The following is a 115,343-nucleotide window of genomic DNA, read 5'->3' as shown; positions in this document are numbered from 1 at the left end:
ACGCATCACCACCGCGAGGACGACGAAGCCTGCGGTGCGCATGGCGGCGTCGCCGGGCGTGAGGCCGTAGGCGTTGATGAGGTAGGTCGGCAGGTAGACGCTGAAGGCGACGAAGCCTCCGAACCCCACCGCGTACAGGATTGAGAGCTGACCGGTGGCGGGGAGCTTCGCCGTGGACCAGGTGCGGGCTAGGAACGAACCCGGGGATGCGACACGCCCAGGAGCGTCGCGCAGCAGGGCGGCGGCGACCGCGGCGAAGATCACCAGCACGCCCGCGACGATCAGGAACGGCGCCTCGGGGCCGACGTTGTCGGAGAGGCGGACCGTGGTGAACGCGGAGATGGCGGTGCCACCCATGCCGATGCCGAAGATCCCCAGCGCAGTCCCGCGCCGCGCCGGCGGGTACCACGCGTTGACCAGCGGGACGCCGATCGCGAACGCGGTGCCGCCCAGGCCGAGGAAGAAGCCACCGACCAGCATCGCGGTGAAGCTGTCCGCGACCAACCCGACGAACAGCACCGGCAGCACGGTCACCAGGCTGACCAGCGGGAACATCACGCGGGCTCCGACGCGGTCGGTCAGCGCCCCGACCGGGATCCGGCCGACCGAGCCTACGAGGACGGGCACCGCCACGAGCACGGACTGCTGAAACCCGGTGAGGTCGAGCTGCTCGCGGTAGGCCGCGCCGAGCGGGCTGATCAACGCCCAGGCCCAGAAGTTCACGCCGAAACCGACTGTCGCCAGCAGCAGCATCCGTGCGGCTCCTGGTGGCGCCTCACCGTCGACTCCGACGGCTCGTGTCTGACCCTGCTCCGACGCCACCGTGATACCCCGTCTCATTGCTTCAGCCCTGCACATCGACTCAGCGGGTGCGGCGAACCTAGCAGCGGGTCAAGGAGTCGTCAGGCGAATGTCACACCCCGTGTCACGCGGCCGGCCGATCTCGCCTGTCAACGCGCACCGGCAGCGAATTTTGGCGGACGCCGGCGCCCCGGCCCGGGACCTTGGCCTCTTGCGAGGCACAGACCACGGCCGGAGCGGCGCCACCTCGTCGCGCCCGTCCCGTTCCGACGCCGGGCGCAACGTGACGACGGTCAGTAGTCGACGATCACCGCTGTGGGCGGTCGAGCTCCGCCGCGAAGAACGCCGAAGCCGACCGCAGGATCGCGTTCGACCGCCGCAGCTCGCGGGTCTCCCGCTCGAGCTCAACCAACCGCTGGGCGTCCGACGTCGTGGTCCCGGGCCGGTCCCCGGCGTCGACCTCGTCCTCTTCTACCCAGGTCCACAACGTCTCGGGGTAGATGCCAGCTGCTCACCGATCCGCCGCAGCGCGCCGACCTTAGTCTCAGGGTCACGCCGCGCCTCTAGCGCCATCCGGATCGCTCGCTCCCAAAGCTCGTCGGGGCACCTCGTGGGTGCTGCCATGGAAGCCGGGGCGGTTCAGCCCCGCCGCCGCAGTCCGCGCGGCGGCGGCTCAGGATCTGCCCGCAGCGCGGTGCTCGAGCGGCAACGCGCGGACGCGCGGGTCGCGCTGCTGGGACCGGTTCTCCGCGCCGCCGGGGCGACCTGGTCTGAGGCCGGCGCGGAGCTCGACGTGACCCGTCGGCCGGCGTCTGCGCCGCCCGGAGCCGCGACCCCATAGCCCTCGGGTATGAGAGCTGCCCGACCGCCGACGCACGAGGTCATAGTTGGCCGACCTCCTCGTCACCGTCGTCGATTTGCTCCAGCAGGGTCTCCTCGTGGTCGCCGGCCGGCGACCGCAGCAGTCGCCCGTCGGGATGGGCTGACCGCAGTGTCAGATCAAGAACGTGTGCCGGCGCATGGTCGACGGTGGGGTCGACGGCCACGTAGTGCCCCTGAGTCACAGCAGTGCTGGTGTGCCCGAGAACCGCCGCTGCGGCGTCCAGGCCCAGCCCGCGCGCGATGACGGTTGCGCCGGTGCGGCGGTACCAGCGCGGTGTGATCCCCAGGCCGTCCAGGCCCGCGTCCTTGACGAACTCCCGGAAGGTCCGTCGCAGGTTGTGCAGTGTCAGGACGTGCCCGTGGCTATTATGGAAGATCGTGAGCTCCTGCTCACCGGCTCCCATGGTGGCGAGCCGCCGGCGAAGGACCTCGGCGGCGAACTCTGGCACGGCCACGCGGCGGTTGGAGGCGTCCGTCTTGGGGTGGTCCTGGCGGAAGTCGGCCACCCCGGTCCGGCGCACGACGGTGCCCTGCACGTGGATGACCATGCCGGCGGTGGTCTCGGTGACGTCGCAGGGCCGCAGCGCGAGCACCTCGCCCGGCCGCAGGGCAGTGCCTAGCAGCACCTCGCAGATGTCGCGGACCTTCCCGTCTGGTTTGGGGCCCTTCACGTTGGGTCCGGTGCGCCAGGACGCGGCGGCGGCACGCAGGGCCTGGACCTGTTCGAGGGTCAGGGCGTGGACGAGGTGCCTAGGCCGGGCCAAGGGCGAGGTGCCTTCGACGGGATTGCGAGGAAGCGCGTCGTGCCGCAGCGCGAAGGCGAACATCTGGTTCAGCAGCGTCCGCAGGTGTTTCGCGCGGGAGTAGGAGGTGGCTGCCTGGCGCTTGAGGAACCACTCGACGCGGCCGGTGGTGACCTCGCCGAGGGTGTAGGCGTCGAACGCGGGCCGCACGTGCAGGCGCAGGTCGTCGCGGTAGTTGGTCTTGGTGCCCTCGGAGATGTCCCGCAGCTGCAGGTCGACCAGCCACAGCTCGCAGAGCTCGCCGAAGCCGCTGGCCACGCCCAGCACTCCCCCGCTGCCGTACCCCGGCCGGTCGGTCAGCCGCGCCTTGAGCCGCGCCTGCGCCGCTCGCGGCGTTCCCGCGACCGCGGTCACCTTGCGCAGCCGGCCGTCCAGGTCGCGGTAGCGGGTCAGTGCCCGGTAGCGACCTCCCAGGTCAGTCACGGCGATCTCACCGAAGGTGCCGATCGCGGTGCGTGGGCGCCCGCGGCTCACGTGCTTGCGCGCCGGCGGTGGCGGGCGCCGTCGGCGGCCTCGAGCCCGGCGATCCACGCCTCGACCTCGGCCGGTCGGAAGCGCAGCTGGCGCCCGACCCGAAAGCCCCGGGGGCCACGGCCCTTGGAGCGCAGGTCGTACAGCGCCTGCGGGGTGACCGACAGGTGGTCGGCGAGCTCGGCCAGGGTCATCGTCGCCGGTGTGGGCGACTGCACATCAGCGTCCATACGGGCAGGTAGGCGCCGAGCGGCCCAACCTCGTCCAGGCGGCCCGAGACACCGGCCCGCCGGGTCGAGGTGCGGGCGATAAGTGTCCATAAAATGTCCAGTGGCCACGTCCGGCTCCTGTGTCCAGGATCCCGACGTGGCCACTGACCAGCGCTTACGGGTGGAGCTGAGGGGATTCGAACCCCTGACCCCCTGCATGCCATGCAGGTGCGCTACCAGCTGCGCCACAGCCCCGTCACGCCTTGCGGCGCCCGTGAAGTCTAGGTCAGGTCCAGGGCGGAAAGCCAATCGGCGCCGACGTGGCGCCGGTCACGCGTCCGCGGGAGCGCCGACGTCGGCGGTCAGGCCCGCGACCGCGTCCAGCGCGGTGCCCGCGTTCCACTCGGCGATCGACGTCGACGGCCCGAGGTCGTGACCGAACAGGCGCCACCCCGGCTCCACCCCGGACGGGTTGCGACGCAGCTCGGACCAGTGCGCGTTGGTCAGGCCGGCGATGCCCCGCCACAGCGGGTCGAGCCCCAGCAGCGCCGTCACGGCGAGCGTGATCGCCGCACCGTGCGCGACGACGACCAGGGTCTGCGCCGACTCCAGCCGGCCGGCGTGCTCGGTCACCGCCGCGACCATGCGCTCGGCGACGACGGCGCGCGTCTCGGCACCGACCCCCTCGGGCTCTCCCCCGGTCCGCCACGCCGTGAACTGCTCGGGCCAGCGGGCGGAGATCTCCTCCCCGGTCAGCCCCTCCCAGTCGCCGAAGCTGCGCTCCCGCAGCCGCGCGTCCACGACCGGCCGGTGGCCGACGCGGTCCGCGAGGTGCGCCGCGGTCGCGCGGGCGCGGCCCAGGTCGGAGGTGACGATCGCGTCCACGGTGACCGTCTCGGCCAGCGCGGCCGCGGCCGCGGCCGCCTGGCGGTGGCCGACGTCGTCGAGCGGGATGTCGACCTGTCCCTGGAGCCGCAGCGCGAGGTTGTGCGCCGTGCGGCCGTGCCGCCACAGCAGCACGGTCCCGGCGGTCACTCCGCGGTGCCCGTCCCGCCGTCCCCGCCACGAGCGTCTGCGGGGAGCTCGACCACGGGGCAGTCCTTCCAGAGCCGCTCGAGCGCGTAGTAGACGCGGTCCTCGGCGTGCTGGACGTGCACCACGATGTCGCCGAAGTCGAGCAGGACCCAGCGGCCCTCGCTCTTGCCCTCGCGGCGGATCGCCTTGACCCCGGCTCGGTGCAGCGCCTCCTCGACGGCGTCGACGATGGCCGAGACCTGCCGCTCGTTGGTGCCGGAGGCGATGAGGAAGACGTCCGTCAGGACGAGCTGCTCACTGACGTCCAGGGCGATGATCTCGTCGGCCTTGAGGTCGGAGGCCGCGCGGGCTGCGGTGATCGCGAGCTCCACGGCACGGTCGGTGGCGGTCACAGTTCTCCTAGGTGTGCGGCCGGGTGCTCCGGCAGCGAGATGGTGGCGGGCCACGCGGCGCTGGTCGCACCGGAGTCGGTCGCGCCGGTGACGAGGGACCAGATGAGGAAGGCGAGCACGAACGCGACGACCGCGAGCGCGAGGAGGTGCTTGACCGTGTAGCGGTGCGGCTCCTCGGGCGTGTCGTCGAGGTCCTCGGCGCGGGGGCCGGGGCTGGTGACGTCGGCCGCGTCGTCGGTCGCCCCGACCGGGCCCGCCGGCCGGGGGACCCGGTCCGGGACGACCGGTCCGGTCGCCGGAGCTCCCACGGCGGCCGAGCCGGGGATCGGCGCCGTGGCCGGGGTCGTGGCCGGGGTCGTGGCCGGGGTCGTGGCCGGCGGCGCGGTCGCCGCCGGCCGCGCGTCGGGTGCGGTGATCGCCGGCCAGATGGTGGCGGCACGCGCCGGGCCGGCGGGTGCGTCGGCCCGCGGGTCGGCCGGCGGATCGGTCGGAGCGTCGACCGGTGCGGGAGGTGACGGTCGGGGGGAGGGCGCGGTGGTGGATGCCGACGGCTGGGCTCGGGGGCCGCCGCGCTGGGCCGGCACACCCGGTGGCGCGGTCGGCGCGCCTGGCTGCGCAGTCGGCGCGGTCGGCGCGGTCGGCGCGGTCGGCGCGGTCGGCGTCGTCGGCGCGGTCGCGCCGGTGTCGCTGTCCGGACGTGGCGTGGGCGGCCCAGCCGGCCCCCGGCGCACGAGTCGTCGCAGCGGGTTCCATGCGGTGGCCCCCCGAGCCGTGGTGCCCGGGCGGATCGGCGTGTCGCGGTCACCCGGGGTGCCGGCGTCCCCGTCGCCCGGCGTCGCCGAGGGGCCCGGGCGGGTCTGCGCGTCGGGGTCGCTCGCCCGCGCCGTCGCCGTGGTGCTGCCGGGACGCGCGTCGGGCGAGGCGTCGGAACCGGCCGGCACGACCGGGGTGCCGGCATCGGCGCGCGGGCCACCGGGGGGCAGCGGTCCGGTCGCCGGGTCGCTCCCGGGCGCCGGTGCGACGGCGTGCCGGCTCGGCTCCGCACGCCCCGCCCGCGCGGCCGGGGCGGCGTCGACCACGGGCTGCTGACCGGTCTGCGCCGCGAGCCGGCGCTCGCGCTCGCGCAGCTCCCGGCGGGACGTCGGCCGGGGCGCGTCCTCGGCGTCCCCCGCGGGGCGGTCGGACGTGGCCGGGTGCGCGGGGGCCGCACCCACCGGGTCGGACGTGCCCGGTCCGGCGGACGCGGGCGCGGGCGCGGGCGCCTGACCGTCGCCGGCGGACGACGGCGCCCCGGCGGTCTCCTCGCGTGTGCCGGTGCCGTCACCCGGGGCGGCCGCCCCACCGGCCGTCGCCTGCTCTCGCGCGCGCTCGAGCTCGCGGCGCCGCCGTCGCTCGCCGACCTCGTTACTCATCGTCGTGCCCCCGATACAGGCCGTGCTTCGCGATGTACTGCACCACGCCGTCCGGCACGAGATACCAGACCGGCTGCCCCGCGGCCGCCCGCACCCGGATGTCCGTCGACGAGATGGCCAGCGCGGGGATCTCGAGCTCGCTGACCCGGTCGGCCGGCAGCCCGTCCAGCGACAGGTGGTGGCCCGGGCGGGTCACGCCCACGAACCGGGCCATCCGGAACACCTCGTCGGCGTCCTTCCAGCGCAGGATCTGCTCGAGCGCGTCGGCCCCGGTGATGAAGAACAGGTCGGCGTCGGGCCGGGACGCCGCGAGCTCGCGCAGGGTGTCCACGGTGTAGGTCACGCCGCCGCGGTCGATGTCGACGCGGCTGACGGTGAACCGGGGGTTGGACGCGGTCGCGATCACCGTCATGAGGTAGCGGTCCTCGGGCGGGGAGACGCGCTGCTCCTGCTTGAACACCGGCATCGCCGTCGGCACGAACACGACCTCGTCGAGCGCGTACCGCGCGGCGACCTCGCTGGCCGCCACGAGGTGCCCGTGGTGGACCGGGTCGAACGTGCCACCCATCACCCCGATGCGGGGGCGCCGCTGCTCCACGGGCGAACCGGCGGCCTGGACGCTCAGTGGCGCGACCCCACGCTGCGGAACGCGTAGGTCACGAGCAGCAGTGCGACGAGAGCACCGAAGCCACCCACCCCGTACACGACGGGGTCGACCGGCAGCTCGTTCGCGTGCTCGGTGACCTCCGCCGAGAGCCTCAGGGCAGCGTTCACGTCATCCTCCTGGTGGTGTGGTTCGCGTCGACGGGGCACCTGCCCACGGACCGATGACCAGTCTGGCATGCGGTGCGGTCAGGCGCGGACGTGACCCTCGCCCTGGACGATCCACTTGGTGGTCGTCAGCTCCGCCAGCCCCATCGGGCCCCGGGCGTGGAGCTTCTGGGTCGAGATGCCGATCTCGGCGCCCAGCCCGAGCTGGCCGCCGTCGGTGAACCGTGTGGAGGCGTTCACCATGATCGCCGCCGAGTCCAGCTCGGCGACGAAGCGCTCGGACGAGCCGAGGTCGCGGGTGACGATCGCCTCGGTGTGGCCGGACGTCCACCGGCGGATGTGCTCGATGGCGGCGCCGAGGTCGTCCACCACGCCGACCGCGATCTCCAGGGCGAGGTACTCCCGGGCCCAGTCGTCGTCCGTGGCGGGGAGCACCGCCACGCCGTCGGGGGCCAGCGCGGCGGTCCGCTCGTCGCCGTGCAGGACGACGCCCGCGTCGGCCAGTGCGGCCAGCGCGGCGGGCAGGAACGTCGGGGCGGCGTCGGCGTGCACGAGCAGCGTCTCCGCGGCGTTGCACACCCCGGTGCGCTGCGTCTTGGAGTTGAGCAGGATGCCGAGCGCCATGGCCGGGTCGGCGGACGCGTCGACGTACACGTGGCAGTTGCCGGTCCCCGTCTCGACGACGGGGACGGTGGACTCACGCACCACGGTCTGGATGAGGTCGGCTCCGCCGCGTGGCACCAGCAGGTCGACCAGGCCGCGGGCGTGCATCAGCGCGACCGCGCCGGCGCGACCGTGAGCGTCGATGGACTGCACGGCGTCCGCGGGCAGACCCTGGCCGACGAGGGCGCGCGAGAGCACCGAGACGATGACCTCGTTGGACCGGGCCGCGGCCGAGCCACCGCGCAGGATGACGGCGTTGCCGCTCTTGAGTGCGAGCCCGGCCGCGTCGACCGTGACGTTCGGGCGAGCCTCGTAGATCATCCCGACCACCCCCATGGGCACCCGGACCTGCCGCAGCCGCAGACCGTTGGGCAGCGTCGAGCCGCGCACGACCTCCCCGACCGGGTCCGGCAGGGCCGCCAGCTGGCGCAGCGCGTCCGCGATCGCGACGATCCGCTCCGGGGTGAGCGCCAGCCGGTCCAGCAGGCCCTCGGAGGTCCCGTTCTCGCGTCCGCGGCGCAGGTCGTCGGCGTTGGCGGCGACGATCTCGTCGGTCGCGGCGACCAGGGCATCGGCCAGCGCGAGCACCGCGGCGTCCTTGGTCGCGCGGGTCGCGGTGGCCAGGGCGCGGGCGGCGACGCGGGCGCGGCGGGCGGCGTCCAGGACGGCGTCGCGCACGGCGTCCGACGGGTGGACGCCGCTGGTCGCGGCCGACCCGGCGGCCGCCGTGTCGGCTGCTGTGACGTCGGTCCCGGGCGCGGGCGCGTTCGAGGGATCGGTCAGCGTCGTCATGGCTCCAGGGTAGTCCCGACCCACCCGACCCCTCCCCGCCGAGTGCGACGGAGTGGACCGCCGGGGCGCCGTGATCGGTCCACGACGTCTCACCCGGCAGGGTCGCGTCGTCGAGTGCGACGAAATGGACCGCTGGGGCGCCGTCATCGGTCCATTTCGTCGCACTCGGCGGGTCGCGGCAGCGCGTGCGGTGCGACGGGGGGTGGGGGGGTGGGGGGCGCCGGGGTGCGGAGGGCGGGATGGTCAGCGGGAGGGGCGGCGGACCAGCACGAGGTCGTCGCGGTGCACGACCTCCCGGTCGTAGCCGGGGCCGAGCTCGGCCCGCAGCGCCGACGTCGAGCGGCCGAGCAACCCGGGCAGCTCCCCGGCGCCGTAGGACACCAGGCCGCGCGCCACCGTGCGCCCGTCCAGGCCGATCAGGTCCACCGGGTCGCCGGCCTCGAAGTCGCCCTCGACCCGCACGACCCCGGCGGGCAGCAGGGAGGCCAGCCCACCGCTGACGGCCCGCACCGCTCCGTCGTCGAGCACGAGACGGCCGTGGCTGCGCGCGGCGTACGCGAGCCACAGCAGGCGGGTGGAGCGGCGACGGCCGGTCGCGGCGAACCAGGTCCCGACCTCGCGGCCGGCCAGGGCGTCGGCCGCCTGGACGGCGGAGGTCAGCAGGACGGGGATGCCGGACGCCGTCGCGATCGCGACCGAGTCCAGCTTGGTGAGCATGCCGCCGGTGCCGACCGCGCTGCCGCGCCCGGTCACCTCCACCCCCTCGAGATCGCCGGGGCCGGTCACCTCGGTGATCCGGCGGGCACCGGGCCGCGACGGCGGTCCGTCGTAGAGGGCGTCGACGTCGGTCAGCAGCACCATCGCGTCCGCCCGGACGAGGTGGGACACCAGGGCGGCCAGCCGGTCGTTGTCACCGAAACGGATCTCGTCGGTGGCGACGGTGTCGTTCTCGTTCACGACCGGCACCACGCCCAGGTCGAGCAGACGGGTCAGCGCCCGCTGCGCGTTGCGGTAGTGCCCGCGCCGGATGGTGTCCTCGGCGGTCAGCAGCACCTGGCCGACGCGCAGCCCGTGCCGGCCGAACGCCTCGGTGTAGTGGGCGACGAGCAGCCCCTGCCCCACCGACGCGGCGGCCTGCGCGGTCGCGAGGTCGCGCGGGCGCGAGGTCAGCCCGAGCGGGCCGAGCGCCGCGGCGATGGCCCCGGAGGAGACCAGAACCACCTGTCCCCCGGCGGCGCGCCGCGCGGCGAGGACGTCCACCAGGCGGCGCAGCGCACCGGGGTCGAGGCGGCCGTCGGCGCCGGTCAGCGACGACGACCCGACCTTGACGACGACCCGGCCGGCGCCGGGCAGGTCGGCCCGCCCGCTGATCTGCAGTGCTGCGCTCACGGGGGGCATCCTCTCGCGGCCGACGCGGCCAGCCGCGCCGGTCCGCCGACTGGACGCGCGGCCGACCCGGTGCGTGGCGCGAGCGACGCGGACCTACCGGCCGTCGTCCGCGGCCGGGTCCGGGTCCGTCCCGGTGGCCGAGCCGGCGGACGACCGCGCGTCGTCGTCGGTCCACAGACCGGCCTCGCGCTCCGTCCACAGCTCCTGCCGGGCCTCGGTCTTGGCGTCCATGCGCTCCTTGTACTCCCGGCGCTTGTCGGACCGGGTGGGGCGCGAGGAGTCCTCGAGCCGCAGGTCGGTCCCGCGTGGCCCGCCGAGCAGCTCCGAGCCGGTCATCAGGGTCGGCTCCCAGTCGAAGACGACGGCGCTGTCCCCGTCGCCGATGACGACCTCGGCGCCGGCCACGGCACCGGCCTTGAACAGCGCGTCCTCGACCCCGATCCGGGCCAGCCGGTCGGCGAGGTAGCCCACGGCCTCGTCGTTGGAGAACTGGGTCTGGCGGACCCAGCGCTCGGGCTTCGTGCCCCGGACCTGGAAGTACACGTGGTCGCCCTCCTCGCGGCGGGTGACCGTGAAGCCGGCCTCGTCGACCGCCCGGGGGCGCAGGACCGTCCGGGTCGGCTCGGGCGCCGGCGCCTCGCGGCGCGACTGCTCGACGAGCTCGGCCAGGGCGAAGGTCAGCGGCCGCAGCCCCTCGTGGCTGACCGCCGAGACCTCGAACACGCGCAGGCCCCGCGCCTCCAGGTCGGGACGGACCAGGTCCGCGAGCTCGCGGGCCTCCGGCACGTCGACCTTGTTCAGCACCACCATGCGCAGCCGCTCCACGAGCGGCACGCGACCACCCTCGATGCCGACGTCACCGCCGTACGCCGCGAGCTCGTGCTCGATCACGTCGAGGTCGCTCAGCGGGTCACGGCCCGGCTCGAGGGTCGCGCAGTCCAGCACGTGCACCAGCACGGCGCAGCGCTCGATGTGCCGCAGGAACTCCAGGCCCAGACCCTTTCCCTCGCTCGCGCCCGGGATCAGCCCAGGCACATCCGCGACCGTGAACCGGGCGTCCCCCGCCTGCACCACGCCGAGGTTCGGCACGAGGGTGGTGAACGGGTAGTCGGCGATCTTGGGGCGGGCCGCGGACATCGCCGCGACGAGGCTCGACTTGCCGGCGCTGGGATACCCGATGAGGGCGACGTCGGCAATGGTCTTGAGCTCCAGGACGACGTCCCGGCTCTCCCCCGGCTCGCCCAGCAGCGCGAACCCGGGCGCCTTGCGGCGTGGCGAGGCGAGCGAGAAGTTGCCCAGCCCGCCGTGGCCGCCGGGCGCCACCACGTAGCGCGACCCGGCGCCCACCAGGTCGGCGAGGACCTCGCCCGACGGCGACTTCACGACCGTGCCGTCCGGCACCGCGAGCACGAGGTCCTCGCCGGTCGCGCCCTGGCGGTAGTCCCCCATCCCCTGCGTGCCCGACGGCGCGTGCCGGTGCGGGGAGTGGTGGAACTGCAGCAGCGTGGTGACCTGCGGGTCCACCTCGAGGACCACGCTGCCCCCGTTGCCGCCGTTGCCGCCGTCGGGCCCGGCCAGCGGCTTGAACTTCTCCCGCCGGATGGACGCCACGCCGTGGCCACCGTCACCCCCGGTGGCATGCAGCACGACCCGGTCGACGAATGTCGCCACGGTTCACTCCCCTTCGTCTCTGGTGTCCCGGAGTCCCCCGGGCGGCGGCCCGGACGCGTCCGGCCTCTGCGTCGAGCGAGGTCCCGGGGGTCCCGCCGGGCGTCCCGCCGGACGACGAAGGGGCGCACCGCAACCGGTGCGCCCCTCCGTGTGTGCTGCTGCGTGCTGCGTGCGACTACGCCTCGACGATGTCGATGACCTTGCGGCCCCGACGGGTGCCGAACTGGACCGCACCCGGGGTCAGCGCGAACAGGGTGTCGTCCCCACCGCGGCCGACGTTGTTGCCGGGGTGGAAGTGGGTGCCGCGCTGGCGGACGATGATCTCACCGGCGCTGACGACCTGGCCACCGAAGCGCTTGACGCCCAGTCGCTGCGCGTTGGAGTCGCGGCCGTTGCGAGAGGAGCTTGCGCCCTTCTTGTGTGCCATGTCGAACCTGCTTTCGTGCTACGAGGGGAGGACGGAGGACCCGCGGGACACCCGCGGGAACGGCTCAGGAGATGCCGGTGACCCGCAGCCGGGTCAGCTGCTGACGGTGGCCCTTGCGGACCTTGTAGCCCGTCTTGTTCTTGTACTTGAGGATCTCGATCTTCGGGCCCTTCTCGTCCCGGACGACCTCCGCGGTGACCGTGACCTTGGCCAGCGCCGCGGCGTCGTGCGTCACCGTCTCCCCGTCCACGAGCAGCAGCGCGGGCAGCGTGACGGTGGCGCCGGCCTGCTCGGCCCGACGGTCGACGACGACGACGTCGCCGACGGCGACCTTCTCCTGGCGGCCGCCAGCCTTCACAATCGCGTACACCACGTTGCTGCTCATCTCTGCTCGGGTCACTACCTCGTCTGCGGCGTGCCGGGCGACTCGCCATCACGGGCGGCGCGGGCACACAGGATCAGCGCGCGCGATGCGCACCGACGTTCAAGAGTACGGACTGGTTCGGGGCCGGTCAAATGACGACCGGGTCACCCGGCGGCGGCCCGGGGACGGGCACGCCGCGCCGCGGGGACCGCCCCCGGAGCCGCCGGAGCGGTCCGCGGGCGGTCCCACCGGGGGTCACGGCCCGGCGGTCCCCGCAGCGACGTCCTGGCCGTCCTGGCCGTCCTCGCCGTCGTGGCCGTCCTGGCCGTCCTGGCCGTCCTGCTCCGGCAGCTCGAACACCTCGGGGGCGACCGGCACGAGGTCGAGCGTCTCGTCCTGGTCGGCCACCGCCTCGGTGAGGTCGGCCGGCTCCGCGGGGTCGTCCACGGCGGGGTCGTCCACGGCGGGGTCGGGCCGGTCGCCGGGGTCGACGCTCGGCGCGGCGTCGGATCCGCCGTCGCGCTGGGCGTCCGACGCGGCCTCCACCGGGCTGTCCGGCGCGGCCTGCGTCGAGCTGTCCGGCGTGGCGACCTCACCGGCGGGCGTGCTCGCGAGCTGGCCGGAGGCGTCGTCGGGCACCTGCGGGCCCCCGTCGGCGGACGGGTGCAGGCCCTGCAGGGCCGCCAGGGCCTCGTTGACCGCCGCCGTGGCGGCCGCGCGCTGCTCGGCCGTCGGGACCGGGGCGTCGGACGCGCCGTCGGTCGCGCCGCCGTGCGCGCTCTCGTGCTCGTGGGCATGCGCCGCCGCCGCCGCGATCGTGGCGAGCGTGGCCTTGACGGCCTCCCGCGCCTCGGGCAGCACGGGGACCATCGGCAGACCGCTCGGGACGGCCGGCCCCTGCTCCTTGGTGCCCCCACGCTTGCGCCGGGCCCGCTTGGGGTCCTCGCCGCCGACGGGTGGCTGCGGGGTCTGGGTCTGGGCCGGCTGCGCCTGACCGGGAGCCCGCTCGATCGGGTCGGAGTGCACGATGAACCCGCGTCCGTTGCAGTGCTCGCAGGTCTCGCTGAACGCCTCGACCAGGCCTTGACCCACGCGCTTGCGGGTCATCTGCACCAGCCCGAGCGAGGTGACCTCGGCGACCTGGTGCTTGGTGCGGTCCCGGCCCAGGCACTCGACCAGGCGCCGAAGCACCAGGTCACGGTTGAGCTCGAGCACCATGTCGATGAAGTCGATGACGATGATGCCGCCGATGTCCCGCAGCCTGAGCTGCCGGACGATCTCCTCGGCCGCCTCGAGGTTGTTGCGGGTGACCGTCTCCTCCAGCGTGCCGCCCGAGCCGGTGAACTTGCCGGTGTTGACGTCGACCACGGTCATCGCCTCGGTCCGGTCGATGACCAGCGACCCGCCCGACGGCAGCCAGACCTTGCGGTCCATGCCCTTGGCGAGCTGCTCGTCGACCCGGTGCGCGGTGAAGACGTCGCCCTCCGCGGTCCACCGCGTGACCTTGTCGGCGAGGTCCGGCGCGAGCGCGCCGATGTAGCCGGAGATGGTCTGCCACGCCTCGTCACCCTGGACCACCAGCGAGCCGAAGTCGTCGTTGAAGATGTCGCGCACGACGCGGATGGCCAGGTCCGGCTCACCCTGCAGCAGGGCCGGGGCCGACGCCGTCTTGGCCTTCTTCTCGATGGCCGCCCACTGCTCCTGCAGCCGGGAGATGTCGGCGCGCAGCTCCTCCTCGCTCGCCCCCTCCGCCGCGGTGCGCACGATGACGCCGGCGGTGTCCGGGACGATCTCGCGGAGCAGCTTCTTCAGGCGCGCCCGCTCGTTGTCGGGCAGCTTGCGCGAGATGCCGGTCATGCCGCCGCCCGGGACGTAGACCAGGTACCGGCCGGCCAGGGTGATCTGCGAGGTCAGCCGCGCCCCCTTGTGCCCGATCGGGTCCTTGGTCACCTGGACGAGCACCGAGTCGCCGGACTTCAGCGCCTGCTCGATGCGGCGCGGCTGTCCCTCGAGCCCGACGGCGTCCCAGTTGACCTCGCCGGCGTACAGCACGGCGTTGCGGCCCTTGCCGACGTCGACGAACGCGGCCTCCATGGAGGGCAGCACGTTCTGGACCCGGCCGAGGTACACGTTGCCGGCCATCGACACCTGCGCCTGCCGCGAGACGTAGTGCTCGACCAGGACGCCGTCCTCGAGCACGGCGATCTGCGTGCGCCCGTCGTGCTCGCGCACGACCATCGTGCGGTCGACCGACTCCCGGCGCGCCAGGAACTCGGACTCGGTGATGATCTGGCGACGCCGGCCGTTGTCGCGGCCCTCACGGCGGCGCTGGCGCTTGGCCTCCAGCCGGGTGGACCCGCGCAGCGCGGTGACCTCGTCGGACGGCGCACGCGGGGTGCGCGCCCGCGCCGGGGTGGGCTCCGACTCCGCCTCGGCGCCGTCGCCACCACGGCCACCGCGGCGCCGCCGGCGGCGACGACGGCTCGACCCGCTGCCTTCGTCGTCGCTGTCGCCGGCGGTGCCGTCCTGGTCGCCCGAGGCCGCATCGGCGCCGTCGGAGCTGTCGGCACGGTCCGTGTCAGTGGCGCTGTCGGTGGCGTCCTCGTCCTCGTCGTCCCCGTCGTCGTCGGACCGGGAGTCGTCCGAGGTGCCGCGGCGCTCCTCGGAGTCGCCGCCGGAGCGGCTGCGACGTCCGCGGCCACCACGGCGCCGCCGACGGCGGGGGCCGCCCTCGGAGGTGGCGTCGTCGTCCCGCTCGTCGTCGCTGTCGTCGTCGGTCTCGTGGTCGGAGCCGGCGTGGGCGTCGTCCCCGGCGCGGTCGCTGCCCCGGGACGAGGCGGGACGGTCCCGGTCCTGGGCCGGGGCGTCGTCGGCACCCTGGGGCTGCTCGTCGTCCGCCGTCCCGTCGGTGGTGGGCTCCGCCGCCGCGGCGGCGGCACGCGAGCCGCGGCGGCGCGACCCGCGGCGCGGGGCCGGGGACTCGGTGGGCTCGTCGGCCACGGTCGCCGCGTCGGCGGCTGCGGGCTCCGCGGAGCCGTCCGACGCCGAGCTGGTCGGCGTGGTGCTGGTCGGCGTGGTGCTGGTCGGCGTGGTGTCGTCGGCGACCGGCGCGGCCGTGCTGCGGGTGGCCCGGCGCCCGCCGCGGCGGCGACCGGTCGTCGGCTCGTCGGACGGTGCCGGCGCCTCGGCGGCCGGCTCGCTCGTGGGCTGGGCGGCGGCGGGGTGGGCGGCCGGCTCGGTCGCCGGGCCGGCGCTCGGCGCCGCGTCGTCCGCGCCGGAGACGGTCTGCGGGACGATGAACTCCGGCGGACCGGCCTGCGCGACGGCGCGGCGACGCCGCGGCTTGGTGGTCGGCGCGGGGGCCGGCGGCTGGAAGAGCAGCGCCGTGGTCGCCAGCACCGGCGGCGCGTCGGACGCGCTGTCGGTCGGGGTGTCGGTCGACCCGGTGGCCTCGGCGTGCTGCTCCTCGGCGTCCGCGTCGTCCTCGGCGACTTCGGTGGTGCCGGCGGCATCGGCGACCGGCTGGACCTGCGCGACCGGCGTCGACGGCGCCGCGGCGCGGTCGGCCGCGAAGGCGGCCAGGACGTCCAGAACCGGCGCGGCGGCCGGGGACTGCGGCGCGGCGTCGTCGGCCGTTCCGGCGGGGGACGCCTGCTCGTCGGCGGGCTCGGTAGCCGGCTCGGCGGGCGGCTCGACGACGGCGGCCTTCTTGGCCCGGGCGCGGCTCGGCCGCTTGGCGGCCGGCGCGGGCGCGGGCTCGGCGGCCGGCTCGGAGGAGTCGGCGGCTGCGTTCTCCGGCGCCGCCGGGGCGGCGGTCGCGCTCGTCGCGCGGCGGCTGCGGGTGCGCTTCGGGGGGGCCGGCGTCTCGTCCGCCGGGGCGGGCTCAGCGGCCGCCCGCGCGGGGTCGGACGTCGGCTCGGGCGCGGCGGCGTCCGGGGTGACCGGCGCGGCGGCCTTGCGGGTCGCGCGCCGGCGCACCGGCTTGGTGGCTGCGGGCTGGCCCGCGGACGGGTCGGCCTGATCGGTGCTGCCGGAGGTGGGGGTGCTGCTGCTGTCGGACGTCACGGGTGGAGCTCCTGTGTGCCCGTCAGCGCCGTCCCACACCACGTCGCCTCGGGGCGGTCGGTCGTCGCTCATGCATGACGCACGGCGACGGAAGTCGTCGGTCGCCGCAGGCCGCATGGGCGGCGGCGCCTGCGCCTGCCAGACCACCCTGTGGGGCGGCGGCGGCGCGCGGCGGCCGCGGATGCGGCGAGCAGTCGACAAGCCTGGTCGCGGTCGTGGGGACGGTGTGGCGCCCTCGGACCGCGCTCAGTATCGCACAGCACCCCCCGCCGTGATCCACGACACGCGCGGGTGGACCCGGCCGGGGCGGCCCTCACCACCGGCCGCGACGCGGTCGCGGCTGGCACATCGGGCAGGTGAACGCGGAGCGGTTCATGAACTCGTCGCGCCGCACGAGGGTGCCGCAGCGGGAGCAGGCACGCCCGGCCTGCCCGTACACGGCCAGGGACCGGTCGAAGTAGCCGGAGGCGCCGTTGACGTTGACGTACAGCGCGTCGAAGCTCGTGCCGCCGGCCGCGAGCGCCTGCGTCATGACCTGCGTGGCGGCGTCCAGGACCCGCTCCACCTCGCCGCGGCGCAGGGTGTCGGTGGGCCGGGCGTAGTGCAGCCGGGCACGCCACAGCGCCTCGTCGGCGTAGATGTTGCCGATGCCGGAGACCAGCGTCTGGTCGAGCAGGGCGCGCTTGATCCCGGTCCGCTTGCGACGCACCGCGGCCACCAGGGCCGGACGGTCGAGCGCGGGATCGAGCAGGTCGCGGGCGATGTGCCGGGCCGGCTCGGGCAGCGCGGCGACGGGCGAGCCGAGCCCACCGGGCGCGCCGTCGTCGGTGGGGACGAGGTCGGTCACCGCGAGGTGGCCGAAGGTGCGCTGGTCGACGAAGTCCAGGTGGCCGCCGTCGTCCAGGGTCAGGCGCACCCGCAGGTGCGGGGCGACCACGGGCTCCGACCCCGGGGCGCGCACCAGCAGCTGGCCGCTCATACCCAGGTGGGCCATCAGCGCCGAGTCGCGGACGTCGCCGCCGCGACCGTCGGGCTCGCCCGCGTCCAGCAGCAGCCACAGGTACTTGCCGCGCCGGACGGCGGCCTCCAGGCGCCGGCCGGTCACCCACCCGACGAACGCACCGGGCCCGCCCACCTGGCGTCGGACGCTGTAGTCGCGCAGCACCTCCACGTGCTCCACGACCCGGCCCAGCACGTGGCGGGCGAGGCCGTCACGGACCGTCTCGACCTCGGGCAGCTCGGGCACGGGTCAGCCGGTGGCGCCGGTGACCCCACCGGCGGCGTCGTGGTCGGAGGCGTGGTCGGCGGCGAGGTCGCGCAGCGCGCGGTACGCCGCGGTCGCGGCGACCTGCTCCGCGACCTTCTTGGAGGTCCCGGTGCCCTCGCCGCGGACCTCGCCGGACAGCAGCACACGTGCGGTGAACGTCCGGGCGTGGTCCGGGCCCGTGCCCTCGACCTCGTACTCGGGCGCGCCGAGGCCCAGCGCGGCCGACAGCTCCTGCAGGGACGTCTTCCAGTCGAGCCCCGCACCGAGGTCGGCCGCGGCCTCCAGGGTGGGGCCGACGAGCCGCTCGACGAGCTCGCGCGCCACCTCCAGGCCGTGCGAGAGGTAGACCGCGCCGAAGATCGCCTCCAGGGTGTCGGACAGGATCGAGTCCTTGTCCGACCCGCCGGTGGCGACCTCCCCCTTGCCGAGCAGGACGTAGCCGCCCAGCCCCAGCGCGCGCGCGGTGCCGGCGAGCGCCCGCTGCGACACCGTGGCCGCTCGCATCTTGGCGAGCTCGCCCTCGGGGACGCCGGGGTGGCGGCGATAGAGCGCCTCGGTCACCACCAGGCCGAGCACGGAGTCCCCGAGGAACTCCAACCGCTCGTTGGTCGGGATGCCCCCGGCCTCGTGGGCGAACGAGCGGTGGGTCAGCGCGAGCACGAGAAGCTCGGGGTCCGGACGGACCCCGAGCTTCTCGGACAACGCGTCGGCCGACGGGGCGGCCATCACCACGGGATCGCGGACGTCAGTTCGCGAACTCGGTGCGCACGGCCTCCGCGAACGTGCGGCCCTTGTAGGCCCCGCAGGTCGGGCACGCGGTGTGCGGCATCGTCTGGCTCTTGCACTGCGGGCAGGTCGTGAGCGTCGTGGCAGTGGTCTTCCACTGCGACCGACGCGCACGGGTGTTGCTGCGCGACATCTTGCGCTTCGGAACAGCCACGGCTAGCTCTCTTTCGTCTCGTCGAACATGCCCTGGAGCCGGTTCAGCTCGGCCCAGCGCGGGTCAAGGATCTCATGGTGGTGGTCCGGGTCGTCCGCCAGGCGGAACCCGCACTCGGAGCACAGCCCCGGGCAGTCGGGGTCGTCCAGCGGCTGGAACGGTAGCGCAGGGACGAGCGTGTCCCGGACCGCAGGCTCCACGTCGAGCAGGTCGCCGTCCAGCTCGCGGACCTCGTCCTCCTCGTCGTCACCGGCGTCCTGCGCGGCCTGTGCCCGCTCGGGGTAGACGTACAGCTCCTGGATCGGCACGTCGATGTCCTCGACGACCTCCTCCAGGCACCGCACGCACTCCCCCACGGCCCGCCCGCGGACGTTGCCGCTGACGAGCACCCCCTCCATGACGGCCTCGAGCCGGAGATCCAGCTCCAGGTCGCTGCCGGTGGGGATGCCGATGACCTCGGTGCCCAGGTGGTCCGGAGCCGCCACCGTGACCTGCACACGGCGCATCGAGCCCGGACGCCGGCCCAGCTCGTGCGTGTCCAGCACGAGGGGCGAGCGCGGGTCGAGACGGCGGGTGCTGTCCACGGTGAGGGATCCAGTCTGGTGGGCGTGCGATCCGCCAGACCGGCGGGACCAACCGACGATGCTACGCCATGACCGTCGGCGCCCCAACCCGCGACGGCATGGTGGTGCAGGTCACAGGCCCGATCGGTCCTCGGGTCCGCCCCCCAGCCGGGCCGCCAGCTTCGCCCGTCCGGCACCCACCTGGGTGAGCAGTCGCTCCAGGTCCACCTCGAAGTCGGCGAGCCGCCGGTCGCAGTAGTCGTCGGCGTCCCGGCGCAGGCCCTCGGCGACCCCCTCGGCCTCGGCGACGATCTCGGCGGCCCGCCCGCGTGCGGCCTCGGTGACGGCGTCCACCTCGACCAGCTCGGCGGCCCGCTGGTGGGCAGCGGCGATGATGGCGTCGGCCTCGCCCTGGGCCGCGACCCGCGCCGCGTCGGCAGCAGCGAGCAGCTCGTCGGCGCGGCTCAGCTGGGTCGGCAGCACGTCGCGTGCCTGGTCGACCAGGTCGAGCAGCTCGGCCCGGTTGACCAGCACCGAGGACGACATCGGCATCGCCCGGGCCTGGGTGATCGCCGCGGCGAGCGCGTCGAGGATCCCGGTCAGGCCCTCGGGCTGGGTGCGGTCGGACTCGGTCTGCGGGTCGCTGGCGGTCATGGCGTCCTCCCTCCGTGCGCGGGGCCGGCGCCCAGCGCGTCGCGTACGGCGTGCTCCACCCCGGCCGGCACGAGGTCGCCGACGGCGCCACCGTGCCGGGCCACGTCCTTGACCAGCGACGACGCGATGTGCGCCAGCGCCGGGTCGCCGAGGACGAAGACGGTCTCGACACCGCTCAGGTGCCGGTTCATCAGGGCCATCGGCACCTCGTGGTCGACGTCGGCGCCGCCCCGCAGGCCCTTGACCACGGCCGACGCACCCACCTCGCGGCAGAACTCGCTGAGCAGGCCGGGGACCGGCGCGACCCGCACGCCGGGCATCGCGCCGACCGCGGCCCGGGCGAGCTCGACCCGCTGCTCGAGGCCGAGCAGCGCCGTCTTGGAGGAGTTGCGGGCGACGCCGACGACGACCTCGTCGAACATCGCGCGGGCCCGGCGGACCACGTCGAGGTGCCCGAGGGTGATGGGGTCGAAGGACCCGGGGCAGACGGCGACGGTCACGCGCGCCAGGGTATGCCAGCGCTCACGTCGGCGACGCGAACCACACCACGGTCTCGCCGTAGGCGCGGCGGTCCGACGGCGCCAGACCGTCCGGCCAGGTCGGCTCCGGGGTGCGCACGGACCGCTCCACCACGACGACGGCGTCGTCGGCGAGGGCGCCGGGCGTGGCCAGGCCCGCCAGCACCGCGGCCAGCTCGGGCTCGCCGAGGTCGTACGGGGGGTCGACGAGCACGAGGTCCCACGGCTGCGCGGCGGCGTCCTGGACGTAGCGCTCCGCGCGCTGGTGGACGACGTCGATGCCGGGCAGCCCCACCGCCGCGACGTTGCGCCGGCAGACGTCGACGGCCGACCGGGCGGCGTCGACCAGCGTGACGGTGACCGCGCCGCGGCTGGCGGCCTCGATGCCCAGCGCGCCCGAGCCCGCGTACAGGTCGAGCACCCGGGCGCCGTCGACGACGCCGAGGTGCTCGAGGCGCGAGAACAGCGCCTCACGCACCCGGTCGCTGGTGGGGCGGGTGCCGCGGGGCGGGACCCGCAGCGTGCGTCCGCCGGCCGCGCCGGCCACCACCCTGGTCACGCGGTCACCGTACGCGGCTCGTCGGGCAGGTGACCGCAGACGGCGACCACGACCGTCGAGCAGACGACCTGGGCGACCAGCATCCCCGGGACCACCGTGCCCAGCGCGACCGCGACGAGCACCGGCACCAGGCCGAGGACGACGACGTCCGGCCCGCGCGAGAGCACGACGGTCGCCCCGAGCGGCAGCGCGCCGGCCGGGGTGGCGACCAGCGGACCGGACCAGTCCGGCGCCGGCCGGTACGCCGAGCGCACCGCGGCGCCGGCCCACACCGGCGCGGCCGCCGCGCCCAGCGCCCACCACCCCGCCAGGTCCCCGCCCAGCACCGCGAACGGCGCCAGCGCGGCCAGCGACCACGCCAGCATCGCCACCGCCGGCACGGCCATCCGCAGCCGGCGCACCCGCCGCGCCCCGATCGGCAGCAGCCGGTCGACGACGGGAGCCATCTCGGCGCGCCGCGGCCCCTCCGCGGTCGCGAGCATCGCGACGTACCCCGCGACCAGCAGCGCCGGGAGGACGATCACCGGGGTCTGCAGCCGCGGCACCGCCAGCACGATCGTCGGCACGGCCGCGGTGGCGGCGAGCTGGACGAGGTGGCGCGGCGAGCGGACCAGCAGCAGCGCGTCCGCGGTGACCAGGGCCAGCGCCGGGGACCGCACCACCCGGAGCCGGCTGCTGCGGCGACGGCGCCGGACGCGGCCGCCGTCGGTCAGGGTGCGGCCGAGCTCGCGGGAGTCGAGCGAGATCAGCGCGCCGACCGCCTGGGTCGCGACCGAGCCGCTCTCCCGCAGCTCGCGCGCCGGGATGCGCTCGAGCCGGTGGTCCAGGACGACGCCGGCCGCCACGACGACCCCGAGCAGCGCGAGGACGGCCCCGGGCGGCGGGGCCGGCACGCGGTCGACGTGCACCCCCGCGACGCCGGACACCAGCGCCAGCACCGGGACGAGCGCGACCAGCACGTCGCCGACCGTCGCGATGCGACGGCGCACGGCGCCCAGGGACTGCCCGGCACCGGCACCGAGCACGAGCGCCGCAGCACCCAGCCCGCCCACGGCGGCGACCGTCGCGACCCGGACGGGCGAGGGGCGCCCATCGTCCCGCAGGGCGAGGTCGAGCAGCGGCAGCGCCACCGCGCCCACCGCACCGGCGAGCACCGGCAGCCGGGTGGCCGCGGGGCGCAGCAGTCCGCGCCGCGCGACCGGCAGTCCCAGCCACCACGTCGCCTCCGCTCCCCCGACGCCGACCGGGCCGAGCCGGCCGGCGAGCGACAGCACCGCCCCGGCGAGGGCGAGGACGAGCAGCCCGGCGAGGGTGGGCAGGCTGACCTCGGGGCCGACCAGGTCGGCGCCCGCGTCCGCCGGCATGGAGTCGCGGACCGCGTCGACCACGCCGACGGCGACGCCGACGCCCACCGCGGTCGTCACGAGCACCGAGTACACGTCGACCAGCAGCGACCCGACCGACGCCCCGCCGCGCTGCCGCGCGACGGCGGCGGTGTACCGCCGCACCGCCCGACCCGTCGGCACGGGCAGCGCCGGTGCGTCGGGCGCCGGGCCGACCGGGTCGTCCGGGACGCTCACTGCGTGGGCTCCGCACGGATCGCCCGCACCGCGTCGCCGACGTCGAGCAGCGCCGACGACCCCTCCCCGACCAGCACCGCGGCGCCGGCCACCGCGGCGAGCAGCTCGGGGTCGTGGGTGGCCAGCAGCACGGCGCCACCGGCGGACTGCTCCTCCAGCAGCCGCTGGGCCAGGGCCGCCCGCATGCGCTGGTCCAGACGCTGCTCCGGCTCGTCGAGCACGAGCAGGCTGCGCGGGCGGGCGAACCCCGCCGCGAGCAGCAGCCGCCGACGCTGCCCGGAGGACAGCGTCGCGGGCAGCACGTCGCGGTGCGTCGCGAGGCCGAAGTCCTCCAGCAGGGCGTCGACGACCCCGACCGGCTCCGGGACGCCGTGGCCGCTGGCGGTGAGCAGCAGGTGCTCGGCGACCGTGAGCGCCGGGAACCAGGCGTCGTCGTCCAGCACGCTGGAGACCCGCGCACGGAAGGCCTGCGCCCGTTCGTCGACCTCCCGGCCGAGCACGCGCACCGTCCCACCGGCGGGCGCGAGCAGGCCCAGCACGGCGCGCAGGACGGTCGACTTGCCCGACCCGTTCGGCCCGACCAGCGCGAGCGCACGGCCGGCCTCGAGGGTGAACGTGACGGGCGCGCACACCGGTTCACCGCCGTACCCGACGAGCAGGGACTGGGCCTCGACGACCACGGGGGACGGCACGGCCGACACCCTAGCCAGGCGTCCGGGCCGGGTGCCCGGAGGCGGGTCAGGACCGTTCGAGGAACTCCTCGCGCTCCCCAGCCAGCTGGCGGTCGATGGCCGCGACCAGCGCCGGCCAGGCGCCGAGCGTGGGGTCCTGGTCGACCAGCCGGCGCGCGTCGGTGCGCGCCTGCTCGATGAGGTCGGCGTCGCGGGTGACCCGCAGCAGGCGCAGCGAGCTGGCCCCGCCGGACTGCGCCGCACCGAGCACGTCCCCCTCGCGCCGCAGCTCGAGGTCGACCGACGCCAGCACGAACCCGTCGGTGGTCTCGGCGAGCGTGGCCAGCCGCGTCCCGGCCGGGGTGGCCGGTGGGGCGTGCGACACCAGCAGGCACAGGCCGGGGTCGCTGCCCCGGCCGACCCGGCCGCGCAGCTGGTGCAGCTGGGACAGGCCGAACCGGTCCGCGTCGAGCACGACCATGACCGTGGCCTGCGGCACGTCCACGCCGACCTCGATGACGGTGGTGGAGACCAGCACCGGCACCTGGCCGGACGCGAAGTCGGCCATCACCCGGTCCTTGTCGTCCGGGGCCATGCGCCCGTGGAGGACGCCGATCGCGACGTCGGCGAGGACGGGCAGCGCCCGCAGCTCCTCGACCACCTCGGTGACCGCCCGCAGCGGGCGCGCGGGTGGGGCCTCCGCGCGTCCGGACGCCGGCGACGCGCCGTCGTCCGGCTCGCGGACGAGGTCGGCACCGTCCCCGGCGTCCTCGGGGCCGCCCGGCTCCGGCGCGTCGTCGGCGTCGATCCGGGGGCACACGACGTACACCCGCCGGCCGGCGTCGACCTCCTCGCGCGCGCGCCGCCACGTCCGCTCCGTCCAGGCCTGGTTGCCGGCGGGCACGACGTGGGTGACCACGCCGCTGCGTCCGGCCGGCACCTGGGTCAACGTCGACGTCTCGAGGTCGCCGAACACGGTCATGGCGACCGTCCGGGGGATCGGCGTCGCCGTCATGACGAGCAGGTGCGGCGCCGTGGCGCCCTTGGCGCGCAGCAGGTCGCGCTGCTCGACGCCGAACCGGTGCTGCTCGTCGACCACGACGAGGCCCAGGTCGACGAACTGGACGGTCTCGCCGAGCAGCGCGTGGGTGCCGACGACGATCCCCGCGGCCCCGCTCGCGGCGTCGAGCAGGTTCTGGCGGCGGTCGGCCGCCGTCTGGGAGCCGGTGAGCAGGGCGACGCGGGTGGCGTGGTCCGCCCCGCCGAGGAACCCTGCCTCGGCGAGCGGCCCGAGCAGCGCCCGCAGCGTCCGCACGTGCTGCGCGGCCAGCACCTCGGTGGGCGCGAGCAGGGCCGCCTGGCCGCCGGCGTCGACCACCTGGAGCATCGCGCGCAGCGCGACGACCGTCTTGCCGGAGCCGACCTCGCCCTGCAGCAGCCGCTGCATCGGCTGCGGCCGGGACAGCTCGCCGGCGATCTCCTCGCCGACGCCCCGCTGCCCGTCGGTGAGGGTGAACGGCAGCCGGGCGTCGAAGTCGTCGAGCAGGCCGCCGCCACGTCGGGGGCGCGCGGTCGCGGGCTGGGCGGCCGCGCGGGCCCGCCGCCGGGCGAGCTCGGCCTGCAGGACGAAGGCCTCCTCGTACCGCAGCCGGTGCAGCCCGCGGCGCCAGTCGGCGTCCGTGGCGGGCTCGTGCACCAGTCGCAGCGCCTCGTGCAGCCCGGCGAGCCCGTGCCGTGCCCGCACGTCGTCCGGCAGCGGGTCGGGCAGGTCGCGGGGCGTGAGCGGGTCCAGGACCGTGCGCACGCTGGTCTGGACCCGCCACGACGGGACCGCGGCGCCGGCCGGGTAGATCGGGATGGGCCGGCTCGCCTCCGCGAGCGCCTCGCCCTCGTCCTGGACGTCCACGCCGATGATCCGGTAGTCGGGGTGGGTGAGCTGACGCTCGCCGCGGTACTCCCCGACGACGCCGGTGAACAGCCCGACCCGCCCGGCGCGCAGCTTGCTCTCGTGCATCCGCAGCGCGCCGGCGCCCTTGGCGAAGAAGGTCAGGTGCAGCGTGCGGGCACCGTCGGTCACCACCGCCTGGAGCATGGAGCCGCCCCGCGACCGCATGGGGCGGACGGTCGCCTGCCGGACCTCTGCCATCACGGTCACGTGCTCGCCGACGACGAGCGAGGACAGGTCGGTGAGCGTCCCGGGCTCGGAGTAGCGCCGCGGGTAGTGGCGCAGCAGGTCGTGGGCGGTGTGCAGCCCGAACTTGCCGAGCGCGTTGGCGGTCCGGGTCCCGAGCAGCCGGCCGAGCGGCTCGGCGAGGCGGTCGGCGGGGGCGACGACGACGTCGCCGAGCTCGCTGGTCACACCCGCTCCCCTCCGTCCGCCTCCACCGTCCCGGCCGACCGGGACCGCTGCGTGCACGGTACGACCCGCCACCCGCACGCCGCACACGCGAGCCCGCGGGGGCGCCGGTGGGCGCCGGACCCGGTCACCTCACTCGACGCCGACCACAGCCGCGGGGACCGCCTGGCCGCCGTCCAGCACGACCACCTCCACCGCCGGGTGCGCCGCGGCGAGGGACCGGGTCAACGCGTCGGCCAGGTCCCCGGCCGGCCACCGGGACCCCAGGTCGGCGCCGCTGACGACCGTGACCAGCTCCCCGCCGCCGGCCAGCAGCCGCCCGGCCACGTCGGTCACCGCGCGCACGTCGGGCTCGCCGACGACGTCCGTGCGCAGCCTCGCCAGCGCGTCGCGCATCGCGGCCACCCGCGCCCCCGGGTCGCCGTCGGCGCGCTCGCCGGGGGCGCGCCCGCCGGTCGCGGCGAGCGCGACCACCGCACCGACGTGATCGGCCGCGTCCAGCACGTCGACCGGGACCCGGGCGTCCCCGGCGGCCCGGACCGCGGCCGTGCGGGCGGACGAGGACCCGGGCAGGACGACGACCCGCGCGGCACCGGTGTCGACCACCGCCCGCAGCACGACGCGGGCGTCGACGCTGCGATCGGTGTGGACCAGGACGACCGCCCCCGCCCGGGCGAGGTCCGCCACCAGCAGCGGCGCGCCGGTCCCGACCACGATCCCCAGACCGTCCGGCGAGGTGGGCGGGGTCAGGCTGCGCACGACGACCTGGCTGCGGATCCCCACGTCGCCGGCCGCGACGGCGGCGTCGGGACGGTCGGTGTGGACGTGCACGTGCCAGCCGTCGGCGTCCCCCACCACGGCCACGGAGGCGCCCACGGCGAGCAGTCGCCGTCGCAGCTCGTCGGCGACGTCCGCCGTCGCGGTGCCGTCCGCACGCGACTCCACCACGTACATCACCTCGAACTCGCCGTCGTCGGCGCGGTGCGCCCCCGGGAGGGGCCGCGGGCCGCGCAGGTCCGGCACGTCCGGCACGTCCGGCACGTCCGGCACGTCCGGGGAGCGACTCCCGGCGCTGCCGGCGACACCGGCCGACCCCGCGCCCCCGGCCGCGGGACCGGCGGCAGGTGCCGCCGGCGGGCCTCCCAGGGCGGTCGCGAGCGCCTCGAGCACCACCACGAGCCCCGACGCGCCCGCGTCGACCACCCCGGCCGTGCGCAGCACGTCGAGGGTCTGCGGGCTGCGCGCCAGGGCGTCGCGCGCCCCGGCGACGGCGGCTCGGGCCACGACGTCCGGTCCGGCGCCGTCGCGCGCCGCCGCACCGGCCGCGACCGCGGCTGCGGTGGCCGCGGTGAGGATGGTCCCCTCGACCGGCTGGGCGACCGCGGTGCGGGCGGCACGCTGCGCGTGGTCCAGCGCCGTCGCCACCACGGTCCCGCCGTCGCCGCCCGGCACGGCCCGCGCGAGGCCGGCCGCGAAGCCCTGCAGGTACTGGCTCACGATGACGCCCGAGTTGCCGCGGGCGCCGAGCAGGGCGCCCCGGGCGAAGACGGCGGCGACCTCGGCCGGGTGCGCACCGGACCCGGCGTCGCCCAGGTGCTCGGCCCCCTCGGCGACGGTGAGCGCGAGGTTGGTCCCCGTGTCGCCGTCGGCCACCGGGAAGACGTTGAGCCGGTCGATCGGGTCGCGCGCCACGGCCAGCGCGGCGGCGGCACCCACCGCCCAGCGGTGCACCGTCCCTGCGTCCACCTGGTCCCCCCCTCGGCGACGTCGTCCTGACCCTGCGCGCGGCGTCCGCGGCTGCTCGCAGCCACACTGTGACGTACGCCGACGCGTTTGGGGCTCGGCGCCGGCATCGGCTAGCCTGTGCAGGTTGCCCGGCCGCGTCGGGCAGTGACGGAGCGCCCTCTCGGGTGCGCACCGCAACCCCCGACCATTCCCCGCGCGAACTTCCGCGTGCACGACGATCAGGAGAGACCGTGGCTGCCAACTGCGACGTCTGTGGCAAGGGCCCCAGCTTCGGGCACAGCATCTCGCACTCGCACATCCGGACGAAGCGTCGCTGGAACCCGAACATCCAGCGGGTGCGCGCCCTGGTGGGCGGCTCGCCCAAGCGCGTCAACGTGTGCACCTCGTGCCTGAAGGCCGGCAAGGTCGTCCGCAACGTCTGACGACCGCCCGCACGTCCACGGAGCCCGCCCGGTCATCGACCTGGCGGGCTCCGTCGTCCGTGGGCACCGGTCGTGCGCCGACGCGCCCGGGCGTCCGGCCACCGGCGGACGGCTGCACCGGTGGGGTGCCGGATGGCATGGTGAGCCCATGGGGGAAGACACCGAGGTGACGATCCGTCCGGCCGACCCGAGCGACGCGCCGGCGATCGCACGCGTGCACATCGCGTCGTGGCAGGAGGCCTACGCGGGCATCGTCCCGACCGAGTACCTGACGTCGCTCGACCAGGAGCAGCGGCAGGAACGCTGGACGGAGCACCTGCGCAACGGGCCCCGCGACCGGGTCCGCACCTGGGTCGCCGACGACGGCAGCCGCATCCTCGGCTTCGCCTCCGTGGGGCCCGCCCGCGACGAGGACGCCGGCCGCGACGACGAGGAGATCTACTCCATCTACCTGGACCCGGCGATGTGGGGCAAGGGCGTCGCGCGTGACCTCATGCGCTCGGTCCTGGCCGACGTGACCACCGGGTCCCTGACCCTGTGGGTCCTGGCGGACAACGCGCGGGCGCGCCACTTCTACCGCCGCCACGGGTTCACCCCCGACGGCGCCGAGCGCCTGGAGGAGCTCGGCGGCGTCCAGCTGCTCGAGGTCCGCTACCGCCGCGGCTGACGCGCCGCCGGCGGGGCGGCCGCGCGCAGCCACCGGGGCGTCACCGGGCGAAGTGGTCCCATCCCGGCGAGATCGGTCCGGGCGGGCGGCCGGCGACCAGCACACCCGTCGCGTGCCGGTCGCCGTCCTGCCCGCCGTCGTGGGCGGCGCGCACGCGTCCCACGGCCCGGAACGGCGGCGGCAGCCGGGCGCCGGCCGGGAACGTCGCCAGCAGCCCGTGGTCCTCCCCGCCGGTCAGGACCCACTGCGACGCGCTCTGCCCGAGCGCCGCGGCGGCACCGGCCAGCGCCTCCAGGTCGGCGGCGAAGGCGCACGCCACGTCGTCGAGGTCCAGCACCACCCCGCTGGCCCGGGCGATCCGTCCCGCGTCGCGCAGCAGCCCGTCGGAGACGTCGAGCATCGCCGTCGCCCCCGCCGCCGCGGCGGCGGGGCCCGCGGCGAGCGGGGACTGCGGGCGCAGGTAGGCGTCCACGAGCTGCGGCCAGGCGTCGCCGCGACCGGCGGTCAGCAGCGCGAGCCCGGCCGCCGAGCGTCCGCGGACACCGGCGTGCGCGACGACGTCGCCCGGCCGGGCGCCGGACCGCAGCACCGGTGCGCGGCCGGCCAGGTCGCCGTGCACGGTCACCGACACGACGACGGTGTCGCCGCCGGACAGGTCGCCGCCCACGACGCCGACGTCGTGCGGTCCGCAGGCCGCGGCCAGCCCGCGGGCGAAGCCGGTCACCCAGTCCACCGGGAGGTCGGCCGGGGCGACCAGGCCGACCACCAGGCTCGTCGGCCGGGCACCCATCGCGGCGATGTCGGCGAGGTTCTGCACGGCCGCACGCCGACCGACGTCCTCCCCGGAGGACCACTCGCGCCGGAAGTGCCGTCCCTCGACCAGCACGTCGGTCGACACCACGACCCGCCCGTCCGGGGCGCTGACGACCGCGGCGTCGTCCCCGGGGCCCAGCAGGGTGGCACCGCCGCGCGGCAGCAGGGGGAAGATCCCGGCGAGCAGGCCGTCCTCGGAGGCGTCGGCCACGGTGGGACCGGTGGGGACCGGCGGCTCGGGGGTCACGGCCGTCACGGTACCCACCGCCGGACTACCGTGACGGTCATGCCTGCGCCGACCCCTGCCGCGCCCACCGACCGGCAGGTGCACGGGTGGGAGGCCCGGGAGACGGTCCGGGCGACCTCGCGTCGGACGCTGCGACGGGTCGCGCCGGTGCTCGCTGCCGGCGCGGCGCTGACCGGCTGCTCGTCCTCCGTCGAGGTGCCGGTCGCGCCGTACGCGGACGACCCGGTGTGCGCGCGTGTGATCCTCGCGCTGCCCGACGTGCTGGCCGGGGCCGACCGCGTGAGCACCACGAGCCAGGGCACGGCGGCGTGGACCGCCGGGGAGCCGGGCGACGCGATCACGCTGCGCTGCGGCGTCGAGCCGCTGCCGCCGACGACGGAGCAGTGCGTCACCGTGGCGGACGACCGGGGCCGCAGCGTCGACTGGGTCGCCGTCCCGGGTGACGAGTCGACCCGCACGCCGTGGCGGTTCACCACGTACGGGCGCCTGCCGGCGGTGGAGGTGGTCGTGCCGTCGTCCGTGCCGCCCGACCGCGCCCAGTCCCTGCTGGTGGACCTGGGCGAGGCGGCCTCGCACGCGAAGCAGTCGCGGGCGTGCCTGTAGGGGGCCGCTCGGGGTGCCGGCGCGCCGGGTGAGCCTGCGCCGTCGGCTCAGCGCAGCCCGGTGGGACGGGCCAGCGCCAGGGTGAGCAGCTCGTCGATGAGGTCCGGGTACGCCATCCCGGACGCCTCCCACATCCGCGGGTACATCGAGAACGGCGTGAAGCCCGGCATCGTGTTGATCTCGTTGACGACGACGCCGTCGTCGGGCGTCACGAAGACGTCGACGCGCGCCAGGCCCTCGCAGCCGACGGCGTCGAACGTCCGGACCGCGACCTCGCGGACCCTCTCCAGCACCTCGCGGGGCAGGTCGGCCGGGCAGGACAGCTCGACGCCGCCCTCGTCGAGGTACTTCGCCTCGAAGTCGTAGAAGCCGTGGCGGCTGTCGGTGACGACGATCTCCCCCGGCTGCGACGCGCGCGCCGGCTCACCGGGGCGCCCGCCGAGCACCGCGCACTCGATCTCCCGGCCGGTGACCCCCGCCTCGACGACGACCTTGGGGTCGTGCTCGCGCGCCCGGGCGACGGCCGCCGGCAGGTCGGCGAGGTCGTCGACCTTGGAGATGCCCAGGCTCGACCCCGCCCGCGCCGGCTTGACGAACACCGGCAGCCCGAGGTCCGCCACCGTCCGGGTCCAGGTGTCCGGGTCGCGCTCGAACGCGCCCGGCGGGATGACCCTGAACGGGGCGATCGGCAGACCCGCGCCGGCCAGCACGAGCTTCATGAAGTGCTTGTCCATGCCCACCGCGGACGCCAGCACGCCGGCCCCGACGTACCGCAGGTCGACGAGCTCGAGCAGGCCCTGCAGCGTGCCGTCCTCGCCGAACGGCCCGTGCAGCAGCGGGAAGACGACGTCGACCGAGCCGAGCAGCTCGGGTGCGGACGCCCCGCGCACCACCTGGAGGTCGCTGACGTCGGCGGACTGCGGCAGCAGCACCTGCGCGCCGTCACCGGTGACCTCGGGCAGGTGACCGTCGGTGATGGACCACACGTCCGGGTCGTCGTCGACCAGCACCCAGCGGCCGGTCCGGGTGATGCCGACCGGGAGCACGTCGTACCTGGTGCGGTCGATCGCCCGCAGGACCCCGCCGGCGGTGGCGCAGCTGATGGCGTGCTCGCCCGAGCGTCCGCCGAACAGCAGCAGCACCCGCGGCCGAGCGCCGGCCGTGGGCGTCACGGGCGGTCCAGGGGCGGGGCGAGGAGGGGGGCGACACGGGGGGCGGCGAGCGTGTCGACCCGCGGGTCGACACGCAGGGCGGCGGGGCTCGGTTCCATCGCGCCCGACCCTACCGGCCGGGCGCGGGCGGTCCGTCCGCGCCACGTCGGGCGCGCACTACCCTGGCGGGCGTGGACGACCAGACCCCCGACCCCGCCGCTGCCACCCTCGAGGGGACGCCGGACGTCGACGGTGCCGGCGCTGCCGACGGCGCCGGCGGTGCCGACGCCCGCGGCGACGGGCACGCCGACCCGGCGGGCCTGTCCCCCGCGACCGTCGCGGTGACCTCCGGCCGACCCGCGCGGGTCCCGGGCGGGCCGGTCAACCCGCCCGTGGTGCTGTCCTCGACGTACGTGTCCGCCGGCACGCCGCCGCCGGGTGACCTGCTGTACGCGCGGTCCGGCACCGAGACGTGGGTGCCGTTCGAGCGCACCCTGGCGGACCTCGAGGGCGCCGCGCAGCCCGCGCTCGTCTTCTCCTCCGGGATGGCGGCCATCGCCGCCGCGCTGTCGCTGGTGCCGGTCGGCGGCCGCCTCGTGGTGCCCCGGCACGCCTACCAGGTCACGCTCGGCTTCGCCGACGACCTGGCCGCCCGGGCGGGGGTCGAGGTGGTCCGGGTCGACATCGCCGACACCGACGCCGTGGTCGCCGCCGTGCGCGCCGCGCCGACGTCGCTGCTGTGGGTGGAGTCCCCCACCAACCCGATGCTGGAGGTCGCCGACCTGCCCGCGCTGGTGGCCGCTGCGCACGCGGCGGACGTGCCGGTCGCGGTCGACAACACGTTCGCGACGCCGCTCGGCCAGCGCCCGCTGGCGTGGGGCGCGGACGTCGTCGTGCACTCGGTGACGAAGTACCTCGCGGGGCACAGCGACGTGGTGCTGGGCGCCGTCGTGGTCGCCGACGCCGCGCTGCGGGACCGGTTCCTCGCGTACCGCACGCTGCACGGGGCGATCGCCGGACCGTGGGAGGTGTGGCTCGCGCTGCGGGGGATGCGGACCCTGGCGCTGCGGGTGGAGCGGTCGCAGGCCAACGCCGCCGAGATCGCCCGCCGGCTCGCCGGGCACCCGGCGGTCGCCCAGGTGCGCCACCCGTCGCTCCCCGACGACCCGGGGCACGAGCGCGCGACCGCGTTGATGACCGGGTACGGGTCGATCATCGGCCTGCGCCCGGCGGGCGGGGTCGCCGCGGCCGACGCCGTGGTCGACGCGCTGCGGCTGTGGGTCCCGGCGACCAGCCTGGGCGGGGTCGAGTCCAGCCTCGAGCGGCGGCGACGGTTCGCGACGGAGTCGGCCACGGTGCCCGAGGACCTGCTGCGGCTGTCGGTCGGGATCGAGGACGTCGAGGACCTGTGGACGGACCTGGCCGCGGCGCTGGACGGCCTCGGCGGTCCGGGGGCGTAGGCGCACCCCGGCCCTGCCCTACCGACCCGTGCCGGACCGTCCCCCGTCGCCCTACGGCTCGAACCGGTAGCCGACGCCCGGCGCGGTGAGCAGGTGCCGCGGCGACGACGGGTCCGCCTCGAGCTTGCGGCGCAGCTGGGCGACGTACACCCGCAGGTAGTGGGCGGGCGCGTGCTCGAGCCCCCAGACGTCGCGCAGCAGGTCGCGCTGGCTCACGAGCGCGCCCGAGGACTGGACCAGCACCTCCAGCAGGTTCCACTCCGTGGGCGTGAGCCGGACCAGCGCACCGTCGCGCTCGACCCGCCGGGCCGTCAGGTCGATGCTCAGCGCACCGGCGCGCACGACGGCGCCCGGTGCGTGCGGGGCCGCCCGGCGCAGCGCGGCCCGCACACGCGCGAGCAGCTCGTCCATGCCGAACGGCTTGGTCACGTAGTCGTCGGCGCCGGCGTCCAGGGCGGCGACCTTGGCGGCCTCGGCGTCCCGGGCGGACAGGATGAGCACCGGCACGTCGGAGCCCGTGCGAACCTGCCGGACGACCTCCACACCGTCGAGGTCGGGCAGGCCGAGGTCCAGCACCACGACGTCCGGGGGACGGCGCGCCACGGCGTCCAGGGCCGTGCGGCCGTCGGGGGCGGCCTCGACGTCGAACCCTCGCGCCCGGAGGCTGATGGTCAGCGTGTCCACGAGCACGGCGTCGTCCTCGACGAGGAGCAGCCGGCTCACGCGGCGGCCACCGGCAGGGTCACGGTCATGGTCAGGCCCCCGCCGGGCGTGGTGGAGGGCCGGACCTCCGCTCCCATCGCCTCGCAGAAGCCCTCGACGATGGCCAGCCCCAGCCCGACGTGCGACCCGGTGCCGCGGTCACCCGGCCGGCTGCGGTCCCCGAGCTCGCTGCGGTCGCCGAGCTGACGGAACGGCGCGAACAGCCCGGCCCGGTCCTCGGGAGCAACCCCCGGTCCGTGGTCGACGACGTGCAGCGCCACGGCCTCGCCGGCCGCGGGGCCGTCCTGCCGGGGGTCGGACGCCGGCACCACCTCGGCGCGGAGGTCCACCGGCGTTCCCGGCGCGGTGAAGCGCACCGCGTTCTCCACCAGGTTCGCGACGACGCGCTCGAGCAGGGCCGCGTCGGTCAGCACGAACGGCAGGTCGTCGGCGACGTCCACGCGGACGGCCGCGTGGTGGTCGGCGAGCAGGGCCCGCACCACCACCTCGTCCAGGGCCACGGGGGCCGGGCGGGCGGTGACGGCGTCGGCGCGCAGGCGGGTGATGTCCAGCAGGTTGGTGACCAGGCGGGTGAGCCGGTCCGTCGACTCGTCGGCGGTCGCCAGCAGCCGCGCGCGGGACGCGTCGTCCCAGTCGACGTCGTCCTGCCGCAGGCTGCTGAGCGCGGCCTTGATGCCGGCCAGCGGTGTGCGCAGGTCGTGGCCGACGGCGGCCAGCAGCGCCGACCGGACCCGGTCCTCGGCGGCCAGCTCCCGGGTCCGCGCGGCCTGCTCCGCGAGCATCCGCTGGTGCTCGGCGCGGTCCCGGGCGGCGAGCTCGACGATCGCGCTGACCGTCACCGCCGCTCCGGCGAACACGACCAGCTCCAGCAGGTCGTCACGGCCCGCGACCGTCAGCGTGTGGAGCGGCGGGGTGAAGAACCAGTTGCCCAGCCCGAAGGACACCAGCGCGGCCAGCAGCCCGGGCACGAGGCTGCCCACCGCGGCGACCACCACGACCACCAGCAGGTAGACGAGCAGGACGCTGCCGAGCGCGAGCTGGTCCCGGAAGGCGACGAGGACCGCCGTCGTCGCCGGCAGGCCGACCGAGCAGATCAGCACCGCCGCGCGTCGCCGGGCGGGGCTCACGCCGCCCCGCCGCGGCGGCGGTGCCACAGCCGGTGCTGCCCCTGTCGACACGCCCCCAGGGTCCCACACCGTGGCCCGGCGACCGACGGCCCGGCCACCGCCGGCGGGTCACACCCGGCCGGCGACGACGGCGCGGCGCAGGCGACCACCGGCGCCCTGCCAAGCCCTGACATCCCCTTGACGCCCGGGGGCGCCCGATCGGTCGGTCGCGGTCCGGGCGCTGCCTAGGGTCGGTGCGCAGTCCCGCGGCGCGGGTCCGACCCGGACCGTGCGCCGCACGACCACCCCGAGGTGCAGCCGCTCGTCATGCTCGTCCAACCCGCTCTCGCCGTCTCGTCGCCCGACCTGCGCACCTCCCGGCAGCCGCCGGCGCGGCGACGCTTCCGCCCCGGCCTGCACCAGCCGGGCCGCCTGGTGGTCGCCGGCTTCGCCGTCGGCGTGGTCGTCGGCACCCTGCTGCTCGCCCTGCCGATCGCGCGGTCTGGCCCGGGCGGCGCCTCGCTCCTGGCGGCGCTGTTCACCGCGACGTCGGCGCTGTGCGTGACGGGGCTGGCGATCGTCGACACCCCGACCTACTGGAGCGGCTTCGGGCAGGTCGTGATCCTCGGGCTCATCCAGGTCGGCGGCTTCGGGATCATGGCGCTGGCCTCGCTCCTGGGTCTGCTCATCTCCCGCCGGCTGGGCCTGGGGTCGCGGCTGCTCGCTGCCACGGAGACCAAGGCCGTCGGGCTCGGGGACGTGCGCACCGTGCTGTTCGGGGTCGCCCGGATCAGCCTCGTGGTGGAGGCGGTCACCGCGCTCGTCCTGGCGGGCCGGTTCGCGCTGACCTACGACGAGACGTTGCCGCGCAGCCTGTGGCTGGGGGTCTTCCACGCGGTCTCGGCGTTCAACAACGCCGGCTTCGCCCTGTTCAGCGACAGCCTGACCGGCTTCGTCGACGACCCGTGGATCAGCCTGCCGATCTGCGCCGCGGTGATCCTCGGGGGGCTCGGGTTCCCGGTGATCCTCGAGCTGCTGCGCGAACGCCGGACCCGCCGGTGGTCCGTCCACACGAAGCTCACCCTGGTGATGACCGCCATCCTGCTGGTGGGTGGCACCGTGTTCATGACGGTCGCCGAGTGGGCGAACCCGGCCACGCTGGGCGCGCTCGAGCCGCCCGGGCGGCTGCTGGCGGGGTTCGTCCAGGGCGTCATGCCGCGCACGGCCGGGTTCAACAGCGTGGACCCCGGAGCGATGAACACCGGGACGCTGCTGGGGACCGACATCCTCATGTTCATCGGGGGCGGCAGCGCGGGCACCGCGGGCGGGATCAAGGTGGGAACCTTCGCCGTCCTGCTGCTGGCCATCCTGGCCGAGCTGCGCGGCGACCCGGACGCCGACCTGTTCGACCGCCGGCTGTCGCACGCCACCATCCGCCAGGCCCTGTCGGTGGCGCTGCTCAGCGTCGCCGCGGTCGTGGTCCCCACCCTCGTCATCGCGATCACCACGACGACGTTGACGTTGGACCAGATCCTCTACGAGGTGGTGTCCGCCTTCGCCACGGTCGGCCTGTCCACCGGCATCACCGCCGACCTGGCCCCCTGGCACCAGCTGATCCTCGTGGGCCTGATGTTCGCCGGTCGCCTGGGCCCGGTGACCCTCGCCTCCGCCCTCGTGCTGCGCGAGCACCGGCGCCTGTACCGGCGGCCCGAGGGCCGGCCGCTGATCGGCTAGCGGCCCGCAGCCGGCGGACGCGCCCCCGCACGCGCGACCGCCGCGGGCGCGGCGCCGGCCCGGCCGCGTCGGCCCGCTACAGCCCCTCGGCGCGGTGCGGCCGGCCCAGCAGCAGCGGCGCCAGCTCGTCCACCGGCAGCCCGCCGTGCAGGACGTCGACCACGGCCGACGTGATCGGCATCTCGACGCCGACGGACGCCCCGAGCTCGAGGATGGACCGGGACGACTTGACGCCCTCCGCGGTCCCCCCGGTGACCGCCAGCGCCTGCTCCAGGGTGAGCCCCTGACCGATGTGCGAGCCGAGCGTGTGGTTGCGCGACAGGGGCGAGGCGCAGGTCGCCATCAGGTCCCCCATGCCGGCCAGACCCGGGAACGTCTCGGCGTCGGCGCCCAGGGCGAGCCCGAGGCGGGTGATCTCCACCAGGCCGCGGGTGATCACGGTGGCCATGGTGTTGAAGCCGAGCCCGCGGCCCTGGGCGATGCCGACCGCGAGCGCGATGACGTTCTTGGCCGCCCCGCACAGCTCGACCCCGACGACGTCGGTGTGGGTGTACGGACGGAAGTATCCCGTCGCACATCCCGCCGCGACCCGGCGCGCGACGGCCTCGTCGACCGCCGCGACCACCGTCGCGGTGGGCTGCCGCTCGGCGATCTCCCGGGCCAGGTTGGGGCCGGACACGACCGCGACCCGCTCGTAGTCGATCGCCAGCGACTCGGCGACGACCTGGCTCATCCGGCGGTCCGACGTCAGCTCGACGCCCTTCATCAGGGACACGGCCGTGGCGCCGGGCGCCACGTGGTCGGCGAGCGGCTCCAGGGTCGCGCGCGCGCTCTGCGAGGGGATGGCGACGACGACGAGGTCGGCGCCGTCGAGCACGGACAGCGCGTCGGTGGAGGCGGTCAGGCCCGCGGGCAGCTCGATGCCGGGCAGGTACTCCTCGTTGCGGTGCTCGAGCGTGATGTCCCGGCAGACGTCGTCGCGGCGGCCCCAGAGGGTCACGTCGCACCCGGCGTCGGCGAGCACGGCGGCGAAGGTGGTCCCCCACGAGCCCGTGCCCAGGACGGCGGCCCGCAGGCCGGTCACGCGGTCCCCTGCCCGACCTGCGGTCCGCCGGACGGGGGTCCGTCGGACGTCGGCCCGTCGGGCGTCGTCGTGGGGCGCTCCTCGCCGGGCTCGCCGGGAGCGGCCGGGCCGACGACGGCGTCGTCGTCGTCGGGGACGGCCGCGCCGGCGCGGGCCGCCGCGCGGCGAACGTCGAACCGCACCGCGGGCGCCGTCTGCCCCCGTAGGCCCTCCAGCAGCAGCGTGATGGCCGCCATGACCCGCTCGGTGGCCTCTCGCAGGGTCGCGGTGTCCAGCGGCCGGCCGTAGAGGTCGTCCAGGTCGACCGGGGGCCCGGCCACGACGGTCACGCGCTTGCGGGGGAACGGCTTGAGCACCTTCTTGTACTGGCCGAGCAGGTCCTGCGGGCCCCACTGGGCGATCGGCACCACGGGCGCCCGGGTGGTCAGCGCCAGCCGCGCGACCCCGGTCTTGCCGACCATGGGCCACAGGTCGGGGTCGCGGGTCAGCGTCCCCTCGGGGAACACCGCCACGCAGTCGCCCGCCGCGACGGCGTCGACCGCGGCCCGCAGGGAGTCACCCGCCTGGGCGGTGTTGCGGTACACGGGGATCTGGCCGGTCGCCCGCAGCACCGCGCCGACCACGGGCACACCGAAGAGCGACGACTTCGCGAGGATCTTCGGGGTGATCCCGTTGTCGTACAGGTAGTGCGCGAACGTCAGCGGGTCGACGTTCGTCATGTGGTTGGCCGCCGCGATGAACCCGTGGTCGGTGGGTAGGTGCTCGACGCCGCGCCAGTCGGGCCGCGTCATCGCGAACAGCAGCGGCCGGAGCACGCGCGCGACATTGCGATAGGCGCGGTTGGAGCGTCTGGGGGCGGGCACGGCGAGGATGCTACCGGGCTGCCCCCGGGACCCCCGCGCCGACGACGGCGGCCCGGCGCGGCGACGGGCGTCGCCGGCCGGGCCGGTGGGTCGTGCGTGGCGGCGGTGCTGCCCTGGGTCGTGCGTGGCGCGGGCGTAGAGCCGGCCCGGGGCGGGGCGGCCCGGTCAGTCGCGGCTGAACTCGGCGCCGAGCGCGGTCAGCTTGTCGGTGAAGTGCTCGTAGCCGCGGTCGATCAGGCCGATCCCGCGGACCGTGGAGGTGCCCTTGGCGGTGAGCGCCGCGATGAGGTGGCTGAACCCGCCGCGCAGGTCCGGCACCTCGATCTCGGCGGCCTCGAGCGGCGTCGGGCCGGAGACGACGGCGGAGTGTCGGAAGTTGCGCTGGCCGAACCGGCACGGCCGCCCGCCCAGGCACTCCCGGTAGACCTGGATGTTCGCGCCCATGCCGACCAGCGCGTCGGTGAACCCGAAGCGGTTCTCGTAGACGGTCTCGTGCACGATCGACAGCCCGGTGGCCTGGGTGAGCGCGACGACGAGGGGCTGCTGCCAGTCCGTCATGAACCCGGGGTGGACGTCGGTCTCCAGCACGATCGACTTCAGGTCGCCGCCCGGGTGCAGGAACCGGATGCCGTCGTCGTCCACCTCGAACTCGCCGCCGACCTTGCGGAACGTGTTGAGGAAGGTGGTCATCTCGGGCTGCGTGGCGCCACGGACGTAGATGTCACCGCGGGTGGCCAGGGCCGCCGAGGCCCACGACGCCGCCTCGATGCGGTCGGACAGCGCGGTGTGGCGGTAGCCGCGCAGGCGCGGCACGCCCTCGATCCTGATCACCCGGTCGGTGTCCACGGAGATGATCGCGCCCATCTTCTGCAGGACGTTGATCAGGTCCATGATCTCGGGCTCGATGGCGGCGTTCGCCAGCTCGGTCACGCCCTCGGCGCGCACGGCGGTGAGCAGCAGCTGCTCGGTGGCCCCGACGCTCGGGTACGGCAGGGCGATCTTGGTGCCGTGCAGGCCGTGCGGCGCGCGGATGTGGATGCCCTGCTCACGCTTGTCCACCACGGCGCCGAACTGCCGCAGGATGTCCAGGTGGTAGTTGATCGGCCGGTCGCCGATCCGACAGCCGCCCAGGTCGGGGATGAACGCCTCGCCCAGGCGGTGCAGCAGCGGCCCGCAGAACAGGATCGGGATGCGGCTGGACCCGGCGTGCGCGTCGATGTCGGCGACGTGCGCCGTCTCGACGTCGGTGGGATCCAGGTGCAGGGTGCCGGCGTCCGCGTCGGCGTCGACCTTGACGCCATGCAGCTCCAGCAGCCCGGTCACGACCCCGACGTCGCGGATCTGCGGGACGTTGCGCAGGACGCTCGGGGTCTCCCCCAGCAGGGACGCGACCATCGCCTTGGAGACGAAGTTCTTGGCTCCGCGAACGGTGATCTCTCCACCGAGGGGGTTGCCACCGTTGACGTAGAGCAGATCGGTCATGTCCTCATGGTTGCGCACCCGGACCGTCGGACCTAGCCACGACGCGGGCGTGCCGCGTCACAGCGCGAAACCTTCACACCCGCACCCCCGCTCCCCCGCACCGTCCGCCCGCCAGGCCTCCGCCCCGCCCACCCACGCCGAGTGCGACGTCGTGGACCCTTCGCGGGGGCGGAGGAGTCCACGACGTCGCACTCGGCGGCGGGCTGCGGACGGGGGCCGTCGGTCAGGGCCGGGGCGAGGTGCCGGCCGGGGAGCCGATCGTGACCGGTACCGGGCGGGCGGCCTCGATCTCCACCGGCGGCAGGTGCTTGGCCGGCAGCGTCAGCGGGCGCCACGGCTCGCGCCGGGCCTCGAAGTCGACGATCTCGTCCTCGTGGCCCAGGGTCAGGCCGATGTCGTCCAGGCCCTCCATGAGCCGCCACCGGGTGTAGTCGTCGACCTGGATGGGCACGACGACGTCGTCGCAGGTCGCGGTGCGAGCGACGAGGTCGACGGTCACCTCGGTCCCGGGCCGCGTCTCGAGGACCTTCCAGAGCAGCTCGATGTCCTCGGGCGCGACGACGGCGGCGAGCAGGCCCTGCTTGCCGGAGTTGCCGCGGAAGATGTCCGCGAACCGGGACGACAGCACGGCCTTGAAGCCGTAGTCCTTCAGCGCCCACACGGCGTGCTCGCGCGAGGACCCGGTGCCGAAGTCGGGACCGGCCACGAGCACCGAGCCGGCGGCGTACGCCGGCTGGTTCAGGACGAACGCCGGGTCACCGCGCCAGGCGGCGAACAGCGCGTCCTCGAACCCGGTGCGGGTCACGCGCTTGAGGTAGACGGCCGGGATGATCTGGTCGGTGTCGACGTTGCTGCGGCGCAGCGGCACGCCGACCCCGGTGTGCTGGGTGAACTTCTCCATGAGGCGGGGCTCCGGTTCTGCGGGCGTCAGGGGTGGTCTGGGGTGGGCGCGGCGGTCAGGCGTGGGCGAGCTCGGGCTCGCGGGCGGCGTCCGGGCCGAGGTCGGCGACCGACGACAGGGTCCCCCGGATCGCGGTCGCCGCGGCGACCAGCGGTGACACCAGGTGGGTGCGCCCGCCCTTGCCCTGCCGGCCCTCGAAGTTGCGGTTCGACGTCGACGCGCTGCGCTCGCCCGGCGCGAGCTGGTCGGGGTTCATGCCCAGGCACATGGAGCACCCCGCGTTGCGCCACTCCGCGCCGAAGTCCTTGAAGATCCGGTCGAGTCCCTCGGCCTCGGCCTGCAACCGCACCCGCGCCGAGCCAGGCACCACCAGCACGCGCAGCGACTCCGCCTTGTGCTTGCCCTCGATCACCTGGGCGACCGACCGCAGGTCCTCGATGCGGCCGTTGGTGCACGACCCGATGAACACGGTGTCCACCGCGATGTCGCGCAGCGGCATGCCCGGGGTCAGGCCCATGTACTCGATGGCGCGCTCGGCGGCGAGCCGGTCCCCGGGGTCGGTGATCTGCTCCGGGACCGGGACGGTCGCCGACAGCGGCAGGCCCTGGCCGGGGTTCGTGCCCCAGGTGACGAACGGCTCGAGGTCGTCCGCGTCGAGCACCACCTCGGCGTCGAAGACGGCGTCGTCGTCGCTGCGCAGGGTGCGCCAGTACTCGACCGCCGCGTCCCAGTCGGCCCCCTCGGGGGCGTGCGGGCGGCCCTTCAGGTACTCGAAGGTCGTCTCGTCCGGGGCGATCATCCCGGCGCGCGCGCCGGCCTCGATGGACATGTTGCAGATGGTCATCCGCGCCTCCATCGACAGCGACCGGATGGCCTCGCCGCGGTACTCCAGCACGTAGCCCTGGCCGCCGCCGGTCCCGATCCTGGCGATGACGGCCAGGATGATGTCCTTGGCGGTGGTGCCGGGCTTGAGGTCGCCGTCGACGGTGATCGCCATGGTCTTGAACGGGTTCAGCGGCAGCGTCTGCGTCGCGAGCACGTGCTCGACCTCGCTGGTGCCGATGCCGAACGCCAGCGCCCCGAACGCGCCGTGGGTGGAGGTGTGCGAGTCGCCGCACACGACGGTCAGCCCCGGCATGGTCAGGCCCAGCTGCGGGCCGACGACGTGCACGATGCCCTGGTCGGCGTCGCCCAGGGAGTGCAGCCGGATGCCGAACTCGACGGCGTTGTTGCGCAGGGTCTGGATCTGCGTGCGGCTGGTCGTGTCGGCGATCGGCCGGTCGATGTCCAGCGTGGGGGTGTTGTGGTCCTCGGTCGCGATGGTCAGGTCCGGCCGGCGGACCGGGCGACCAGCGAGGCGCAGACCCTCGAACGCCTGCGGGCTGGTCACCTCGTGGACCAGGTGCAGGTCGATGTAGAGCAGGTCAGGAGCACCGTCCGCGCCGCGGCGCACGATGTGCGCGTCCCAGACCTTCTCCGCCAGCGTGCCGGCCATGTCTCGTCCGTCCTCTCGACTGCGTTCCCCGACACCATCGGCCGGGCACTTCCCCGTGTTCACTTGCGTCTCAGTGAGCGAGACGCCAATATCGACCTATGGACAACTCTAGCGGAGTCGGCGTCCTGGACAAGGCCGCGTCGGTGCTCAGTGCCCTCGAAGCCGGACCGGCGACCCTCGCGCAGCTCGTCGCCGCCACCCACCTGGCCCGCCCCACCGCGCACCGGCTGGCGGTCGCCCTCGAGCACCACCGGCTGGTCACCCGCGACATGCAGGGACGGTTCGTGCTCGGCCCGCGCCTGTCCGAGCTGGCCACCGCGGCGGGCGAGGACCGGCTGCTGGCCGCCGCCGGCCCGGTGCTGACCGCCCTGCGTGACCACACCGGCGAGAGCGCCCAGCTGTACCGCCGCCAAGGTGACCAGCGGATCTGCGTCGCCGCCGCCGAGCGCCCGATCGGGCTGCGGGACTCGATCCCGGTCGGCGCCGCCCTGTCCATGCAGGCCGGCTCGGCGGCCCAGATCCTGCTCGCCTGGGAGGAGCCGGACCGGCTGCACCGGGGGCTCCAGGGCGCCAAGTTCACCGCGACCATCCTGTCCGGTGTCCGACGGCGGGGCTGGGCCCAGTCGGTGTCCGAGCGCGAGCCCGGGGTGGCCTCCGTCTCCGCCCCGGTGCGCGGCCCGTCCGGCCGGATCGTGGCGGCCGTGTCGATCTCCGGCCCGGTCGAGCGCCTCAGCCGCCAGCCCGGGCGCCTGCACGCCGGTGCCGTGGTCGCCGCAGCCAACCGCCTCACCGAGGTCCTGCGCCGCACCGGCGAGTAGCCCCCGCCCCCGCACGACGCCCACTCCCCGTCCGGGTGCGACGTTCTGGACCTCTGGCGTGGCGCCAGGGGTCCAGAACGTCGCACTCGGCGGGGGTTCGGGTGCGCGCCGGCGGGGGCGGGCGGGCCGGCGGCGGCGCCCACCGCGGAACGGCGGCGGGAGACGACGAAGGCCCGGTCACCGTGGTGACCGGGCCTTCGCGTGCGTACCCCCGACCGGATTCGAACCGGCGCTACCGCCGTGAGAGGGCGGCGTGCTAGGCCGCTACACAACGGGGGCCTTGCAGCCTCCGCGGACCGGACCGAAGCCCGTCCCGCGGGGAACTACCGAGTGGAGACTGTACCGGATGACCGGGCCTGCCTCGCGCTGGGGTACCAGGACTCGAACCTAGAATGACGGTACCAGAAACCGTTGTGTTGCCAATTACACCATACCCCATAGGGGTACTTCGGCCGTGCTTCTGCGCCGCCCCGGGGGTGCTGCGCAGGAGTCCCGGACTCCGTACCGGCCAACAACACTACCCGAGGGACCGGGCCGCTCCAAACCGGCCGCACGCTCGGCACGGCCGGACGTGACCAAGGACACCTCACCGGGCCACGCGCCCGCGGCGGACGCCCGGGGGCCGCACCGGTGCGCCGGGGTCAGGGCAGTCCCCAGAGCTCCGCGGTCAGGTCCCAGGAGTCGGGGCCCTCGACGATCACGGCGGTGTCCTGGATGACGTCCTCCGGCACGTCCATGCACACGACGACGGTCGCCTCCTCGCCGAGGCCGAGCCGCCCGAGCCCGTGCAGGGCCGGTCGGTGGAGTGCCGGTGTGGCGCGGTGGCTCCCACAGCGGCGGCAGCTGGGGGTGGTCATGGTCGTGCTCCGGCACGCGGGCGCGGTCCGCGACCGCCGGCTGCGCGCACGACGGCACGGGCCGCCCCGCCGGCAGGTGCCGATCACCCGGTCGCCGCGGGTGAACGTGCGGCGGGCCGGCTCCTCAGCTCCCGGTCGGCCCCGCGTCGGCGCGCCGGCCGCTGCCGGCGGCACGACGGCCGACGAGGTAGGCCGCCGGGCCGAGCACCGGCACCAGCACGACCACCAGCAGGTCGACGAGGCCGGCCCCGGGCGCCCCGGGCGTGGCTCGCGCCCCGTTCCACCGCACGAGCGCCACGAACAGCAGCCCCAGGTGCACGACGACGGCCAGCGACCAGGCGACGTCGTAGGCGGCCGGGAGCAGCAGCGAGACGCCCTCCGTGCGGCCCGTCATGCCGCCGCCTCGATCCCCAGCGCCGCGGGCAGCTCGGCGAGGCCGTGGATGACGACCACGCCCGACGCGGCGACGTCCGCGTCGGTCACCGGGACGCGGCGCGGACCGGGCCGGTCGAGCCAGACCCCCGTCATGCCGGCACGGCGGGCGGCCACGGCGTCCACGTCGAGCTCGTCACCGACGTACACCGTCCGGGCCGGGTCCGTGCCGAGCCGGCGGCACGCCTCCACGAACACCCGGGGGTCCGGCTTGCCGAACCCGAGGGTGTCCACCCCGACCAGCAGCGGGACCGAGTCGAGCAGGCCCGCGCGTTCGAGCTTGAGCGTCTGGTAGGCGGACGCGGCGTTCGACAGGGCGCCGACCGCGATGCCGGCGGCCAACAGCTCGGCGACCGCGACGGCGGCGTCGTCGTGCGCGGACCAGGCGGCCTGGAAGCCGTCCTCGAACACGGCGTCCCAGGCGTCGAAGCCGGCGTCGTCGAGGGCGGGTCCGCCGAACTCGGTGTGCATCGCGTTGGCGCGGGACATCCGCTGCTCCCGGTAGGTCGCCTCGCCGCGCGTGTAGCGCCCGTAGTGGTCCGCCGCGTCGGCACGCCAGTGCGCGAGCAGCTCCGCGTGCCGCCCGGCGGGCAGGTCCGGCAGGTACCGGCCGGCGACGACGGCGAGCGCGGACGCGAACGCCGCACGCGTGTCCACCAGCGTGTCGTCGATGTCGAACAGCACCCCGTCGACCGCGGACCCGGCGTCCGTGCGCGCGGTCACGAGGCCGTCGGCCCGTCGCTCGGCAGCGTCGCCCGCAGCGCGCGCAGCCGGGCGAGCGAGGACGCCTTGCCCAGGATCTCCATCGACTCGAACAGCGGCGGCGAGACCCGGCGGCCCGAGACGGCGGTGCGCAGCGGCGCGTAGGCGAACCGGGGCTTGATGCCGAGCCCGTCGACGATCGCGGCCTTGAGCGCCTCCTGCACCGGCTCGGCGGTGAAGGCGTCGTCGGCCACGGCGTCCAGCGCGGTGAGCGCCGCGTCCAGGACCGACGCCGCCTCGGGCCGCAGCGCGGCGACGGCCTCGGGCTCGAGCGCGACCGCGTCGTCGGCGACGAACAGGAAGCCCAGCATGCCCGGCGCCTCGCCGAGCAGCGTCATCCGCTCCTGCACCAGCGGTGCGCCGGCGTCGAGCAGCGCCCGGTGCTCGGGTCGCAGGTCGGCGTAGGAGTCCGCCGCCACGATCCCCGCGCGGTGCAGGTACGGCACGAGCCGGTCGCGGAAGGCCTCCGGGGCGAGCAGGCGCACGTGCGCGGCGTTGATGGCCTCGGCCTTCTTCAGGTCGAACCGTGCCGGGTTGGGGTTGACGTCGACGATGTCGAACGCGGCGACCATCTCCTCGACCGTGAAGATGTCCCGGTCCGGGCCGATGCCCCAGCCGAGCAGCGCGAGGTAGTTGAGCAGCCCCTCGGGGGTGAAGCCACGGTCCCGGTGCAGGAAGAGGTTGGACTCGGGGTCGCGCTTGGAGAGCTTCTTGTTGCCCTCCCCCATGACGTACGGCAGGTGGCCGAACACCGGCACGACGCTCGCCACGCCGAGCTCGAGCAGCGCCCGGTACAGCACCACCTGGCGCGGGGTGGACGACAGCAGGTCCTCCCCGCGCAGCACGTGGGTGATGCCCATGAGCGCGTCGTCGACCGGGTTGACCAGGGTGTACAGCGGCTGGCCGTTGCCGCGGACGATGACGTAGTCCGGCACGGAGCCCGACTTGAAGGTCACGTCCCCACGCACGAGGTCGGTGAACGTGACGTCGTCGTCGGGCATGCGCAGGCGCAGGACCGGTGCGCGACCCTCACGGCGCAGCGCGTCCTTCTGCTCGTCCGTCAGGTGCCGGTCGTGCCCGTCGTAGCCCAGCTTCGGGTCGCGGCCCGCGGCCCGGTGCCGCGCCTCGATCTCCTCCGGCGTGGAGAAGGACTCGTAGGCGTAGCCGCCCTCGACCAGCCGCTGCGCGACGTCGCGGTAGGTGTCCATCCGCTGGGACTGCCGGTACGGCTCGTGCGGACCGCCGACCTCGACGCCCTCGTCCCAGTCGAGCCCGAGCCAGCGCAGCGCGTCGAGCAGCTGCCCGTAGCTCTCCTCGCTGTCCCGGGCGGCGTCGGTGTCCTCGACGCGGAACACGAACGTGCCGCCGACGTGGCGCGCGTAGGCCCAGTTGAACAGCGCGGTCCGGATCAGCCCGACGTGCGGGGTCCCGGTCGGCGAGGGGCAGAACCGGACGCGGACGTCGCGTCCGGCGGGCGTGGTCGAGGCGGTGTCGGCGGGGGTCTGGGTCACCGCGCCAGCGTAGTGGCGGCCGCCGACCCTGCTCGGGGCGGCTCAGTCGCGCCGGATGACCGGGTTGCGCAGCACGCCGATCTCCTCGACCTCGACCTCGACGACGTCGCGGTGCACGATCGGCCCCACCCCGGCGGGGGTCCCGGTGAGGATCACGTCGCCGGGCAGCAGCGTGAAGATCTCCGAGACGTAGGAGATCAGGTACGGGACGTCGAAGATGAGCTGGGACGTACGGCCGTCCTGCTTCGTCTCGCCGTTGACCCGAGCGGTGACCCGGAGGTCCTCGACGTCGAGCCCCGTGACGACCCACGGGCCCAGCGGGCACGAGGAGTCGAACCCCTTGGCGCGCGTCCACTGCCCGTCGGTGTTCTGCACGTCGCGTGCGGTGACGTCGTTGGCGACGGTGTAGCCGAACACGTGGTCCAGCGCGCGGTCCGGCGTGACGTCCTTGACGACCTTGCCGATGACGACGGCGAGCTCGGCCTCGTGGTGGACGTTGCTCGAGAACGGCGGCAGCACGATGGGGTCGTCGGGCCCGATGACCGAGGTGTTCGGCTTGAGGAACACCAGCGGGTTGACCGGCACGTCGTTGCCGAGCTCGGCGGCGTGCGCGGCGTAGTTGCGGCCGATGCCGATCACCTTGGAGCGCGGGATGACCGGCGCCAGCAGGCGGACGGCGTCGTCGGCGAGCGGGATCTCCTCGCCGGTGGGCTGGACCGGGGTGTAGATCGGGTCGCCGGTGATGACCACGAGGCGCTCGGCGCCCTCCGGGCCGTCGACGAGGGCGTAGCGGGGGTCGCCACCGGTGGTGAATCGTGCGATGCGCATGGCACTCACCCTAGGCGCCGCCCGGTGGCCGGCGCGCGCCTCGGGCGCACGCCTCAGGCGCGCGCCAGGATCTCGCCGTGCAGGACGGCGAACCAGCCGTCCGGGTGCAGCCCCCACTGCCGCCAGCCGTCGGCGAGGTGCTCGAGGCCGACGTCGTCGGCGAGCCCGTGGGCGACCGCCTGGTGCGCGAAGTTCGACTCCGTGCACCGCTCGGCCCACAGGCCCGACCACCAGGCCCGGTCCTCGGGGGTGGCGTAGCACCACACGCCCGCGCTCGGGGCGATCCCGGCCGGGTCGAAGCCGGCCTCCTGCACCCAGGACAGGAGCATCCGGCCGGCGTCCGCCTCGGCGTGGTTGGCCTCGGTCACCTCGCGGTAGAGCGCCCGCCACTCGTCCAGGCCCTCCGACGAGGGGTACCAGGTCATCGCCGAGTAGTCGGCGTCGCGCACGGCGACCAGCCCACCCGGCCGGGCGACCCGCCGCATCTCGCGCAGCGCGGCCACCGGGTCCGTCAGGTGCTGCAGCACCTGGTGCGCGTGCACGACGTCGAAGCACGAGTCCTCGTACGGCAGCGCGTACACGTCACCGGTCCGGAAGGTCACGTTGGCCGACCCGGCCGCGTCGGCGGCCTCGCGGGCCATGTCGACGACCACCGCGGACCGGTCCAGCCCGACGACCTCGCCGGGCCCGACCCGCGACGCGAGGTCGATCGTGACCGTGCCGGGCCCGCAGCCGACGTCGAGCAGGCGCTGGCCCGGGGCCAGGGCGGGCAGCAGGTAGCCCGCGGAGTTCTCGGCGGTGCGCCACCGGTGCGAGCGCAGCACGCTCTCGTGGTGCCCGTGGGTGTAGGTGTCCTGGCTCACCGGTCCAGTAGGCCGGTCGGCGGCGGGAAGTTCAAGTATCGGGACGGTTGGTACCGCTTACTGAGACGCGCCTCGGGTCCGGCCAGGGGCTGGACGGCCCAGCGAGCACCTGCGGCTGACGACGTCGACCCGGGTCACCGTCGGTGAGCGGGTCGTACCCTGCCGGGGTGGAACGCATCCGCGGCGTGGACGTCGCACGGGGGCTCGCGGTGCTCGGGATGATGAGCGCCCACGTCGGGGTGATCGGACCGGACCTGTGGTCCACGGACGGGTGGCTGGGGATCGTCGACGGGCGCTCGTCGGCGCTGTTCGCCGTCCTCGCCGGGCTCTCGATCGCGCTGCTGAGCGGCGGTCCGGTCGCGCCGGACGGTGCGGCCGTGCGCCGGGTGCGCGTGCGGGTGCTGGTCCGTGGCGCCGTCCTGCTGCTGCTCGGGACGGTGCTGACGGCGCTGGGCACACCGATCGCGGTGATCCTGCCGTCGTACGGCGTGCTGTTCGCGCTCGCCCTGCCGGCGCTGCGGCTGCCCCCGGCGGTGCTGGTCACCCTGGCTGCGGCCGTCGCGGTCGGCGGACCGGCGATCTGCTTCCCGCTGGTGGCCGCCCTGACGGCGGCGGGAGATCCGCCGACCGGGCTGCTGGAGCTGCTGATCGCCGGGTACTACCCCGCGGTGATCTGGATGGCGTACGTGCTGGCCGGCCTCGCGGTCGGCCGCAGCGACCTGCGCTCCGGCCGGCTGCGGGGGCGGCTGCTGGCGACCGGGGTCGCGCTGGCGGTGGTCGGGTACGGCGGCGGCGTGCTGGGCACCGCGCTGGCCGCGGGGCAGCCGGCGGGCGTGCTGGCCTTCCTCAGCGTCGAGCCGCACGCCGACTCCACCGTCGAGGTGACCGGCAACATCGGGGTCGCGCTCGTGGTGCTGGTCGTCTGCCTGTGGGTGGCCGACCGGTGGCCGCGCACCGTCGCGCCGATCGCGGCCACCGGCGCGCTCGCGCTCACGGCGTACTGCACGCACATCGTGGTCATCGCGGTGCTCGGGCCCCAGGTCGTCCGCGAGCCGCGCGTCGGGGTGCACGTCGCCTTCCTCGTGGTCACGGTGCTGCTGGCGACGCTCTGGCGCCGCCTGCTCGGCCGCGGCCCGCTCGAGCGCGGCCTGCACGAGGTCTCCACCCGGGTCGCCGCGATGGTGACCGACGGCCCGCCGTCGGGCCCCGGCGGCGGGCCGCACCCCGGTCCGGTCGGCGGGGTCGCCCCGCCGCGGCCGGCCGGTGCCCCGGCGCCGGATCAGGGCCAGACGAGCTCGCGGGTCCAGCCGTCCGGGGAGCGCCGGTAGACGACCCGGGTGTGCGCGCGCCCGGGGTCGCCCTGCCAGAACTCCGCCTCGTCCGGCACGAGCTCGAGCAGCAGCCACTGGGGCAGCACCGTGCCGGGCTCGCGCGCCACGCGGTCCTCGGCGGCGGACATCGCGGCCCGCATCTCGCCGACGGAGCCGAGCCGCTGCCCGGGACGGGTGGCGAGGCCGGCGGCCCGCGACGAGGGCGACCGGGCGAGGAAGTCCGCGGCCGACGCCTGCGCCCCGGGCGACCGGACGGTCCCGACCAGGCGGACCTGTCGCGCCTGCTCGCGCCAGTAGAACGACATCGCGCCCTGCGGGTTCGCGGCCAGGTCCAGCGCCTTGCGGCTGCGGCTGTCGGTGGCGAACCGCCACGCACCGTCGACGACGTCGTGCAGGACCACCACCCGTGACGACGGGCGGCCGGCCGGGTCGGCGGTGGCGACGGTGACCGCGTGCGGCTCGCGGACGCCGGCGTCGGCCGCCTCCCGCAGCCAGCGGACGAACATGGCGTCCGGGGTGTCGGCGACGTCGTCGGGGTCGAAGGCGGGCAGCGGGCCCTCGAACACGCGCAGCGAGCGCAGCAGGGAGCGGACGTCGTCCGGCCGGTCGGTGGTCACTCGGTGCTCCCGGGGTCGTGGGTGGCTGCGCCCGACCCTACGACGCCCGCCTACCCTGAGGCGGTGACCACCGCGACCGGACCGACGACGGGCGACGTCGTGCTGCCCGCGAGCGAGTGGGCGCCGCTCGCGCAGGCGCACGCCGCCCGGGCTGACGCGCTCACCGCCGCCTACCGCGAGCGCCGGTCCAGCGGTGAGCGGCACCCGATCGACGACTTCATGTACGACTACTACGGCGTCAAGCCGGCGCCTCTGCGCCGTTGGCACCCCGGCGTCGGCGTCGTGCTGGCCGGCTCGAGCGACGAGGTCGCGACGCACGCCTCGTGGCGCTGGTACCGCACGGTCGACGACGGCGTCACGCTGGACGTCCCGGCGTTCCTCGCCGACCGGGGTGACACCGTCCGCTACCTGCGCACGCTCCTCGCCGCGACGGCGTCGCGCCCCGCGCAGGTCGGCTGCCTGGGTCTGCACGAGTGGGCGATGGTCTACCGGCAGGACGACAGCCGCCGGCGGCACTCGCTGCCGCTGCGGCTCGGGCGCGAGGGGACCGACGCCGTCCTGGAGGCCCACCCGCTGCGGTGCACCCACGTCGACGCGTTCCGCTTCTTCACCCCCGACGCCGTCGGGCGCAACCGGCTGCCGCTGACCCGGGCCACCCAGACCGCGACCGAGCAGCCGGGCTGCCTGCACGCGAACATGGACTGCCTGCGCCATGCCCTCAAGCTCGGACCTGCGGTACCCGGTGACCTGCTCCTGGACTGCTTCACGGTCGCCCGCGAGATCCGCACGCTCGACATGCAGGCGTCCCCGTACGACGTCAGCTCGCTCGGTGAGCCGGCCGTGGCGATCGAGACCGCGGCGGGCAAGGCGCAGTACGTGGCGCGCCAGCGCGAGTTCGCCGAGCGGTCGGCGGTGCTGCGCGAGCGCCTGCTCGCCGTGTGCGACGGGGTGCTGAGCGCGTCGGGGTGACGGCTCAGGCGTCCCGTTCCGGGTCGCCCATCAGCGCCGCGACGTGGTCGGGGACGTAGGTCGACTGCTCCCGGGGCGGCCGCTGGTAGCCGCCGGAGGCGGGCGGGCGCTGCGGCAGCTCCACCGCCGCGGTGGGCACGTCCCGGTACGGGATCGTGGACAGCAGGTGCGACATCATGTTGAGCCGCGCGTGCTTCTTGAGGTCGGACTCCACCACGTACCAGGGGCTGGCCGGGACGTCGGTGTGCGCCATCATCTCGTCCTTGGCGCGGGAGTAGTCCTCCCACCGGTTGATGGACTCCAGGTCCATCGGGCTGAGCTTCCACTGGCGCACGGGGTCGTCCAGCCGGGACCGGAAGCGCCGCAGCTGCTCGGCGTCCGAGACCGAGAACCAGTACTTGCGCAGCAGGATCCCGTCCTCGACCAGCATCTGCTCGAACACCGGCGTCTGACGCATGAAGCGCGCGTACTCGTCCGGGGTGCAGAACCCCATCACCCGCTCGACCCCGGCGCGGTTGTACCAGGACCGGTCGAACAGCACGATCTCGCCGGCCGCGGGCAGGTGGGCGATGTAGCGCTGGAAGTACCACTGGCCGCGCTCGCGCTCGGTGGGCGCGGGTAGCGCCGCGATCCGCACGACGCGGGGACTGAGGTACTCGCTGACCCGCTTGATGGTGCCGCCCTTGCCGGCGGCGTCGCGGCCCTCGAAGACGACGACGATGCGCGCCCCGGTCTGCCGGGTCCACTGCTGGACCTTCACGAGCTCGGCCTGCAGCCGGAACAGCTCGGCCTCGTACACGTCGTTGCTGATCTTCGGGCCGCGCCGCGAAGCGTTGGTCGTCGCCATGGACGGACGCTAGCGGTCGCCACCCGCAGGCGTCCCGGCGGAGGTCGACGAGGACGCTGCCGAGGACGCCGACGGCGACGTCGGGGCGCGGTGCCGGGCGATCGCGGCCGCCGCCAGCGCACGGGCCGGCACCGGGGCCGGCGGACCGTCCCCCGCCGTGATGGCCTGCCGGGCGCGAGCCGCCAGGGCGCCGTCGTAGAGCAGGAGCAGCTCCGCGGCCAGCGCGCCGGGGTCGGCGGCGCCGGTCGCCTCGGGCGCGCTGGTCGGGGTCGGCGCCGCACCGCTGGAGGACGCCGTCCCAGGTGCGCTACGGCTACGGGCTCCAGCTGCCGCAGCTCGCGGCGGAGTTCTCCTTGGCGACCTCCACCGCGGGGGTCATCGCGGCCGGGAGCTTCGCCGCCCACGGCATGAGCGCTCTGGCATGAGCGCTCTGGCGTCGCACCGGCTGATCGAGCGCCGCGGCGCACGGGGGTCCTGTGGCTGGCCGCCGCCCACGCCGCGACGGGGGCCGGTGTCGTCGCGGCGTCGTGGTCCGCTCCCGTGCTCGCGCTGGGCGTGCTGGTGGCCGGCGGCGCGGCCGGGACCGCCGCGCCGGCAGTCGCCCCCGGCCACGTGCCGACCGCCGCGGTCGCCGCCGCCCTCCTCGGCGGCGCGTACACCGCCCTCAGCGGGGTGCTCATCGCCTGAGCCGGCGTCCTGCGCCCGGGCGCGGCGGGGCAGTCCACCGCGACCCTGTTCATCGTCCTGACGGCGGGGCAGGCGGTCGGTGCCGTGGCCGCCGGCGCGCTCGCCGGGGCCGCCGGCGGCCACGGCGCGTTCTGGGCCGGCGCGGCGCTCCTGCTCGCGGCCGGCGGCCTCGCGCCCGCACCGGCGGCCGGCAGCGCGGGCGGCTCCACGCGCGGCCCGGCGGGGACCCACCCCGGCGGCTCCGCGGGCACCGACACCACCGCCCGCGCCCGGAGCGGGGACAATGGGCACCGATGAGCCCCGACCCGAGCACCACCCTGGCCACGCGCTCGCTCGCCGAGCGCATCCCCGCCGACCCGCAGGACGCGGACGCGCTCTACGAGGCGTTCGTCGGCTGGGCGTCCGACCAGGGGCTGACCCTCTACCCCGCGCAGACCGAGGCGCTGATGGAGCTGGTCACGGGCTCGCACGTCATCCTCGCCACGCCGACCGGCTCGGGGAAGTCGCTCGTCGCGATCGCCGCGCACTTCGTCGCGCTCGCCCAGGGCCGGCGCACCGTCTACACCGCGCCCCTCAAGGCCCTGGTGAGCGAGAAGTTCTTCGCGCTCGTGGCGGCGTTCGGGTCCCAGAACGTCGGCATGATGACGGGCGACTCCGCGGTCAACCCCGGCGCCCCGATCATCTGCTGCACGGCGGAGATCCTGGCGAACCAGGCGCTGCGCAGCGGGGGCCACACCGCGGGGGCGGGAGCCGATGTCGGCCAGGTCGTGATGGACGAGTTCCACTTCTACGCCGACCCGCAGCGCGGCTGGGCGTGGCAGGTGCCCCTGCTCGAGCTGCCGCGCACCCAGTTCCTGCTGATGTCGGCCACGCTCGGGGACGTCACCTTCTTCGCCGACGACCTCGAGCGCCGCACGGGCGCGCCGGTCGCCGTCGTGGCGCACGCCGAGCGGCCGGTCCCGCTGACGTTCGCCTACTCCGTCGAGCCGTTGCACGAGCTCATCGAGGAGCTCGTCCGGACCCGGCGGGCGCCCGTCTACGTCGTGCACTTCACGCAGGCCGCGGCGGTCGAGCGCGCCCAGGCGATGCTCAGCACCAACGTCGCGACCCGTGAGCAGCGCGACGAGATCGCCGCCGAGCTCGGGGACTTCCGGTTCGGCCCCGGGTTCGGGCGCACGCTGTCGCGGCTGCTGCGCCACGGCGTCGGCGTCCACCACGCCGGCATGCTGCCCAAGTACCGGCGGGTGGTCGAGCGGCTGACGCAGAAGGGCCTGCTCAAGGTCGTCTGCGGCACCGACACTCTCGGCGTGGGGATCAACGTCCCGATCCGCACCGTGCTGCTCACGTCGCTGGTGAAGTACGACGGCGTGCGGATGCGGCACCTGACCGCGCGCGAGTTCCACCAGATCGCCGGCCGCGCCGGTCGCGCCGGGTACGACACGGTCGGCGAGGTCGTCGTCATGGCGCCCGACCACGTCATCGAGAACCGCAAGCTCCTGGAGCGCGCCGGGGACGACCCGAAGAAGCTCAAGAAGATCGTCCGCAAGAAGGCGCCCGAGGGTGCGGTGAACTGGACCGACAAGACCTTCGAGCGGCTGCGCGACGCCGACCCGGAGCCGCTGACGTCGAGCTTCGCGGTGTCGCACGCGATGGTGCTGAACGTGCTGGCCCGGCCGGGCGACCCGGTCGAGGCGATGACGCGGCTGCTGACGGACAACCACGAGCCCGAGTCGGCGCGCGGGCGCCACGTGCGCCGGGCGGTCGCCGTGTACCGGTCGCTGCGTGCGGCGGGCGTCGTCGAGCGGGTGCCGCGGCCCGACGGCGGCGGACGCACGGTGCGGCTGACCGTGGACGTGCCGGCCAACTTCGCGTTGAACCAGGCGCTGTCGCCGTTCGCGTTCGCTGCCCTCGAGCTGGTCGACTCGGAGTCGCCGTCGGCGGCGCTGGACACCGTGTCCGTCATCGAGGCGACCCTGGACGACCCCCGGCAGGTGCTCGTCGCGCAGGAGAAGAAGGCGCGCGGCGAGGCCGTCGCCGCGATGAAGGCCGAGGGGTACGACTACGACGAGCGGATGGCCGTCCTGGAGGACATCCACCACCCGCAGCCGCTGGCCGAGATGCTCGCGGCGGCGTTCGCCACGTACCGGCAGACCAACCCGTGGGTCGCCGACCTGGAGCTGTCCCCCAAGTCGGTGGTCCGGGACATGGTCGAGCGCACGATGACGTTCGCCGAGTTCGTCTCCTTCTACGGCCTGGAGCGCACCGAGGGCGTGCTGCTGCGCTACCTCGCCGACGCCTACCGGGCGCTGCGCCAGACCGTCCCCGAGGAGGGCCGCACCGAGCAGCTGGCCGAGCTGGTCGAGTGGCTCGGTGAGCTGGTGCGCCGCACGGACTCCAGCCTGCTCGACGAGTGGGAGCGGCTGAGCCACCCCGACGACGCCGGGGCCGACGCCGCCGGCGCCGTGCCGGGGCTGGACACCGAGGACGAGTCCGCCCGTCCGGTCACCGCCAACGTCCGCGCCTTCCGGGCCCTGGTGCGCAACGCGATGTTCCGCCGCGTCGACCTGGCCGCACGCGAGGACTACCGCGCCCTCGGCGCGCTCGACGGCGCCGCGGGGTGGGACGCCGACGCATGGGTCGCCGCGCTCGACCCCTACTACGACGACCACGACGCGATCGGCATCGGCCCCGACGCGCGCGGACCGGCGCTGCTGCAGATCACCGAGCGGCCGCCGCACGCCCGCGGCACCTGGGAGGTTCGCCAGGTCCTCGACGACCCCGCCGGCGACCACGACTGGCGCATCGACGCCGTCGTGGATCTCGCAGCCAGCGACGCCGCCGGGCACGTCGTGCTCACCGTGACCGCCGTCGGCCGGCTGTAGCGCCGGCCCCGGGGCACCGCAGCCGCGACGCGATGCCCCGGCGCGCATCCGGCGGGGACCCGGCGTGGACGCGGCGGCGACCCGGTGGGGACCCGGCGGCGACCCGGTGGGGACCGCACCCGCAAAGGGTGCCCTCACCTGCGGTGATGTCCGCGGTGAGGCCAGCCTGGCCTTCGGTGACGTCCGGGGCGCGGGCTCCTAGCCTGGTGACATGAACGCACTGGCAGCCGCCACGAGCAGGATCGAACCCCACCACCCGGGCACGGCCGCACGGCTGAACCGGCTGCGCGCCGCGGTGCTCGGCGCCAACGACGGCATCGTGTCGGTCGCGGGCGTCGTCGTCGGTGTCGCCGGAGCGACCAGCGACCGGCCGGCCCTCGCGATCGCGGGCGCCGCCGCGCTGACCGCGGGTGCGCTGTCGATGGCCGTCGGGGAGTACGTCTCGGTGTCCAGCCAGCGCGACTCCGAGCGCGCGCTGCTCGACCTGGAGCGTCGGGAGCTCGCCGAGGACCCCGAGCAGGAGCTCGAGGAGCTCGTGGCGCTGCACCGCGCGGCGGGACTGTCCCCTGCACTCGCCCGCGCGGTCGCCGTCGAGCAGACCGAGCACGACGCGCTGCGTGCGCACGCGACGGTCGAGCTCGGGATCGACCCCGACGAGCTGGTCGACCCGGGCCACGCCGCGGTGGCGTCGCTCGCCGCCTTCCTGGTCGGGGGTGTGCTGCCGCTGCTGGCCGCGCTCACCACGCCCGTCGCCGCCCGCGTCCCGGTGACCTTCGTCGCGGTGCTCGCCGCGCTGGCGCTCACCGGCGCGCTGTCGGCGCGCCTGGGGCGGGCGGCGCGCCGGCCCGCCGTCGTGCGCAACCTCGTCGGCGGCGCACTCGCGATGGGGATCACCTACGGCGTGGGGACCGCGGTGGGACTCGCGGTCTGAGCCGGACGCGCGCCGGCGCTGCCCTACGCTGCCGGGGTGGTCAAGAAGTCACGGTCCGCGCACGCGGGCACGCCCGCGCTCGTCGCGCTGGAGGCGGCCGGCGTCCGGCACACCGCCCACGCCTACGACCACGACCCGGCGAGCGACCTGGGGTACGGGCTCGAGGCCGCGCAGGTGCTCGGCGTCCCGGCCGAGCAGGTCTTCAAGACGCTCATGACCTCCGTCGACGGCGAGCTGACCGTCGCGGTGGTCCCGGTCACCGGCATGCTCGACCTCAAGGCGCTCGCCCACGCCGTCGGCGGCAAGCGCGCCGTGATGGCCGACCGCGCCGTCGCGGAGCGGGTCACCGGGTACGTCCTGGGCGGCATCTCCCCGCTCGGCCAGCGCACCGCGCACCCGACCGTGGTCGACGAGACGGCCGAGCTGTTCGACACCGTGTTCGTCTCGGGCGGCCGGCGCGGGCTGGACGTCGAGCTGGCGCCGGGCGACCTCGTCGCGCTGACCGGCGCGGTCGTCGCCGCCATCGCCCGGGACGACGCGTGACCGACCGGCCGGACGCGCCCGACGCGCCGGAGGCGCCGGAGGCGCCGGAGGCGCCCGACGAGGGGGCGGCGGTCCGCGACCGGCTGCTGGCCGTGCACGCACGGCTGTCCCGCGCCGAGCGCGCCGCCGGACGTCCCGAAGGCTCGGTGCGGCTGCTGCTCGCCACGAAGACGGTGCCGGCCGGGGTGGTGCGCGCCGCGCTGTCCGCCGTCGGGGAGCTGGACGGGCGGGCCGTGGTGATCGGTGAGAACCGGGTGCAGGAGCTCGTCGCGAAGGGTCCCGAGCTGGCCGACCTGGCGACCGAGACGCACCTCATCGGGCACCTGCAGTCGAACAAGGTCAACGCGGCCCTGCGGTGGGCCACCTGCGTGCAGAGCGTCGACTCGGTCGGCCTCGCCGAGCGGCTGGGCGCCCGCGCCACCGCGACCGGCCGACCGCTCGACGTGCTCGTCCAGGTCAACGTGTCCGGCGAGCCGACCAAGTACGGCGTCGACCCCGACGACGCGGTCGGTCGCGCCGTGGCGGTCGCCGCGACGCCCGGCCTGCGGCTGCGCGGCCTGATGACCATCGGCGCGCGCTCCCCCGACGACGCCGTCGTGCGCGCCGGGTTCGCGCTGCTGCGCGAGCTGCGGGACGCGGTCCTGGCGTGCGGGGCCGCCGGGACCGCGGACGCCCGCGAGCTGTCGATGGGCATGAGCGGCGACCTCGAGCTCGCGGTGGCCGAGGACTCCACCCTCGTCCGCGTGGGGACGGCCGTCTTCGGCACCCGCCCCCCGCCCGCCTGAACACCGCTCCACCCCCGCCCTCCCCCTCCCCTCCCACCACGCACCACGCCCCCGCCCACGTCGAGTGCGACGTCCCGGTCCGTTCCGGGCCCGCGAACGGTCCACGAGGTCGCACTCGCGAGACGAGAGGGTCAAGGACGCTTGACAGTGGAGTAGGTGTCAAGGAGTCTTGTCACCCGCACCGCTGTCAAGGCTCCTTGACTGCCACGGGTCCCCGGCTCGTGGCCGGGCGGCGTCCGACCGAACCGGAGGCACCGACGTGAGCACGACCCTGCAGACCCTGCAGTCCCTCGACGTCCCCACGCTGACCACGCTCGCCCTGGTCGCCGCGGTCGTCGCCCTCGTGGTGAGCGACCCGGTGCTCGGCCTGCGCGACCACCGCCGACTGCTGGCCGAGCTGGCCACCCACGGCGACGACCGGGTCGGCGCCGAGGGCGCACGGGTGCGGTTCTACCGGCGCTGGGCCCGCGGTGGGTGGCTGTGGGCGGCCGTCGCCGTCGCGCTCGTCACGGTGCTGCCGGGGGTCGGTCCGGCGGCCCTGGGCCTGCGGTGGCCCGACCTGGCGGGACTCGGCTCCTCGGTCTGGCGGGGGGCGTCGCCCGCTGTCGTGACCGACGGCGACGGCGGCGTGGACCGTGAGACGGCGGCCGGGATGCTGGTCGGCCTGCTGGTCGGCACGCTGCTCGTCGTCGTCGTGCTGCGGGTCGCCGCCCGCGCACGTGCGGCCACACGACGCGGCGACGGCCCCGCCACGCTTCCGCTGGCCGGCGGGACCGCGCTGGCCCCCCTGCTCCCGACCACCCCCCGCGGACGGCGCGGGTGGGCCGCGCTGTCGGTCACCGCCGGGGTCACCGAGGAGGTCACCTACCGCGGGATCGTCGTGCTGACCCTGGCGCTCGTGCTGCCCACCGCCGGCCCCCGCGTCGTCGTCGTCCTCGCTGCCGTGGTGTTCGGCCTGGCGCACGCCTACCAGGGGCCGGCCGGCATGGTCGCCACCGGGCTCGCCGGCGCGGTGTTCGCCGGCCTGTACCTGGGCACCGGGAGCCTGCTGGTCCCGATGCTGCTGCACGTGCTGGTGGATCTGCGCGTCCTCCTGCTCACGCCGCGGCGCACGCGCGACGCCGTGCCGGGCGGCGCGCAGCCGGTCGGCGCATGAGGAACGAGATCCGCCGGCTGCGCGAGGAGGCCGGCCTGTCGCAGGGAGCGCTCGGCGTCGAGCTCGGGGTGTCCCGGCAGACCGTCAACTCGCTCGAGACCGGCAGGTACGACCCGTCCCTACCGCTCGCCTTCGCGATCGCGCGCTACTTCGGCACCACCATCGAGGAGATCTTCCATGTCGACGCCTGATGCCCGCACCCGCCGCCTGGTCTGGTGGGGCACGGTGCTCGCCGGCCTCGGGGTCGTCCTGGTCCTCGCGGCGGTCACCGCGGCGGGCGGCGAGCGGGACACCGCCGCGGGGCTCCTCACCGGCGGGCTGCTGGTGCTCGCGCTGGCGGCGCTGGCCCGGGTGCGCAGCGTCCGTCGCGGAGCGGACGCGGCGACCGCGTCGCGCGTGGTGGGTGGTGAGCCCGACGAGCGCGACCGGCTGGTCTACCAGCGCGCCGCGGCGGCCGTGGGGGTCTCGGCGTTCGTCGCCGCCCCCGTCGCGATGCTCGCCACGCTCTTCGGGGCGGACGCCGAGGCGGTCCTGGGCGCGCTGCCGTGGGTGTTCATCGTGGTGGGCGTCGTCTCGTTCGTGGTGATCGACCGACGCAGCTGATCGGTCGTGGCGGGTGACGACCCGCCCCGTTCGCCAGGCGTCGCCGTCAGGGGACGCGCGCCGTCCACTGCGACGTCGCGAACTTGGTGGCCACGAGCCGCTCGGCGCGGGCCAGCTCGTCGGGCCGGACGGCACCGTCCACGCAGGCGTACCGGGACCGGAAGTGCGCGTCGAACGCGGCGATGACCTCCTCGCGCGGCCGCCCGGTCTGCGAGCGCACGGGGTCCACGCGCTTGGCGGCGCTGCGGGTGCCCTTGTCGGACAGCTTCTCCCGGCCGATGCGCAGCACCTGGGTCATCCTGTCCGCGTCGATGTCGTACGCCATCGTCACGTGGTGCAGGACGGCGCCGCCCACGAGCCGCTTCTGCGCGGCACCGGCGATCTTGCCGGCCGGCGACGCGATGTCGTTCAGCCCGGCGTACGAGGCCCGCACGCCGACGTCGGCCAGGGCGCCCAGCACCCAGTCGTCGAGGAACGCGTACGACTGCTCGAAGGTGAGCCCGTCCACCAACGACGCGGGCACCACCAGCGAGAAGGTGATGCAGTTGCCCGCCTCCATGAACATCGCGCCACCGCCCGAGATGCGCCGCACGACGTCGACGCCGTACCGGGCGGCTGCCTCGAGGTCCACCTCGTTGCGCAGCGACTGGAACGAGCCGATCACCACGGCCGGGTCCACCCACTCCCAGAACCGCAGGGTCGGACCGCGGCGCCCGGCGGCGAGCTCCTCGGCGAGCACCTGGTCCAGCGCGGCGTGCAGCACCGGTGGGCGCGCGGGCTCGTGGATGACCGCGAACGTGTGGTCCTCCCAGGAGGTGGCGCGACCGACGGCGCGCCGCACCGCGATCGCCACCGACTCCGGGGTGAAGCCGACCAGCGTGTCCGTCGGGCGCAGCGCCCCGGTCACGGTCTGCGTCAGCGCGGCGACCGTGAGGTCCTCGGGCCGGCCGGTGAGTGCGGCGTCGATCCGGCCCAGGGCGTCGTCGGGCTCGAGGAAGAAGTCCCCGCTCAGCGCCACCCGCGCCAGCAGCCCGTCCCGGACCTCGACGTCGACCGCCACGAGCTTGCCGCCCGGCACCTTGTACGCGCCCCGCAGGACGCCGTCGCGGGTGTGGTCGGGGGTCGCGTCGCTGGTCACGGGCGCCATCGTAGGCAGGCCGCGCGGGCCCTCCGGACCGCGCCACCGGTCCACGCCCCGGCCGACACCGGCGCTCGCACCCGGGCCGCACCCGACGCGGACGCCGCCGTGGGCGTCGGTGTCGGCCTCAGGCGGACCGCTCGACGCCCGCCTTGAGCAGGCCGTAGACCACGGAGTCCACCAGCGCCTCCCACGACGCCTCGATGACGTTCGGGCCGACGCCGACGGTGCGCCAGGTGGTCTCCGCGCCCTGGTCCATCGTCTCGACCAGGACGCGCGTCACGGCGTCGGTGCCGTGCATGGTGTCCATGATCCGCACCTTGAAGTCGATGAGCTCGAAACGCTCGATCTCGGGGTAGCAGCGCACGAGCGCCTGCCGCAGCGCGTGGTCCAGCGCGTTGACCGGGCCGTTGCCCTCACCGGTCGCCACCACCCGCTGGCCGCCGGCGGTGAGCTTGACGGTCGCCTCGGCGTTCGCCTCGTGCGGCGCCCCGGGCATGGTCTCGACGATGACGCGCCAGCTCTCGACGTCGAAGTAGGCCAGCCGGGAGCCGTCGACCTCCTCGCGCAGCAGCAGCTCGAACGACGCGTCGGCGGCGTCGAACGTGTACCCCTCCGCCTCGGCGCGCTTGACCCGGTCGGTGACCCGGCTGAGCAGGTCCGCCTGCCCCTCGAGCTCGAACCCCAGCTCACGGCCCTTGAGCTCGATCGACGCCCGGCCGGCCATGTCGGAGATGAGCATGCGCATGTCGTTGCCGACCAGCGTCGGGTCGATGTGCTGGTACAGGTCGGGGTCGACCTTGATCGCGCTCGCGTGCAGGCCGGCCTTGTGCGCGAAGGCGCTGGCGCCGATGTACGGCTGCCGGGCGAACGGGCTGATGTTCGTGATCTCGCTGATCGCGTGCGCGATGCGGGTCGCGTCGCGCAGCGCGCCGCCGGCGAGCAGAGCGCGGTTCGCCTTGAGCTCGAGGTTGGCCACGACGGCGATGAGGTCGGCGTTGCCGGTGCGCTCGCCGTACCCGTTCACGGTCCCCTGCACGTGGTCGGCCCCCGCCGCGACGGCGGCCAGGGAGTTGGCGACCGCGCACCCGGAGTCGTTGTGGGCGTGGATCCCGAGCCGGCCGACCGGCCCGACGGCGCCGCGCACCGCGGTCACCACGGCGTGGACGTCGTCGGGCAGCATGCCGCCGTTGGTGTCGCACAGGGTGGTGACCTCGGCGCCGGACCGGAAGGCCGTCCGGACCGCCTCGATCGCGTACGTGGGGTCGAAGCGGTACCCGTCGAAGAAGTGCTCGGCGTCCAGCACGACCCGGCGTCCCTCGGCGACCAGCAGGGCGACCGTGTCGGCGATCATCGCGAGGTTCTCCTCGCCCGTGGTGCGCAGAGCGCGCTCGACGTGCCTGATGTCGCTCTTGGCGACGAGCGTGACGACCGGTGCCTGCGAGTCCAGCAACGCCCGGACCTGCGGGTCGGCCCCGGCGTGGAGCCCGGGCTTGCGGGTCGCCCCGAAGGCCGCCAGCTGTGCGTGGCGCAGCGTGAGCTCCTTCGCCGCGCGCGCGAAGAACTCGGTGTCCTTGGGGATGGCTCCGGGCCAGCCGCCCTCGATGAACCCGACCCCGAGCTCGTCCAGCAGCGGGGCGATCGCGAGCTTGTCCGCGACGGACAGGTTCATGCCCTCCTGCTGCGCACCGTCGCGCAGGGTCGTGTCGTAGACGTGGAACGCCGGCGGCGGCGAGCTGGTGTCGGTCACGGGGATCTCCAGGTGACTGCGGGGTCGACGTCGGCCGGCGGCCGGGCGGGGATGGTGCCCGGAGGAACGGTCGACCGCTGCCGGGCGGGGGTGGTGCCCGGCAACAAAAAGACCCCCCGGGGTGCGGAGGGTCTGCGCGTTCGGCGGGTGGGCCGAACGCGCTACACGATGAGGAGCGGGTGCTGCATGACGTCATCATGGCACACCGTCCGGCACGTGAGAACGGTGTCCAGCATCCGGTCGCGCGGTGCTCGCCTCCCCGCCCCCGGCCCCCCGGCCCAGTGCGACCTCGTGGACCCGTCGCGGGCGCCGAGCGGTGGAGAACGTCGCACTCGGCGGGAGTGGTGAGGGGGCCGGGGAGCTCGGACGCCGGGCGAGGCGTCAGGCGAGCCGGTGCATCCACCCGTGCGGGTCCGCCGCACGGCCGTACTGGATGTCGGTGAGCTGGGCGCGGATGCGCGTCGTGACGGCCCCGGACGTCCCGTCGCCGACGGTGAGGTCGAAGTCCGCACCGGCCAGGCGCCCGATCGGCGTGATGACCGCCGCGGTGCCGCACGCGAACACCTCCGCCACCGACCCGTCGGCGATCCCCGCCGTAATTTCGGCCAGCGGGATGCGCCGCTCGGCGACCTCGTGACCGGCGTCGGACAGCAGCCGCAGGATCGACGAGCGCGTGACGCCCTCCAGGATCGTGCCGGTGAGCTCGGGGGTGGAGACCCGGCCGTCGGCGTGCACCACGAAGACGTTCATCCCGCCGAGCTCCTCGAGCGTGCTGTTCGTCGCCGCGTCGAGGAAGCAGACCTGGTCGAACCCCTTGGCGTGCGCGACCCCCTGCGGCAGCAGGCTGCCGGCGTAGTTGCCACCGAACTTCGCCGCGCCCGTCCCGCCGGCGCCGGCGCGGTGGAAGTCCTGCGCGACCCAGATGGACACCGGCCGGACACCGCCGGCGAAGTACGGGCCGACCGGCGAGGCGATCACCAGGAACTCCGCCTCCAGGGACGGCCGCACGCCCAGGAATCGCTCCGAGGCGAACATGAAGGGGCGCAGGTACAGGCTCATCTCCTCGCCGCGGGGCACCCACGCCGAGTCGGTGCGGACCAGTGCGGTCAGCGCGGCCAGGAAGTCCTCGCGCGGCAGCTCGGGCAGCGCGATCCGGCGCGCGGAGGCGGCGAACCGGTCCGCGTTGGCCCACGGCCGGAACGTCCACACCGAGCCGTCCTCGTGCGGGTAGGCCTTGAGCCCCTCGAAGATCTCCTGCCCGTAGTGCAGGACGGCGGCTGCGGGGTCCAGCTGGAGCGGGCCGTACGGCTCCACCCGGCGGTCGTGCCAGCCGGCGCCCGCGGTCCAGGTGGCCCGCGCCATGTGGTCGGTGAAGACGGTGCCGAACCTCGGTTCGGCCAGGGCCGCCTGCCGGTCGGCCTCGGGCAGCGGGGACGGGTGGGGACGGACGGCGTACGCGGCCTCGGCGTCGAGGACGGTCGTCGACGGTGCGTCGGAGGAGGTCATGGTGCGGGGCCTTTCACCTGGTGGTCGTTGCTGACGGTACCGGTGGTGACGGCCGAGGACCGGGCGCCGGGGCGCCCGGGGCGAGGGTCAGCCGGCGACGCGCGCGGCGAGGTCCCGGCCCACCTCGGCCGTCGACCGTACTCGCCCACCGGACCCCGCCGACCCCGCCCGCTCGGCGAGGTCGGCCGCGACGGCCGCCTCGACGCGGGCCGACGCGTCCGGCAGCCCCAGGTGGTCCAGCATCATCGCGACCGAGAGCACCGTGGCGGTCGGGTCGGCCTTGCCCTGCCCGGCGATGTCCGGCGCCGAGCCGTGCACGGGCTCGAACATCGACGGGGCGACCGCGGCACCGGAGGCGTCGGTGTCGGGGTTGATGTTGGCCGAGGCCGCGAGACCGATCCCGCCGGTGATCGCCGCGGCGAGGTCGGTGAGGATGTCGCCGAACAGGTTGTCGGTGACGATCACGTCGAAGCGCGACGGGTCCGTGACCAGGAAGATCGTCGCCGCGTCCACGTGCAGGTAGTCCACCGTGACGTCCGGGAAGTCGGCGTTGACGGCCTCGACCGTCCGGCGCCACAGGTGGCCGGCGTGCACCAGCACGTTGTGCTTGTGCACGAGCGTGAGCTTGCGGCGCGGACGGGCGGCGGCCCGTGCGAACGCGTCGCGCACGACCCGCTCGACGCCGAACGCGGTGTTGACGCTGACCTCGTTGGCGATCTCGGCGGGGGTGCCCACGCGCAGCGCCCCGCCGTTGCCGACGTAGGGCCCCTCGGTCCCCTCGCGGACGACGACGAAGTCCACCTCGCCGGGGTCGGCCAGCGGCGAGGTGACCCCCGGGTACAGCCGCCCGGGACGCAGGTTCACGTAGTGGTCCAGGCTGAACCGGAGCCTGAGCAGCAGACCCCGCTCGAGCACACCCGACGGCACCTGCGGGTCGCCGATGGCGCCCAGCAGGATCGCGTCGTGGGCGCGGATCGCCGCCAGGTCCTCCTCGGTGAGGGTGTCCCCGGTCGCGTGCCAGCGGCGGGCGCCGAGGTCGAACGCGCGGGTCGCGACCGTCACGTCGCTGCCGGCGACGGCCGCGTCGAGCACGCGCAGCCCCTGCTCGACGACCTCGGTGCCGATGCCGTCACCGGCGATCACTGCGAGCTGGAGGGTGCGCGTCATGCCGCCGACCCTAGCCATCGGGTCCCACCAGGCGGACGCGCGTCTCAGATCCCGGTCAGCTGAGCGCCGGCTCGCGCACGGCCGGGGCGGCCGCCGGGCGGGTCGGGAAACGCACCTCGAACTGCTCCAGCACCACAGAGGTGTCGTCGTCGAGCACGCGCCCCGCCACGGCCGCCGCCTGCGCCAGGCGCCCGGCGTAGCGGGCCCGCCACGCCTCGAGGGAGCCGTCCCCCTCGCCCTCCGCCGCAGCGTGCTCGGCGTCGACGTCGGCGAACCGGACCTGGCGGACCGCCGTGGTGCGGATCAGCGCACGAGGGTGCCCACGTCCGTCGACCACGATCGAGAGATCACCACGCTCGGGCGGCGCGACGTCGGCGTCCGCCAGCTCCCACAGCGCCGTCGTCATCGCCGTCCGGGTGCGGGCGAGCACCCGGGCGAGCTGGGCGTCGGCCTCCTCGGCGGTGTCGCCGAGGGCCCAGGCGGGCGGCGGCAGGCTCGCCCGGGCGCCGGTGCCCACGACCGCCGCGAGGCGCCCCAGCCCGGCGCGCCCGCGGGCGAGCTCCCAGAAGGCGGCGATCTCCTCGCCGTCGGGCACACCGACCGGGGTGCCGCCGGGCGCATCGTCGGGCGCGTCGTCGGGAGCTGCGTCGGGCGCTGCGTCGTCGTGGCTCATGCGGACCATGATCCCCGACGGGCGCGCCCGCGGTGCGCCGCGGCCGCACCGCGGTGACATCCCGACCCGCCGTCCGGCAGCACGCCCGGCCCGCGCGCACCACACTGGTCGCACCCACGCGGAGGTGAGTCGATGACGCTGGACCGTGACGAGCTCGCCCATCCCGGCGCGCACGCCGACGCACCGACGCAGATCCCGCCGCGCGGCTGGCGTCAGGTCGTCGTGCGTGCCCTGCGCCGGTCCGTCGACGACCGGCTGCCGTTGATCAGCGCCGGCGTGGCGTTCTTCGGCTTCCTCGCGCTGTTCCCGTCGCTGATCGCCGTCGTGCTCCTCTACGGCCTGGTCAGCACCCCGGCCGACCTCGGCGAGCAGGTCGAGGCGCTGTCGACCACCCTTCCCGCCGAGGCGTCGGACCTGGTCGCCGGGCAGATGGCGACGCTGGTCCGGAGCGACCAGCAGGGTCTGGGGATCGCGCTGATCGTGTCCCTGCTGATCGCCCTGTGGTCGGCCTTCGTGGGCATGGACCACCTGCTGACCTCGGTCAACCTCGTCTACGAGGAGCGCGAGCGGTCGGGGTACCTCAAGCGGCGCGGTCTTGCGCTGGTGTTCACCCTCGGCACCGTGGTCGTGTTCTTCGTCCTGCTCGCGCTGGTCGCGGTCTTCCCCGCGGTGGTCGACGGCGGCTTCCTGCTCGGCCTGGGCCGGTGGGTGCTGGTCTCGGTGGTGTTCGCGCTGTCGCTCGGGGTGATCTACCGCTACGCACCGGACCGGCGTGAGCCGCGGGTGGGCTGGGTGACGGTCGGCGCGCTGGTGGCCACCGGCTTCTGGCTGGTCGCGTCGGCGGTCTTCTCGCTGTACGTCGCCGAGTTCGACCGGTACGCGCGCACCTACGGAGCGCTCGCCGGCGTGGTGGTCATGCTGGTCTGGATGTGGCTGTCGTGCCTGGCGATCCTGCTGGGCGCGGAGATCAACGCCGAGGCCGAGCACCAGACCGACGCCGACTCCACCGTGGGCGAGGACCGACCGCGCGGCGAGCGGGAGGCCGTCAAGGCCGACGACGCCGTCGGCCGCCCCCTCGACGACCGATCCTGACCCTCCAACCCGGCCCCCCGCCTCGCCCCACCCCGCGCGCCCACCCCGCGCGCCCACCCCGCGCGCCGAGTGCGACGTCTCGGACCGTTCAGCTCGCGCGAAACGCCGACAACGTCGCACTCGGCAGGCCCGGACGCACGAGTGCGACCTTGCGGACCGCTCAGCTCGCGCGAAACGCCCACAACGTCACACTCGGCAGGCCCGGACGCACGAGTGCGACCTTGCGGACCGCTCAGCTCGCGCGAAACGCCCACAACGTCGCACTCGGCAGGCCCGGACGCACGAGTGCGACCTTGCGGACCGCTCAGCTCGCGCGAAACGGCCACAACGTCACACTCGGCGGGCCCGGACGCACGAGTGCGACCTTGCGGACCGCTCAGCTCGCGTGAAGGGTCCACAAGGTCGCACTCGGCGGGGTGGTGCGGGGCACCCGGGGGCGTGCGGGGCGCCCGGGGGCGCCGGGGTCAGCGGGCGGCGTGGCCCTCGACGTAGTCGGAGTCGGACGGCTTGACCCAGGCGAACATCTTGCGCAGGTCGCGGCCGGTGGCCTCGATCGGGTGCGCCTCGCCCTTCGCGCGCAGCTCGGCGAACTCCGTGCCGCCGTTGTCCTGGTCGGAGATGAACCGCTCGGCGAACGCGCCGGACTGGATGTCGGCCAGCACGGCCTTCATGTTGTCCTTGACGTGCGGGTCGATCACCCGCGGTCCGGAGACGTAGTCGCCGTACTCGGCGGTGTCGGACACGCTCCAGCGCTGCTTGGCGATGCCGCCCTCGACCATGAGGTCGACGATCAGCTTGAGCTCGTGCAGCACCTCGAAGTACGCGACCTCGGGCTGGTAGCCGGCCTCGGTCAGGGTCTCGAACCCGTACTGGACGAGCTGCGACGCCCCGCCGCACAGCACGGCCTGCTCACCGAAGAGGTCCGTCTCGGTCTCCTCGGTGAAGGTCGTCTTGATCCCGGCGGCCCGCAGCCCACCGATCGCCTTGGCGTAGGACAGCGCCAGGTCCCACGCCTTGCCCGACGCGTCCTGCTCGACGGCGACGATGACCGGCACGCCGCGGCCGTCGACGAACTCGCGGCGCACGAGGTGGCCGGGGCCCTTGGGGGCGACCATGACGACGTCGACGCCCTCGGGGGCGGTGATGTAGCCGAACCGGATGTTGAAGCCGTGGCCGAAGACCAGGGCCGCGCCGTCGGCCAGGTTCGGGGCGATCTCGTCGCGGTACACGTGCCGCTGCACCTGGTCGGGTGCGAGCACGACGACGACGTCGGCCTCCTTCACGGCGTCCGCGACGGTGAGCACGCGCAGACCCTCGTTCTCGGCCTTGGTGCGCGAGGAGCTGCCCTCGCGCAGGCCGACCCGGACGTCGACGCCCGAGTCGCGCAGGTTCAGCGCGTGGGCGTGGCCCTGGCTGCCGTACCCGATCACGGCGACCTTGCGCCCGGCGATGATGGACAGGTCGGCGTCGTCGTCGTAGAACAGCTCTGCCACGGTGTGGATCCTCTCGGTATGTACTGCTGGTGTCGTGCAGGTCAGTCGGTAGGGGACCTCAGGCGGTCCGGGTGACGCGCTCGAGCGCCCGGTCGGTGATGGAGCGCGACCCGCGGCCGATCGCCACGGTGCCGGACTGCACGATCTCGCGGACGCCGAACGGGTCCAACGCCGCGAGCAGGGCGGCGAGCTTGTCGGGGCTGCCGGTCGCCTCGATGGTCACCGCGTCGGGGACGACGTCGACCACGCGGGCCCGGAACAGCTCGACCACCTCGAGCACGTGGCTGCGCTGGGCCAGGTCAGCGCGGACCTTGACCAGCAGCAGCTCGCGCTGGACGGAGGCGCTCTGCTCGAGCTCGACGATCTTGAGCACGTGGATGAGCTTGTTGAGCTGCTTGGTCACCTGCTCCAGCGGGAGCTCCTCGACGTCCACGACCACCGTGATCCGGGAGATCTCCGGGTGCTCGGTCGGGCCGACCGCGAGGGAGTGGATGTTGAACGAGCGGCGCGCGAACAGGCCGGCGACCCGGGTCAGGACGCCGGGCTTGTTCTCGACCAGCACCGACAGCGTGTGCCTGCTCATGCTGCACCTCTTTCGTGGACGGTCCGCGGCTCCAGCGCCGCCTCGAGCAGGGAGTGGACGTGCAGCGCCGTGCTGTCGAGCACGGGGACGGGCAGGTCGTCGGGTCCCAGGATCATGGCCAGCTCGGTGCACCCGAGCACGACGGAGTCGGCCCCCTCGTCCACCAGCCGGCCGGCGACCCGCTGGAGCGCGGCGCGGGACTCGTCCCGCACGACCCCGCGGCACAGCTCCTCGTAGATGATCCGGTTGGTCTCGGCGGCGTCCGCACCCGACGGCACCGACACCGTCAGCCCGTGCGCCGCGACCCGGTCCGGGTACAACGAGGACTCCATGGTGTAACGGGTGCCGAGCAGCGCCAGCCGGCGCACGCCGAGCCCGGTCGCCGCCGAGGCGACCGCGTCCACGACGTGCGGCACGGGCACGCCCGCCCCGCGCACCACGTCGTCGTGCACGAGGTGCATGGTGTTCGCCAGGATGCCGACGACCTGCGCCCCGGCGGCGACCAGCGCGCGCGCCTCGACCTCGTACCGGGCGCCGAGCGCGGTCCAGTCCCCCGCCCGCTGCAGCTGCTCGATCTCGGCGAAGTCCACCGACCGCAGCAGCAGGTCGGCCGAGTGCAGCCCGCCCAGCCGCTGCGCCACGCCCTCGTTGAGCTGGGTGTAGTAGTGCGCGCTGGACTCCCAGGAGGTGCCGCCGAGCAGGCCGATGCGCCGCATCACTCCTCCCGGTCCCAGGCCGGGCTGATGCCGCGCGCGTACTGGATCTCGTCGTTGCTGACACCGGCCGCGACCATCGGCCAGACCATCGCGTCCCGCGAGACGGTGAAGTCCACCACCACGGGGCGGTCGTCGATCTCCATCGCCCGCTTGATGGTCGCGTCGACGTCGGCCTTGGTCTCGCAGCGCAGCCCCACGCAGCCGTAGGCGTCGGCGAGCTTGACGAAGTCCGGCACGCGCACCGTCCCGTGACCGGTGTGCAGGTCGGTGTTGGAGTAGCGGGACTCGTAGAACAGGGTCTGCCACTGGCGCACCATGCCGAGCGAGGAGTTGTTCACGACGGCGACCTTGATCGGGATGTCGTTGATCGTGCAGGTGGCGAGCTCCTGGTTGGTCATCTGGAAGCAGCCGTCGCCGTCGATCGCCCACACGGTGCGGTCGGGCTGGCCGACCTTGGCGCCCATGGCCGCCGGCACCGAGTAGCCCATGGTCCCCAGGCCGCCGGAGTTCAGCCACGAGTTCGGCCGCTCGTACCGGATGAACTGGGCCGCCCACATCTGGTGCTGCCCCACGCCCGACACGAAGATCGACTCCGGCCCGGAGATCTCGCCGATCCGCTGGATGACGTGCTGCGGGGCGAGGTGGCCGTCGTCGGGCTCGTCGTAGCCGAGCGGGAACGTCTCACGCCAGTCGTCGATCTGGCGCCACCAGCCCTCGAGGTCCGGCCGGCCGTGCTGGGCGTGCTCGCGCTCGAGCTCCGGCAGCAGGTCGGCGATGACCTCGCGCAGGTCCCCCACGATCGGCACGTCGACGGCACGGTTCTTGCCGATCTCGGCCGGGTCGACGTCGGCGTGCACGACGGCGGCGTGCGGCGCGAAGCTCGCCAGCTTGCCGGTGACCCGGTCGTCGAACCGTGCCCCGAGCGCCACGATGAGGTCGGCCTTCTGCAGCGCGGCCACGGCGGCGACGGTCCCGTGCATGCCGGGCATGCCGAGGTTCTGCGGGTGGGAGTCCGGCAGCGCCCCGCGAGCCATCAGCGTGGTGACGGCCGGCGCACCGGAGGCGTCCACGAGCCGGCGCAGCTCGGCCGCGGCGCCGGAGCGGATCGCGCCGCCACCGACGTACAGCACCGGGCGGCGCGACGTCGCCAGCAGCCGGGCGGCCTCGCGGATCTGCTTGGCGTGCGGCTTGGTGACCGGGTGGTAGCCGGGCAGGCGCAGGTCCTGGGGCCAGGAGAAGGTGGTCGCCGCCTGCATCGCCGACTTCGCGATGTCGACCAGCACCGGGCCGGGCCGGCCGGTGGAGGCGATGTGGAAGGCCTCGGCGATGGTCCGCGGGATCTCGTCGGGGTCGGTCACCAGGAAGTTGTGCTTGGTGATCGGCAGCGTGATGCCGACGATGTCGGCCTCCTGGAACGCGTCCGTGCCGATCATGGCGGCGCCCACCTGGCCGGTGATCGCGACCATGGGGACCGAGTCCATGTTGGCGTCGGCGATCGGCGTCACCAGGTTCGTCGCCCCGGGGCCGGACGTCGCCATGCACACGCCGACCCGGCCGGTCGCGTGGGCGTAGCCCGAGGCGGCGTGACCGGCGCCTTGCTCGTGCCGGACCAGGATGTGCCGCAGCCGCTCGGAGTGCATGAGCGGGTCGTACGTCGGCAGGATCGCACCCCCCGGGATGCCGAAGACGACGTCGACCCCGGCCTCCTCGAGCGACCGGACGATGGACTGCGCCCCGGTGACGGCCTGCGGTGCGACCGTGACCGGCCGGGGTACCGGGGCGAGCCGGCCGTTGCCGGACTGCGGCGCGGCCGGACGGGGGGCGGTCTGAGCAGGCGTGCTGGCGGCATCGCTGGTGCGCGGTGGCGCCGGGTGGTGACCCTGGACCATCGGTCTCTCCTGGCTCTCGTGCGGTACTGCTCGGGTGCCCGGTGATCTCGCGCCCACCGGGGCGGTGGCACAAAAAAACCCCTCGGGGCCCGGGAGCGAGCCAGTCGAGGGGAAGCGCGCAGACGGACCGTGCGAGGGGCCTCTAGCCTGCGCGCTCGGGAAGTACTACGACGGTCGTCTGCACACCCGGAACAGTACGCCGCGTTCCGGGCAGGTGTCACCCCGGGTCCGTCGCGTCTCGCATCGTGGTTCACGGGCCCGGTCCGTGGACACGGGGGCGCAGTGCGCCGACCGCCGCGCCGGCCGTCAGGCGGTGGTGCGGCGGTGGACGCGGGCCTCCCACGGCCGCAGCGGGTCGGCCGCCGACGCCTCGCTGCGCAGGTTGCCGAGCAACAGCTCGGCGTCCGACCACGCGTCGGGCGCCGGCAGGTCGACGGCCTGCTCCTCGCCGGAGACGTTGACCAGGACGAGCAGCGACGTCCCGGCGAGCGCCCGGGTGAAGGCGTACACCTGCTCGTGGTCGGGCAGCAGCATGGTGAAGTCCCCCAGGGCGACCGCCGGCTCCTCGTGCCGCAGGGTGATGAGGCGGCGGTAGTGGGCCAGGACCGACGTCGGGTCGTCCGCCTGGGCGGCGGCGTTGATCTCGGTGTGGTGGGGGTTCACCGCGATCCACGGCTCCCCGGTGGTGAACCCGGCGTGCCGGCCGGCGTCCCACTGGACGGGAGTGCGGGCGTTGTCGCGGCTCATCGCCGACAGCGACGCGAGCACCTCCTCCTCGGTCGCCCACCCGTACCGCAGCGCCTCGGCGTGGTAGTTCACCGACTCGATGTCCCGGTACTGGTCGATGCGGGTGAAGCCGGCGTTCGTCATGCCGAGCTCCTCGCCCTGGTAGACGTACGGGGTCCCCCGGTGCAGGTGCAGCAGCGTCGCCAGCGCGGTGGCGGAGTCCCGCCGGTGCTCGCCGTCGTCGCCGAACCGGGACACCACGCGCGGCTGGTCGTGGTTGTTCCAGTACAGGCTGTTCCAGCCGACGTCGGCCAGACCGGCCTGCCACCGGCCGAAGGACGCCTTGAGGTCGGTCAGCCGCAGCGGGCGCACGTCCCACTTGGAGGCCCCGTGGTCCAGGCCCACGTGCTCGAAGGTGAACACCATGTCGACCTCGGCGCGCGCGGGGTCGGTGAACTTGCGGGCCTGCTCCACGGTCGCGCCGGGCATCTCCCCGACGGTGAGCAGCCGCTCGGGTCGTCCGGCGACCACCTCGCGGTGCATCTCGGCCAGGAACTCGTGCAGGCGGGGGCCGTAGCCGAAGTGCGGGTGGCCGTCGCCGTGCACCTTGCCGTCCGGGACGACGCCGTCGGGCAGGGCGGGGTCCTTGGAGATGAAGTTGATGACGTCCATCCGGAAGCCGTCGACCCCGCGGTCCAGCCACCACCGCATCATCTCGTGCACGGCCGCGCGGACCTCGGGGTTCTCCCAGTTGAGGTCGGGCTGCTTGCGCGAGAACAGGTGCAGGTAGTACTCACCGGTCGTCTCGTCGAGGTCCCAGGCGGGACCGGAGAACGCCGAGCCCCAGTTGTTCGGCTCGGCGCCGGGGGCGCCGGGCTCCATGCCGGCGCGCGGCGGCCGCCACCAGTACCAGTCGCGCTTGGGGTTGTCGGTCGAGCTGCGGCTCTCCACGAACCACGGGTGCTCGTCCGAGGTGTGGTTGACGACGAGGTCCATGACGAGCTTCATGCCGCGGGCGTGGACCTGCGCCAGCAGCGTGTCGAAGTCCGCCAGCGTCCCGAAGGTGGGGTCGATGTCGCGGTAGTCGCTGATGTCGTAGCCGTTGTCGTCCTGCGGGGACCGGTACACCGGCGACAGCCAGACCACGTCCACGCCGAGGTGCTGCAGGTGGTCCAGGTGCGCGGTGATGCCGCCGAGGTCGCCCATGCCGTCGCCGTCGGAGTCGGCGAAGCTGCGCGGGTAGACCTGGTACACGACGGCGCTCGTCCACCACGGCGGGCCGTCGGGCCACAGGCCCGCGTGGGCGGCGTCGTGCTCGGCGGCGGTGGACAGCTCGTCCATGCGGGGTGCTCCTCGGGTCGGGCGGGCTCGGGGGCGGCTGCGGGGCGCTCGGGGCGGGTGAGGCGGGCGGGCGAGGCGGGCGTGTGAAGCGGGCGGCCGGGGACGGCGTCGGCCGTCACCCGACGCTCACCCACGCCGCGGTGTCTCGTCCTAGCACACGGGGGTCCGCGCCGGCGGCCGGCACGTCGCTGCGCAGCAGCGTCGCCCCGTGCGCGGGCACGGTGACCGGCTCGTCGCCGAAGTTCACCACCACGAGCACGGCGCCGACGCACAGGGCCAGCACCTGGGCGTGGTCGACCCCGTCCAGGGCGGTCCAGCGCAGGTCGCCCGAGCCGAGGCCGAGCTCGGCGCGCAGCCGCAGCGCGTCGCGGTACAGGTGCAGCGTCGACGTCGGGTCGTCGCGTTGGACGTCGACCGCCAGCGCGGACCAGTCGGCCGGCTGCGGCAGCCAGGTGCGTCCGGTCGGGCCGAACCCGAGGCCGGGGCGGCCCGCCTGCCACGGCAGCGGCACCCGGCACCCGTCGCGACCCCGCTGGGTGCCGCCGGAGCGGAACCAGATCGGGTCCTGGCGCACCTCGTCGGGCAGCGTGGTGTGCTCGGGGAGCCCGAGCTCCTCGCCCTGGTACAGGTACGCCGACCCGGGCAGCGCGAGGGTGAGCAGGGCGGCGGCGCGGGCCCGGCGCAGCCCGAGGGCGGCGTCCGGCTGCGGGTCGTCGGCCCCGATGCCGTTCGGCGACCGGCCGGTGTCCGCCAGCCCCAGCATCGAGGCGTGCCGGACGACGTCGTGGTTGGACAGCACCCACGTGGTGGGCGCGCCGACCGCGCCGTCCGCCTCGCGCGAGACGCTGATGACCTCGCGCAGCGCGTCGGCGTCCCAACGGCACTGCAGGTACGGGAAGTTGAACGCCTGCTGCATCTCGTCCGGGCGCACGTACCGCGCGGCGCGCTCGGCGGGCTCCACGCACGCCTCCCCCACCATCGCCCGGTCACCGGGGTACCCGGCCAGCAGGCGGTTCCACGCCCGGTAGATGTCGTGGACGCCCTCCTGGTCGAACATCGGCCCGAGGTCCACGACCGGCGAGCCGGGCGCGTGCTCGCCACCGCCCATGACCATGGCGGCCGGTCCGCCGTCCCAGTCGGGCAGGCCCTCGGCCTTCACCAGGCCGTGCGCCACGTCGACCCGGAACCCGTCGACGCCCCGGTCCAGCCAGAACCGCAGCACCCCCTCGAACCGGTCCCGCACCACGGGACTGTCCCAGTTCAGGTCGGGCTGGCGCCGGTCGAACGTGTGCAGGTACCACTGCCCGGCGTCCGCGGGGTCGCCGGTGACCGCGTCGACCGGGCTCCACGCCGGGCCACCGAAGATCGACTGCCAGTTGTTGGGCGGGGAGCCGGCGTGCGTGCCGGTCCCGCGGCGCAGCACGTACAGGTCCCGTTCGGGGCTGCCGGCCGGGGCCGCCAGCGCCGCCCGGAACCAGGGGTGCTCGTCGCTGGTGTGGTTGGGGACGACGTCGACGATCACCCGCAGACCGAGCCCGTGCGCCCTGGCGAGCAGGGCGTCGACGTCCGCGAGCGTGCCCAGCAGCGGGTCGACGTCGCAGTAGTCCGACACGTCGTAGCCGCCGTCGGCCTGCGGGGACGGGTAGAACGGCGACAGCCAGACGGCGTCGACGCCGAGCCAGGCCAGGTGGTCCAGCCGGGAGGTGATGCCGGGCAGGTCGCCGACGCCGTCCCCGTCGGAGTCGGCGAACGACTTGGGGTAGACCTGGTAGATCACCGCGTCGCGCCACCACGGGGCACCCTCGCCCCGGCCACGCGGCGCCACTACTTGATCGCGCCCTGGGTGACGCCGGACATCACCCATCGCTGCGTGAAGAGGTAGACCAGGATCGCCGGCGCCATGGCCATGAGGTACGACGCGAACGCGACGTTGTAGTTGCTGCTGAACTGCGTCTGGAACACGCTCTGCAGCACGGGCAGGGTCTGCTGCGTGGAGTCGGCGATGATGAGCGAGGGCATCATGAAGTCGTTCCACGAGGCGAGGAAGGCGAAGATCGCCACCGTCGCGCTCATCGGCGCCATCATCGGGAACACGATCCGCCGGAACGTGGTCCAGGTGGACGCCCCCTCGAGCTTGGCGCTCTCCTCCAGCTCCTCGGGCAGCCCGCGGATGAACGCGGTGAAGAGCAGCACGCTGAACGACAGCTGGAACATCACGTGCAGGACCGCCACGCCCACCGGGTTGGCCAGCCCGACCATCCCGGTCAGCTTCACCTGGGACAGCGCCAGCACCGGGAACGGCAGGAACATGGCCGCGAGCAGGTAGAAGAAGGACCAGCGGAAGAACCGCCGGTCCCAGTTGCGGGCGATGGCGTACGCGGCGAACGCGGCCAGCACCACCGTGCCGACCACCGTGACCACGGTGACGAACACCGAGATGGCGAACCCGCGCGGGAAGTCGGTCAGGTCCCACGCCTCGACGAACCCCTCCACGCTCAGCGGCGAGGGCAGCTCGAACACCCGGCTGTTCACCGACTGCTGGGTGGTCTTGAACGCCATGCTGACGGTCGCGTAGAGCGGTAGGAAGACCGCGAGCGAGCACACCAGCAGCACGACGGTGCCGGGCCGGTTCGGGTGCTCGTCACCGCCCCGCCCGGTGAACCGGCGCCGGCGACGGGTCGGGACCTGCCCGGCGGCCGTGGTCGTGAGCGTCGTGGCGGTCATCAGATCCCGCTCCTTCCGCGCGTGGCGCGCAGCTGGATCCCGGCCAGCACGACCGCGATCAGGAAGAAGATGGTCGCGTTGGCCATCTGGTAGGCGTAGTCACCGCCGGTGAAGCCGGAGAAGATCGTCATCGCCACGCTCCGGGTCGCGGTGCCGGGGCCGCCGTTGGTCAGGCCGACGATGATGTCGTAGGCGTTGAGGAAGTTCTTGAACCCGATCACCAGGTTGATCACCACGTACCCGGCGACCAGCGGCAGCGTGATCGACACCAGTCGACGTCGGGCCGAGGCCCCGTCCATGGAGGCGGCCTCGTAGACCTCGCCGGGGATCGACAGGATCCCGGCGATGTAGATGAGCAGGGCCGACGGGATCGCCTGCCACGCCGTGACGAACACGATGGTGAGCCAGGCCAGGTCCTCGTTCGCCAGCAGGCTGGAGGCGAGCGGCTCGAACCCGATCGCCTGCCCGAACCGGGGCAGCGTGTTGGAGAACAGGAAGCCGAAGACGTAGGCGATGATGATCCCGGAGATCACCATGGGCAGGACGAACACGGCCCGCAGGGCGACCTTCGCGCGGATCTTCGACGTCAGCAGCACGGCGAGCAGGAACGCGACCAGGTTGACCACCAGGACGGTGACCAGCGCGAAGCCGATCGTGAAGCCGTACGAGCTGAGGATGGCCGGGTCGGAGACCATGGCGACGTAGTTCGTCAGCCCCACGAAGTCGAACTCCCCGAAGCCGACCGAGTCGGTGAAGCTCAGCGTGACGCCCATGATCGCCGGCAGCGTGATCGCCAGCGTGAACAGCACGAGCGAGGGTACGAGGAACAGGTAGAAGGTCCGGTGGACGGGCCGACGGGTGGCGCCCGGCCGCCGCGGTGCGGCGGTGTCGCGGGTCTGCGGCGGGGCCGCTGCGGTGGTGGCCATGGACGGCTCTTTCGGTGGTGGGGCGGTTCGGACGGCGGTCAGGCGCGGAAGGCCAGGCGTGCCCAGTCCGCGTCCAGGGTGCGCAGCACCCGCTCCGGCTCGGCGCCGGTCGCCAGGGACTGGGTGTAGTTCTGCAGCGGGATGGACTGCGGGACCAGCTGGGAGGCGCCGAGGTAGAACGCACCGCGGTCGTAGTACTCGCGCAGCTCGGCCAGCGTGGAGTTCGTGACCGGAGCCGCGTCCGTGGTCACGCCGAACCCGAGCGCCGCGGCGTTGTAGGCGTCGATGATCTCGGGCTGCATGAGGAAGGACAGGAACTCCCGGGCGGCCTCCTTCTTGCCGGACGCCTCGGGGATCCACAGGGCGAGGTCGATGTTGACCCGCACCTCCCGGTCGTCCGGGTCGTCGCTCATCGGCAGCGGGAAGGCCCCCACGTCCAGGTCCGGGTTGGACTTGGCGATCTCGGTCAGCGCCCAGGGGCCCTGCAGGTACATCGCGGCCTCTCCCCGCGCGAACGCGAGGTTGCCGTCGCCGTAGCCACGGCTCGCCGCGTCCTCGTTGGAGTACTGCAGGAAGGTCTGCATCCGCTCGACCGGCTCGAGGAACTCCTCCTGGAAGGACACGGAGTGGTCCAGGCCGACGTCGACCCCGGCCTCCTTGAGCCGGCTGAAGAACTCGGCGGTGTCGACCATCCCGCCGACGGAGTAGTCGAACGGGCCCTGCGCGATGGTCCACGGGTCGCGGAAGGTGCTGTAGATCGGGGTCACCCCGGCCGCGGCGAGCGTCTCGCACAGCGCGAGGAACTCCTGCCACGTCGTCGGTGGCTGCACGCCGTGCTGGTCGAAGATCTCCCGGTTGTAGAGCACAGCCGCCGCCATGAGCGAGTACGGGATGACGCTGGTCCGGCCGGGGTACGTCGCGGTGACGTCGATGAGCGGCTGCAGGTCGTCCCGGATCCGCTCGACGGCCGGGATGTCGCTGAGGTCGCTGAGCACGCCGCGCTCGACGTACCGGGAGACCTCGAAGTTGTAGTTGAGCAGTCCGATGTCCGGCGGGGACTCCCGGACGAAGGATCCCGCGAGGTTGGAAGTGGCGTCGTGGCGGACGCGGACGCGCGACTGGGTCTGGTGGAACTGCTCGATGAGGTCGTCGAAGTAGCCGATCACCTCGGGCTTCGACTGGTAGAAGATGATCTCCGTGGCGCCGGACCCCGCGGAGGCCGGCGCGCACGACGCCAGCGCGGCCCCCGCCCCGGCGACGCCCAGGCCGCGCAGGAACGATCGTCGGGTCAGCTCCCGGGAGGCCAGGGGCGGCTGGGAAGGCACGTCGTCGTCTCCTTCGTCGACGGTCCCACGGGACCGTGTGTGCCGGCGTCCGTCGGCGCGCCGGGCCGGTCGAGCCGTGCCGACCCGGTGGTGGGACCAGGGTCGGCACGCGCCACGGCCACAGGCGGGTCGCGGCCCGTTCGGCGGTGAACGCGTGGTGGACCAGTTGGTGGACTCGCCGACTGTAAACGTTTCCAGTACCGTGTGTCCAGAGTCACATCGAACCCTCTCGACGTCACTCGGGAGCCGATCGGGCGCCACCGGTTGTTGTGGAAGCGTTTCCATTCGCGGCCTCCCCGGACCCGCGGGGCCGTGCCGGCGCCGGGACGCGCACCGCGCCGGGGTCGTGGCGGATGAGACCCTTCGCCGGCTCCGGACGGCGGAGCGCGGCGAACCGGTCGCCGCGCGCCGGCGCCGGGAGCGGGCCGCACGTGACGGTGCACGGAGAGGAGCGGGGATGGCCAGCATCAGGGACGTCGCCGCACTGGCGAAGGTGTCGACGGCGACCGCGTCCCGCGCCCTGAGCGGGCGCGGCCCCGTCTCGCCCGCGACCCGCGAACGCGTCCTGCGCGCCAGCGCCGAGCTGGGATTCGTGCCGTCCGCGAACGCCGCCGGGCTGGCGTCCGGACGCAGCCGCAACATCGGCGTCATCGTGCCCGGCGTCGACCGGTGGTTCTTCGCCAAGGTGGTCCGCGGCATCTCCGAGGAGCTGCTGGACCAGGGGTACGACCTGTCCCTCTACACGACCGGTGGCAGCCACGACCACCAGGAGAAGGTGCTCCAGGACTACCTGCTGCGCCAGCGGCTGGACGCCGTCGTACCCGTCGCCCTCGAGCTGACCACGCGCGAGCGCGAGCGCCTGGTGGCGATCGGCCGGCCGATCGTCGGCGTCGGCGGCGCGATGCCCGGGACCCTCACCGTCGGCATCGACCAGGAGGCGGCGGGCGCCCTGGCCACCGGACACCTGACCGGCCTCGGTCACCGGCACATCGCCCACCTCACCGCCGGCAAGGACCCGCACCGCGACTTCGGGCTCACGGGCACCCGGCAGGGCGGGTTCGAGCGCGCGATGGCCCAGGCCGGTCTCGTGGTCCGCCCGGAGTGGGTGATCACCTCGGACTTCACCCTCAACGACGCCTACGCCCGCGCGAAGGCGCTGCTGGCCGCTCCGGAGCGGCCCACGGCGGTCTTCGCCGCCTCGGACGAGATGGCGGTGGGCACCATCCTGGCGGCGCGGGACCTGGGCCTGCGCGTGCCGGACGACCTGTCGGTGGTCGGCATCGACGGCCACGAGCTGGGCGACGTGGTGGGACTGACGACCGTCGCGCAGTTCCCCGAGCGGCAGGGAGCGCGCGCGGCGGCCCGGCTGCTGCAGCAGCTGGCCCACGACGGAGCGCCGGACGAGCCGCAGCACGAGACGGTCGCCACCGACTTCGTCGTGCGGTCCAGCACGGCGGTCCCGCCGTCCCCGGGTTCGCGCTCGCGCCGGTCCGCCGCGAGCCCCTCACCGGGGTGACCCGGCGTCGTCAGACGAGCACGGCACCCTTGGACGCCGACTGCACCAGCTTCGCGTACTTGGCGAGCACGCCGCGGCTGTAGACCGGGGGCAGCGGAGCCCAGCCCACCGCCCGCTCAGCCAGCTCGGCCTCGTCGACGAGGAGCTCGAGCGTCGCGTCGGCCACGTTGAGCCGGATCCGGTCGCCGTCGCGCACGAAGGCGATGGGGCCGCCGTCGACGGCCTCGGGCGCGACGTGACCGACGCACAGCCCGGTGGTCCCCCCGGAGAACCGGCCGTCGGTGAGCAGCAGGACGTCCTTGCCGAGCCCGGCACCCTTGATGGCGCCGGTGATCGCCAGCATCTCGCGCATGCCCGGACCACCCTTGGGGCCCTCGTAGCGGATGACGACCACGTCGCCGGCCTGGATGGTGCCGTCCTCGAGGGCGTCCATCGCGGCGCGCTCGCGCTCGAACACGCGCGCCGTGCCCTCGAAGACGTCCGAGTCGAACCCGGCCGACTTCACGACGGCACCCTCGGGGGCGAGGGAGCCGTGCAGGATGGTGATCCCGCCGGTGCGGTGGATGGGGTTGTCCAGCGCCCGCAGGATCTTGCCGTCGGGGTCCGGCGGGGCGATGTCGGCCAGGTTCTCGGCAACGGTCCGGCCGGTCACGGTCAGGCAGTCCCCGTGCAGCAGGCCCGCGTCCAGCAGCGCCTTCATGACCACGGGGACGCCGCCGGCCCGGTCGACGTCGTTCATGACGTACCGGCCGAACGGCTTCAGGTCACCGAGGTGCGGGACGCGCGCGGCGACCCGGGCGAAGTCCGCCAGCGTGAGGTCGACCTCGGCCTCGTGCGCGATGGCGAGCAGGTGCAGCACGGCGTTGGTCGACCCACCGAAGGCCATCACCACCGAGATGGCGTTCTCGAACGCCTCCTTGGTCATGATCTGGCGGGTGGTGATGCCGCGGCGCAGCATCTCGACGACCGCCTCGCCCGACTTGGCGGCGTACATGTCGCGACGGCGGTCCGCCGACGGCGGGGCGGCCGACCCGGGCAAGGACATGCCCATCGCCTCGGCGACGGAGGCCATCGTGTTGGCGGTGTACATGCCGCCGCACGCGCCCTCACCCGGGCAGATCGCCCGCTCGATGCGCCCGAGGTCCTCGGTGCTCATCAGGCCGCGCGCGCAGGCGCCGACGGCCTCGAACGCGTCGATGATCGTGACGTCCTTCTCGGTGCCGTCGGACAGCTTGACCCAGCCCGGCGCGATCGTCCCGGCGTAGAGGAACACCGACGCGAGGTCCAGCCGGGCGGCGGCCATCAGCATCCCGGGCAGCGACTTGTCGCACCCGGCGAGCAGGACGGAGCCGTCCAGGCGTTCGGCCATCATCACCGTCTCGACGCTGTCGGCGATGATGTCCCGGGACACCAGGGAGTAGTGCATGCCCTCGTGGCCCATCGAGATGCCGTCGGACACCGAGATGGTGCCGAACTCCAGCGGGAACCCGCCGCCGGCGTGCACGCCGTTCTTCGCGGCCTGCGCCAGCCGCTGCAGGGAGAGGTTGCAGGGCGTGATCTCGTTCCACGAGCTCGCGATGCCGATCTGCGGCTTGACCCAGTCGTCGTCGCCCATGCCGACGGCGCGCAGCATGCCGCGCGACGCGGTCGCCTCGATGCCGTCGGTGACCTGACGGCTGCGGGGCTTGATGTCGACCCCGGGCCCGGCGGCCGCGTCGTCGTTCGGGGTGCTGCCGGTGGAGGCGGTGGGGTCGGTCACGCTCGTCATGCCGGTGAGTCTAGGTCGGCCGGGCAGCGGCTCCACCGCGTGCCCAGAGCGCGGACGCTCACCCGTCGCGCCCCTGCCACGTGCACACGCACACCTCGTTGCCCTCGACGTCCGCGAGCACCCGGAAGGCGGGGGCACGGTCGTCGGAGACCAGCCGTCCGCCGGCCGCGAGCGCGGCCGCCACCCGCGTGTCGGCGACGTCGTGGGGCACGGACACGTCCAGGTGCAGGCGGTTGCGCTGCGGGCGGGGCGCGGTCATCTGCTGGAACCAGACGGCGGGCCCGACGCCGGCCGGGTCCACCAGTGCCGGCGACGCGTCCGGCGCGGGCGGCGGCTCGTCGACGTACCCCAGGACGGCCCGCCAGAACGGCAGCACGGCCGGGATGTCGAGCGCGTCGACGGCGATCTCCAGCCCCTGCGGGCGGCCGGGGTCGCCGTCGATGCCGAGCCGGTCCGCGACCTGGCTGATCGCCGCAGCGAGGTCCACGTCCCGGTCGGTGAGGCCGCCGACGTCGTGGCTGGTCACCGAGACCTGGACGCGCGCGTACCGCAGGTCCACGTCGGGGTGGTGACCGGCGGCGTCCGCGACCGCCGCGATCTCACCCACGAGCTCGGCCCCGCGCGCGAAGGAGCCCGTCCGGAAGGTGGCGCGCACGGTCTGCAGCACCACCCGCCAGTGGCGGGCGTCGACGGCGGACTGCACGGCGGAGGACGTCAGGTTGGCCATGCCCCACTGTGGCACCCGCCACCGACACGGCAGCGCGACGGGCGGGGCGGACCCGGTGGAGCCGACACCCAGGGCGACCTTGCGGTTGACGTAGCGTCAACACCTAGCGTCCGCGCGACGGCGGACGGACCGCCGTCGCCAGCAGCGGAGCGCCCCACCAGGCACCCGAGGGAGCGACCATGACCACCGACGCCGCCCACCCCGCGTCCTCGCGCGACCCCGGCGGCCGGGTCGAGGCATGGACCATCGGCGAGGTGGCCCGCCTCTCGGGCGTGACGACGCGGACCCTGCGCCACTACGACGCGGTGGGTCTGCTGCGGCCGACCGGGGTCGCCGCGGGCGGGCGGCGCCTGTACGGGCACGCTGAGCTGGTGCAGCTGCAGCAGGTCCTCGTGCTGCGCGAGCTCGGCGTCGGGCTGCCGACGATCGCCGAGATCCTCGCGGAGGGCGCCGGACCGGCGGCCGGCGCCGTGCGCCGCAGCCGGCTGCGGGAGCACCACGCCCGGCTGCTGACCGAGCGGGACCGGTTCGACCGGCTCGCCCGGACGGTGGAGAGCACGCTGCACTCGATGGAGGAAGGGACCGACATGGCACCGAAGGACCTGTACGCGGGCTTCGACAACAGCCAGTACGACGCCGAGGCGCGCGAGCGCTGGGGCGACGGCGCGGTGGACCGCAGTCATGCCGCCTGGACCGGCATGGGTCAGGACGGGCAGGAGGCCTTCGCCGCGGAGACCGCGGCGATCAGCGCGGAGCTGGCCACCCTCATGCACGCGGGCACCGAGGTGACCGACGCCGGGGTCCAGTCCGTGGTGGCGCGCCACCACGCCCAGATCGCGACGTTCTGGACGCCGGACCGCGCGGCGTACGTCGGCCTCGGGCAGATGTACGTCGACGACGAGCGGTTCACCGCCACCTACGACGCGTACGCCCCGGGGCTCGCGCCCTACCTGCGCGACGCGATGGTGGTGTTCGCCCAGAGGCACCTGACATAGCCGGGTGCCTGCGCGGTGGGCCCCGACGCCTCCGGGCGCCCGGGCCCACCGGGCCGCACCTGGTCAGGTCCGCGCGACGACGTTCACCGGCTCCTCGCCGGCCCCGAGCCGGTCCAGCTGCGCCTGCACGAGCGCGAGCATGCGGCGGGGGGTCGCGGTCGTGTTGCCGCCCTCGTGCGGCGTGAGGATCAGCCCCGGCGCAGACCACAGCGGGTGGTCGGCCGGCAGCGGCTCCGGCTCGGTCACGTCGAGCGCAGCCCGCAGCCGGCCGCTGGTCAGCTCGGCGAGCAGCGCGCCGGTGTCGACGACCTTGCCGCGCGCCACGTTGACCACCAGCGCGCCGTCCGGCAGCCGCGCGAGGAAGTCGGCGTCCACCAGGCCCTCGGTCTGCGGGGTGAGCGGGACGGTCAGGATGACGATCTCCGCGCCGGGCAGCAGGGCGGGCAGCTCGTCGACGCCGTGCACCCGGACGCCGTCGTCGTCCCGCGCGGTGGTCGCGACCCGGACGACGTCGACCGAGAAGGCCTCCAGCCGCCGCGCCACGGCGCCGCCGATGGACCCGTAGCCGACGACGAGCGCACGCCGGTCCGCCAGCGACGGGCGCGTCCGGCCGGTCCACTCGTGCCGGTCCTGCGCCCGCAGGTAGTCGTCGAGGCCCCGCAGGGACGCGAGCGTCAGGGCCAGCGCGAGCTCGGCGGTCTCGTCGTCGTGCACGCCGCGGCCGTTGCACAGCAGCACGCCCTCGGGCAGGTGCCGCAGGACGTGCTCGAACCCGGCGCTGGGGATCTGGACCGCGGCCAGCCGGGGCAGGTCCCGCAGCCGGGCCAGCGTGCCCCGACCCGCCTGGTGCGGCACGACGACGACGTCGACGTCGGCGGCCACCTCGGGCGGCAGGTCCGTGGTCAGGTCCCACACCTCGAGGCGGACGCCGCGGGGCACGGTGAGGGCGTGCCGGGTGGCCTCGTCCGGAACCGTCACCGTCACGGGCCGCTGCGCGGACGGGGCGAGGCCCGGACGGGCGCGGTGGGCGGGGGCCGTGCCGACGTCGGCCGGCGAGCCGGCACCCGCCGGGGACCGGCTGCCCTGCTCGGTCGTGGCCGCGCTCTGGTCGGTGGTCGGGATGCGGGTCGTGGCGCTCATCGGCACCATCGTGCCCGCCCCGCGCCGAGGCGGCCCGCCGGGGACCGGACCTCGGTCCGGTCCCCGGCGGCCACGCCGGTGCGGCGGGTGGCGGTCAGCCCCGCCAGACCTGGACGACGGACGGCCGGGGTCCGGCGAACCGGCCGCGGCCGGCTCCGGTGCTCGGCGCGTAGTCGGGGAACCGCGAGTGCTGGTCGGTGAAGCTGCCGTCCTCCCCGGGGTGCTGCACCGAGACGTAGACCATGGACTCGGCCTCGTCGATGACCGGACCGCAGGTCTCCGCCTCGGTCGGGACGGCGAGGAACTGCTGGACGTGCCCGCGCTCGGGCCCCTCCAGCGGCACCCGGTGCAGCGCGTCGTTGTACCCGATGGTGCCCGGCTGGCCGTCGGTCGAGATCCACAGGTTGCCCGAGTCGTCGAACGCGAGGTTGTCCGGGCACGAGATCGGCGACACCCGGTCGGCCGGGAAGCCGGCGAAGTACGCCGAGCCGTCCGTCGTCGGGTCGCCGCACACCAGCAGCAGCGTCCAGGTGAAGGTCGCCGCGGTGGGGTCGTCGCCCGTCTCGGTGATCTCCACGACGTGCCCGTTGCGGTTGAGCACGCGGGGGTTGGGCTCGGTCGCACCCTGCGTGCCCGGCTTGCCCCGGTCGGTGTTGTTGGTGCAGGCCATGTAGACGCGGCCCGTGGTGGGGCTCGCCTCGACGTCCTCGGGGCGGTCCATCTTGGTCGCACCCACGGCGTCCGCCGCCAGGCGGGTGAAGACGGCGACCTCCTCGGCGCCGAACCCCGGCACGACGCTGACGCCGTCGACCATGAGCGGCAGCCACTCCCCCGTCCCGTCGAACGCGCCGTCGGCGGGCAGCGCGCCCGACCCGTCGATCTCGGCCGCCGGCGAGTCGCCGTGGAAGCGGGCGACGAACAGCGAGCCGTGGGACAGCAGCGTCTTGTTGTGCGCGCGGTCCGCCCGGCGGGTCCCGGTGCGCATCGTGTCCCGCGAGACGAACTTGTACAGGTAGTCGAACCGCTCGTCGTCACCCATGTACGCCGCGACGTGACCCGACGGCGCGACCACGATGTTGGCCGCCTCGTGCTTGAAGCGTCCCAGTGCGGTGTGCTTCTGCGGCGCGGAGTCCGGCTCGAACGGGTCCAGCTCGACGACCCAGCCGAATCGGTGCGGCTCGTTCTCGTACCCCGGGTTGCGCGCGTCGAAGCGTGGGTCCTCGTGCTCCCACCCGCGCGCCGTCTCCCGGTCGCGGAGCCCGTAGCGCGCGTCGCCGCGGCCGGTGCCCGAGGTGCGGAAGTACCCGTTGAAGTTCTCCTCGCCGGACAGCACGGTGCCCCACGGGGTCGTCCCGCCGGCGCAGTTGTTCAGGGTGCCGAGCACGGTGCGCCCGGTCGGGTCGGCGCCCGTGGTCAGCAGCGACGAACCGGCGGCCGGCCCGGTGACGGTGAACGGCGTGGACACGGTGAGGCGGCGGTTGTGGGGGCTGCGGCGCTGGTACTCCCACGGCTGACCGACTCCGCGACGTCGGACCTCGACGACCGACATGCCGTGGGCGGCCATCGCGATGCGTCGCTGCTCGGACACGGTCGCCGGGTCGTCGGTGGGCGGGAACATGATGGTCTCGTTGGTGTACTCGTGGTTGGCGACCAGGACGGCCTTGTGGTCGCGGGTGCGCGGCGCGGTGCCGGCGTGGTGGACGCCGCCGGTGACCCCGCGCTGCCGGTTCATCGAGATGATGTCGAGGTAGTCGTTGTTGTAGCCGAACTGCCCGGCCTGGGCCGCGGCGGTCTGGTTCGCCGCGTCGAACTCGGGTGCGCCCCGCAGGATGGGGTCGCCCCAGCGGATGATCGGCGCCCAGCGGTACCCGGCCGGCACGGTCAGCGCGTCCACCGTGGCGGGGACCGGCGCGATCGGCGAGAACGCCAGGCCCGCACCGCGGGCCCGACCCCGCCCAGCGGCAGCCGCGGGGGCTGCCCCGGCCGCTCCGGCGACGAGCAGGGCCAGCGCGCCGACCGCACCGCCGCCGAGCACGGACCGACGGCTCAGCGCGGCGCCGGCGACGTCGGCGAAGTACTCGTTGTCGCTCGTGTTGGGCACCGGCTGAGCGCAGGCGTCGGCGCACTTGAGGTGACAGGTCACCGCGCTGCGCTTGCCCCGCGTGAAGCCGTGCATCGGCAGCAGCGGGCGGGACTGGGGAGTGATCGACACGGGAAGGCCTCCGGCGAGGGACGGATCAGACCCGCCGACCGTAGGCGCGGCCGGTGCACAGCCCCCGACGCGACGGTGACCGGCTGTTGAACAGCGCCCGACGTGCGTCCCCGCCGCTCGTCCGACGAGCCCACCGCGGTGCCGGGCGGCATCCTCAGCTGCGCTCGGTGGTCCCCGCCCGGAACTCGTCCTCGAGGATGCCCATGACGACGCCGTCGCACCACCGCTCGCCGTCGCGGTACGCCTCCCGCAACCGGCCCTCGACCCGGAAGCCGACTCCCTCGTACAGCGCCTGAGCCCGCGGGTTGATGGCCAGCACCTCCAGCCCGACCCGGTGCAGGCCGTACCCGTCGAAGGCGAGCCCGAGCACGAGGTCGATGGCCTCGGTGCCGTAGCCGCGGCCGCGGCTGCCGGGTCGCATCGACAGCCGCAGGCTCGCCGAGCCGTGCGCCTCGTCGATGTCCGTCAGGACGATCTCGCCGAGGTACTCGTCGGAGCCGCCGGCGGTCACCGCGAGGTCGATCCGGCCCGGCGCCGTGGCCGCCTCGACGCACCACCGCTCGATCGCCTCGCGCGTGTAGGTCGTCGTGGTGCCGGTGACCCGGCGGCTCTGCGGGTCCGTCGCGAGCTCGTACATGCCGTCGGCGTCCGCGGGCTCCAGCGGTCGCAGCCGGACCAGCTCACCCTCCAGGGTGGGCTTGGCCGTGACCGACCGGCGCGCGGACATCAGCCCTCGACACCCAGACGGGACAGGATGAGCTCGCGGACCCGCCCCGCGTCGGCCTGGCCGCGGGTGGCCTTCATGACGCCGCCGACGATCGCCCCGACGGCCTGCAGCTTGCCGCCGCGGATGCGGTCGGCGACGTCGGGCTGGGCAGCCAGCACGTCGTCGATCGCGGCGAGCAGGGCGCCGTCGTCGGACACGACCTCCAGGCCCCGGGCGACGAGCACCTGCTCCGGCGAGCCCTCGCCGTCCAGCACGCCCTCGAGCACCTGGCGGGCGAGCTTGTCGTTGATGCGCCCGGCGTCCACCAGGCCCTGCAGCTCACCCACCTGGGCGGGCGTGACGGGCAGGTCGGCCAGGTCCACCTCGCGCTGCTTCGCGGTCCGGGCCAGCTCGCCCATCCACCACTTGCGGGCGGCGGCCGGGGTGGCCCCGGCGGCGACGGTCGCCTCGATGAGATCGAGCGCGCCGGCGTTGAGCACGTCCCGCATCTCCGGCTCGGAGTAGCCCCACTCGTCGGTCAGCCGACGACGGCGGTCGCCCGGGAGCTCGGGCAGCGACGCACGGATCGCCTCGACCCACTCCCGCGACGGCGCGACCGGGACGAGGTCGGGCTCGGGGAAGTAGCGGTAGTCCTCGGCGTCGGACTTGACCCGGCCCGGCGTGGTGATGCCCGTGTCCTCGTGCCAGTGCCGGGTCTCCTGGACGACCGTGCCGCCACCGGCCAGGATCGCCGCCTGGCGGGAGACCTCGTAGCGCACGGCCCGCTCGACCGACCGGAACGAGTTGACGTTCTTGGTCTCGGTCCGGGTGCCCAGCGGAGACTGCGGCGTCGGGCGCAGCGACAGGTTCACGTCGGCCCGGACGTTGCCGCGCTCCATGCGGGCCTCGGACACCCCGAGGGTGCGGAAGATGTCCCGCAGCGCCTGGACGTACGCCCGGGCCACCTCGGGGGCGCGGGTGCCGGCGCCGGTGATGGGCCGGGTCACGATCTCCACCAGCGGGATGCCCGCGCGGTTGTAGTCGACCAGCGAGTACTCCGCGCCATGGATCCGGCCCGTGGAGCCGCCGACGTGGGTGTTCTTGCCGGCGTCCTCCTCCATGTGGGCGCGCTCGATCTCGACCCGGAACACGGTGCCGTCCTCGAGCTCGACGTCGAGGTACCCGTCGAAGGCGATCGGCTCGTCGTACTGCGACGTCTGGAAGTTCTTCGGGACGTCGGGGTAGAAGTAGTTCTTCCGGGCGAAGCGGCACCGCTCGGCGATCTGGCAGTTCAGGGCGAGCCCGATCCGGATCGCGTACTCGACCGCGGTGCCGTTGACCACGGGCAGCGCCCCGGGCAGCCCCAGGGACACCGGGGAGACGGCGGTGTTGGGCTCGGCCCCGAAGGTCTGCGGGGCGGAGTCGAACATCTTGGTGCGGGTCCCGAGCTCGACGTGCACCTCGATGCCGATGACGGGGTCGAAGCGGGCGACCGCCTCGTCGTACTCGACCAGGGACACGGTCGGGGCGCTCATGCGGTCTCCAGCTCCGGTGCGCGCGACAGCAGCGGCGCACCCCAGGTCTTCTCCAGCAGGGTCTCCAGGGCGGCGCCGACCCGGTAGAGCCGGTCGTCGGCCTTGGCCGGCGCCAGGATCTGCAGGCCCACCGGCAGGCCGTCGTCCGACAGGCCGTTGGGCACCGACATGCCCGGCACACCGGCGAGGTTCGCCGGGATGGTCGCGACGTCGTTGAGGTACATGGCCAGCGGGTCGTCGAGCTTCTCCCCGAGCCGGAACGCCGTGGTGGGCGCGGTCGGCGAGACCAGGACGTCGGCCTGGGCGAACGCGGCGGCGAAGTCGCGCTGGATCAACGTGCGCACCTTCTGCGCGCTGCCGTAGTAGGCGTCGTAGTACCCGGCCGACAGGGCGTAGGTGCCCAGGATGATGCGGCGCTTGACCTCGTCGCCGAAGCCGGCACCGCGGGTCGCGGCCATGACGCGCTCGGCCGTCGCGGGACCGTCGGTCGGCTCGACGCGCAGGCCGAACCGCATGCCGTCGAACTTGGCGAGGTTGCTCGACGCCTCGCTGGGCAGGATGAGGTAGTAGGCACCGAGCGCGTAGGTGAAGTGCGGGCAGGACACCTCGACGATCTCGGCCCCGGCGCCGCGCAGCAGCTCCAGGGACTCCTCGAAGCGTGCCCGGACCCCGGCCTGGTAGCCCTCGCCCCCCAGCTCGGTGACGACCCCGACGCGCACGCCGGTGAGGTCGCCGCTCGCGCCGCGGCGCGCGGCGTCCACCAGGGCCGGCAGGGGCTCGGGGATCGAGGTGGAGTCGCGCGGGTCGTGGCCGCCGATGACCTCGTGCAGCAGGGCGGAGTCCAGCACGGTGCGGGTGACCGGACCGGCCTGGTCCAGGCTCGACGCGAGGGCGATCAGGCCGTAGCGCGAGACCCCGCCGTACGTCGGCTTGACGCCGACCGTGCCGGTCACGGCGCCGGGCTGGCGGATGGAGCCGCCGGTGTCGGTGCCGATCGCGAGCGGCGCCTCGTAGGCCGCGACGGCGGCAGCGGACCCGCCGCCGGAGCCGCCGGGGATCCGGTCGAGGTCCCACGGGTTGTGGGTGTTGCCGAACGCGGAGTGCTCCGTGCTGGACCCCATGGCGAACTCGTCCATGTTGGTCTTGCCGAGGATCGGCAGTCCGGCCTCACGCAGGCGGGTCGTGATGGTGGCGTCGTAGGGCGGCAGCCAGCCCTCGAGGATGCGCGAGCCGGCGGTGGTGGGCAGGCCGCGGGTCACCACGATGTCCTTGACGGCGATGGGCACGCCGGCCAGGGCGTGCAGGTCCTCGCCGGCCGCCCGGCGGGCGTCCACGTCGCGGGCGGTGGCGAGGGCTCCCTCCGCGTCGACGTGCAGGAAGGCGTGGACGGCGCCGTCGACGGCGGCGATCCGGTCCAGGTGGGCCTGGGTGGCCTCGACGCTCGAGACCTCGCCGGCGGCGAGCCGCCCGGCGAGATCGGCGGCGGTCAGTCGGGTCAGGTCGGTCGCGCTCATCAGTCCTCCTCGAGGATCTGCGGGACGACGAACCGGCCGCCCTCGGCGGCGGGCGCGGCGGCGAGGATCTCGTCGACCACGAGCGACGGCTCGGGGACGTCCTCGCGGAAGACGTTGGTCATCGGCAGCGGGTGGCTGGTGGCCGGGACGTCGGGCGTGGCGACCTCGCCGACCCGGGCGACCGCGTCGACGATCACGTCGAGCTCGCCGGCGAGGCGGTCGAGCTCGTCGGACGTCAGGTCGATCCGGGCCAGCCCGGCCACGCGCGCGACCTCGTCGCGGGAGATGGTGGACATGGGGGCGAGTCTAGTGGTGGGCGCCCACAGGCCCGTCGACGGGCGGCCACCGGGCCTGGGGCGCTCGGCGGCCGGGCCGGGGTGCGCTCGGCGGCCCGGCCGGGGTGTGCTCGGGGCGGGACCGGTCGCGCCCCGAGCCCGGCTCACGCGGAGGTGGGGTCCAGGGCCAGGTCGACCAGGGCGAGCACCGCGAGCGCATAGGTGTCCACGGCGGAGTCGGCGCCGAACGCCACCGCCTCGTCCGCTCCGGGCGGCCGGATGAGCACCGTGAAACCCTCCGGCGACCGTGCCTGCAGGCTGAGGAACGTGCCGCCCAGCATCTCGCGGAGCTGGTCCTCACGGGGCAGCCACAGGGCGTCGTCCTGCGCCACCGAGTCCAACGCCCACTCCGTGGTGCCGTTGAAGCCGAGCACCGTCCCGGTGGAGAACTCGTGCGCCTCGATCATCATGTCGCTGATCGTGAAGACGTCGCCGGTCATGTCCGGCTGCAGGATCGTGAACTGGTCGCCCGTGCACGGGCGCCACACGACGCCGGCGTCCCGCAGCTGCTCGGCGAGCTCGATGCTGATCATCCACCCAGTATCAGCCGCCGCGTGCGGGGGCGCGCACCGCGTCACCGCTGGCGGTAGTGGTACCGCTCCGCCGGGGTGAACCCGAGGGACGCGTACATCTGGATCGCCGCATCGTTGGACTCCTCCACCTGGAGGAAGGCCCGGCGGGCGCCCAGCTCGGACGCGGCGTGCAGGGCGGCGCGGGTCAGCGCCCGGCCGATGCCCCGGCGACGGGCCCGCGCGTCGACCGCGAGGCAGGCGAGCGCCGCCCAGTCGTCGACGAGGGCGGCCCGGACCACCCCGACCGGTCCGTAGCTGTCGCGTGCGGTGAGGTACAGCGCGTCCGCGCCGCCCACGAGCCGACCGGCCAGTGCGTGGTCCACCGGAGCGGCGGACTTCACGTCGAGCCACCGGGCCAGCCAGTCCTCGTCGGGCGTCCGGCTCACGGTGCACTGGAGCCCCGGGGACTCGAACGGCGCGGCGACGCCGTCGAGACCGGTGCGCACCATGACCAGCGTCGGGGCGACCTGCCGGTACCCGCGCTCGTCGAGCAGCCGGTCCAGGTCCTCGGGCTCGCTCTGCCCGCACACCCGGAACACGGGGGGCTGGTGGGCGGCCCCGTACAGGCGCTCCACCTCGGCCAGCGCGGCCGGCAGGTCGGTGGGTGCGACCAGGGCCAGCACGCTGTTGGCCCGGCGGGTGAACCCGCCGGACAGCCCGACCCGCCAGCCGTCCACGTCGTGGGTCTCGATCGGCGGCCAGGCGGCGGCCTCGGCCCGGGCACCGGGGCCAGCCGGCACCTCCCAGGTGTACACGCGCAGCGCGATGTCCTCGTGGTGCCAGTCGCGGTCGGGGGCCCGGTCGAAGGACAGGCGGTCGTAGAGCCGGTGCGCCGCCGCCATCTCCTCCAGCGAGGACAGCACGACCCGTTGCGCCCGCAGGGTCACCGCCTCGCGCATCGCCGCCCGCATGAGCGCCTCGGCGACCCCGCGGCGGCGGGCGTGCGGCGCCACGGCCAGCATCCGCAGCTCGACCTCACCCGGCTCGGCGATCTCCGCGTAGGACGTCCCGGCCGGCGCGATCGTGATCGTGCCGGCCAGCGTGGGGACGCCGTCGTCGGCGTCGCCGTCCACGTCGGCGGTGCCGTCGGTGGGCGTCGTCGCGACGAGCAGCGTCGCCTCGCGGGCGCGGCGCACGGCGTCGACCAGCTCCTCGACGTAGTCGTCGCCGTCCTGGACGAGGCCGTCGGCGCCGTACGCCTGCGCGGTCAGCGCACCGGCCGCGGCGACGTCGTCGTCCGTGGCGACGCGGATCAGCAGGTCAGGCATCGGTGCCCCCCGTGGTCGTCGAGTGCTCCATGATCGCGCCGTCCGGCCACCGGTGCGAGCGGCACCCGGACGACGCGGGGCGGGCCGAGGCCGTCACGAGACCGGTTCCGCGTCGAGCGCGGGCGCGCCGGGCTCGGCGTCCGCCGGGTCGTCGTCGGGCGTGACGGCGGCCGGACCCTGCGTGAGCAGCAGGGTGAAGCCGGCCTCGTCCAGGATCGGCACACCGAGCTCACGAGCCCTGGTCTCCTTCGTGCCGGCGTTCTCCCCCACCACGACGAAGTCGGTCTTCTTCGACACGCTGCCCGAGGCCCTGCCGCCGCGCGCCAGGATGGCCTCCTTGGCACCGTCGCGCGAGTACCCGTCGAGCGACCCGGTGACGACCACGGTGACGCCCTCGAGGGTGCGCGGCACGGACTCGTCCCGCTGGTCCGCCATCCGTACCCCGGCGGCCGCCCACTGGCGCACGATCTCGGCGTGCCACTGCTCGTCCTCGCCGGGCTGCTCGAACCAGTCCCGGACGGCCGCAGCGATGGTCGGGCCGACCCCCGCGACCGCGGCGAGCCCGGCGGCGTCGTCGTCGGCCCGGGCCGCGGTCTCGATGGCGGCCATGGACCCGAACTCGGTCGCCAGCGCGCGCGCCGCCGTCGGTCCCACGTGCCGGATCGACAGCGCGACCAGGACCCGCCACAGCGCGCGGTCCTTGGCGGCCTCGAGGTTGACCAGCAGGCTCTCCCCCACGGCGTTGAGGTCGCCCGCCTCCCGCGCGCGGCCCCGGACCTTGGACCGGGTGGACAGCGTGAACTGCGGGACCCGGCGCAGCGCGTGGGCGTCGAGGTCGAACAGGTCGCCCTCGTCGGTGATCACCCCGGCCTCCAGCAGGGCGTTCGCCGCCTCCCAGCCGAGCGCCTCGATGTCGAACGCACCGCGGGAGGCGACGTGGAAGACGCGCTCGCGCAGCTGGGCCGGGCACGACCGCGCGTTCGGGCAGCGGATGTCGACGTCGCCCTCCTTGGCGGGCCCGAGCAGCGTCCCGCACGAGGGGCAGTGCGTCGGCATGACGAACTCACGCTCGGTCCCGTCCCGCAGCGCCACCACCGGCCCGACGATCTCCGGGATGACGTCACCGGCCTTGCGCAGCACCACGGTGTCCCCGATGAGGACGCCCTTGCGCTTGACCTCGCTCGCGTTGTGCAGGGTCGCCATGCTGACGGTGGAGCCGGCCACGAGCGCCGGCTCCATGACGCCGAACGGGGTGACCCGGCCGGTGCGGCCCACGTTCACGTCGATGTCCAGGAGCTTGGTGTTCACTTCCTGGGGCGGGTACTTGTACGCGATCGCCCACCGTGGTGCACGGCTCGTCGCGCCGAGCCGTCGCTGCAGCGCGACCTCGTCGACCTTGACGACGATCCCGTCGATCTCGTGCTCGACGTCGTGCCGGTGCGCGCCGTAGTGGTCGATCATCGCCTGCACGTCGGCGAGCCCGTCGACCACGCGGCTGTGCCCGGAGACCGGCAGGCCCCACGAGGCGAGCAGGTCGTACGCGCCCGACTGCCGGTCGGGGACCGCACCATCCGGCCACCGCAGCGCGCCGATGCCGTGGCAGTACATCCGCAGCGGACGGCTGGCCGTGACCCGCGGGTCCTTCTGCCGCAGCGACCCGGCGGCGGTGTTGCGCGGGTTGGCGAACGGCGGCTTGCCCGCGGCGACCTGGGCCTCGTTGACCGCCCGGAACCCCTCGACGGGCAGGAACACCTCGCCGCGGACCTCGATGAGCTCGGGGTGGTCGTCACCGGCCAGCCGGTGCGGGATGCCCTCGATGGTGCGGACGTTGAGCGTGACGTCCTCGCCGGTGCGCCCGTCGCCGCGGGTGACGCCTCGGGTCAGCACGCCCCGCTCGTACACCAGCGCGATCGCGAGGCCGTCGATCTTCAGCTCGCACAGCAGGTGCAGCCCCGCACCGGCGCCGTCCAGGTCGCGCTGCACGCGGCCGAACCAGTCGGCGAGGTCCTCGGCGGAGAACGCGTTGTCGAGCGAGAGCATCCGCTCGACGTGCTCGACCGCGCCGAACTCGGTCGAGAACGTGCCGCCCACGCGCTGGGTCGGTGAGTCGGGGGTGCGCAGGCCGTACGCCGGGTAGCGGTCCTCCAGCGCCTCCAGGCGCCGCAGCAGCGCGTCGTACTCGCCGTCGCTGACGGACGGCGCGTCGCGCACGTAGTACGCGAACTGGTGATCGCGGATCTCGCCGGCCAGGGCTTCCCAGCGGTGCCGTGCGGCGGCTTCGTCGAGCCCGAGGTCGTCGGGGTGGAGTGCCTGTTCGCTCACCGGGCCATCATGGCGCGAGCCACCCACGCGCCGCAGTCCCGGGGCCGGGACGCGCGGGCGGCGACCGGCCGGCGGTCAGCCGGGTACGCCGTCACCCGGTCAGCCGGCCGCACGCTCGGCGACCACCTCGGCCGCGCGGACGACGTCGGCGAGCGACCGGCGGGCCCCGTCCGGGGTGGGCGCCGTCCCGGCCGGCACCAGCACGACGTCGTCGAGCCTCGACACCGGCAGTCCTACCCGGGCCCAGGGGCGCAGCAGGGTCTCGGCCTGCCCGCGCACGTCCGGGCCGGCGCACTGCGAGGACGCGACCGGCGGCAGCGCGGCCCACACCCGCAGGCCGCCTTCGACGGCCTCCGCGACGCGCTCCCAGGCACGCTCGTCGAGGGTGCCCACCCCGAGGCCGACGCCGTCCGCACCCGACCGCGCGACCGCCGGCAGGGCCGCCCAGGCGTCCCCGAGGTGCACCACGACCTCGGACGCCCCCGCGTCCCGGACGGCGTCGGCCACCGTGCGCAGCCGCTCGGCGACGTCCGGCCCGGGCACCGGGCGGATGGCCGAGTAGCCGGAGAAGGTCGGCACCGCGCCGACCAGCACCGCCGCGAGCATCGGCTCGTGCAGCAGCACCACCGGCTGCACGCCCGGGACCGCGACCCGCAGCCGGGCCAGCTCCTCGGCCAGCCCCGCGGCGAGCGACTCGGTGAGCTCCCGCACCGCACCGGCGTCCGCGAGTGCCCGGTCACCGCGCGCGAGGTAGAGCGAGGCCGCCAGCGTGAGCGGGCCCCGGACCGGGACGGCGAGCGGCCCGGTGTAGCCGAGCGCCGCGACCGCGAGCGCGTCGAGCCCCTCACCGGCCAGCGAGCGGACCCGGGCGAGGTCCTGGCCGGGGTGGTCGGCGAGCTTCCAGCCGTGCACGCCGAGCTCGACCGGCAGGTCGACGAGCAGCCCGGCGGTGCGGGCCGTGGCGTCGACGCCGTCGCGGGGCGCGACCGGCTCGACGCGGAACGGCAGCCCGGTCAGGCCGTCGGGGACGTCCGTCAGGTCCCCGACCACCACGGACTGCGCCTCGACGAGGTCCGCCCCGGGCCACGGGCCGAGCCCGGAGACCCCGGTCACCGGCTGAGCCGGGCGCGCAGGAACCCGATGGTGCGCGAGCGGGCGACGTCGGCGGCCGCCGGGTCGGCGAGCGCGACGTCCCCGTTCGCGAACGAGTGGCCGGTGCCGGGGTAGGTGAAGGTGTCGACCGGCGTGCCGGCGGCCTCGAGCGCCGCGACGTAGGCGGCGATGTACTCGGGGTCCTCGAGCTCGTCGGTCTCGGCCAGGTGCAGCTGCACGGGGCAGGTCGTGGTGGCGGCGTCGTCGGCCGACCGGGCCGCGTAGTAGGCGACGACGGCGTCGACGTCCCCCTCGCGGGCGGCGCGCAGCACGAGGTTGCCACCGAGGGAGAACCCGACGGCGCCGACCGCGGGCGCCCCGCCGGCGCGCAGCCGGCCGATCGCGGCGGCGACGAGCGCGACCGCCTGCTCGCCGTCGAGGGCGTCCGCGAGCTCCTCCGCGCGCGCCGGGTCGGTGGTCCGGGACCCGCCGTACAGGTCGACGGTCTCGACCGTGAACCCGGCCGTGGTGAGCTCGTCGGCGTACTCCGCGACATGCGGGCCGAGCCCGTACCAGTCGTGCACGACGACGACCCCCGGCCCACCGGCCCCTGCGTCGCTCATGCCCGTTCCGTCCCCTCGACCGTCGCCTGACCCAGCACCCGGGTCCCGTCGTACAGCACCACCGACTGACCGGGCGCGACGCCACGCAGGTCGCCGTCGACCTCGATCCGGACGCCCCCGCCGGAGGTCCGGCGGGCGCGAGCCGCCACCGGGTCGCCGTGCGCGCGCACCTGCGCCGCGCACCCGAACCAGTCGCCGTCGCCGTCGTCGTCGCCGACGACGTCCGGCGCCAGCCACACCGCCCCCGTGCCGCGCACGGCCGCGACCGCGAGCGCGCCCGCGGGGCCCACCACGACGCGGTTGGTCACCGGCTGGACCTCCAGCACGTACCGGGGCCTGCCGTCCGGCGCCGGCCGCCCGATCTGCAGGCCCTTGCGCTGACCGACCGTGTACGCGTAGGCGCCGTCGTGCGCGCCGACCACCCGACCCTCGGTGTCCACGACGTCGCCCGGCCGGGCCCCGAGCCGCTCGCGCAGGAACCCCTGGGTGTCGCCGTCGGCCACGAAGCAGATGTCGTAGGAGTCCGGCTTCGCGGAGACGCTCAACCCGCGCGCCGCGGCCTCCTCGCGGACGTGCGCCTTGGACGGGGCGTCCCCGAGCGGGAACATCGACCGGGCCAGCCGCTCGGGTCCCATCACGGCGAGCACGTAGGACTGGTCCTTGGCGGGGTCCGCGGCCCGGTGCAGCTCGCGCACGTCGGCGGTGCCGGCCGAGTGCGCGGGGTCGGCGCCGTCGCGCACCGCGATGCGTGCGTAGTGGCCGGTGCACACGGCGTCGAACCCCAGGGCGACGGCCTTGTCCAGCAGCGCCTCGAACTTGATGTGCTCGTTGCAGCGCACGCACGGGTTGGGCGTGCGACCGGCGGCGTACTCGGCGAGGAAGTCGGCCACGACGGTCTCCTCGAACCGCTCGGACAGGTCCCACACGTAGTACGGGATCCCCAGCACGTCGGCGGCCCGCCGCGCGTCGCCGGCGTCCTCGATCGAGCAGCACCCGCGCGAGCCGGTGCGGAACTGGTCGCGGCTGCGCGACAGCGCCATGTGCACGCCGACGACGTCGTGGCCGGCGTCGACGGCGCGCGCGGCGGCGACCGCGGAGTCGACCCCGCCGGACAGCGCGGCGAGCACTCTCATCGGGCACCACCCGGCGCCGCCGAGGCCAGCCCCGCCGTGCGAGCCCGCGCGACGGCGTCCGGCAGCACCGCCAGCAGAGCGTCCACGTCGGCGGCGGTGGACGTGCGGCCGAGCGAGAACCGCAGCGCTCCGCGGGCCTCGTCCTCGACCACACCCATGGCCAGCAGCACGTGCGACGCCTGCGGGACGCCGGCCTGGCACGCCGAGCCGGTCGAGCACTGCACGCCCGCCAGGTCCAGGCCGACGAGCAGGGAGTCGCCCTCGCATCCCGCGAAGGTCAGGTGGGCGTTGCCGGGCAGCCGGCCGGGCCGTCCCTCCGCCGGGCGTCCAGGCCCGGCGCCCGCGGAGGCGTGGTCGCCGGAGGCGCCGGAGGGGTCCGGCCCGCGCAGCACCGCACCGGGCACCGCGGCCCGGACCCGGCGGACGAGGTCGTCGCGCAGCCCGGCCAGACGGGTCGCGGTCGCCGGCTGCGCGCGCACCGCGGCGTCGGCGGCGACCGCGAAGGACCGCGCCGCCGGCCCGTCGAGCGTCCCGGACCGCACCCCGCGCTCCTGCCCACCGCCGTGCAGCACCGGCACCAGGTCCAGTCCGCGGCGGGCGAGCAGGGCGCCGGCACCGAGCGGCCCGCCGATCTTGTGCGCGCTGACGGTCATGGCGTCCAGCCCGGACGCGGCGAAGTCGACCGGCAGCTGCCCGACCGCCTGCACCGCGTCGGCGTGCACCGGGACGCCGTACCGGCCCGCCAACGCGACCACGTCCGGCAGCGGCTGGACCGTGCCCACCTCGTTGTTGGCCCACATCACCGAGATCAGCGCGACGGTCCCCGCGGACGCCCGCAGCTCGGCCTCGAGCGCGGCGAGGTCGAGCCGCCCCTCGGCGTCGACGGGCAGCAGCACCACCTCGGCGCCGGCCCGAGCGGCGAGCCACCGGGCCGGGTCCAGCACGGCATGGTGCTCGACGGCGGAGACGAGCACCCGGCGCCGCGCGGGGTCGCGCGCCGTCGCCGCCCAGTAGATGCCCTGGACCGCGAGGTTGTCAGCCTCGGTGCCGCCCGCGGTGAGCACGACCTCGCTCGGGTGCGCCCCGAGCGCGGCGGCGAGCTGCTCGCGCGACTCCTCCACGACCCGGCGCGCCGCGCGGCCGGCCGAGTGCAGCGAGGACGCGTTGCCGGTCCGGCCGAGCTCGGCGGTCAGCGCGTCGACGGCCGCGGGCAGCATCGGCGTGGTCGCGGCGTGGTCGAGGTAGGCCGTCACGAGGACCCAGTCTACGAACCCACCGCCCGCACCCGCGCCCGCCGGGGGCCCGGCTGGCAGGATGGCCCGGTGACCGCCTGGGACCGGACCGAGCCGCCCGTCGCCTTCTCCGGGTCCCGGCTCGGCTGGCAGGACCTGCCGCGGCCGGTGCGGGCCCGGATCGCGGAGCGGGCCGGCGCCGAGGTCATCGCCGAGACGGGCGCGACCAGCGGCTTCAGCCCCGGGTTCGCGTCGGTGCTCGAGCTGGGCGACGGCCGGGAGGTCTTCGTCAAGGCGGTCTCCAGCGAGCAGAACCCGCACTCCCCCGAGCTGGCCCGCCGCGAGATCGCCGTCGCCCCGGCCCTGCCCGACGACGTCCCGGCGCCGCGCCTGCTGTGGTCGGACGACGACGGCACCTGGGTCGTGCTGGCGTTCGAGGCGGTGCACGGCCGCTCGCCCGTGCTGCCGTGGCGACCGGACGACCTGGTCCGGGTGCTCGCGGTCCTGGACGCGCTGGCGACGACGGCCCCCGTCGAGCCGCACGCGCTCGAGCCGGTGACCGCGACGCTCGCCGAGGAGTTCACCGGGTGGCGCCGGCTCGCCGACGGACCCGTCGAGCTCGTCCGGCAGGCCGCCGGCCTGGCCGGTGAGCCCGGCGCGTGGGCGCTGGAGCACCTGGACGAGCTGGTCGAGCGTGAGGCCGGGTGGGCGCGGGCCGCCGCGGGGGACGCGCTCGTGCACGGCGACCTGCGCGCGGACAACGTCATCCTCGACGACGCGACGTGCTGGCTGGTCGACTGGCCGCACGCCGGCGTCGGCGCCGCGTGGCTCGACCTGGCACTCATGCTGCCGAGCGTCGCGATGCAGGGCGGCGGCGACCCGGACGTGATCTTCCGCGCCCAGCGGGTCGCCGCCGACGTCGACGACGAGGCGCTGCGGGCGGTCCTGACGGCGCTGGCCGGGTACTTCGCGCACGGGGCGCTGCAGCCGGCCCCGCCCGGGATCCCGAACCTGCGGCGGTTCCAGGCCGCGCAGGCGCTGGCGACGATCGGCTGGCTGCGCGCGCTCGGCTGACAGCGCCGGTGACCGGCGCCGTGGCCGTCAGCCGCGCAGCCGCCGGATCTCCGCCGCCGCCTGCGGCAGCACGTCGAACAGGTCCCCCACGACCCCGAAGTCGGCGATCTCGAAGATCGGGGACTCCGGGTCGGAGTTGACGGCCACGATCGTGCCGGACGCCTGCATCCCGCCGCGGTGGTGCACCGCACCGGAGATGCCCGCCCCGATGTAGAGCTGTGGGGAGATGGTGACCCCGGTCTGGCCGATCTGCGCCTCGTGGCCGATCCAGCCCTCGTCGGTGGCGACCCGGGTCGCACCGACCGCGGCGCCGAGCACGTCCGCGAGCTCCTCGACCGCGGAGAAGTCCCCGTTGGTCCCACGTCCCCCGGCCACCACGGCCTGCGCCTCGGCGAGCTCGGGTCGGCCGGTCGCCGCCCGCTCGGTGCGCCCGGTCAGCGTCGCCCGCCGCGCACCGGCGCTCACGGTCACCGCGTGGCCCTCGGTGCGCGGCTCCGTGGGCGCGTCGACCGGCTCGGCCGGGACCGCGTTGGCCTTGACCAGCACCACGGCCAGCGGCGTGGTGATGGCGCAGCGGGTGGTCCAGGTGCCGGCGAACACGGTCTTGGAGACGACGACCTCCCCGTCCTCGCGGGTCACCCCGGTGGCGTCGCTGACCACACCGGCGCCGGTCAGCACCCCCAGCCGCGCGGCGGCCTCCTTGTTCTCGAACGTCGACGTCGCGAGCACCGCACTGGCGCCCGCGCGGGACGCGACAGCCGCGAGCGCCTCGGCGGCCACCGGGGTCAGGTGCCGGTCCGCGTCACCGACCGTGACGTCGTGCACCACCGTGACCCCGTACCGGCCGACCTCGTCCGCGGCGGCGGCGGCCAGCCCGGGCTCGAGCGCGACCGCGTGCACCGGCGCGCCGGTGTGCCGGGCCAGCCCTCGGGCCAGCGTCAGCAGCTCGAGCACCGGGGGCCGCAGCCGGGGGGCGCCGTCCACCGTGTGGTGGTCCAGCAGGACGACGACGGGTCCGTCGGCGGGGTGCGTCACAGCGGCTCCTGAGAGGTCGTGGAGGGGCGAGGGGATGCGCGTCTGACCGGCGCCGGGCGCCCCCGGTCAGACGAGCTTGCGCTCGGCGAGGTACTGCGCGAGCCGGGTGCCGGCGGTGCCGTCGTCGGTGATCAGCACGCGGTCCTCGCGCGGCGGGCGGGGGCTCGACCCGACGATCCGGGTGCGGGCGCCGGCGGCGCCGACCGCGGCGGGGTCGACCCCGACATCGGCCAGTGCGAGCACCTGGATCGGCTTCTTGCGGGCGGCCATGATGCCCTTGAAGTTGGGGTACCGGGGGGCGTTGGCCTGGTCGGTCACGCTCACCAGGGCGGGCAGCGGTGCCGCGAGGGTCTCGGAGGCTCCGTCGAGCTCGCGGCGGATGCGCACCGCACCGTCCTCGACGGCGACCTCGGCGGCGAGGGTCAGCTGGGGCAGGTCGAGCTCGGCGGCCAGCGCGGCGGGCAGCAGCGAGGTGAGCCCGTCGAGCGCGGCCATCCCGGTGAGCACGAGGTCGACCGGACCGTCCGCGGCGATCCGCCGCACCGCCGCCGCGAGCGCCGTGACCGTGCCGAACACGTCCGAGCCCGCCAGGGCGTCGTCGAGCACCTGGACCCCGCGGTCGGCGCCCATCTGCAGCGCCCGGCGCACCGCGTCCTCGGCGCCGGCCGGGCCGACGGTCAGCGCGACGACCTCGCTGTCACCGGCCGCCTCGGCCAGCGCGAGAGCGGCCTCGACCGCGTTCTCGTCGAGCTCGTTGAGCGTCCCGTCGCCCCCGTCGCGTACCACGCGACCGTCCTGGCCGAGCCGGCGGTCCGCCTGGATGTCGGGGACGAACTTGACGCACACCACGATCTTCATCGCCGCCTGGATCCCTCCACTGTCGGCCGGACGCCGGCCACCGTCGACGCGGTCCACGCTCCGCGGGTCGCACCCGGCGCACCCGTCGGCACGCCCAGGGCGAGGCTACCGGTCACCGGCGCGCCGAGGTTCACCCGCCGACCGCGCCGCCGGGTCGCGCAGAATGCACGGGTGACCTCACCACCACCGACGCCGTCCTACCGCCCCACTCCCCCGCTCGGGGTGCACCTGCGGGCCGGCGGCGTCGACGTCGCGGTCCTGGCGTCCCGGGCCACCGGCGTGGACCTGTGCCTGCTGGACCGCGACGACGCCGGGCCGACCGGCTGGCGGGAGCGGCGGGTCCCGCTGACCGGCCCCGTGCACGGGGTGTGGCACGGGTCCGTCCCCGACGTCCACGCCGGGCAGCACTACGGCTTCCGCACCCACGGACCGTGGGACCCGGCCCGTGGTCTGCGGCACAACCCGGCGAAGCTGCTCGTCGACCCGTACGCGCGCGGCCTGGCCGGTGCGCTGGGCTACGGCCCGGAGACCTACGGCTACGTCGTCGACGCCCGCGGCCACGGCGACCCGGCCGGCGCGCCGGACCCCCGCGACTCCGTGCGCGCCGTCCCGCACTCCGTCGTCGTGGACACCGCCTACGGCGGCGAGCGGGTGCCCCGACCCGCGACCCCGTGGGAGAGCACGGTGGTCTACGAGGCCCACGTGCGCGGCCTGACCATGAGCCTTCCCGGCGTGCCCGAGCACCTGCGCGGCACCTACGCCGGGCTGGCCCACCCCGCGACCGTCGACCACCTGCTCTCCCTCGGCGTGACGGCCCTGGAGCTGCTGCCGATCCATGCCTTCGCCCACGAGCCGCACCTCGTCGACAAGGGCCTGACCAACTACTGGGGCTACAACACCCTGGGCTTCTTCGCCCCGCACGCCCCGTACGCGACCGCCTCGGCGCAGGCCGCGGGCGCCGGCGCCGTCCTGGCCGAGGTCAAGGGCGCCGTCGGGCTGCTGCACGCCGCCGGCATCGAGGTCCTGCTGGACGTCGTCTACAACCACACCTGCGAGGGGGGTGACGGCGGCCAGCACATCTCGTGGCGCGGGCTGGACACCACGGGCTACTACCTGCACGACGGCGGCCTGCCCGCCCGGTTCGCCGACGTGACCGGCTGCGGCAACTCGCTGGACTTCCGCCGCCCACGGGTGGTGCAGATGGCCCTGGACTCGCTGCGGTACTGGGTCGAGGAGGTCGGGGTGGACGGGTTCCGGTTCGACCTGGCGGTCACCCTGGGCCGCGGCGACGACGGCTTCGACCCCGACCACCCGTTCCTCGTCGGCCTGCAGACGGACCCCGCCCTGCGGGGGACCAAGCTGATCGCCGAGCCGTGGGACATCGGGCCCGGGGGCTGGCGGACCGGCAGCTTCCCGCCCCCCATGGGCGAGTGGAACGACCGGTTCCGCAACGCGGCCCGCACCTTCTGGCTGAGCGACCCCGCGCAGGCGGCCCACGGCCGCCCGGGCCAGGGTGTCGCGGACCTCGCGACCCGGCTGGCCGGGTCGGTCGACCTGTTCGGCGACGGCGACCCCCCGCTGGTGCGCGGGACGGTGGCGTCGATGAACTACGTGACCGCCCACGACGGCTTCACCCTGGCCGACCTCGTCGCCTACGAGCACAAGCACAACGAGGACAACGGGGAGCACGGCCGCGACGGCAGCGACGACAACCGGTCGTGGAACCACGGCGTCGAGGGGCCCATCCGCGCCGAGGGCCCCGGCGTCGACATCGTGCCGCTGCGGCGCCGGTCCATCCGCAACCTGCTCAGCACGCTGCTGCTGGCCGCCGGGACGCCGATGCTCACGGCCGGGGACGAGCTGGGCCGCACCCAGCGCGGCAACAACAACGCCTACTGCCAGGACAACGAGCTCTCCTGGGTGAGCTGGGAGCTGTCCGACTGGCGCCAGGAGCTGCTCGCCACGACGCGCTACCTGCTGCTGCTGCGCCGCGAGAACGCCGCCCTGCGGTCCCCGGCGTTCTTCCGGGGGCGCCCGCCGGCCGCCGGTGCCCGCGCCGACCTGGCGTGGTTCACCGCCGACGCCGCGCCGCTGTCCCCGGACGACTGGCACGACCCCGCGCTGCGCACCCTGCAGATGCTGCGCTCGGTCGAGGGGTCGACGGTGCTGATGATCCTCAACGGGTCGCTCGACCCCGTCCCCGTCGTGCTCGCCGACGACCGCCCCACCCGGTGGGAGCTGGCCTGGGACAGCGCGTGGGAGCACCCCGGCGAGCGGTCCTCCGCCGCGATCGGCGGCGGCCTGCACCCCGACGCCGGCGACACCGTCGTCCTGGAGGCGCTGTCCGTGCGGGTGTACACCGAGCGCTGACATGCGGCCCGCCGCACCGGTCGCGGCCGGTCGGGGCGCCGCGGTGACCGGGGCCGACGGGGGTCAGTGCGCGTTCGCGACGAGCCCCAGCTCGGCGACCGACACCAGCGCGGGGTGCCGCGGCACGATCCGCACCGTGTACCCGAACGGTCCGGACGCCGCGAGCCGCACCTCGCCGGCGAACGCGTGCCGGCCGGCCTCGTACGCCTCGGCGTCGACCAGCTCGGCCACCTCGACGGTCGTGATCTCGTCGGACTCCGTCACCCGCCCGTGCAGCACCTGCACCGCGACGTCGTCGGGCGACAGGTCGCCGAGGGACACGTAGGCGCGCACGTGCAGCACGTCCCCGACCTGCGGGGAGTCGCCGACGCCGCCTGACTCGACGTGGTCCACCCGCACGTGCGACCACTGGGCGCGGACCCGCGCCTTCCAGGCGGACAGGCCACGCGCCGGCCCGAAGGTCACGCGCGCCGTCGCGTCCGCCGCCGACGACGTCGTCGCGCCCGCCAGGGCACGACCAGCCGCGGCCGCCGGGGCGTACAGCGTGCGCACGTAGTCGGTCACCATGCGGGTGGCCTGCACCTTGGGCCCCAGGGTGGCCAGGGTGTGCCGGATCATGCCGAGCCAGGTGACCGGCAGCCCGCGCTCGTCGCGGTCGTAGAAGCGCGGCGCCACGGCGCTCTCGATCAGGTCGTAGAGCGCGGCCGCCTCGAGGTCGTCCCGGCGGTCGGGGTCGTCGACGCCGTCCGCGGTCGGGATCGCCCAGCCGTTCTCGCCGTCGAACCACTCGTCCCACCACCCGTCGAGGATGGACAGGTTGAGCCCGCCGTTCAGCGCCGACTTCATCCCCGACGTGCCCGACGCCTCCAGCGGCCGCAGCGGGTTGTTGAGCCACACGTCGCACCCCGGGTACAGCGTCTGCGCCATCCCGATGTCGTAGTTCGGCAGGAAGACGATGCGGTGGCGCACGTCCTCGCCGTCGCTGAACCGGACGAGCTGCTGGATCAGGCGCTTGCCCTGGTCGTCCGCCGGGTGCGACTTGCCCGCGATCACGAGCTGGACCGGGCGCTCGGGATGGGTGAGCAGGGCCCGCAGGCGCTCGGGGTCGCGCAGCATGAGGGTCAGCCGCTTGTAGGTGGGCACCCGCCGAGCGAAGCCGATGGTCAGCACCTCCGGCGACAGCGCGTCGTGCACCCAGCCGAGCTCGGCCGGGCTGGCGCCGCGCAGCCGCCACGACTCACGCAGCCGCGACCGCGCGTCGGCCACGAGCTGGTGGCGCAGCGTGTGGCGCATGTTCCACAGCTCGGTGTCCGACACCGCGTCGGTGCGCAGCCACCCCGCACCGGACGCGAGCTCGTCGGGACCGAGCCGGTCCTCGGCGAGCCGCTGCAGGCGGTCGTCGACCCAGGTGGGCGCGTGCACGCCGTTGGTCACCGACGCGATGGGCACCTCCGACCGGTCGAAGCCGGGCCACAGCTGGGCGAACATCCCGCGGGACACCTCGCCGTGCAGCAGGGACACCCCGTTCGCCCGGCCGCCGAGCCGCAGCCCCATGACAGCCATGTTGAACAGCGTCGGGTCGCCGCCCTCGTAGCTCTCCTCGCCGAGCGCCAGCACGCGCTCGACCGGGACGCCGGGGACGGCGTTCTCCTCGCCGAAGTACTGGGCCACCAGGTCCAGCAGGAAGCGGTCGATGCCGGCCGGCACCGGGGTGTGGGTGGTGAACACGGTGGCGGCGCGCACGGCCTCGAGCGCCTCGTCGAAGGTCAGCCCCTCGGCGGTCACCAGCTCGCGGATGCGCTCGACCCCGAGGAAGCCCGCGTGCCCCTCGTTGGTGTGGTACACCTCGGGCGCCGGCGCACCGGTCAGGCGCGACCAGACCCGCAGCGCGCGCACGCCGCCGACCCCGAGCAGCAGCTCCTGCTGCAGCCGCTGCTCCCCGCCGCCGCCGTACAGCCGGTCGGTCACCGTGCGGGCGGTCTCGTCGTTCTCCGGGACGTTGGAGTCCAGCAGCAGCAGCGGCACGCGCCCGACGGCGGCCATCCACAGGTGCGCGTGCAGCGTCCGGCCGCCCGGCAGCCCCACCGACACCGTCGCGGGCCGCCCGTCGTCCTCCCGCACGAGGGTGAGCGGCAACCCGTCCGGGTCCAGCACCGGGTACGCCTCGACCTGCCAGCCGTCCCGGTTCAGCGCCTGCTTGAAGTACCCCGCCCCGTACAGCAGCCCCACCCCGACGATCGGCACGCCCAGGTCGGAGGCGCTCTTGAGGTGGTCCCCCGCGAGGATCCCGAGCCCGCCGGAGTACTGGGGCAGCACCGAGGTGATCCCGAACTCCGGCGAGAAGTACGCGATCGAGGTCGGCAGGTCGGCGCCGGCGCCCTGGTACCAGAGCGGCTCGGTGAGGTACCGGTCGAGGTCCAGCCGCGCGGCGCGCACCCGGGCCACGAAGTCGTCGTCGGCGGCGAGTGCCGCGAGCTGGTCCGGACGCAACGAGCCCAGCAGCGCCACCGGGTCGCCCGCCACGGCGTCCCACAGCGGGGGGTCGATGCCGGCGAAGAGCTCGCGGGTCGGCGCGTGCCACGACCAGCGCAGGTTGTGCGCCAGGTCGTCCAGCGCCTGCAGCGCGGCGGGCAGGAGCGTGCGGACCGTGAACCGACGGATGGCTCTCACCCGCACGACACTACAAGCGCCGGCCGTCGCCGCCGGCGCCGACCGCGCGGGGCCGCGACGGGGCGCCCACCACGCGCGGACCGGCCCGGCTCGGTAGGTTCGACCCGTGGAGAGCCCCAACGCGCACCCAGACTCAGCCCAGCCCCGCGGCATCGGCCGCATCCCGGTGGTCGACGTCAGCCCCACCTCGCACGAGGGCCGCTGGCCCGCGAAGGCGGTGGTCGGGGAGGCCGTCCCGATCCGCGCGACCGTGTTCCGGGAGGGACACGACGCCGTCGGCGCGACCGCCGTGCTGGTCGGTCCGGACGGCACCGACCGCTCCAGAGCCCGCATGGTGGACATCCGCCCGGGGCTGGACCGGTTCGAGGCGCGTGTCGTGCCGGACGCCGTCGGCCGGTGGTCGTTCCGGGTCGAGGGCTGGTCGGACCCGTTCGGCACCTGGAGCCACGACGCGTCGATCAAGGTGCCGGCCGAGATCGACGTCGAGCTCATGCTCGCCGAGGGCGCCCGGGTGCTGACCCGCGCGGCGTCGCGCTCCGAGCTGCCCCGCACGGCCGCGAAGGTGCTCAAGGACGCGGTCAAGGCGCTCGGGGACGTCAAGCGCCCGGCACCCGCCCGGCTCGCCGCGGCGCACTCGGACGAGGTGCTGGCCGTGCTGGCCGCGCACCCGCTGCGCGACCACGTCACGACGTCGGCGACCTACCCGCTGGTGGTGGACCGCCCGCTGGCCCTGACCGGCGCCTGGTACGAGATGTTCCCCCGCTCGGAGGGCGCCACGTTCGACAACGAGACGAAGCAGTGGCGCTCGGGCACGTTCGCGACCGCCGCGCGGCGACTGCCGGCGATCGCCGGGATGGGCTTCGACGTCGTGTACCTCACGCCGATCCATCCCATCGGCACCACGTTCCGCAAGGGCCGCAACAACTCGCTCACCCCGGTCGAGGGCGACCCCGGCTCGCCGTACGCGATCGGCTCCCCGGACGGCGGCCACGACGCCATCCACCCCGAGCTGGGCACGTTCGCCGACTTCGACGCGTTCGTCGCCGACGCCCGCAGCCACGGGCTCGAGGTCGCACTCGACCTGGCGCTGCAGTGCTCGCCGGACCACCCCTGGGTCGTCGAGCACCCGGAGTGGTTCACCACGCGCGCCGACGGCACCATCGCCTACGCGGAGAACCCGCCGAAGAAGTACCAGGACATCTACCCGCTGAACTTCGACAACGACCCCGAGGGCATCTACGCCGAGGTCCGCCGGGTGATCCAGGTCTGGATCGACCACGGCGTCACGCTGTTCCGCGTCGACAACCCGCACACCAAGCCGTTGGACTTCTGGGAGTGGCTGCTGGCCGACGTCCGCAAGGACCACCCGGACGTGATCTTCCTGTCCGAGGCGTTCACCAAGCCGCCCATGATGATGGCGCTGGGCCAGATCGGGTTCCACCAGTCGTACACCTACTTCACCTGGCGCAACACCAAGGAGGAGCTCGAGGAGTACCTCGAGCAGGTGTCCGGTGAGGACGGCTCCTTCCTGCGGCCCAGCTTCTGGCCGACGACGCACGACATCCTGCCGCCGTACCTGCAGGACGGCGGGGTGGCCGGCTTCGCCATCCGCGCCGTGCTCGCCGCGACCGGTGCCCCGACGTGGGGCATCTACTCCGGGTACGAGCTCGTCGAGAACGTCCCCCGGCCCGGCGTGGAGGAGCAGATCGACAACGAGAAGTACGAGCTCAAGCCGCGGGACTGGGGCCAGGCGGACGCCATCGGCATCTCCACGCTGCTGACCCGGCTGAACGAGATCCGGCGTGCGCACCCGGCGCTGCAGCAGCTGCGCAACCTCACCGTGCACCCGACGTCGGACGACGCGCTGATCTGCTTCTCGCGGCACCTGGACGCCGAGCACTCGCCGACCGGCGAGGCGGACACCATGATCGTCGTGGTGAACATCGACCCCCACCACGCACGTGACGGGATCATCGAGCTCGACGCGGCGGCGCTCGGCGTCGTGCCGCGCGGCGCGTCCGGCGAGGTCGCGTTCGCGGCCCACGACGAGCTGTCCGGCGACACCTTCTCCTGGAACGACAAGCCCTACGTCCGGCTCGACCCGCACGTCCAGTGCGCCCACCTGATCCACGTGAGGACCTCGTGACGACCCCCCGCACCTCGCCCCTGCCCGGCTCGTCGGTCGCGCCCTCCACGGGCCAGATCGCGTTGTCCGCGCTGCCACCCCGGCAGCAGCCGACCGTGCCCGTCCCGCAGTCGTCCGGTCTGCGCGACGACCCCGAGTGGCACCGCACGGCGGTGTTCTACGAGGTGATGATCCGGTCGTTCTCGGACTCCACCGGCGCCGGCACCGGCGACCTGCGCGGCCTCATCGAGCGGCTCGACTACCTGCAGTGGCTCGGCATCGACTGCCTGTGGCTGCCGCCGTTCTTCCCCTCGCCCATGCGCGACGGAGGCTACGACGTCTCGGACTACACGGCCATCGCGCCGCAGTACGGGTCCATGCAGGACTTCACCGAGCTCATCGAGCAGGCCCACGCCCGCGGCATCCGGATCGTCATCGACCTGGTGATGAACCACACCAGCGACGCCCACCCGTGGTTCCAGGCGTCCCGGTCCGACCCCGAGGGCCCGTACGGCGACTTCTACGTGTGGAGCGACGACAACACCCGGTACGAGGACGCCCGCATCATCTTCGTCGACACCGAGACGTCGAACTGGACGTTCGACCCGGTCCGGCGCCAGTACTTCTGGCACCGGTTCTTCAGCCACCAGCCGGACCTGAACTTCGAGAACCCCCGGGTCGTCGAGGCGATGTTCGACGTCGCCCGGTTCTGGCTGCGGGTGGGGGTCGACGGCTTCCGGCTGGACGCCGTGCCGTACCTGTTCGAGGCCGAGGGCACCAACTGCGAGAACCTGCCCGAGACGCACGGCTTCCTGCGGGACCTGCGCCGGATGATCGACACCGAGTTCCCCGGGCGGATCATGCTCGCCGAGGCCAACCAGTGGCCCGAGGACGTCGTGGAGTACTTCGGCACCGAGGCGGAGCCGGAGCACCACATGTGCTTCCACTTCCCCGTCATGCCGCGGATCTACTACGCCATCAAGGACCAGCGGTCGCGGCAGATCCTCGACATCCTCGCCGACACCCCGGCGATCCCGGCGGGCGCGCAGTGGAGCACGTTCCTGCGCAACCACGACGAGCTGACGCTCGAGATGGTCTCGACCGAGGAGCGCGCGTCGATGTACGGGTGGTTCGCGCCCGACCCCCGCATGCGCGCGAACATCGGCATCCGCCGGCGGCTCGCGCCGCTGCTGGACAACTCCCGCAAGGAGATCGAGCTCGCGCACGCCCTGCTGCTGTCCCTGCCGGGCAGCCCGTGCCTGTACTACGGCGACGAGATCGGCATGGGCGACAACATCTGGCTCAACGACCGCGACGCGGTCCGCACGCCGATGCAGTGGACCCCGGACCGCAACGCCGGGTTCTCCACGTCCGACCCCGGCAAGCTGTACCTGCCGGTCATCCAGTCGCTGGTCAGCAACTTCAGCCACGTCAACGTCGAGGCGCAGCTCGCCCAGCCGACGTCCCTGCTGCACTGGGTGCACGGCATGCTCGCCGTCCGCAAGCGGCACCCGGCCCTGGGACTCGGGGACTTCATGCCCGTGGACTGCGACAACGAGTCGGTGCTGGCGTTCCTCCGGTACACGCCCGAGGAGACGATCCTGTGCGTGGCCAACATGGCCTCCACCCCGCGCTCGGCGACGCTGACCATGCCTGACTGGGCCGGCGCCACCGTCGCCGACGTGTTCGGCGGGGCACCGTTCCCGTCCGTGGGCGCGGACGGGACCACCGGGATCACCCTGGGCTCGCGCGAGTTCTACTGGCTGTCCGTCACCCGCTGACGCCCCGCCGCGGCGCACCGCGCGTACGCCGCGGCGGGGCCGTCCGACCAGACCGAGGAGGGCCGATGCCCCCGCACGGAACCGGACCGACCGACCACCCCACCGACGACGCGCTGCTGGACGCACTGCGCGACTGGCTGCCCGAGCGGCGCTGGTTCCCCGCCAAGGGCGGCGGCGCGCAGCTCGCCGCGGCGGGGGGCTTCAGCCTGACCGACCCGCGCGGCGCGGCGCAGGTGCGCGTGCTGCTCGTGCGCGTGCGCAGCGCGACGGTCGACGCCGTCCTGCAGGTCCCGCTCACGCTGTACGCCGAGCCCACCGGCGCACCGGACGGGTCGGACCGGGTGGCGACCGTGGACGAGCTGCACGTGCGCGACGGCGCGGGCGACCCGGCGTTCCTGCGAGCCTGGCTGGCGGCCGCCGACGGCGGCGACGCGTCACCGGCCGACCTCGGCCTGGACGCCGACCACCCGCGGGTGATCAGCGGCGAGCAGTCCAACACGTCGGTGATCCTGCCCGGGCCCGACGGCGGTGCGATCCTCAAGGTGTTCCGGACGCTGACCCCCGGGGAGAACCCCGACGTCGACGTCCCGCGGCGGCTGGCTGCCCAGGGGTGGCCGAACGTGCCCCGGCCGCTGGGCTGGCTGGACGGCACCTGGACCACCGACGACGGCGAGGTCGCAGGCAGCCTGGGCGTGCTGAGCCAGTTCGTCGAGGGCGCGACCGACGGCTTCGAGTCGGCCTGCGCGATGGCCGGCCGCGGCGAGTCGTTCGGCCGGCTCGCCGAGGAGCTCGGCCGGGTGGTCGCCGGGATGCACGCGGCACTGGCCGCCGCACTGCCCGTCGAGCAGGCGGGCGAGGGCGCCGCGCCGCGCCGCGGCTCGGGGGCGGGCGAGCTGGCGGCCGCGCTCGAGGAGCGCTTCAGGTGGGCCGTCGGGTCGGTGCCGGAGCTGGCGACATGGTCCGACGCGGTGGCCGAGCGGCTCGCCGGGATCCGTGACCGCGACGACCTGCCGCCACGGCAGCGGGTGCACGGCGACCTGCACCTGGGTCAGGCGCTGCGCGCGCGCGACCAGTGGTTCGTCATGGACTTCGAGGGGGAGCCGCTGAGCGGCCTCGAGGCGCGCACGCGTCCCGACCTGGCCCTGCGCGACGTCGCCGGCATGCTGCGGTCCTTCGACTACGCCGCCGCACTGAGCGACGCACCGCCGCAGTGGGCGCAGGAGGCACGCGCGGAGTTCCTGCGCGGCTACGCGACCGAGGCCGGCGCGGAGCCCGATGCGGACCTGGTGGACCTGCTGGAGCTGGACAAGGCCCTGTACGAGGCGGTGTACGAGGCTCGCAACCGCCCGCAGTGGCAGCACATCCCGGCCGCGGCCCTGGCCCGGCTGCTGGACCGGTGACCGGCTTGACCTGCGACGAGGCCGCGCGCGCACGCCGACGGAGTGAAAGGGTGGACGTATGGACAGCGACCTGACAACACCGACCGAGCCGCCTGCGCGGTCGCCCGAGCTGGCGGCCGTGGCCGGCGGCACCCACGGCGACCCGCACCGGGTGCTGGGCCCGCACGTCGAGGGCGACCACGTCGTCATCCGGGTCACCCGCCCGATGGCGGACTCCGTCGTCGTGGTGACCCCGGACTCGCGCAGCGAGGCCGAGCACGTCCAGGACGGGATCTGGGAGGCGACGCTCGACGGCGTCGACGTCCCCGACTACCGGGTCGAGGTCACCTACGGGGACCACACCTCGACCGTGGACGACCCGTACCGGTTCCTGCCGACCATCGGCGAGCTGGACCTGCACCTGATCACCGAGGGGCGCCACGAGGAGCTGTGGAAGGTGCTGGGCGCCAACCTGCGCACTTTCCCCAGCGTCATGGGTGAGGTCACCGGCACCTCCTTCGCGGTGTGGGCGCCCAACGCCCGGTCGGTCCGGGTCGTCGGCGACTTCAACCACTGGCAGGGGGCGACCCACGCGCTGCGTACCCTCGGCGGATCGGGGGTGTGGGAGCTGTTCGTGCCGGGCGTCGGCGCGGGCGAGCGGTACAAGTTCCAGATCCTGGGCCGCGACGGCACCTGGCGGGAGAAGGCGGACCCGCTGGCCAAGGGCACCGAGCTGCCCCCGGCGACCGCGTCCGTCGTGATCGACACCCGGCACGAGTGGTCGGACGACGAGTGGATCGCCACCCGGCAGTCCACGGACCCGCACTCGGGGCCGATGAGCGTGTACGAGGTCCACCTCGGCTCCTGGCGTCAGGGGCTGAGCTACCGGGACCTCGCCACGGAGCTGACCGAGTACGTGCTGTCCCTCGGCTTCACCCACGTGGAGCTGCTGCCGGTCGCCGAGCACCCGTTCGGCGGCTCGTGGGGCTACCAGGTCTCCTCCTACTACGCGCCGACGTCACGCTTCGGTCACCCGGACGACTTCCGGTACCTGGTCGACTCCCTGCACCAGGCGGGCATCGGCGTGATCCTGGATTGGGTGCCGGCGCACTTCCCCAAGGACGAGTGGGCGCTCGGTCGGTTCGACGGCACACCGTTGTACGAGCACCCGGACCCGAACCGCGGCGAGCAGCCGGACTGGGGCACCTACGTGTTCGACTTCGGCCGGCGCGAGGTCCGCAACTTCCTCGTCGCGAACGCGACGTACTGGTTCGAGGAGTTCCACATCGACGCCCTGCGCGTCGACGCGGTCGCCTCGATGCTCTACCTGGACTACTCCCGCGGCCATGGCCAGTGGAGCCCGAACCAGTACGGCGGGCGCGAGAACCTCGAGGCGATCTCGTTCCTCCAGGAGGCCAACGCGACGGCGTACCGCCGCACCCCGGGCGTGATGATGATCGCCGAGGAGTCGACGGCGTTCCCGGGCGTGACCGCCCCGACCGACGCGAACGGTCTGGGCTTCGGCCTGAAGTGGAACATGGGGTGGATGAACGACACCCTGCGCTACCTGGCCGAGGAGCCGATCAACCGTCGCTACCACCACCACGAGATCACGTTCTCCCTGGTGTACGCGTTCTCCGAGCAGTTCGTCCTGCCGATCAGCCACGACGAGGTCGTGCACGGCAAGGGCTCGCTGCTGGGCAAGATGCCCGGCGACCAGTGGCAGAAGCTGGCCGGCGTCCGGTCCCTGCTCGCCTACCAGTGGACGCACCCCGGCAAGCAGCTGCTGTTCATGGGCAGCGAGTGGGCGCAGTCCGGGGAGTGGGCCGAGGGCCGGAGCCTGAGCTGGCACGAGCTCGACGACCCGGGTCACGCCGGCGTCCAACGGCTGCTGCACGACCTGAACAGCACCTACCGGGCCTACCCGGCGCTGTGGTCGCAGGACCACTCCCCCGCGGGCTTCGAGTGGATCGTCTCCGACGACGCCGGCCACAACGTGCTCTCCTACCTGCGCCGCGGGGACGACGGCAGCGAGGTGGTCGTCGTGGTGAACTTCGCCGGAACCCCGCACGAGGGCTACCGCCTGCCGCTGCCGGCCGGTGGGCGCTGGCGGGAGATCCTCAACACCGACTCCGAGACCTACGGTGGCTCCGGAGTGGGCAACCTCGGGGCGGTGCACGCCGAGCCGGTCCCATGGGCCGGCCGGCCGTTCTCGGTCCGCCTGCGGGTCCCCCCGCTCGGCGCGCTCCTCCTCGTGCGCGACGACGACGACGTCCCGCCGACGATCACCTGATCACCACACCCCGCCGGCGCCCCCACGGGTGCCCGGACGGAGACCACAGACGCCGATCGCCGGGTGCGCATGCCGCGCCCGGCGATCGGCGTCTGCAAGCGTGTGCCCGACGCCTCTCCTGCCCGCCCGCCCGCACCCCCACACCCACCCCGCCGAGTGCGACGTCGTGGACCGCTCACGTCCCACGAGTGGTCCGGAACGTCGCACCGTGGGACACGGGTCGGGTGTGACGTTGTGGACGGTTCACGTCCCACGAGTGGTCCAGAACGTCGCACTCGGCGCAGAGAGTCGGTCGAGTGTGACGTTGTCGACCGTTCACGCCCCAGAAGTGGTCCAGAACGTCGCACCCGGCGCAGAGAGTCGGTCGAGTGCGACGTTGTGGACGGTTCACGTCCCACGAGTGGTCCGGAACGTCGCACTCGGCGCAGAGAGCCGGTCGAGTGTGACGTTGTGGACCGTTCACGCCCCACGAGTGGTCCGGAACGTCGCACTCGGCGCAGAGAGTCGGTCGGGTGCGTCGTTGTGGCCCGTTCACGGCCGTGGATGGGTCCACAATGTCGCAGTCGGCCACGGGTCGGGTGGGGACCGGCGGGGCGGGTGGGTGCCGACGGCGGCATGGGTGGCGTCGGCGGGTGCGTGCCGTCGGCGAAAGGGCGGCTCGGCGGTGGGGTGTGCGCGCTTCGGTCACGAAGGCCGCACCCGCCCCGGGGTAAAAGAAAAGAGCCACCCCGGGTGGGGTGGCTCTTTTCGTGAATGGTTGTCCGGCGGCGACCTACTCTCCCACACAGTCTCCCGTGCAGTACCATCGGCGCTGAGGGGCTTAGCTTCCGGGTTCGGAATGGGAC

Annotated in this window: 101 protein-coding genes, 3 tRNA genes and 1 rRNA gene (1 of these 105 running past the window's edge); 26 read left to right on the top strand and 79 right to left on the bottom strand. The window is 74.7% G+C overall.

The features are described 5' to 3' along the window. The 27 genes from Q0840_RS07420 to Q0840_RS07290 form a co-directional block, all read right to left on the bottom strand. Positions 1 to 753 carry the 5' portion of an MFS transporter gene (locus tag Q0840_RS07420; protein ID WP_298458153.1) on the bottom strand. The gene continues 399 nt to the left of window position 1, outside the view, so the window shows 753 of its 1,152 coding nt (coding positions 1-753); it begins with the start codon at positions 751 to 753; its stop codon lies beyond the left edge, outside the window. Positions 754 to 1,108: 355 nt separating this feature from the next. Further along, positions 1,109 to 1,288, bottom strand: coding sequence for a hypothetical protein (locus Q0840_RS07415; RefSeq protein ID WP_298458150.1), 180 nt, complete (start codon positions 1,286 to 1,288; stop codon positions 1,109 to 1,111). A gap of 394 nt (positions 1,289 to 1,682) precedes the next feature. Next, entirely contained in the window at positions 1,683 to 2,909 is a 1,227-nt protein-coding gene (gene xerC / locus Q0840_RS07410) for a tyrosine recombinase XerC (RefSeq protein WP_298458147.1), read from the bottom strand. 47 nt (positions 2,910 to 2,956) lie between these two features. After that, positions 2,957 to 3,151, bottom strand: a complete 195-nt coding sequence (locus tag Q0840_RS07405; RefSeq protein WP_298458144.1) for an AlpA family transcriptional regulator — start codon at positions 3,149 to 3,151, stop codon at positions 2,957 to 2,959. A gap of 197 nt (positions 3,152 to 3,348) precedes the next feature. After that, positions 3,349 to 3,421 (bottom strand) — tRNA-Ala (locus Q0840_RS07400). Positions 3,422 to 3,496: 75 nt separating this feature from the next. Beyond that, entirely contained in the window at positions 3,497 to 4,201 is a 705-nt protein-coding gene (locus Q0840_RS07395) for a histidine phosphatase family protein (RefSeq protein ID WP_298458142.1), read from the bottom strand. Continuing rightward, a complete protein-coding gene (rsfS, locus tag Q0840_RS07390) occupies positions 4,198 to 4,593 on the bottom strand; it encodes a ribosome silencing factor (protein WP_298458139.1) in 396 nt (131 codons plus the stop codon). The genes Q0840_RS07395 and rsfS overlap by 4 nt, the downstream gene beginning before the upstream one ends. Continuing rightward, complete coding sequence (locus Q0840_RS07385) at positions 4,590 to 6,005, bottom strand: hypothetical protein (RefSeq protein ID WP_298458137.1); 1,416 nt, start codon at positions 6,003 to 6,005, stop codon at positions 4,590 to 4,592. The genes rsfS and Q0840_RS07385 overlap by 4 nt, the downstream gene beginning before the upstream one ends. Further along, on the bottom strand, positions 5,998 to 6,603 hold the full coding sequence (gene nadD, locus Q0840_RS07380; RefSeq protein ID WP_298458135.1) for a nicotinate-nucleotide adenylyltransferase: 606 nt from the start codon (positions 6,601 to 6,603) through the stop codon (positions 5,998 to 6,000). Before nadD ends, Q0840_RS07385 begins: the two co-directional genes overlap by 8 nt. Before the next feature lie 23 nt (positions 6,604 to 6,626). Next, on the bottom strand, positions 6,627 to 6,779 hold the full coding sequence (locus Q0840_RS07375) for a hypothetical protein (RefSeq protein ID WP_298458133.1): 153 nt from the start codon (positions 6,777 to 6,779) through the stop codon (positions 6,627 to 6,629). 78 nt (positions 6,780 to 6,857) lie between these two features. Then, positions 6,858 to 8,231, bottom strand: coding sequence for a glutamate-5-semialdehyde dehydrogenase (locus tag Q0840_RS07370; protein ID WP_298458130.1), 1,374 nt, complete (start codon positions 8,229 to 8,231; stop codon positions 6,858 to 6,860). Between the two features lie 243 nt (positions 8,232 to 8,474). After that, positions 8,475 to 9,629, bottom strand: coding sequence for a glutamate 5-kinase (gene proB, locus Q0840_RS07365; protein ID WP_298458129.1), 1,155 nt, complete (start codon positions 9,627 to 9,629; stop codon positions 8,475 to 8,477). Positions 9,630 to 9,713: 84 nt separating this feature from the next. Beyond that, positions 9,714 to 11,291, bottom strand: coding sequence for a GTPase ObgE (gene obgE, locus Q0840_RS07360; protein WP_298458128.1), 1,578 nt, complete (start codon positions 11,289 to 11,291; stop codon positions 9,714 to 9,716). A 175-nt stretch (positions 11,292 to 11,466) separates the two neighbouring features. Next, positions 11,467 to 11,718 carry a 50S ribosomal protein L27 gene (gene rpmA, locus Q0840_RS07355; RefSeq protein WP_298458125.1) on the bottom strand — a complete coding sequence of 84 codons (252 nt, stop codon included), beginning with the start codon at positions 11,716 to 11,718 and terminating at the stop codon, positions 11,467 to 11,469. Between the two features lie 64 nt (positions 11,719 to 11,782). Beyond that, positions 11,783 to 12,091, bottom strand: coding sequence for a 50S ribosomal protein L21 (rplU, locus tag Q0840_RS07350; protein ID WP_298458530.1), 309 nt, complete (start codon positions 12,089 to 12,091; stop codon positions 11,783 to 11,785). A 246-nt stretch (positions 12,092 to 12,337) separates the two neighbouring features. Then, positions 12,338 to 16,147, bottom strand: coding sequence for a ribonuclease E/G (locus Q0840_RS07345; RefSeq protein ID WP_298458123.1), 3,810 nt, complete (start codon positions 16,145 to 16,147; stop codon positions 12,338 to 12,340). Positions 16,148 to 16,460: 313 nt separating this feature from the next. Beyond that, positions 16,461 to 17,393: a bifunctional DNA-formamidopyrimidine glycosylase/DNA-(apurinic or apyrimidinic site) lyase gene (mutM, locus tag Q0840_RS07340; RefSeq protein WP_298458122.1), complete on the bottom strand. Its 933-nt coding sequence runs from the start codon at positions 17,391 to 17,393 to the stop codon at positions 16,461 to 16,463. 3 nt (positions 17,394 to 17,396) lie between these two features. Next, on the bottom strand, positions 17,397 to 18,140 hold the full coding sequence (gene rnc / locus Q0840_RS07335) for a ribonuclease III (protein ID WP_298458120.1): 744 nt from the start codon (positions 18,138 to 18,140) through the stop codon (positions 17,397 to 17,399). 19 nt (positions 18,141 to 18,159) lie between these two features. Next, positions 18,160 to 18,354 (bottom strand): 50S ribosomal protein L32, encoded by a 195-nt coding sequence (gene rpmF / locus Q0840_RS07330; RefSeq protein ID WP_298458118.1) that lies wholly within the window; start codon positions 18,352 to 18,354, stop codon positions 18,160 to 18,162. Positions 18,355 to 18,356: 2 nt separating this feature from the next. Continuing rightward, positions 18,357 to 18,860 carry a DUF177 domain-containing protein gene (locus Q0840_RS07325; protein WP_298458528.1) on the bottom strand — a complete coding sequence of 168 codons (504 nt, stop codon included), beginning with the start codon at positions 18,858 to 18,860 and terminating at the stop codon, positions 18,357 to 18,359. Positions 18,861 to 19,049: 189 nt separating this feature from the next. Further along, positions 19,050 to 19,571 (bottom strand): hypothetical protein, encoded by a 522-nt coding sequence (locus Q0840_RS07320; protein WP_298458116.1) that lies wholly within the window; start codon positions 19,569 to 19,571, stop codon positions 19,050 to 19,052. After that, complete coding sequence (gene coaD, locus Q0840_RS07315) at positions 19,568 to 20,071, bottom strand: pantetheine-phosphate adenylyltransferase (protein ID WP_298458114.1); 504 nt, start codon at positions 20,069 to 20,071, stop codon at positions 19,568 to 19,570. The genes Q0840_RS07320 and coaD overlap by 4 nt, the downstream gene beginning before the upstream one ends. 22 nt (positions 20,072 to 20,093) lie before the next feature. Continuing rightward, positions 20,094 to 20,648 (bottom strand): 16S rRNA (guanine(966)-N(2))-methyltransferase RsmD, encoded by a 555-nt coding sequence (gene rsmD, locus Q0840_RS07310; RefSeq protein ID WP_298458112.1) that lies wholly within the window; start codon positions 20,646 to 20,648, stop codon positions 20,094 to 20,096. Continuing rightward, positions 20,645 to 22,228, bottom strand: coding sequence for a DUF6297 family protein (locus Q0840_RS07305; protein ID WP_298458109.1), 1,584 nt, complete (start codon positions 22,226 to 22,228; stop codon positions 20,645 to 20,647). The genes rsmD and Q0840_RS07305 overlap by 4 nt, the downstream gene beginning before the upstream one ends. Beyond that, positions 22,225 to 22,920 (bottom strand): ABC transporter ATP-binding protein, encoded by a 696-nt coding sequence (locus tag Q0840_RS07300; RefSeq protein ID WP_298458106.1) that lies wholly within the window; start codon positions 22,918 to 22,920, stop codon positions 22,225 to 22,227. The genes Q0840_RS07305 and Q0840_RS07300 overlap by 4 nt, the downstream gene beginning before the upstream one ends. Before the next feature lie 46 nt (positions 22,921 to 22,966). Further along, entirely contained in the window at positions 22,967 to 25,258 is a 2,292-nt protein-coding gene (locus tag Q0840_RS07295) for an ATP-dependent DNA helicase RecG (RefSeq protein ID WP_298458103.1), read from the bottom strand. Positions 25,259 to 25,387: 129 nt separating this feature from the next. Next, positions 25,388 to 27,001: a DAK2 domain-containing protein gene (locus Q0840_RS07290; RefSeq protein ID WP_298458100.1), complete on the bottom strand. Its 1,614-nt coding sequence runs from the start codon at positions 26,999 to 27,001 to the stop codon at positions 25,388 to 25,390. Between the two features lie 230 nt (positions 27,002 to 27,231). Here Q0840_RS07290 and rpmB point away from each other — a divergent pair, with 230 nt between their 5' ends. Further along, entirely contained in the window at positions 27,232 to 27,423 is a 192-nt protein-coding gene (rpmB, locus tag Q0840_RS07285) for a 50S ribosomal protein L28 (protein ID WP_298458097.1), read from the top strand. A 148-nt stretch (positions 27,424 to 27,571) separates the two neighbouring features. Beyond that, the gene (locus Q0840_RS07280) at positions 27,572 to 28,090 is read left to right on the top strand and encodes a GNAT family N-acetyltransferase (protein ID WP_298458094.1); all 519 of its coding nucleotides are present in this window, start codon (positions 27,572 to 27,574) and stop codon (positions 28,088 to 28,090) included. A 40-nt stretch (positions 28,091 to 28,130) separates the two neighbouring features. On the opposite strand, the gene Q0840_RS07275 is transcribed toward Q0840_RS07280, so the two are convergent. Further along, on the bottom strand, positions 28,131 to 29,150 hold the full coding sequence (locus Q0840_RS07275) for a thiamine-phosphate kinase (protein ID WP_298458092.1): 1,020 nt from the start codon (positions 29,148 to 29,150) through the stop codon (positions 28,131 to 28,133). A 39-nt stretch (positions 29,151 to 29,189) separates the two neighbouring features. On the opposite strand from Q0840_RS07275, the gene Q0840_RS07270 reads away from it, so the two are divergent. Then, positions 29,190 to 29,753 (top strand): DUF3515 family protein, encoded by a 564-nt coding sequence (locus Q0840_RS07270; RefSeq protein WP_298458091.1) that lies wholly within the window; start codon positions 29,190 to 29,192, stop codon positions 29,751 to 29,753. 47 nt (positions 29,754 to 29,800) lie between these two features. Here the strand turns inward: Q0840_RS07270 and Q0840_RS07265 are convergent, their stop codons facing one another. Next, positions 29,801 to 30,925, bottom strand: a complete 1,125-nt coding sequence (locus Q0840_RS07265) for a D-alanine--D-alanine ligase family protein (RefSeq protein WP_298458089.1) — start codon at positions 30,923 to 30,925, stop codon at positions 29,801 to 29,803. Between the two features lie 299 nt (positions 30,926 to 31,224). Between Q0840_RS07265 and Q0840_RS07260 the strand changes: the two genes are divergently transcribed. Continuing rightward, a complete protein-coding gene (locus tag Q0840_RS07260; protein WP_298458526.1) occupies positions 31,225 to 32,364 on the top strand; it encodes a PLP-dependent aspartate aminotransferase family protein in 1,140 nt (379 codons plus the stop codon). Between the two features lie 51 nt (positions 32,365 to 32,415). On the opposite strand, the gene Q0840_RS07255 is transcribed toward Q0840_RS07260, so the two are convergent. Both Q0840_RS07255 and Q0840_RS07250 read right to left on the bottom strand, forming a co-directional pair. Continuing rightward, positions 32,416 to 33,087 (bottom strand): response regulator, encoded by a 672-nt coding sequence (locus Q0840_RS07255; RefSeq protein WP_298458088.1) that lies wholly within the window; start codon positions 33,085 to 33,087, stop codon positions 32,416 to 32,418. After that, positions 33,084 to 34,214 carry a DUF4118 domain-containing protein gene (locus tag Q0840_RS07250; protein ID WP_298458087.1) on the bottom strand — a complete coding sequence of 377 codons (1,131 nt, stop codon included), beginning with the start codon at positions 34,212 to 34,214 and terminating at the stop codon, positions 33,084 to 33,086. Before Q0840_RS07250 ends, Q0840_RS07255 begins: the two co-directional genes overlap by 4 nt. A 306-nt stretch (positions 34,215 to 34,520) precedes the next feature. Between Q0840_RS07250 and Q0840_RS07245 the strand changes: the two genes are divergently transcribed. Then, the gene (locus tag Q0840_RS07245; RefSeq protein WP_298458084.1) at positions 34,521 to 35,927 is read left to right on the top strand and encodes a TrkH family potassium uptake protein; all 1,407 of its coding nucleotides are present in this window, start codon (positions 34,521 to 34,523) and stop codon (positions 35,925 to 35,927) included. A 76-nt stretch (positions 35,928 to 36,003) separates the two neighbouring features. On the opposite strand, the gene Q0840_RS07240 is transcribed toward Q0840_RS07245, so the two are convergent. From Q0840_RS07240 to leuC, 5 genes are all read right to left on the bottom strand, one after another. Continuing rightward, complete coding sequence (locus tag Q0840_RS07240) at positions 36,004 to 37,002, bottom strand: NAD(P)H-dependent glycerol-3-phosphate dehydrogenase (RefSeq protein ID WP_298458523.1); 999 nt, start codon at positions 37,000 to 37,002, stop codon at positions 36,004 to 36,006. Between the two features lie 5 nt (positions 37,003 to 37,007). Next, a complete protein-coding gene (locus tag Q0840_RS07235) occupies positions 37,008 to 37,874 on the bottom strand; it encodes a 1-acyl-sn-glycerol-3-phosphate acyltransferase (protein WP_298458082.1) in 867 nt (288 codons plus the stop codon). A 165-nt stretch (positions 37,875 to 38,039) separates the two neighbouring features. Then, positions 38,040 to 39,356, bottom strand: a complete 1,317-nt coding sequence (gene murA / locus Q0840_RS07230; RefSeq protein WP_298458080.1) for a UDP-N-acetylglucosamine 1-carboxyvinyltransferase — start codon at positions 39,354 to 39,356, stop codon at positions 38,040 to 38,042. Positions 39,357 to 39,579: 223 nt separating this feature from the next. Continuing rightward, the gene (leuD, locus tag Q0840_RS07225) at positions 39,580 to 40,257 is read right to left on the bottom strand and encodes a 3-isopropylmalate dehydratase small subunit (protein ID WP_298458077.1); all 678 of its coding nucleotides are present in this window, start codon (positions 40,255 to 40,257) and stop codon (positions 39,580 to 39,582) included. Between the two features lie 55 nt (positions 40,258 to 40,312). Next, positions 40,313 to 41,752 carry a 3-isopropylmalate dehydratase large subunit gene (gene leuC, locus Q0840_RS07220; protein WP_298458075.1) on the bottom strand — a complete coding sequence of 480 codons (1,440 nt, stop codon included), beginning with the start codon at positions 41,750 to 41,752 and terminating at the stop codon, positions 40,313 to 40,315. Positions 41,753 to 41,850: 98 nt separating this feature from the next. Between leuC and Q0840_RS07215 the strand changes: the two genes are divergently transcribed. Further along, positions 41,851 to 42,570, top strand: a complete 720-nt coding sequence (locus tag Q0840_RS07215) for an IclR family transcriptional regulator (RefSeq protein WP_298458073.1) — start codon at positions 41,851 to 41,853, stop codon at positions 42,568 to 42,570. 206 nt (positions 42,571 to 42,776) lie between these two features. On the opposite strand, the gene Q0840_RS07210 is transcribed toward Q0840_RS07215, so the two are convergent. From Q0840_RS07210 to Q0840_RS07175, 8 genes are all read right to left on the bottom strand, one after another. Further along, positions 42,777 to 42,849: transfer RNA gene (locus Q0840_RS07210), tRNA-Glu, on the bottom strand. Positions 42,850 to 42,936: 87 nt separating this feature from the next. Then, a tRNA-Gln gene (locus Q0840_RS07205) sits at positions 42,937 to 43,008 on the bottom strand. 203 nt (positions 43,009 to 43,211) lie between these two features. Beyond that, positions 43,212 to 43,427 carry a hypothetical protein gene (locus tag Q0840_RS07200; RefSeq protein ID WP_298458071.1) on the bottom strand — a complete coding sequence of 72 codons (216 nt, stop codon included), beginning with the start codon at positions 43,425 to 43,427 and terminating at the stop codon, positions 43,212 to 43,214. Positions 43,428 to 43,551: 124 nt separating this feature from the next. Then, positions 43,552 to 43,821, bottom strand: a complete 270-nt coding sequence (locus tag Q0840_RS07195) for a hypothetical protein (RefSeq protein WP_298458069.1) — start codon at positions 43,819 to 43,821, stop codon at positions 43,552 to 43,554. Further along, positions 43,818 to 44,582, bottom strand: coding sequence for an HAD family hydrolase (locus Q0840_RS07190; protein ID WP_298458067.1), 765 nt, complete (start codon positions 44,580 to 44,582; stop codon positions 43,818 to 43,820). The genes Q0840_RS07195 and Q0840_RS07190 overlap by 4 nt, the downstream gene beginning before the upstream one ends. Beyond that, positions 44,579 to 46,132 carry a glutamate--tRNA ligase gene (gene gltX, locus Q0840_RS07185; RefSeq protein ID WP_298458064.1) on the bottom strand — a complete coding sequence of 518 codons (1,554 nt, stop codon included), beginning with the start codon at positions 46,130 to 46,132 and terminating at the stop codon, positions 44,579 to 44,581. The genes Q0840_RS07190 and gltX overlap by 4 nt, the downstream gene beginning before the upstream one ends. A gap of 42 nt (positions 46,133 to 46,174) precedes the next feature. Further along, positions 46,175 to 46,960 carry a fumarylacetoacetate hydrolase family protein gene (locus Q0840_RS07180; RefSeq protein WP_298458061.1) on the bottom strand — a complete coding sequence of 262 codons (786 nt, stop codon included), beginning with the start codon at positions 46,958 to 46,960 and terminating at the stop codon, positions 46,175 to 46,177. 53 nt (positions 46,961 to 47,013) lie between these two features. Then, positions 47,014 to 47,823: a methyltransferase domain-containing protein gene (locus Q0840_RS07175; RefSeq protein ID WP_298458059.1), complete on the bottom strand. Its 810-nt coding sequence runs from the start codon at positions 47,821 to 47,823 to the stop codon at positions 47,014 to 47,016. 167 nt (positions 47,824 to 47,990) lie between these two features. On the opposite strand from Q0840_RS07175, the gene Q0840_RS07170 reads away from it, so the two are divergent. Beyond that, positions 47,991 to 49,151: a DUF418 domain-containing protein gene (locus Q0840_RS07170; protein WP_298458057.1), complete on the top strand. Its 1,161-nt coding sequence runs from the start codon at positions 47,991 to 47,993 to the stop codon at positions 49,149 to 49,151. Here Q0840_RS07170 and Q0840_RS07165 read toward each other — a convergent pair. Beyond that, complete coding sequence (locus Q0840_RS07165) at positions 49,103 to 49,771, bottom strand: pyridoxal 5'-phosphate synthase (protein WP_298458056.1); 669 nt, start codon at positions 49,769 to 49,771, stop codon at positions 49,103 to 49,105. The genes Q0840_RS07170 and Q0840_RS07165 overlap by 49 nt on opposite strands. Positions 49,772 to 49,870: 99 nt before the next feature. Here Q0840_RS07165 and Q0840_RS07160 point away from each other — a divergent pair, with 99 nt between their 5' ends. After that, positions 49,871 to 50,740, top strand: coding sequence for a 3-methyladenine DNA glycosylase (locus tag Q0840_RS07160; protein WP_298458521.1), 870 nt, complete (start codon positions 49,871 to 49,873; stop codon positions 50,738 to 50,740). Between the two features lie 4 nt (positions 50,741 to 50,744). On the opposite strand, the gene ppk2 is transcribed toward Q0840_RS07160, so the two are convergent. After that, on the bottom strand, positions 50,745 to 51,587 hold the full coding sequence (gene ppk2 / locus Q0840_RS07155; protein ID WP_298458055.1) for a polyphosphate kinase 2: 843 nt from the start codon (positions 51,585 to 51,587) through the stop codon (positions 50,745 to 50,747). 302 nt (positions 51,588 to 51,889) lie between these two features. Here ppk2 and Q0840_RS07150 point away from each other — a divergent pair, with 302 nt between their 5' ends. From Q0840_RS07150 to Q0840_RS07110, 9 genes are all read left to right on the top strand, one after another. Beyond that, entirely contained in the window at positions 51,890 to 52,012 is a 123-nt protein-coding gene (locus Q0840_RS07150) for a hypothetical protein (protein WP_298458054.1), read from the top strand. A 115-nt stretch (positions 52,013 to 52,127) separates the two neighbouring features. Beyond that, positions 52,128 to 52,274: a hypothetical protein gene (locus Q0840_RS07145; RefSeq protein WP_298458052.1), complete on the top strand. Its 147-nt coding sequence runs from the start codon at positions 52,128 to 52,130 to the stop codon at positions 52,272 to 52,274. 293 nt (positions 52,275 to 52,567) lie between these two features. Then, a complete protein-coding gene (locus Q0840_RS07140; protein ID WP_298458051.1) occupies positions 52,568 to 55,156 on the top strand; it encodes an RNA helicase in 2,589 nt (862 codons plus the stop codon). Positions 55,157 to 55,367: 211 nt separating this feature from the next. Further along, positions 55,368 to 56,087, top strand: coding sequence for a VIT1/CCC1 transporter family protein (locus Q0840_RS07135; RefSeq protein ID WP_298458050.1), 720 nt, complete (start codon positions 55,368 to 55,370; stop codon positions 56,085 to 56,087). 36 nt (positions 56,088 to 56,123) lie between these two features. After that, on the top strand, positions 56,124 to 56,630 hold the full coding sequence (gene ybaK / locus Q0840_RS07130) for a Cys-tRNA(Pro) deacylase (protein ID WP_298458049.1): 507 nt from the start codon (positions 56,124 to 56,126) through the stop codon (positions 56,628 to 56,630). An 86-nt stretch (positions 56,631 to 56,716) separates the two neighbouring features. Further along, on the top strand, positions 56,717 to 57,415 hold the full coding sequence (locus Q0840_RS07125) for a YggS family pyridoxal phosphate-dependent enzyme (RefSeq protein ID WP_298458519.1): 699 nt from the start codon (positions 56,717 to 56,719) through the stop codon (positions 57,413 to 57,415). Between the two features lie 259 nt (positions 57,416 to 57,674). Further along, the gene (locus Q0840_RS07120) at positions 57,675 to 58,571 is read left to right on the top strand and encodes a CPBP family intramembrane glutamic endopeptidase (RefSeq protein ID WP_298458047.1); all 897 of its coding nucleotides are present in this window, start codon (positions 57,675 to 57,677) and stop codon (positions 58,569 to 58,571) included. After that, positions 58,568 to 58,762, top strand: coding sequence for a helix-turn-helix transcriptional regulator (locus Q0840_RS07115; RefSeq protein WP_298458046.1), 195 nt, complete (start codon positions 58,568 to 58,570; stop codon positions 58,760 to 58,762). Before Q0840_RS07120 ends, Q0840_RS07115 begins: the two co-directional genes overlap by 4 nt. Then, entirely contained in the window at positions 58,749 to 59,174 is a 426-nt protein-coding gene (locus tag Q0840_RS07110) for a hypothetical protein (RefSeq protein WP_298458045.1), read from the top strand. The genes Q0840_RS07115 and Q0840_RS07110 overlap by 14 nt, the downstream gene beginning before the upstream one ends. A gap of 46 nt (positions 59,175 to 59,220) precedes the next feature. Here Q0840_RS07110 and Q0840_RS07105 read toward each other — a convergent pair whose 3' ends face one another. The 5 genes from Q0840_RS07105 to Q0840_RS07085 form a co-directional block, all read right to left on the bottom strand. Beyond that, positions 59,221 to 60,270, bottom strand: a complete 1,050-nt coding sequence (locus Q0840_RS07105) for a biotin/lipoate A/B protein ligase family protein (RefSeq protein ID WP_298458516.1) — start codon at positions 60,268 to 60,270, stop codon at positions 59,221 to 59,223. 169 nt (positions 60,271 to 60,439) lie between these two features. Beyond that, positions 60,440 to 62,062, bottom strand: coding sequence for a citramalate synthase (gene cimA / locus Q0840_RS07100; RefSeq protein WP_298458042.1), 1,623 nt, complete (start codon positions 62,060 to 62,062; stop codon positions 60,440 to 60,442). 381 nt (positions 62,063 to 62,443) lie between these two features. Next, on the bottom strand, positions 62,444 to 63,568 hold the full coding sequence (locus Q0840_RS07095; protein ID WP_298458040.1) for a branched-chain amino acid aminotransferase: 1,125 nt from the start codon (positions 63,566 to 63,568) through the stop codon (positions 62,444 to 62,446). 87 nt (positions 63,569 to 63,655) lie between these two features. Continuing rightward, positions 63,656 to 64,735 (bottom strand): 3-isopropylmalate dehydrogenase, encoded by a 1,080-nt coding sequence (locus Q0840_RS07090; RefSeq protein ID WP_298458037.1) that lies wholly within the window; start codon positions 64,733 to 64,735, stop codon positions 63,656 to 63,658. A gap of 55 nt (positions 64,736 to 64,790) precedes the next feature. Continuing rightward, positions 64,791 to 65,408, bottom strand: coding sequence for an ASCH domain-containing protein (locus tag Q0840_RS07085; protein WP_298458034.1), 618 nt, complete (start codon positions 65,406 to 65,408; stop codon positions 64,791 to 64,793). A 132-nt stretch (positions 65,409 to 65,540) separates the two neighbouring features. Between Q0840_RS07085 and Q0840_RS07080 the strand changes: the two genes are divergently transcribed. Continuing rightward, entirely contained in the window at positions 65,541 to 66,500 is a 960-nt protein-coding gene (locus tag Q0840_RS07080; RefSeq protein ID WP_298458032.1) for a YihY/virulence factor BrkB family protein, read from the top strand. Positions 66,501 to 66,964: 464 nt separating this feature from the next. Here Q0840_RS07080 and ilvC read toward each other — a convergent pair whose 3' ends face one another. From ilvC to Q0840_RS07035, 9 genes are all read right to left on the bottom strand, one after another. Continuing rightward, the gene (ilvC, locus tag Q0840_RS07075; RefSeq protein ID WP_298458029.1) at positions 66,965 to 67,993 is read right to left on the bottom strand and encodes a ketol-acid reductoisomerase; all 1,029 of its coding nucleotides are present in this window, start codon (positions 67,991 to 67,993) and stop codon (positions 66,965 to 66,967) included. 58 nt (positions 67,994 to 68,051) lie between these two features. Continuing rightward, positions 68,052 to 68,576, bottom strand: coding sequence for an acetolactate synthase small subunit (gene ilvN / locus Q0840_RS07070; protein ID WP_298458026.1), 525 nt, complete (start codon positions 68,574 to 68,576; stop codon positions 68,052 to 68,054). Next, a complete protein-coding gene (locus Q0840_RS07065) occupies positions 68,573 to 69,292 on the bottom strand; it encodes an aspartate/glutamate racemase family protein (RefSeq protein WP_298458024.1) in 720 nt (239 codons plus the stop codon). Before Q0840_RS07065 ends, ilvN begins: the two co-directional genes overlap by 4 nt. Then, positions 69,292 to 71,181 (bottom strand): acetolactate synthase large subunit, encoded by a 1,890-nt coding sequence (locus tag Q0840_RS07060; protein WP_298458021.1) that lies wholly within the window; start codon positions 71,179 to 71,181, stop codon positions 69,292 to 69,294. The genes Q0840_RS07065 and Q0840_RS07060 overlap by 1 nt, the downstream gene beginning before the upstream one ends. Positions 71,182 to 71,487: 306 nt before the next feature. Continuing rightward, positions 71,488 to 73,248 carry an alpha-glucosidase gene (locus tag Q0840_RS07055; RefSeq protein WP_298458018.1) on the bottom strand — a complete coding sequence of 587 codons (1,761 nt, stop codon included), beginning with the start codon at positions 73,246 to 73,248 and terminating at the stop codon, positions 71,488 to 71,490. A gap of 115 nt (positions 73,249 to 73,363) precedes the next feature. Next, positions 73,364 to 75,112 carry a glycoside hydrolase family 13 protein gene (locus tag Q0840_RS07050; protein ID WP_298458015.1) on the bottom strand — a complete coding sequence of 583 codons (1,749 nt, stop codon included), beginning with the start codon at positions 75,110 to 75,112 and terminating at the stop codon, positions 73,364 to 73,366. Further along, positions 75,073 to 75,972 carry a carbohydrate ABC transporter permease gene (locus tag Q0840_RS07045; RefSeq protein ID WP_298458012.1) on the bottom strand — a complete coding sequence of 300 codons (900 nt, stop codon included), beginning with the start codon at positions 75,970 to 75,972 and terminating at the stop codon, positions 75,073 to 75,075. Before Q0840_RS07045 ends, Q0840_RS07050 begins: the two co-directional genes overlap by 40 nt. Further along, complete coding sequence (locus Q0840_RS07040; RefSeq protein ID WP_298458010.1) at positions 75,972 to 76,898, bottom strand: carbohydrate ABC transporter permease; 927 nt, start codon at positions 76,896 to 76,898, stop codon at positions 75,972 to 75,974. Before Q0840_RS07040 ends, Q0840_RS07045 begins: the two co-directional genes overlap by 1 nt. 38 nt (positions 76,899 to 76,936) lie before the next feature. Beyond that, entirely contained in the window at positions 76,937 to 78,223 is a 1,287-nt protein-coding gene (locus Q0840_RS07035; RefSeq protein WP_298458007.1) for an ABC transporter substrate-binding protein, read from the bottom strand. A 457-nt stretch (positions 78,224 to 78,680) separates the two neighbouring features. Here Q0840_RS07035 and Q0840_RS07030 point away from each other — a divergent pair, with 457 nt between their 5' ends. Beyond that, positions 78,681 to 79,739, top strand: a complete 1,059-nt coding sequence (locus Q0840_RS07030) for a LacI family DNA-binding transcriptional regulator (protein WP_298458004.1) — start codon at positions 78,681 to 78,683, stop codon at positions 79,737 to 79,739. A gap of 10 nt (positions 79,740 to 79,749) precedes the next feature. Here Q0840_RS07030 and ilvD read toward each other — a convergent pair whose 3' ends face one another. Beyond that, positions 79,750 to 81,507 (bottom strand): dihydroxy-acid dehydratase, encoded by a 1,758-nt coding sequence (ilvD, locus tag Q0840_RS07025; RefSeq protein WP_298458002.1) that lies wholly within the window; start codon positions 81,505 to 81,507, stop codon positions 79,750 to 79,752. 58 nt (positions 81,508 to 81,565) lie between these two features. Beyond that, positions 81,566 to 82,234: a 4a-hydroxytetrahydrobiopterin dehydratase gene (locus Q0840_RS07020; protein WP_298458001.1), complete on the bottom strand. Its 669-nt coding sequence runs from the start codon at positions 82,232 to 82,234 to the stop codon at positions 81,566 to 81,568. A 179-nt stretch (positions 82,235 to 82,413) separates the two neighbouring features. Here Q0840_RS07020 and Q0840_RS07015 point away from each other — a divergent pair, with 179 nt between their 5' ends. Further along, entirely contained in the window at positions 82,414 to 83,229 is an 816-nt protein-coding gene (locus tag Q0840_RS07015) for a MerR family transcriptional regulator (protein ID WP_298457998.1), read from the top strand. 63 nt (positions 83,230 to 83,292) lie between these two features. On the opposite strand, the gene Q0840_RS07010 is transcribed toward Q0840_RS07015, so the two are convergent. From Q0840_RS07010 to Q0840_RS06950, 13 genes are all read right to left on the bottom strand, one after another. Further along, positions 83,293 to 84,369, bottom strand: a complete 1,077-nt coding sequence (locus Q0840_RS07010) for a 2-hydroxyacid dehydrogenase (RefSeq protein ID WP_298457996.1) — start codon at positions 84,367 to 84,369, stop codon at positions 83,293 to 83,295. Positions 84,370 to 84,463: 94 nt separating this feature from the next. Beyond that, positions 84,464 to 86,545 (bottom strand): PhoX family phosphatase, encoded by a 2,082-nt coding sequence (locus tag Q0840_RS07005; RefSeq protein WP_298458513.1) that lies wholly within the window; start codon positions 86,543 to 86,545, stop codon positions 84,464 to 84,466. Positions 86,546 to 86,735: 190 nt separating this feature from the next. After that, positions 86,736 to 87,308, bottom strand: coding sequence for a GNAT family N-acetyltransferase (locus Q0840_RS07000; RefSeq protein WP_298457991.1), 573 nt, complete (start codon positions 87,306 to 87,308; stop codon positions 86,736 to 86,738). Beyond that, positions 87,308 to 88,822, bottom strand: a complete 1,515-nt coding sequence (gene gatB, locus Q0840_RS06995; protein ID WP_298457988.1) for an Asp-tRNA(Asn)/Glu-tRNA(Gln) amidotransferase subunit GatB — start codon at positions 88,820 to 88,822, stop codon at positions 87,308 to 87,310. Before gatB ends, Q0840_RS07000 begins: the two co-directional genes overlap by 1 nt. Then, complete coding sequence (gatA, locus tag Q0840_RS06990) at positions 88,819 to 90,336, bottom strand: Asp-tRNA(Asn)/Glu-tRNA(Gln) amidotransferase subunit GatA (RefSeq protein WP_298457986.1); 1,518 nt, start codon at positions 90,334 to 90,336, stop codon at positions 88,819 to 88,821. Before gatA ends, gatB begins: the two co-directional genes overlap by 4 nt. Continuing rightward, on the bottom strand, positions 90,336 to 90,632 hold the full coding sequence (gene gatC / locus Q0840_RS06985; protein WP_298457983.1) for an Asp-tRNA(Asn)/Glu-tRNA(Gln) amidotransferase subunit GatC: 297 nt from the start codon (positions 90,630 to 90,632) through the stop codon (positions 90,336 to 90,338). The genes gatA and gatC overlap by 1 nt, the downstream gene beginning before the upstream one ends. 143 nt (positions 90,633 to 90,775) lie before the next feature. After that, positions 90,776 to 91,204: a pilus assembly protein CpaE gene (locus Q0840_RS06980; RefSeq protein ID WP_298457981.1), complete on the bottom strand. Its 429-nt coding sequence runs from the start codon at positions 91,202 to 91,204 to the stop codon at positions 90,776 to 90,778. A 41-nt stretch (positions 91,205 to 91,245) separates the two neighbouring features. After that, complete coding sequence (locus tag Q0840_RS06975) at positions 91,246 to 92,511, bottom strand: GNAT family N-acetyltransferase (RefSeq protein WP_298457978.1); 1,266 nt, start codon at positions 92,509 to 92,511, stop codon at positions 91,246 to 91,248. 93 nt (positions 92,512 to 92,604) lie between these two features. Beyond that, on the bottom strand, positions 92,605 to 94,833 hold the full coding sequence (gene ligA, locus Q0840_RS06970; RefSeq protein WP_298457977.1) for an NAD-dependent DNA ligase LigA: 2,229 nt from the start codon (positions 94,831 to 94,833) through the stop codon (positions 92,605 to 92,607). 99 nt (positions 94,834 to 94,932) lie between these two features. Beyond that, positions 94,933 to 95,946 (bottom strand): hypothetical protein, encoded by a 1,014-nt coding sequence (locus tag Q0840_RS06965; RefSeq protein WP_298457975.1) that lies wholly within the window; start codon positions 95,944 to 95,946, stop codon positions 94,933 to 94,935. Then, complete coding sequence (locus tag Q0840_RS06960; RefSeq protein WP_298457973.1) at positions 95,943 to 96,548, bottom strand: dienelactone hydrolase family protein; 606 nt, start codon at positions 96,546 to 96,548, stop codon at positions 95,943 to 95,945. The genes Q0840_RS06965 and Q0840_RS06960 overlap by 4 nt, the downstream gene beginning before the upstream one ends. Next, positions 96,545 to 97,681, bottom strand: a complete 1,137-nt coding sequence (mnmA, locus tag Q0840_RS06955; RefSeq protein ID WP_298457971.1) for a tRNA 2-thiouridine(34) synthase MnmA — start codon at positions 97,679 to 97,681, stop codon at positions 96,545 to 96,547. The genes Q0840_RS06960 and mnmA overlap by 4 nt, the downstream gene beginning before the upstream one ends. Further along, complete coding sequence (locus Q0840_RS06950) at positions 97,678 to 98,934, bottom strand: cysteine desulfurase family protein (protein ID WP_298457969.1); 1,257 nt, start codon at positions 98,932 to 98,934, stop codon at positions 97,678 to 97,680. The genes mnmA and Q0840_RS06950 overlap by 4 nt, the downstream gene beginning before the upstream one ends. 69 nt (positions 98,935 to 99,003) lie before the next feature. On the opposite strand from Q0840_RS06950, the gene Q0840_RS06945 reads away from it, so the two are divergent. Next, positions 99,004 to 99,987 carry a phosphotransferase family protein gene (locus Q0840_RS06945; RefSeq protein ID WP_298457968.1) on the top strand — a complete coding sequence of 328 codons (984 nt, stop codon included), beginning with the start codon at positions 99,004 to 99,006 and terminating at the stop codon, positions 99,985 to 99,987. Positions 99,988 to 100,014: 27 nt separating this feature from the next. On the opposite strand, the gene Q0840_RS06940 is transcribed toward Q0840_RS06945, so the two are convergent. Then, positions 100,015 to 101,022: an electron transfer flavoprotein subunit alpha/FixB family protein gene (locus Q0840_RS06940; protein ID WP_298457966.1), complete on the bottom strand. Its 1,008-nt coding sequence runs from the start codon at positions 101,020 to 101,022 to the stop codon at positions 100,015 to 100,017. 66 nt (positions 101,023 to 101,088) lie between these two features. Continuing rightward, a complete protein-coding gene (locus Q0840_RS06935) occupies positions 101,089 to 101,880 on the bottom strand; it encodes an electron transfer flavoprotein subunit beta/FixA family protein (protein WP_298457964.1) in 792 nt (263 codons plus the stop codon). Positions 101,881 to 102,051: 171 nt separating this feature from the next. On the opposite strand from Q0840_RS06935, the gene glgX reads away from it, so the two are divergent. Next, positions 102,052 to 104,250 carry a glycogen debranching protein GlgX gene (gene glgX, locus Q0840_RS06930; protein ID WP_298457961.1) on the top strand — a complete coding sequence of 733 codons (2,199 nt, stop codon included), beginning with the start codon at positions 102,052 to 102,054 and terminating at the stop codon, positions 104,248 to 104,250. Between the two features lie 63 nt (positions 104,251 to 104,313). Here glgX and glgP read toward each other — a convergent pair whose 3' ends face one another. Then, a complete protein-coding gene (glgP, locus tag Q0840_RS06925) occupies positions 104,314 to 106,920 on the bottom strand; it encodes an alpha-glucan family phosphorylase (RefSeq protein WP_298457959.1) in 2,607 nt (868 codons plus the stop codon). A gap of 106 nt (positions 106,921 to 107,026) precedes the next feature. Here glgP and Q0840_RS06920 point away from each other — a divergent pair, with 106 nt between their 5' ends. The 4 genes from Q0840_RS06920 (at position 107,027) to glgB (ending at position 114,498) form a co-directional block, all read left to right on the top strand. Next, positions 107,027 to 109,066: an alpha-1,4-glucan--maltose-1-phosphate maltosyltransferase gene (locus tag Q0840_RS06920; RefSeq protein ID WP_298457957.1), complete on the top strand. Its 2,040-nt coding sequence runs from the start codon at positions 107,027 to 107,029 to the stop codon at positions 109,064 to 109,066. Further along, entirely contained in the window at positions 109,063 to 110,826 is a 1,764-nt protein-coding gene (gene treS, locus Q0840_RS06915) for a maltose alpha-D-glucosyltransferase (protein WP_298457954.1), read from the top strand. The genes Q0840_RS06920 and treS overlap by 4 nt, the downstream gene beginning before the upstream one ends. A 65-nt stretch (positions 110,827 to 110,891) precedes the next feature. Further along, the gene (locus Q0840_RS06910; protein WP_298457952.1) at positions 110,892 to 112,226 is read left to right on the top strand and encodes a maltokinase N-terminal cap-like domain-containing protein; all 1,335 of its coding nucleotides are present in this window, start codon (positions 110,892 to 110,894) and stop codon (positions 112,224 to 112,226) included. A 58-nt stretch (positions 112,227 to 112,284) separates the two neighbouring features. Continuing rightward, positions 112,285 to 114,498, top strand: coding sequence for a 1,4-alpha-glucan branching protein GlgB (gene glgB / locus Q0840_RS06905; protein ID WP_298457949.1), 2,214 nt, complete (start codon positions 112,285 to 112,287; stop codon positions 114,496 to 114,498). Positions 114,499 to 115,257: 759 nt separating this feature from the next. Here glgB and rrf read toward each other — a convergent pair. Then, positions 115,258 to 115,343 (bottom strand): 5S ribosomal RNA (rrf, locus tag Q0840_RS06900); the annotation flags it as partial.

Origin of the sequence: uncultured Cellulomonas sp. (assembly GCF_947494015.1) — a bacterium.
Taxonomy (GTDB): domain Bacteria; phylum Actinomycetota; class Actinomycetes; order Actinomycetales; family Cellulomonadaceae; genus Pengzhenrongella.
The sequence above is the reverse complement of the archived record's forward strand: the minus strand, read 5'-3'. Positions and strand labels throughout refer to the sequence as shown.

Excerpts from the sequence above, each read along its gene's own strand:
- rpmA (WP_298458125.1), bottom strand. The coding sequence starts at position 11,718 with ATGGCACACAAGAAGGGCGCAAGCTCCTCTCGCAACGGCCGCGACTCC.
- Q0840_RS07200 (WP_298458071.1), bottom strand. The coding sequence starts at position 43,427 with ATGACCACCCCCAGCTGCCGCCGCTGTGGGAGCCACCGCGCCACACCG.
- Q0840_RS07325 (WP_298458528.1), bottom strand. The coding sequence starts at position 18,860 with ATGCGCCGTGTGCAGGTCACGGTGGCGGCTCCGGACCACCTGGGCACC.
- proB (WP_298458129.1), bottom strand. The coding sequence starts at position 9,629 with ATGCCCCCCGTGAGCGCAGCACTGCAGATCAGCGGGCGGGCCGACCTG.
- Q0840_RS07215 (WP_298458073.1), top strand. The coding sequence starts at position 41,851 with ATGGACAACTCTAGCGGAGTCGGCGTCCTGGACAAGGCCGCGTCGGTG.
- Q0840_RS07040 (WP_298458010.1), bottom strand. The coding sequence starts at position 76,898 with ATGGCCACCACCGCAGCGGCCCCGCCGCAGACCCGCGACACCGCCGCA.
- leuC (WP_298458075.1), bottom strand. The coding sequence starts at position 41,752 with ATGGCCGGCACGCTGGCGGAGAAGGTCTGGGACGCGCACATCGTGCGC.
- Q0840_RS07110 (WP_298458045.1), top strand. The coding sequence starts at position 58,749 with ATGTCGACGCCTGATGCCCGCACCCGCCGCCTGGTCTGGTGGGGCACG.
- Q0840_RS07065 (WP_298458024.1), bottom strand. The coding sequence starts at position 69,292 with ATGCGGCGCATCGGCCTGCTCGGCGGCACCTCCTGGGAGTCCAGCGCG.
- Q0840_RS07050 (WP_298458015.1), bottom strand. The coding sequence starts at position 75,112 with ATGGGTGATGTCCGGCGTCACCCAGGGCGCGATCAAGTAGTGGCGCCG.
- leuD (WP_298458077.1), bottom strand. The coding sequence starts at position 40,257 with ATGGAGAAGTTCACCCAGCACACCGGGGTCGGCGTGCCGCTGCGCCGC.
- Q0840_RS07140 (WP_298458051.1), top strand. The coding sequence starts at position 52,568 with ATGAGCCCCGACCCGAGCACCACCCTGGCCACGCGCTCGCTCGCCGAG.
- rnc (WP_298458120.1), bottom strand. The coding sequence starts at position 18,140 with ATGGCCGCCCCGTCGGCCGACGCGTTGTCCGAGAAGCTCGGGGTCCGT.
- Q0840_RS07095 (WP_298458040.1), bottom strand. The coding sequence starts at position 63,568 with ATGACCTCCTCCGACGCACCGTCGACGACCGTCCTCGACGCCGAGGCC.
- Q0840_RS07060 (WP_298458021.1), bottom strand. The coding sequence starts at position 71,181 with ATGGTCCAGGGTCACCACCCGGCGCCACCGCGCACCAGCGATGCCGCC.
- gatA (WP_298457986.1), bottom strand. The coding sequence starts at position 90,336 with ATGAGCGCGACCGACCTGACCCGACTGACCGCCGCCGATCTCGCCGGG.
- Q0840_RS07405 (WP_298458144.1), bottom strand. The coding sequence starts at position 3,151 with ATGACCCTGGCCGAGCTCGCCGACCACCTGTCGGTCACCCCGCAGGCG.
- Q0840_RS07270 (WP_298458091.1), top strand. The coding sequence starts at position 29,190 with ATGCCTGCGCCGACCCCTGCCGCGCCCACCGACCGGCAGGTGCACGGG.
- Q0840_RS07135 (WP_298458050.1), top strand. The coding sequence starts at position 55,368 with ATGAACGCACTGGCAGCCGCCACGAGCAGGATCGAACCCCACCACCCG.
- Q0840_RS07020 (WP_298458001.1), bottom strand. The coding sequence starts at position 82,234 with ATGGCCAACCTGACGTCCTCCGCCGTGCAGTCCGCCGTCGACGCCCGC.
- ppk2 (WP_298458055.1), bottom strand. The coding sequence starts at position 51,587 with ATGGCGACGACCAACGCTTCGCGGCGCGGCCCGAAGATCAGCAACGAC.
- Q0840_RS07055 (WP_298458018.1), bottom strand. The coding sequence starts at position 73,248 with ATGGACGAGCTGTCCACCGCCGCCGAGCACGACGCCGCCCACGCGGGC.
- glgB (WP_298457949.1), top strand. The coding sequence starts at position 112,285 with ATGGACAGCGACCTGACAACACCGACCGAGCCGCCTGCGCGGTCGCCC.
- Q0840_RS07370 (WP_298458130.1), bottom strand. The coding sequence starts at position 8,231 with ATGACGACGCTGACCGATCCCTCGAACGCGCCCGCGCCCGGGACCGAC.
- Q0840_RS07080 (WP_298458032.1), top strand. The coding sequence starts at position 65,541 with ATGACGCTGGACCGTGACGAGCTCGCCCATCCCGGCGCGCACGCCGAC.
- gatB (WP_298457988.1), bottom strand. The coding sequence starts at position 88,822 with ATGAGCGCCCCGACCGTGTCCCTGGTCGAGTACGACGAGGCGGTCGCC.
- Q0840_RS07180 (WP_298458061.1), bottom strand. The coding sequence starts at position 46,960 with ATGCGCATCGCACGATTCACCACCGGTGGCGACCCCCGCTACGCCCTC.
- Q0840_RS06935 (WP_298457964.1), bottom strand. The coding sequence starts at position 101,880 with ATGAAGATCGTGGTGTGCGTCAAGTTCGTCCCCGACATCCAGGCGGAC.
- ilvN (WP_298458026.1), bottom strand. The coding sequence starts at position 68,576 with ATGAGCAGGCACACGCTGTCGGTGCTGGTCGAGAACAAGCCCGGCGTC.
- Q0840_RS07320 (WP_298458116.1), bottom strand. The coding sequence starts at position 19,571 with ATGACCGCCAGCGACCCGCAGACCGAGTCCGACCGCACCCAGCCCGAG.
- Q0840_RS07015 (WP_298457998.1), top strand. The coding sequence starts at position 82,414 with ATGACCACCGACGCCGCCCACCCCGCGTCCTCGCGCGACCCCGGCGGC.
- Q0840_RS06975 (WP_298457978.1), bottom strand. The coding sequence starts at position 92,511 with ATGCCTGACCTGCTGATCCGCGTCGCCACGGACGACGACGTCGCCGCG.
- ilvD (WP_298458002.1), bottom strand. The coding sequence starts at position 81,507 with ATGACGAGCGTGACCGACCCCACCGCCTCCACCGGCAGCACCCCGAAC.
- Q0840_RS07280 (WP_298458094.1), top strand. The coding sequence starts at position 27,572 with ATGGGGGAAGACACCGAGGTGACGATCCGTCCGGCCGACCCGAGCGAC.
- murA (WP_298458080.1), bottom strand. The coding sequence starts at position 39,356 with ATGACCGATCTGCTCTACGTCAACGGTGGCAACCCCCTCGGTGGAGAG.
- Q0840_RS07090 (WP_298458037.1), bottom strand. The coding sequence starts at position 64,735 with ATGACGCGCACCCTCCAGCTCGCAGTGATCGCCGGTGACGGCATCGGC.
- Q0840_RS06910 (WP_298457952.1), top strand. The coding sequence starts at position 110,892 with ATGCCCCCGCACGGAACCGGACCGACCGACCACCCCACCGACGACGCG.
- Q0840_RS07115 (WP_298458046.1), top strand. The coding sequence starts at position 58,568 with ATGAGGAACGAGATCCGCCGGCTGCGCGAGGAGGCCGGCCTGTCGCAG.
- Q0840_RS07385 (WP_298458137.1), bottom strand. The coding sequence starts at position 6,005 with ATGAGTAACGAGGTCGGCGAGCGACGGCGGCGCCGCGAGCTCGAGCGC.
- Q0840_RS07000 (WP_298457991.1), bottom strand. The coding sequence starts at position 87,308 with ATGTCCGCGCGCCGGTCGGTCACGGCCAAGCCCACCCTGGAGGGTGAG.
- Q0840_RS07010 (WP_298457996.1), bottom strand. The coding sequence starts at position 84,369 with ATGAGCGCCACGACCCGCATCCCGACCACCGACCAGAGCGCGGCCACG.
- Q0840_RS07005 (WP_298458513.1), bottom strand. The coding sequence starts at position 86,545 with ATGCACGGCTTCACGCGGGGCAAGCGCAGCGCGGTGACCTGTCACCTC.
- Q0840_RS07245 (WP_298458084.1), top strand. The coding sequence starts at position 34,521 with ATGCTCGTCCAACCCGCTCTCGCCGTCTCGTCGCCCGACCTGCGCACC.
- Q0840_RS06980 (WP_298457981.1), bottom strand. The coding sequence starts at position 91,204 with ATGATCAGCATCGAGCTCGCCGAGCAGCTGCGGGACGCCGGCGTCGTG.
- gatC (WP_298457983.1), bottom strand. The coding sequence starts at position 90,632 with ATGTCCACCATCTCCCGCGACGAGGTCGCGCGCGTGGCCGGGCTGGCC.
- mnmA (WP_298457971.1), bottom strand. The coding sequence starts at position 97,681 with ATGAGAGTGCTCGCCGCGCTGTCCGGCGGGGTCGACTCCGCGGTCGCC.
- Q0840_RS06960 (WP_298457973.1), bottom strand. The coding sequence starts at position 96,548 with ATGAGCGACGCAGGGGCCGGTGGGCCGGGGGTCGTCGTCGTGCACGAC.
- Q0840_RS07030 (WP_298458004.1), top strand. The coding sequence starts at position 78,681 with ATGGCCAGCATCAGGGACGTCGCCGCACTGGCGAAGGTGTCGACGGCG.
- Q0840_RS07085 (WP_298458034.1), bottom strand. The coding sequence starts at position 65,408 with ATGAGCCACGACGACGCAGCGCCCGACGCAGCTCCCGACGACGCGCCC.
- Q0840_RS07195 (WP_298458069.1), bottom strand. The coding sequence starts at position 43,821 with ATGACGGGCCGCACGGAGGGCGTCTCGCTGCTGCTCCCGGCCGCCTAC.
- Q0840_RS07045 (WP_298458012.1), bottom strand. The coding sequence starts at position 75,972 with ATGACCGCCACGACGCTCACGACCACGGCCGCCGGGCAGGTCCCGACC.